Raw genomic sequence first — 115,343 nt, forward strand, 5'->3', positions numbered from 1 at the left:
TATTTTTGAACAGGCCGCCGATACTGATGGCTGGACTGAAGATGACTGGAAAAATTTGTTACCTTGGAACATAAAAATCACATCTTTTGAACCCCAAGGTGTCTGGCTGGCTCCCCAGGGGGCCCAAAATTGACGGACACCAGAATGTGAGGTATTAAGTTACTTTTAATAATGTGTATTCTGTCTACTTAAATGTTAGATATTTAATTTATTCCTATTACTTATATATTCATAGACATGCTTTTTATACTCTTTTAGATAGTATTTAATTTTGTTTAAAATATAGTCTTTGTCTTCCATGTATGAATAACTTTGATTTAATGGAATTCTTTCTGCATATAGAGATAAAAGTGAAAAAATAATTTTATATCTCAGGAATCAATTCGCAACGAATGAATGACTTTTCCAACGTTTCAAGATTTAATCTATTCAATACTATTATTTCTGATGAATTCACTTCATCTTCAGATAAACTTTCTCTATATTGTTCTGCTTTTTTAATTGATTCATTTGATATCATATTATTTTGTATATCCCACTCTGAATATCTTTCAACTACAGTAATATTAGAATCCTCTTTTTGCAAACCTCCATAGGTTCCAAGGTATAAACCTGAATATAAAATCTTATTGGTATCAATCTCAAATATTTTCAATCCTCTTAATCCGAAATAAGTTCCAAAATCTTCTAAAATTAGTCTTTGGTCATCCGTCACATAACTCCATGCAGATTCTTCGATACAACCTATATCCGATAAATGGATAATTTCTTCATTTTTATAATCAATGGCAAAGATACCTACAGGATCATTAAACATAAAATCCTTTGAGCAGGAACACCATATAAAAATAGGAAAATTCTTATACCCATTTTCTATAATATCAAACGAAACTTTTGAAACTACATTATTTCTTTTTATGCAGATTTTAGAATCTGAAAATATAAACTTGCTTAATGAGATGTTGCTATCAATATCAGTGTCACTATTCTTTATCCATGCTACGCTAGTGTAATCATCATGATAGTATTCTGGAAAATCTTTATTTATAATAATTTTGAGAAAACATTTTTCGTGATTAAAAATTTCTTCATTTGAACTTGAGAAACCACATACTTTTACAATATCACCCTTACGAAGTGTTCCCAATACTTTTGAATTTGGATTAGGCTGTAAGTAAACATTAGTATCATCAGAATTAATACTTATGGATGCGGTTGTTCCAAAATATTCACTTTCATTAATTTTAAAAAATTTTTCATATTCTTCTTGATGATTTTTTATTAGATACGAATCATCTTCAGTTTTTTTTATTTCATCATGTATAGCATCATCACTATTGGTTATTGAATGTTGACTAATAAAGTTTTTGAATAAAGAATTTTTTGTTTCTGAAACAATATTTTCTTTGTTTTTACAAGAAAAAAATAGTAGAGTCAGTATTACAACAAAAAACATCATTTTAATTTTCATTTTTGTCTCTCAATTTATATATTTCTTTTTCGTTAAAATCCTATTGATATAAATGATTAACTGTTCAATTGCAGCATAGTTTTTAATTGAATGTTCATATTTCATCGGCTGGTGGGCACAGGAGAAATCAATGCCTTTGCAAGAAGATTGGAGACAGCTAGATATTTTATAGTTCTAGAAGTCAAATAAGACTGTCTAGGTCAAAATCGATGACGCTCAGAATTTATGAGTCCTTCAAAGAGTGACCTAAAACAGTCTTTTTGTCTTTAGATTCCAGCTGGATGAAAACTATTTTTTTGCGGTCTTTGTAGCCTTTGTTGCTTTAGTTGAAGCTTTCTTTGTTGCATTCTGTGTCTTTGCTTCCTTTTTTGCAGGAACAGCGGAAGCAAGTTTTTTTTCAAGTCTTGCAATTTCTTTTGTAAGAGCTTTGTTTTCAACCTGAAGTTTTTTGATTTCAGCCTTAAGATCCTTTTTCTCTGCGGTCAGCTTTGTGATCTTTTCATCCTTTGCGGAAATCTCATTGTTCTTCTTTGTAATCCACTGCTTGTGAGCTGCGGACGAGGTTGATTTGTCCAGCATTTCTTTCTGCTCTGCAATGAGATTCTTTCTTCTTGTATCAACTGCTTTCTGTGCAGGAGTCTTCTCAATAGAAGTTTCCTTTTTTTCTGCAGGTGCAGCCTTTTTACAACATGCCATAAATATGTCCTCCAATATTTTAAATGATAACATCAAATGTTTCATTTATCAAAATTTATTTATGAATTAAATGAAAAATAATTATGCCTCAATCTCAGCAAATTGAAGCATAAAGAAAATTAAGGCATAATAAGTCTACACGACATAATTGAAATGGAGGATTTAAAATGAATGGTCAGGACTACAGACAGTTGTTCGACAGGATCAGACTTTTTAATTTTCTTGCCTCGGACATAGTGAACTTTGCGGCGCAAAAATATGGCAGCGAATTCCTTGACTATATGGACATGAATTGCGGTGCTTTGCCTGATGGTGACTATGAGAAAGTCATAGATCAATCCGCTCCACAACAATTCCTTGATCTTTATTCAAACATGGTGATGGGACGATTGGAGCTTGCCTCAAAAAAAATACTGGAGCTTGGGGATGGCTATAAAGCTGTTCTCTTTGATTATTTCAATAAAGAAGGTGTCAACATCGGTATTGAAAAACCAACTGGATTAAGAGATGCCTATGACATCATCAAGGGGTGTTCCATTGACCTGCTTGCAAATCAGGATGAAATTTCAAAGGACTCTGAGGACGAATTGATTTGGCATAAAAAAGGAAATGTACATTCACTGTTTTGGACCCTTATAATGGTTGCTTTTATCGGCGGTATTTTTAAGGGAGCTTGCATAGAATTTTATGTTACAGAAAAAATGGATTTTGTACTTAAAAAGATTTAGACTGCGATTTTGACAAGTTGAATGCCATGTTCTATAATGATGCCACAGAGGGGAAAATTTTATGGCAAACAATCTTCAGAAAATCATAAAGGAAGTTGAGAAATTCGGCAAATTTGATGATAAGGGGAATCCTGTTTCAATAGACATAAGGGCAAGCGAAGACGCAAAAAAACTATGGAACAACCTTAAGTCCCACATGGAGAAACAGAAATCCGCTAAAGGCGTAAATATCTTTAAGGCGCTTGAATCACAGGCTGAATTTGATAGATTGGTTGCAAAGGCCAATAATGATCTTTTCAATTAGTTCCTTGCTTTTTTCATTTCTTTTTCAGACCAATGCTTCAAGCTTTTCCTGAATAAATTCAGCTTTGCTTTTAAGGTCAATGGAGCCTGTTTTTAGCATTAGGAAATTAGGCTTTAGTGGATCAAGCTTTACGCGGTCACTGTTTGTGCGGATAAGCTTTAGCAGTTTGTCCATGCTTATTTCCGCAACCTTGCTGAATTCAATCATCGCAGTACCTTTCTTTTCCTTTAGACTACTTATCGATAGTTTGTTGCAGATGATACGAATCTTTGCCAGACTCAAAAGACTCTTCACTTCCTCTGGTATTGGACCAAATCTATCTTCAAGTTCTTCGCAGACTGCATCCAAACGGTTGTTAGTATTGATGGAAGCGATTTTCTTGTAAAGCTCCATCTTTGTCTGTGCGTCGTTGATATAGGTGTCAGGAATGAATCCTGTATATTCAAGCTCAAGGAGTACGTCTTCATTTGCCTGCCAGTTGCTGTTTGAAAGGCGTTCGATAGCTGCATTGAGCAGCTGGAGATACATTTCAAAACCAACTGCACATACTTCTCCACTTTGATCTCTTCCCAACAGGTTTCCAGCGCCTCTGATTTCCAGATCCTTCATTGCAATCTTGAATCCGCTTCCAAGCTCCGTAAAGTCGCTGATGACCTGAAGTCTTTTTAGAGCTACTTCACTAAGTACTTTATTTTCTGGATAGAAAAGATATGCGTATGCTTTTCTGTCAGATCGTCCAACTCTTCCTCTAAGCTGATATAGCTGACTTACCCCGTACATGTCGGCACGGTCTATGATGATTGTATTAACATTTGGAATGTCGATTCCGTTTTCAATGATGGTCGTTGAGACAAGGATGTGGAATCCTCCCATCTTGAACCTACGGAAAATATCATCCAGTTCATCACTTGTCATCTGTCCGTGGGCAACTTCCACCAGCATTTCTGGAACCAGTCGCTCAAGATGAACCTTTGTTTCCTCAAGGCTTTCTACCCTGTTGTGCAGATAGAATACCTGTCCACCACGGTCAACTTCCCTTCTGATTGCCCTTGCGATTTTTTCGTCGTTGAATTCCTCTATCGCAGTTTCTACTGGCTGCCTGTTTTGAGGAGGAGTTGTCAAAAGCGACATGTCGCGGATTTTAAGGAGACTCATGTGCAATGTGCGCGGTATAGGTGTTGCACTCAGGGCAAGGCTGTCGATGTTTGTCTTCATTTCCTTTAGACGTTCCTTGTCCTTTACGCCAAACCTCTGTTCTTCATCTATGATCATAAGACCAAGGTCAGCAAATTTTACGTCCTTCTGTATGATCCTATGTGTTCCGATGAGGACATCGACCTGATGCTCCTCTACTTTCTTGAGTATTTTTTTCTGTTCTGCAGGACTTACAAAACGAGACATATGGGCAATGGTTACAGGAAAATTCTTGAATCTTTCAAGACAGTTTTCATAATGCTGTTCGGCAAGGATGGTTGTCGGTGCAAGGAATGCAACCTGTTTACCTCCCATTACTGCCTTAAAGGCTGCACGCATGGCGATTTCCGTCTTTCCGTATCCTACATCACCGCAGACAAGACGGTCCATTGGAACGGAAGATTCCATATCTGCCTTGATGTCCTGTGTTGCCGTCCATTGGTCTGGTGTATCCTCGTATGGGAATGCCGCCTCAAAGGCAACGGACCATTCACCATCCTTTGGGAATGGAAATCCGCGGCTGGCCTGCCGTTTTGAATAAAGGTCGATCAGGCGTTCTGCCATTTCTTCAACCTGTTTCTGTACCCTAGCCTTTCTTGCACTCCAGCTTTTAGAGCCGATTTTATCAAGACGAGGATGCTCGCTTTCGCTCCCGATATAGCGCTGGACCATGTTTACCTGTTCAATAGGAATATACACGATGTCTTCATCTGCATATTCAATCTTGATGTAATCTTTTTCGGTTTCATTTGCTTTGTGTCTATCGATCTTGATGAAACGGCCGATGCCATATTGAACATGGACAACAAAGTCTCCAGGTGTCAGGTCAACAAAACTTGTAAGGGCTTCCGAACGAACCTTGCGGGTGGATTTAGGTGCATTTTTCCTTCTTCCGAAAATTTCATTTTCCTGTATTATAAGGATGTTTTCATCACTTATGGCAAAACCGTTTGTGATGGCGTATGGGAGGACCGTTACGGGAAAAATGGTATTGTCATTTACTTCTACAAAATCCTTGACCAGCTCGTTTATACGGAGTGCCTGGTTTGCATTGTCGGCAAAGATGAATATGTGCCACTTTTCTTTTTGATAGTGGGCCATCTGCTCCTTGAAATAATTGATGTTGCCAAAGTAGCTCTGTGAAGCTTCGCAGGCAATGGTATAGGAGGAAATGAAATCCATTGCGAATCCTTCCATTGTCTGTGCCTGATTTTCTTCGTCTGCGTTGCTCAATGTATCAAGGCTTCTGAATGCATAGAGCCTTTTGATGGAATGGACAAGATCAAAGAAATCAATCTGCATCAATGATGGCAGAAATACAGGAAGATTCTGCCTTGCTTGCCTGTAAGAAACAGCAAATTCATTATCCAGCATTTTTTTTGCATTGATCAGACGGTCCCAGTCATAGAAAAATACAGGAGTGTCAGATGGAAGGTAGTCAAGGATACAGTTCTGCCTGTCCCAAAGCATTCCATAGAAAAGCTCTTCTCCCTCGGTTTCCTTTTGGACGCTCAGCTCAGTGAGGATTCTTTCTTTTTCTTTTTTTGCCTGGTCAGTCAATGCAAGATGAACTGTCTGAGTCTTGAAGTCTGGGCTGTTTATTGACTGAGGATATTCAGGGTCTTCTTTATCTGTATCAAAACTATCTTTTTCTGTCTGCAGGATGCCGCTGCGTCGTGCCCTGTCGTAGGCTGCAAAGTTGTTTTTGATTCCACCTTTATCCTCTGCGTCGAAGACAGCTTCAAGTTTATCTACCAATTCATCTGTCCAGACAATTTCCTTCATCGGATAGATTACAAGACGGTCTATCTTGTCTTTTGTGTTTTGCGATTCCACGTCAAATGTGCGGATCTGAAGGATTGTATCAAAGTCAAACTGGATGCGGATCGGCATTTCCTCTCCGCTTATGAAAATATCAAGAACTTCTCCGCGAAGTGCAAATTCACCTTTTTGATTGACTTTTGGAACCCTTAGATAATTATACTCCGCAAGCTTTGCCGCAATCTGTTCAATGTCTGCTTCCTGACCTTTTCTAAGAATAATAGATAGCTTCTTTATGTAGTCTGCGGGTGGAACTGGTGTAATTAGAGAGCGTTGGCTTAAGATGAATATCCTTGGTTTTGAATTTGCAGGTGCCCTGTTTGCCATCTTTGCAAGGACTCCTGCTCGTTCTCCAAAAACAGCAGCCCCCATATTTACTGGTCTATATGGTATGGTGCCCCACCATGGCAATTTATGGACTTCTACACTGTCTCCAAGGACTGTATTAAGGTCGCTTTCACATTCCTCTGCATCTTTTTGGGTGGATACAATGATGACATAATCCTTCTGCCATTGGCTGTGTTTCTGTTCGTATTGCATGGCATGGATTTCATTCAATGCGTTCCTTTCAATGAATTGACTCATGAAGAAAGAATTCAAGCTTCCCTTTGAGCCTGAAATCTGGACAGGGAAATGCTCCTGAGGTAAATCAGCGCATTCTGTAACGCATTGGTGAAGGTTTCTGCAGGAAGACATCAATGGTAAAAGCGATTTTAATAATGAATTTTCCATAAATTACCGATAATAAACACAGGACTAAATTTAAAATACAAATAGAGGCTTTTAGGCCTCGGGAGTATTTCTGTGAACGTTAAACGCACATTACTTGCAACTATAGCAGTTTTCATGGTTTTTGCCCATACAGCCGTTGCGGAGACCAAGGACAAGGCAGAAGTTTCTATCAAATTCTATGACAGAACAATGTACTATCCTGGAGATTCCGAAAGCAATCCTGTATATGTCTACATCACTGTCTCAAACCCAACCGCAGAAACGATGAGGTTCAAGATTGCCGATGACAAGATGTTCTCAGTTGACTTCATTGGATTCAATGTAAAGAAGGCACAGCTTCCATCTACACAGGGACTTATAAGAAAGAGGACGACAAATCAGACTGTATATTTCCGTGAAATAACTCTTGAGCCTGGTGAAGAATATTCATTCCGTGAAAACTTAAAGGATTATCTTGAGATCAAGGATCCTTCCATTTATTATGTTGAACTTAGATTCTATCCTGAGCTTTACAGAAACAAGGGCAAATACATGTCTTCAAACAGACTTAGCCTTGAAATCCGTCCAAGCCCTTCTGCTGCCGCTTCAAATGCATTGCCAGTGGAGACAAAGAGTGCGATAGTTCTTCAGCCAGAAGATATAAGTCCAGACAAGGTCATCGAGCAGACTGTGATCGCCCGTCAGAAGTCCCTTTGGGATCAGTTCTTCCTTTACATGGATCTTGAGGAAATGCTTAAGAGAGACCCTGCAAGAGGTAGAAAATATAACAGTGTAAGTGCTGATGAAAGAGCGGATATGCTCCGTGCGTTCAAGGCAGACCTTATGCTTCAGAGAATCGATTACGACATTGTTGCTATTCCATCAAAATTCTATATAGAGACCACAACATATTCACAGACAGAAGGAACTGTAAAGGTTCTTGAATGGTTCAAGAATGAAAAGTTCCAGGAACGCAAGCGCTATACTTATTATGTTCGTCAACGTGATGGAATATGGCAGATTTACGACTATACCGTTGATAATCTTGGAACAGAATAATGGCTGAACAGAAAAAGAAGGCAAAATATTTTTGCGAAGGATGTGGCTCTGAGGTTGCTTCCAACGCAAAATTCTGCCCCAAGTGTGGAAAATTCTTTGCGGCTGTCCGTTGTCCTAACTGTGGTCATATAGGTACGGTAAAGGACTTTCTGCACGGTTGCCCTTCCTGCCACTATGCCATGAGCCATGAAGAAATATATGGAGAACCTGAGTCAAAGACTTTGGATGGCAGAAAACATAAGCTTTCACGAAAGTCTAGGAAATCCATAAAGCTTGCTTTCAAGAAACATGAAAATGCAGGTTTCGGTGATGATGTTCCTGGGTGGCTTTTTCTGGGCAGCATAGTTGCTCTGGTTGTGATCTGCGTTGTTTTCTTTAAGCGTTGTACTTACTAGAAATTCCAATCGAGATAAAAAAAAGACCGTTGAATCCACATAAAGAAACAACGGTCTTTTTTTTTGCCCAGAAGGGGACTTGAACCCCTATGAAGTTGCCCTCACTAGGACCTGAACCTAGCGCGTCTGCCAATTCCGCCACCTGGGCGAAGCAATCATATAGTATAGAATTACCCATTAAGTGTCAATTATCATTTTTATTCTATCTCATGATTCAATCTACTTTAAACAATTCTTTCAATAGACTAATATATGGACATAGGATATTCATAAAATGAGAACTACAAAAGCGATTGTCCATCTTGGACATCTAAAATCCAATGTTTCGTCAATAAAAAATCTTCTGAAAAAAAATGTGCTTATGTGTGTTGCCATCAAGGCTGATGCCTATGGCCATGGAGCGGTTCCTTGTGCCAAGGCTGCGGTGGAAGCTGGTGCAGATTATCTTGCCATTGCAACTGTTGATGAAGGCATAGAGCTACGCGCTGCAGGAATCAAGGTTCCCCTTCTTCTTCTCAGTCTTTGTTCTCCAGAAGAAATTCCTGACGCCGTTCGTTATGGGCTTACCCCATTTGTTTTTGACAGTGAATATATTCAGTTGTTTGCAGGTGTATGCAAATCGGTAGGTATCAAGGATTTCCCTGTTCATCTTGCAATCGATACTGGAATGGGACGTATCGGGTGCTCTCCTAAGATGGCAGGAAAATATGCACAGGAAATCATGAACACAGGAGTGCTTGTGCTTGGCGGCACTGGAACACATTTTGCATTGAGCGATGGAACTTCAAAAAGCGCGGTAAAATATACGAAGCGTCAGTTTGAGGAATTCAAGACTGCCATAAAGTCCATAAAAAAAGCTGGTATCGAGCCTGGTATCTGTCATTGTTCAAATTCTGCGGCTACACTCAATAATCCAGAATACCATATGGATATGGTTCGTCCAGGAATCATTTGCTATGGCTATTATGCAGATGAGGTTTCCCGCGAATATCTTAGTTCCAAGAAGATCGACATAGATTTGAAGCCTGTTATGACAGTTGAAACCTCAGTATGCGCTATTAGACCTTTTACAAAAGGAAAGTCTGTTGGGTATGGCTGCACTTGGGTTGCAGATAAGGATACAGATATAGCTGTTCTTCCTGTTGGGTATGAGGATGGATGGTTCAGAAGGTTTAGTACTGAGGGAGTTTCTGTATCCATAAATGGTATCAGTTATCCTGTGCGTGGAAGAATCTGTATGGATCAGTGTATGGTTGAACTGGGTAAAGACCATAAGGTCAAGCGTTGGGATAAAGCGATTCTCTTTGGCTGTGCCGAGGATGGTGCCTTGCAGACGGCGGATGACATTGCAAGGTTATCAGGAACCATTCCCTATGAGATTACCTGTGGAATTTCCAAGAGAGTTCCAAGGATCTATGTAGATTGAACCATTATTGACAGTAAAGGCACTTTTGGCTCAGGAGGAATTTCTTTACCTCGGATACTAGGTAGAAGCTTCCTGTGACCAGAAGGATTGCATTTTCTTCATTTGCCTTGCTTACAGCATAAGGTATTGCCTTAAGGTAGTCGGCGCATGAAAAGTATTCTATGTTTACGTCGTCAAAGGCTGCCTTCAATCTTTCGATGTCTGATTCCTTTACATTGCCAGGTTTTGTAATGGTTACCTTTGTGAATTTTCCTTTGAATAGCGTGGCTATTTTTTCAACCTCCTTGTCTGCGGCGCATCCAAAAAGAAGATGTGCGTTTATGGGTCCTTGATTGCTGAATATTTTTTCAAAGGTTTCCATTGTAAAGCCTATGCTTTTTACGGTGTGGGCTCCATCGTAGACAATGTTTCCAGATATTTCAAAGCGTCCTGGAAGAATAGCCTTTTCAAGACCTCTTTCGATTATGGTTTCATCAAGGTCTGGTAAAACCTGCTTTACGGCAAGGGCTGCCATGGCTGCATTTCTTGTCTGAAAGTCTCCAAGCATGTTCAAGGTTACGTTCAATGGTCTTTTGAAGAATATTGAAGAAATTGTGCAGTGTAATTGAGTATTTTTATAGACAATCTGAGAGATATTTGAGATTTCATCGACAAAAAATATGGGTGCAGATTTGTCCCCTGCAATCTTTTTGAACACCTGCTTTACGCTTTCTGTTTGTTCAGCTACGAATACAGGCGTGTTTTGTTTTATTATGCCACCTTTTTCCGCGGCAATCTTTTCCACTGTGTCCCCAAGAAATTCTGTGTGTTCAAGTTCTATCTGGTTGATGCAGCAGACTTCGGGCTTTAGGACATTTGTTGCATCGAGACGTCCTCCAAGTCCTACTTCATAGACGCTGTAGTCGCACCCTGCATTGGCAAAGGAAAGAATTCCAAGCAAGGTGACAAGTTCAAACCAGGTGATGGGTCTTTCTCCTGGAAGATCTTCAGTCTTTACCGACCGAACGAAATCAATGAGTTCCTTTACGGATTTTTCGTATACTGCTTCTTCAAAAGGACCTTTGCAGGAACCTATTCTTTCAATGAAATCCAGGATGTGCGGTGAAGAATAGAGGCCAGTTCTGTACCCTGCTTCATCAAGAATTCTTGCTATCATCATGGATACAGAGCCTTTACCTTTTGAGCCTGCTACATGGATGCTTGGACATGCAAGCTCTGGATTCCCGAATCTGTTGCAAAGAAATTCCATTGTATCGAGCCAGAAAATATTTTTCTTTGGAGTTTTCTCAAAATTAAGGTAGTCCTCTGCGAACTCTTCAAAGACTCCAATTGCTGATTTTTCGATTTTCATTTATCCAGCTCCTTGATGAACTTGTCGTATGTCCATCTGCTGATGGTATATCTATAGCTCAATAGTCTGAGGTATTCATCTCCGTAGAATTCAGGAATCACGACTATCTGATCATCCTTTTCATAAAAAGAATAGACTGCATGATTGCCTGATTCAAAATATTTTTTGAAAGTTTTAATTGGCTGAATATGGTCTCCAGGTTTTATGTAGGCAAGCTCTCCTCTTCTAAGATAGGATTCACTATCCTTTGGAGACATACCGCTTATACATGGCGGAACAAGGTATGGATCTGCCCAGTTGTTTGCAAGCATTCCGAATATGAAATTTTCCACAGAAGATTGTGAGGACCATACGGTGCTTTCTTTTGATGTTCTAAAAAATCTATCCCCAGTCAGATCATCCATAAAGCCAAAGAAGAATGCTCCTGCTGTCTTTGCGTCAATTCTAAGATCGACTTCTACCGCATTTTCTGTGTCCACACCAAGCTTTTCCCAGGAAGTTACATTTGAAGCTTTCTTTGTCCATATGTTTTCCGTTGTGACAGCCTTAAAAAATCTTTCCATTGTCTGCTGGTTTACTGGCCAATAAAGGGTGTTGTTTGATTCCGTGTCGGTTCCAATCCAGCGGTCATCCATCCTGTACATGGTGATTCCGTATTTTTTCTGTCTGTCAACGATTCTGATTTCGGTAATCTCTTTTTCCAACGCAGAATCAAGTAATGCCGTTTTTATAGATTCCTGAACATTTCTATTTTTTGAAAACGGCAGCAGAAAAACCGCAACAATTATAAGAAGTACAATGTCAAAAGCGTAGAAAAGCATGAATGCCTTTTTGGTAGGAAGTCTTTTCATCTAAAATGTTTTCTCCTTCTGTAAGCAGAATATAAACCTGCCCCTATGATCATTAGAATCGGTAGAATTATGGTGATGAAGAAAGTCTTTCTGACGGCTTCTTCAATTTCCTGCTCCGATATTTTATATAGGCTGTGATTGAATGTGCTCTTGTTTTTTAAGGCAAGAAGATCCTTTTCTCCGCTTAAAAGTAAAAGGCTGTTGCCAAGAAATTCCATCGACCTAAAATCCATTGCATCTGAAGAACTGTAGGAAATCATCGGTGTAGAAAGTGCGTACTGGTCACCAAGTAGGATTAATTCTATATCTTCAGGATTATCTTTTTTAGAAACTGCCGCAGCGATGGTGAACTCCCCTTTTAATTCATTTTCTGCAGGTGTTTTAGGACAGACAAAAGGACTTGTGATGAATTTTTCATCAATTTTTTCCATCTGCCATGAACCTGTGCTTGTTGTCAGTATTGGGCTTACGGCAAGATTTTCCATGTCGGCAACATCATTGTCGATGTCGAATGCACAAGGCCAGAAGGTTGTCATTCCGTCTGGAGCAAAAACCTGAGGTCTTATGACAGGCCAAAGTGAATAGTTTAAATATTCCGTATTTTTTTCTGCAGGATTTCCGTTTGTTCCTGTATCGCTTACCATGGTCAGCCTGAAGTTTGAAATGTCGCAGGTCAAGGTATTTTTAAAGTAGATGCCAAAGGTAAAGAGAATTCTTTGGAAGTAAAGCTGTTCCTCTGTCTGTCTTATTGACCAGTCGTCCTTTAGGTTTACGCTATATGGCTGAGTTGCTATGAAAGCCTTTCCCCCCTTAAGAATGAATTCTTCAAGACATTTGCTGTCTTTTCTTGTGAACCTTTCAGAGCCAAGGACAATAAGGGGAACCGTTGGAAATGAAATGAAGCTTCTGTCATCATCGGTTGAAGATGAAGGGAGTTCACTTACAAACGGAACATAGCCAAGGGACTTTAAGTAAGGAACCATATAGCTGTAGTCATTTTCAATAGAAAGATCATTTGCGCATACGATCTGGACAAGATTCTTTTTTTCTTCGACAAGTGAATTCAGTTTCTGTGCCAGGTCGAATTCCAATGTGGATGCGGCAAGCACAAAAGGAATTGTTTCTGTCATTCCAAGATAGTCCATCACAACTGCGGAATAGACCTTTGTCACCGTTGATGAGGAAACTGAATTTGTCCTTACGGGCTGTCCATTGATTCCGTGATCGGCAAGACGCCTTTGCAGCTCCTGGGTTGACGGGTTTATGATTTTAAATGAAATCAGACTTGAGGTTGAAGAAAAGGCTTCTAGATAGTCTGTGACATCCTTTACCTGAGGATATAGATTTTTTAGGCTTGGAGACAGGTAATATGTGATTGTAACAGGTTCTGTGACCTTTGAGACTATCTGCTTTGTGTATTCTGTGATTGAAAACTTCTTTGCTCGTGTAAGGTCAAATTTCACATTTATGAAAGATGTAAGGGCGCAGAGAATGAGGAATGTCGATGTAATGACCTTTGATGCCTTTCTGAAATTTTCATTGCTGTTTCCTTTTCTTTTTTCAACTGAATATAGGATCAATGAATAAAAAAGAATTGAAGCAAGCATAAAATAGAGTATCTGTTTTAAATCAAGGATGCCCTTGGCAAAGGAATCAAAATTCCATGCAAAGGAAATGCTTTTGATGATAAAGGAAGTCAATTTTCCTGGATCTATGTAAAGCGGAATGTTGTGTATAGAGTTGCATAAGGCAAGACCGATTACGGATACAACGAAACCTACGGCAGTGCTTTTTATCAATGTAAAAACTAATGCTGTAAATCCAATTGCACAAAGCATAAAAAGTAGGATTCCAAAATATCCAGAAAAGAACTGCGACCATTCGATGTCACCAAAAGCTGTTACGGCAAGAGGAACTGATGCTGTGAGCATGGTAGAAGCCAGTGCAACAAGGAATACAGATAATATCCAGCCAAGAGCGATGTATGAGGTTGAATATGGAAACGACCATTGCCGCCTAATTTTGGATACAGAAACCAGCAAAGGAACATAAACTATGAAGGCAAATGGGAATGCCGCAAAGAATCGATGTAGGTCTGTCGTGCCCATGCCTGCAAAAAATCGTTGGCCGATGAACCATTGCAATGCAATATATGTAATGTAAACAATCGATGCAATGTAGCTTGAGGTTGTGTGGCAGATCTTGTGAAGAAATCGATGTATCAGTCTGTTCATTTTAGACACCACCTTCAATCAGCCTAAGGTATGCATCTTCAAGATTCCTGCATCCCTGCTTTGTTGAGATTGATTCAGCAGTTCCTTCGGCGACGATTTTTCCATGATTCATGATGTAGATGAAATCACAGAGTGAAATCGCTTCTTCTATATGATGGGTAGAAAAAATCACGGTGGTACTCTTTGAAAGTTCCTTTATTCCTTTTCTAAGCTGTACTGTCTGTTTAGGATCCAAGCCAGCTGAGAACTCATCGAGGACTAGAACCTTTGGTTCAATGCATATCGCCTTTGCAAGATTGACTCTTTGTCTGTAGCCTTTTGAAAGGGTCCGTATCTTGCATGAAAGAACATCCTCAAGGTCGCATAGTTTTACCGCTTTTTCAATGGAACTCACAGCATCCTTGACGGAGAATAGATCTGCTTCAAGCAATAGTGTTTCTTTTACCGTTAGATTGCTTTCAAGCTCTGGAGTCTCTGGAACGAAACCGATGATTTTTTTTATATCCTGTGGGAGCTCTAGACCGCAGACAGATACAGAACCTGACGTTGGGTAAATTTCTCCGCATATCGTTTTCAGGAGTGTGGATTTCCCTGCTCCATTGGGACCTAAGAGACCTGTAATTGAATTTTCTTTTGCCATGAAATCGATTTCATCACAGGCCGTCTTCGATGCGTATTTTTTTGTAAAGGATTTAATCTCTACAGAATTATTCGACATAAGGAATCTCTATATGCATCCTGTCCCTGGAAAGTTCTGCCTGTGGATAAACTTCCCTTGCCTGCTTCAAAAGAAGATCCAGATCCTTGTCATTGTACCGTGGGCTGTAATGGATCAATGCCATTCTTTTTACTTCTGCGTCTTTTGCTATGTTGGCAGCCTGGCGTGATGTCATATGCTTTTTTTCCTTTGCCTGGTCTGCGCAGTCGTCCGCAAACATTCCTTCACAGATAAGAAGGTCGCTGTTCTTTACTTCGGAGGCGATGGTCGGGAGATACATTGTGTCTGTGACAAAGCTGAATTTTCGGCCTTTTCTTGCCTGTCCTACAACCTGCTCTGGCTTTACTTCCTGACCGTCTTCATTGAGTACTGTCTGGCCGTGCTGAAGCTTACCCCAAAGAGGACCTCGTGGAACCTTAAGCTCAATGGCAACATCAGGATTGAATTCACCAGGACGATCGTATTCTTCAAGGGTATATCCTACACAGGTCTTGGTGTGTTCCAATGGAAAAGCACGAACCTTGAAGCCGTCACCTTCGTAAACATCGCAGGGCGCTGTTATTTCCTTTACGACAATAGGATAGTTGATATACATATCAAGCACTTTACGGCTTGATTCTATGTATTCTGCGATTTTTGGAGGTCCAAAGATGTATAAAGGTTCATTCCTGTCAACCTGGGCAGAAAGCATTAGAATTCCAGGAAGTCCAGTAACATGATCTGCGTGTGTATGTGAAACAAATATTGCGTTGATTTTTTTCCATTTAAGATTCAGTCTGCGGAGTGAAACCTGAGTCCCTTCTCCACCGTCAAACAAGAAAAGATCACCATCACGACGGAGAAGAACAGATGTCAAATGACGGTAAGGAAGCGGCATCATACCACCGCAGCCCAAAACAAAAGCTTCCATATTCATATTGAAAACATTTTATAAGAAAACATCACTTTCTTCAATAAAAGCCTTGTTGTGATGAAATATGAATTTATATATAATTGATGCATTGCATAAACGGGAGGCAAAATCATGGTTTGGCTTATTGGGGATAAAGGCATGTTGGGCAGTGAAATCGCCAGACAGCTTACTGAAAATAAAATTCAGTGGATCGGTAGCGACCGCGAAGTAGATATTACGAATTCATCGGAGCTGAGAAAATTTGCATCTAGTCATGGACCTGCGGCAAACACAACTGGGCTTACGGTTAGAAAAAGGAAGGTTCCTGAAAAAATAACCTGGGTTATCAATTGTGCTGCCTATACTGCAGTTGATAAATCCGAGTCTGAACCTGACCTTGCAGAAAGCCTTAATGCAGAAGGTCCCCTCAACATTGCACGTGTTGCAAGGGAAATCGGTGCCAAGTTGATCCATATTTCCACCGACTATGTTTTCAACGGCAATGGAAAAGTTCCTTATACAGAAGAAGATCCTAAGGATCCTATAGGTGTATATGGAAAGACAAAGGCAGAAGGTGAACGACAGATAGAAAAGGAAATGACGCTTTATTACATCATCCGAACAGCCTGGCTGTATGGTTTTGATGGAAAGAATTTTGTATACACCATGACAAAGGCCATGAATACAAGGGATTCTGTAAAGGTTGTCAATGACCAGAAGGGAACTCCTACCTGTGCAGTAGACCTTGCGGAAGCCATAGTAAAGATAATTGATTCTTCAGACAAGGCTCCATTTCTTTTTGGAAAGAAATCCGCTTTGCCTTATGGGATTTATCATTTTACAAATCAGGGTGAAACAACATGGTTTGAATTCTGCAATAAAATCTATGAGTATGGAAAAAAATACGGAACAATCACAAAGGACTGCGTGATAGAACCATGCCTCACGGAGGATTACCCTACAGATGCAAAAAGACCTCAGTATTCGGTGCTCAGTAAAGACAAGATAAAGATGGGGTTGAAGATAAAGATTCCTTCATGGGAAGAAAGCCTTGAAAAATTCATCAAGAGTCCAAGGTTTGAGCCTAAATGATCAGGCTGGTTGGGGATCATTCATTTACTTGATGTCTTGAAAGGTTATACGAGAGGGGCTGTCCAATAGCAGATTTACAGTTATGGACATTCCCTCTTATTTTTTCATTGGGACGATGTTCAGGAATATGGATTTTTCTTTTTCCATTCCTGGCGCAATGTTTATTTCCCAGAAAAGGCTTGATATAAGAGTTCGCGAAGTTTCTTCTGGTTCTGGAGTTTTCATTGGGCGTTTGAATGAAAGGTATGAGCATGAAAATCCTGCTAGCTCATTTGGCTCAATTTCGAAAACCCGTTTGTCTGCCGTGTCCGTTATGTGTATGAATGCAACACCGTTGTTGAATGAGAATTTTTTCTTTTGGTCAAACTGTTTCAGCTCTTCGTTCTGGATGATTTCAACCGAGTACTGAGCCCCGTTTGCATATTCCTTGTCAAATCGTGTCTGAGCAAAGTTCAGTTCAACCGCAAACAGTCCGTTAAGCTCTTCTTCACTTTCGTTCCTAAGGATGTACTGAACATTGATTCCAGACTGGGTAAAGGTGATGTTCTTTCTTAAGGATACAGGAATTTCAAGTTCAGAAAAAAGTCCCCTTCCTTCCAGATGAATTTCCTTTCTTTTGATCTCAAGCTTTCTTTCCGTAAAAAGTGTTTTGGAGAACATTGGAGAAGAAATCTGATTGTTGTCCAGATATTTCTTGAGATCACCTTTAGAGCTTAGATGTTCGACAAAAAAGCCTCGTGTATAGCCGTCAGTGAAACCGTCAAACTTTTCAATGGCAGAAATGCTTGCCGCATAGTTTGAACTTGATTTTATTGGATTGAAGTCGGTTATCTGTCCTCCTTTCAGAGAAACGACCGCATTGTAGCGTTCCATGAAAGCTATATATTCATTTAGACCATCACCATTGTAGTCGTATGTGGTAAGGGATTCCTTGCTCTGTTTTGAGGCATCTCTTACAAAGCGTTCTGCTTCGTTCAGATTTCTGTAGGCTGCCTGCCTCAGTTCTGCAGGAGCTGGAACACCTTCTGGGTAGCAGATGAAATTTGTTCCGCTCTGTGCCTGCCATAGACTCTGGGTAGCACTCGCCTTTCTCATCTTGTCACCGCCCTTTGCCTGGAAGATGAGCATGCTTATGTACATCATCCTTTCATATAGACGATTGTTCTGGGGGTAAATGTTCAGATAGTCGTGTATAGACAATGGAAAATGGCTTGAATTCTCTGTTTTTGTGTATGGCACTGAAGCCCATTGTGCAATGTTCCATTCCATTCCAGCAGGAATATAGACTGGTAGAAAATCTACAGCGTTGCAGAGATAGTCGTGTGGCAATGTGTAGTTGATTGCTTTTTCATGAAAGTTTGAATCAAGATTGAAGTCAAACAGGTCGTTGAGGAAACCGCTGGATAGAAGTCTGCCAAAGTAATCAAAATCTATGGAAATGGAAACAACAGGTCTTGTGCAGTCTTCAATTCTGTTTTTTTCGTAGAATCTAGACAGGCGTTTTGTCCAATCTTTTTTGCTTTCTTTTTCTTCAGGAAGAAGATTTTTATAAGTAGGAAGAACCTTAAGGCTTTTTCCCTGTTCGCTTGTGATTATTGGCAGACATTTAAGATATTTCTGGGCGATCAAGGTACTGTCAAGGAAAACATAGGACATTTCAGTCGAGTTGAAGCTTGTGATAAGCATAGGATCCCAAATGCTTCCAAAAAGGTATAGACCACATGGTCTTTTACCAAGGGTCTGCCTTATGGATATGGACATCTTCTCAATCTGTCCAGACCTGTCCCTTGGATAGATCAGCGGAAATATGGGGGCATAGTATCCCCCACCTATGATTTCAATTTGTTTCCTTAAAAGAAGGTCTTTAAGAAGCTGTATTGATTCAGGGTGCTTTCTTTCATAATAGTCCAGCTGAGGTCCAGTAAAGGCAATGGACAGATAGAAGTCTGGGTGAGAATATAGGAATGTTAAAGCGCCTTTGAAAATTTTCTGATAGTTTTCTTCAAGAAGGCTCTGGTCTTTTCCTGACGAGATGTCGGCAGCAAGTTCAAGACAGACATTCAGCTGGCTCATTGTTTTTCCTTATCTTGTTTTGTAAATTCGCCTAATGGTTTCCATGGACAAGTGTATACAATTTCTTTGACAATTTGAAGTCTTTGCTGCCATAGTTGATGTCTGTTTCCTTTAGATTGTCCGAGCACTTGGTTTTCTCTGAGAATGGTGCTGAGCAAAAGACTGCACGTTCTGTTGATGCAGGTATCAGTTTAATGATTCCTTTAGGACAGAATTCTATGCATTTGCCGCAACCATTGCACAATCCGTTGACGACAGCAGTATTGTTTTCAATAAAAATTGCCTTGCGTGTACAGGCTTTGACACAATCTCCGAAACCGATGCATCCGAATTTGCAGTCGTGTTCAGTGTCGCAAAGAGAAAGATATAGCGAACAGCTTTTTGGACCATCATACTCAAAACGGAAATCAGAACACTGTTTTCTTGAAGAGCACATCACCACAGCCTTTGTGTCCTTTGCTTCCTTGAAGGTTTCCATAAGGGATGGCCTTACGCGGATTTCATTTTCAGAAAAAATAGGCTTGTTGAAGGAAATGTTCTGTGCTCTCAAAGAAGGTACAAGCATTTCAAAGATGAAAGCAAATACAATTGAGATGAGTATGAGGAATAGGATCATCATGAGGATTGTAAAGATCATAGGAACACTCCTTTGTTGAGCCATGTAACATTCCATGAAAGAAGAATGAACATTACTATTGCTATGCTTACAAGAATAAATCCGTTCTTTTCGTATTCCTGGGTTCTGCCGTTAAGATCGTTTCTCCTTGTAATTGCGATGACAAAAGGTGTCATTGCAAAGAATGAGGCGACTGAAAGAACCGATATGAATACACATTCTCCAAAGGAATTTGATTCTGTAAGTCCGACGAAGATGAACATAAGTGCGATGCCTGATTCCACGGCACTTATCCTTGCCGTGATGCGGATGATTGCCTCAACAAAGACTGAGATGGCAAGAAAAAATAAAATCACGACAAATGGGTAAAGCTCAGTCAAATCTACAGGTACAAGAAGCCAGTTGACGATGAGGTATGACAATGCCGAAGTCGATGAAACACATATCATCATCTTGAGGGCCTTGATCATGAGGTCATGCTGTTTTTTACTTAGTACGACAGAACGCTCGATTCCAATTCCGTAGACAAGGACAATGGAACTGAAGAAAACATAATAAAGAATTGTATTCAGCATCATCCGTTCCTCCTTGAGGTTCCGAGAATTTCAAACCTTTTCATTGTGCTTGCGATGATGGCAAGAAGGACTGCAAGAAGAACAATGCCACCTGGCAATGTAGCAAGGAAACTGCCGATCATGAGTACGGGGGTCTTGTTCAGAAGCATGATTTCATGGACTCCAGTACTGCATGGAAATGTAATCGTTCCGTATCCCAGGAAATCACGGATAAAGAAGAATACGATTGCGAAAGCTGAATAGGCATTGCATTTCATCATGCCAAGCTTAAGGGAATCACCGAGGGAAAGTCCTGATTTTCTGTAAAGGTTGCCGAGGATGAATGCTGTAAGCGCAGGTACATAGATGTTGATTCCAATGACGAATGCCATGAAAGGTGAAATCATTATGAGTATCTGTCTGATCAGGACAGAGGTAGAAATTAGCATCACCGCGATGAGGACACTATGAAGTCCGTATTCGAAAAACATGGATGAAAGCTTTCTGAAAAGGATACCCAATGCTGTCAGCAGGTAAAGCATGATCACTATGATTATTCCATATGCCAATCTGCCTGGAACTGGAATGAGAACTGCCAGTGAAAGCGCTGAGTAGACATAAAGTTCATTTTTTTTCATTTTCTATCTCCCTTTGCTTTTGTAGCGGACGCAGAAATTGCAGTAGCTGTTATCGATGGAATCTTGGTTGCCCAATATGCAACCTGAGAATTCATTGTCGCACTCTTTATTGAATCGGATAGCCTGCTGTTTATCTGGGCAAAGCCGATGAAAGTGGCTTCAGTCTTTTTTGATTCATGGACATACACTGCTGCTACAGGTCCATAGAGTGTAGGAAAACGGATGATCACTGCGTATGACTCAAAGTCTTTCTTGACTTCTGATTCTGCGTTGAATACAGCACAGTTTACATTCATTGCGGAGTCAAGCCTGACATATTCTCCAACAGAATATTCAGAATATGAATTTTCAGAGAATACCCTTTCTATTTCATGTTTAAGGCCTGATCTCCATGATTTTCTTCCAAGAAGGGAGAATGTAACCAACAGTCCAAAGAACACTGCGAGAATTCCACAGAAAATGCCAGCTTTGATTGACATGTTCTTGTAGAATATCTTTTTTTCTGAAGTTGCAAGAGTCAATTCATCAAATTCCTGGTTAAGCATCTTCATACTCCTTCATTATCTTGAGTCGTGGAATTACTTTTTTTCGGATGCTTGCAAACTTTCTTTTGTCTTCAATCACCTGAATGCAAGGAGAAATGAGATTCATCAAGATGACGGTAAAAACATAACCGACGGACGAAAGACCAAAGCCTATGATGATGAAACCAAGTATACCCGCCGTGATTCCATATATGATTTTCCCCCACAGGTTGATAGGAGTCGTTCCGTACCACTGGAGAATATAAAGTGTCGAGAAAAGAGTTCCGCTTGTGAGCAATGCAAGAATAATGTCGCCCTGCATTGGAATTCCACCAAGGATGATTGGACTTACAAAACGGATGAGAATTGTATAGACAAAGAGGAAGATAGCAGGAATAAGAATATCGACGAAATCAAGTGAAATGAGCACAAGGGATGAGATCAATGTAACCACGTTGAATCTGAATGCTGGAATGCTTGAACCGTTGTCCCAAAGAAGGCTGACATATCCTTCTGGAATTGAAATTCCAACCAACTTGAATATTGTTCTGTTGAGAAAGTCAGTGACTGCGCTGTCCGCTGATATCGGCGTGATTGTTCCATTCTGAATCAGGATCAATGCTGCATTTCTTGACTGCAGGTCTGATGAAGACAATGCAGATGGTGGAAAGCAGGATGAATTGATGAGATACAGTGCGACGACACAGACGGCAACGATGTTTGCCCAGGATTCTGCAAATTCTCCGAATGCCCATCTGAAAATCGTCATTGCGAAAAAAACAACAAGGAAAACAGCCAGAGGATTGTATGTCGACGGAAGAAGTAGTCCTGTCAAAAGCCCCTGGATGATGGAGATTCTCCAGGAATGGAAATGCATGTCGCGGACAAGCAATGTGCGATGGATTATTTCTGAAAGGACGGAGGCAGCAAGTGCTCCAACAAGAACTATCAGGGATCCAGTGCTTTTTGTTACGGAAAGCATAAGGACTTGAACCATAAGCAGGACAATGGTCACGGTGGAAACTGTATCCAATGACCAGCTGGCAAAAGTGAATGGATTTATTGTGATTTTCTTGCAGGATTTGTTCAATTCAAAGTTAAGCATTGTTCTCTCCTGAATTCAAAAGTGCGATGGTCTGACAAAGGGAAAGCCTTGATGGACAGACGCTGTTACAAAGGGCACATTGGCCGCAGATTCTTGCAGTCGCAGCAATATCCCTTGGAAGTATGAAATTTTCTGATGCCATCTTGTAAAGCAGATCTGGAACAAGGTGTTCGGGACAGATTGCACGGCACCGTCCACATCTGATGCAGGAAGTCGATTTCTGCACGCACAGCTCCCTTGAAGGAAGAAATTCGATGGACTTGACCATTTTTGTGATAGGAATATCGAGCTCTGCGATTCCGTTTCCTCTGATGAGTCCATTGATTACAATTTTTGATGGAGGTGTGCTGAATCCTCCGCACTGCTCCACAAGGTCCCTGATGGTCGTTCCAAGGCGAACCTTAAACATTCCTGCAGAATTAAGGCAGGTACCAGTTACATGGACAAATCGTTCGATTACAGGGATTCCAAGGACAATGGCATCGTAGATCGAAAGGCATGTCTCAGGGTCAAGGAAAAGACACTTATGGTTTACATTTATGAATCTTTCGTACTCAGGAATCTTTGAAGTCTTTCTTACCTGCCGCATAAGGCTGTGAATGAATCCTGCTGGATACTTGGTGTTGTCCGCTGTTGCAGTCACATAGAAATTGTCATCTATGAGCTCCTGGGCAATTGTAAAATCCGCCTTTTTAGGAAGGACGAATGCAATGCCTTCTGCTTCAAAAGCTTTTGCGGCGATTTTTGCACCTTCAATTACCTTTTCTGTAAAATGGGAAGCGATGAGCGTATCCGTGTATCGGCTTGGATCTTCATCGAACATTCTGACGATTACAAATCTATGTTTTTTTAGTGTACAGTTCCTTATTTCTGTTGCGAGGGAAACGGTCTTTCCAAGGAATGTATTTACGATTCCCTTTGACTTGAATTCTTCAAGCAATGTTGCGGAAGAAAATAGATTCCATTCAACTGGATTCTGTTTCTTTCCAAGAAAAGTAAATTCACCTTGCGTCTTTATTCTGGCCGCATAGGAAAGTTTACCATCAGGAAGCGTGCATTGGACGATTGTTTGGATTTCTCCAGGAACCGAAGAATGGATGCAGGCACCGTTTGCGGAGATAATTCCTTTAGGCGCCGCGATGGTCTGCCCTTCGTGTACCTTGTCTCCGATTTCCATCGTACATTCATATTCCTTTCCGTCAGCCTGGCAGAAAGGAACTACGATGTTCTGTGGCAAAAAGGAACGGACAGAAGTCTCAAACATAGGATGGTCGGGATAAATGAAGTTGTTTATTGCTTTCATCTTGATTTCCTGCCTGATTTCAAAACATAAATGAGAAGGAGAAACATAGGAACAAACAGGCATACTAGAATAAGGATGAGCCCCAATCCATCAGTCTGTCCTCGGGATTCCCCGCCGTTTCTATAGACTACAGTGACATCGCTGCCCTGCTTTTTCATCAGTTTTTCAACTGCATCATATTCAAGGTTTTCTATTTCCTTGTTTACTTCCTCGCGGAACCTGTCATCATAGGTCATTAGAAGAACCTCAGATTCTACGATTCTGTCATCTTCCATTTCATATCGAGGAACGGTCACAGTCTCACCTTCTTCCACTTCCGCAGCGGCAGAGGATTCATTCAGGTTCCTGTAAGGATATGACTTAGCCTTCCAGAACCATTTGTAGAAATCGTTCAGTCCTGGCAGAATTTTTTCACCGTCATTTATCTGCGATGAGTGGACGGGAACAGGAATCGAAATTTCTGTCTCTGTCCTGGTGGAAATCCTGCTTGAAAGAAGAAAAATCACAAGAAGGATGAAAAGCGGCACAAGGCAGAACAAGGTGTGTTTTGCCGTTGCATGATGCATGAGAGGCATCTGTGGTGCTCCAAAAATCCTTACGAATTTGAAGGTGGATTTTGAGTCAATGAATTTTTCCCATGTGTCAAGAAGGATTAGGGAACATATTGATGATGCACAACAAAGGAGAACCAGAACCGCACTCTGGATGGAAAGGAACATTATTGAAAGAACGGAAACCACCAGTGGAAGCGTAACGTAAATGCTTTTCTTTAGGACGCTGAAAGCTTTTCTTCTTCCCCAGATTCTGGAGGCAAGATAGCATGAAAGCATATAGAGAATGGCGGCCGCAGCAACTGGATAGAAGACCTGTGAAAAGGAAAGAACAACAATGCTTGCGGATGACAGTGCAAATACTTTTCTGTTGCGTGAAAGAAAAAGAAACATGGCGAACACGGCAAGGACGATCATGGGAACAAGCCAGGGATACTGCTGTTTACCATCGATCCCACAAGGTGTGTTTGTGTCATGTACTATTTCCTCAAGTGCCTTTACACATGCGGAATCATTTCTTTTAGGAATATAATAAAGGCAGTAGGTGTCGGAAAGATCAAAGAAATAAGAAAGACGGTCGCTAAGGTATGACGAATCCCTTTGTGGAAGGACTGGAGTAAAGTCAGAAACGAATGGAACCCTTTGTCCCCCGAGGCTTATGACACTGTCGATGGAATATCTTTCAAAATATGAAAGAACGGTTTCCTCTGAAAGTGATTTTTCTACATAGGCAACGGAATAGCTGTTCCAAATTCTTGAGACTGGAACTGCCCTTAAGACGATGGAGAGAATGAATGTCGCGATGATTACGGCAAGTGAAACTGCTGCAGTCTTGTTGAACTTCATTTATTTTAACACGCTGAATGCCAGGCCGATTACGAAACCGAGAAGGACTCCCATGAGAACTTCAGTTGGAGTGTGCCCCTGCACTTCCTTGATTGGTTTGAATTCAATGATGCCCTTTTCGGCAAGACTTCTACCAACCCTGTTGAGCAATGCAGCCTGAAGTCCATTTGCACGGCGGACTCCAACCGCATCCCTGATGGTTACAAGGAAAAATCCCAATGAAAGGATGAACACGTCACTGTCGATTCCAGAATGGAAGGCAATCATTGTGCATAGAGTTGTCACTAAAGATGAATGGCTTGAAGGCATGCTTCCAGTTCTCCAGAGAAGGAGTTCAAGGAGTTCCTTAAGGCTGTGGACCTTGCCAGAAAACAGCTTGATCAGAGTCTTTAGGAATTGGGCGGAAAGCCAGCTGAAAATACAGGCAATGATTGCTGGTTGAGTTAGAAATGAATGAAGCTGACTTTTAAAATCCATGTTTAAAATTATACAATATTATGCAATTTTGTTCCATTACTATTTGCATTTTGTTGGTTCCGCCATTATCATACCATCCATGGACTTCAGGATTTTCAATGCAGCAAAGGATGACTCAGGACGCAGACTTGATAAGGTGGTTTCAAGGATATTTGAGTCCAATTGCATCTCCTCAGGTATATTCCCTCTTATCCGTAAAGGCATGATAAAGGTCAATGGAAAGAAGTCTTCTGGCGATTACAGGGTTTGCGAGGGGGATTCCATTTCTGTTGCAGAATTCCTTTTTGGAAACTCCAACAAGCTTGAGCAGCAGGAGGCTATGGAAAGGGAATTCCCATTCAGTCTGGAGGATATTACTGTTTTTAAAAACGAGCACATTTTGATAGTCAATAAGCCTTCAGGAATAAATGTCCAGCCTTCAAAGGACTGTGATTTTTGCCTTTGTGATCTTGTGGAATATGATTTCAGAAATAATGGAGGTCAGTCCATATCCTTTAGACCTGGACCGCTCCATAGGATAGACAGGTATACAAGTGGACTTGTTGCCTTTTCCCAGAGTCTGCAGGGAGCAAAATGGTTTACGGAAAACATAGAGGCACATTCTGTAGGTAAAAAATATCTTGGAATTGTGGAAGGATCCTATGGGGTGCCTTTTGAACGGTATGTAGATCTTATCCTCGTGCCAGAAAACAGCGATAAAAACTATGGTACGGTAATTGCAGGTGGTAAAAACGGAAAGGAAGCGATTACGGTTGCGAAATTCTTAAAACAGACTGAAGTAATGGGAAATGAATGCAGCCTGGTTGAATTTTCCATCGAGACTGGCAGAAAGCATCAGATAAGGGCTCAGTCGGCGTTGCATGGGCATCCTTTGATCGGTGATACGGCCTATGGCGGTAAGGAATTGAAGAACAGAATGTTCTTTTTGCATGCATGGAAGCTTTCTTTTCCGCAAAACCCAGTCGGATTGCCTCATGAAATCACTGCTCCGTGTCCATTTTTTAACGGAATTTAATCTGTTTGTTTTGCAAATTGTTTTTTTCTATATTATAATTTTAGTATGAATATTCTTTCTCGCTTGACAGGACATGGTCTGTCGGTTTTTGCCCTTGTTGGCGAAAGCGGTACAGGAAAAAGTTTCCGAGCAAAGCTGATAGCCCAGGAAAACGGCATTGAAGCCATCATAGATGACGGTCTCCTCATTCAGAACGACAAGATCATTGCAGGGCGTACTGCCAAGCATGAGAAAACCTATATGGGAGCCGTGAGGATTGCCCTTTTTGACGACAAGCAGCATAGGGACCAGGTCGCAAAGGCACTTCAGACAAACAAGATAAAAAAACTCCTCATCATCGGAACAAGCGAAAAGATGGTTCAGAAGATTACTTCCCGTCTACAGATTCCACTCCCTTCAAAGATAGTAAAGATTGAGGACATAGCTTCCCGTGAAGAGCTGGAAAAGGCCATCAGAAGCCGTCAGATCGAAGGCAAGCATGTAATTCCAGTACCTGCCATTGAGGTAAAGAAAAGCTATTCCCAGATTTTCCACGATTCCATGATGGAAATGGCGGAAAAAGGCAAAGGAAAGTTCAAGCTTTTCAATTTTGGCAAAAAGAATCAGGCCTCCCTTGAAAAATCCATTGTGACTCCTGAATTCAGCAAGAAAGGGAGAATCGAGATTTCTGAGGCGGCACTCAGCCAGATGGCGATGCATTGTGTCAGTGAATTCTCCAAGGATATACGAATCAAGAAGCTTTCGATCAAAAAGAATGCCCGTGGATACAGGCTTATTGTGACTGTAGATGTTCCTTTTGGCCGTCAGCTGACAGGTGAAATCCACAGACTTCAGCAGTATGTCATTGAGAACATAGAGAAATACACTGGGATTTTGATAGAAGAAGTAAGCATCATTATAGACAAAATCACTGTAAATAAATAGAATATGCCCCATTGTGTTAGTCAGATATGGAACGGATGCTAAGGGGCGTCCAGTAAAGAAGGCTGTCGTTTATACAAAAGAAGAGCATAAAATACCCCTTTCTGCCATCGACAGCGATGCAATCTACATTATAAACCAACTAAAGAGCAACGGTTTTGATTCATATATAGTTGGAGGTGCCGTGCGTGACCTCCTTGGCGAAAGAAAGCCTAAGGACTTTGACATCGTCACTGATGCAACTCCAAGCAGAATCAAGAAGATCTTCAGGAATTCCAGGATAATCGGCAAAAGGTTCCGCCTTGTCCATATTTTCTTCGGTGAAAAGATCTTTGAAGTAAGCACTTTCCGTTCAATCTGTGATGGTTCTGTCGGCAATGCCTTTGGTACCATGGATGAGGATGTAATGCGCCGTGACTTTACATTGAATGCCCTCTATTACGATCCGTTGAAGCAGCAGGTGATCGACTATGTTGATGGAATCAAGGACATAAAGAAAGGTGTTGTTACTCCTGTCATTCCTTTGGACAGAATCTTCATAGAAGATCCAGTTAGAATGCTCAGAGCCGTCAAGTACGGTGCGACTACAGGCTGCAAATTGCCACGCAGGCTTAAGAAAAAAATCCGAGAATCATCTGCCCTTCTTTCTCCAGTTTCTCCATCCCGTCTTACGGAAGAGCTTCTCAAGATAATCAACAGCGGACACTCAAAGGATATTGTTTCTGCGGCGCTTGATACTGATCTTTACATATATCTGCAGCCTGCGGCAACGGAACTTATGATTGAAAGCAAGGTATTTGCAAAAAAATACATGGAAAGTCTTGCACAGCTTGATGAGCTTGTGCGGAGCAAGCCAGAAAGCAAGCTGGGAGAAAGACTTTACTACATTCTTAAGGATTTTGTCGCCCAGCTTACGGATTGGAATGAAGAAAAAAAGGAAAGCTCTGCGGCCGAGCTTTACAAGCGCACCTGGGCTATCTGCCGCAATTTCGTTCTTCCGATGAATCCTCAAAGAACCGAGCTGGACTATGCTGTAAGAAAGGTTCTTGTTGATCTTGGAATCCAGCTTAAGAAAAAACAAAAGCCTAAGCGGCCTACAAGAAAAGCAGGCAACTAGGCGTTGTTATCTATTTTCTGCAGAAAGCAATTATCTCGTTTATCACATCATAACGGCATCTGTCATTCAGCAGTTCATGGCGGGCGCCGTTATATAGTTTTAGGGAAACATCCTTGATTCCCATTCCACAATAGATTGCGGCAAGACGGCTTATGGTTTTTCCGCAGGAACCTACAGGATCGTCTGTTCCGCTCATGATTTTTACAGGAAGCTCCCTGCTGATTTTATTGAGGTTGCGGGGCTTATGGATGTTGTTCAACAATGCAAAAAGATTGTACATAAATCCTGTGCTGCAAATGAATCCACACATTCTATCCATTTTGAAAATGTCCACGCTCAACGGATCTGAAGAAAGCCAGTCGGAATCTGTCTTGGCATCCTTAAAAATCGCGTTGTATGGCTTAAATGTAAGGTTGTGGAGCAATTTGCTTACATGATCTCTTCCAAAGAAAAGCTTTATGATGAATCCAAGGAATCTGGCACCGCTGATGAGCAGAGGTCTTGGACCTGCAGTTCCAAGAAGAATGGCCTTGTCTATTTCCCTGCCGTAATTTTCAATTACATATTGGGCTAAGAATGATCCAAAGCTATGTCCGATCAGGATGATTTTTGTCCCTGGAAAATGTTCCTTTGCGTATATTATTTCTTCGTGAATGTCTTCAGCACATCTTTTGAAAGTTGCATTTCCTGGATTGCCAAGAGGCAGGTTGTTTAGCTCTGCTGTTTTGCCGTGACCGCGATGGTCCTCTATGATGACAGCACCATTATTCTCACAGATAAAGGAAGCAAGCTCTTCATATCTAAGGGCATGTTCAGCCATTCCGTGGCTCAAGACAACTACAAAGTCAGGTTCTACTTCCGAGGTCCATTGGTGGATTACATTGCATTTACCATCGGACATCTTAAACTGGAAATTCTCGTATTTCATGATCTTGATTATAGCATGGTATTTTGACTTTGTAATGACTTTTTTTTGTTGCCCCAGTATAATCTGCACCATGTCAGAAATCATAACAGCAGAAAAAATGGTTGCAGGCGGTGACTGCATAGGGTCGCTTAATGGAAAGAAAGTGTTCATTCCTTTTGCCATTCCAGGTGAAAAGCTTGAGGTTGAGATCACAAATGAACAGAGGGACTACTGCAACTGCAGGATAATCAAGATAATTGAACCATCGGAGCACAGGGTTATGCCCTTCTGTCCTCTTTATACAACTTGCGGTGGCTGCAACATGCAGCATATTGATTCAGCCTATCAGAGGGAATTACGGTCCCAGATTCTGCAGGATGCTTTTACCCATGAAGGCATTGAGATTCCTGAAATTGAAGTGATCTATGGGCAAGATAAAGGTTATCGTTCAAGGTTCCAGTTCCATAACGGCGGTCTTATGGGTAAGAAAAGCAATGATATTGTTCAGCTTGACATGTGTCCCTGTGCTACGGAGGAAATAAACCACTACCTTAAGGAAGTTCCTTTTGAGGACAGACCAGAAGGTAGAGTCCATGTTTTTGGAGCGCGGCATATATCAAACATTCCTGAAGGATATGACAAGCTTGTGATTGCAGAGAATGTTGAACCTGAAAGGCATGAAAAGAAATTCTCAAGACATCAACAGAAGACCGCTCCTGGTGGAAGAAAACTAAAAAAACAGAAGCAGATCAGAGCCCGCTATGAGGGTACTACTGTAAATGAAGCCACTACTTGCCAGGTTGAACTTCTTGGCAAGACCCTTACCTTTGACGTACAGGGCTTTTTCCAATCAAATCTTGAGGTTCTTGAAAAGGCAATTCCTCTTGTTACAGGTGGACTCGAAGGTAAAAATGTCCTTGATATGTACAGTGGATGCGGAACTTTCAGCGTGTTCCTTTCCGACAGATTTGAGAAGGTCACGATGGTCGAGCACAACAAGAGTGCCATAGTCTATGCCGAGCAGAACATGGTTGGAACAAGACATGAGAGCTATGGACTGTCTGGTGAAGTCTGGACAAAATACCATGCCGAGAATGTCATCAAGGCAGGAGGAGAATTTGACGCTGTAGTAATCGATCCTCCAAGAAGCGGAATGGAAAAAGAAGTTTGCCAATGGCTTCAGAAGTCTGGTATTCCTCACATAAGAAGCGTTTCCTGTGACATTGCGACCCATGCCCGTGATGCAAAATTCCTCATTCGCTCAGGATATAGGCTTGAAAAACTGTACCTTCTGGACTTCTATCCACAGACAGGCCATATAGAAAGCCTTGCGGTATTTGAAAAATGAAAAGATATGCTGTTTTACTTGTTGTTGTTTTTTTATCACTTCCCCTTTTTTGTCAGGCAAGCTTCGTCGACAAGGAAATTGATCTTGCTGAGACTGTCGCAACGGATATAAATGTTATCGGTGGAAGCATTTCATGCCAGCCAGTCAGGACCAGCTACGGATACATAGCGACTGGGGATGGCAAGCAGCTTTATGGTTTTACCCAGGAAGGAAAGCTCCTCTGGATGAGATCTACTAGATTCAGACTAAAAAGATTTCTTTCTGTTTTTTCAGAGGATCTGGTCTGTGTTGTTTCAACAGATTCAAGGATATCTTTGCTTAATTCCAGCGGTCTTAATCTCTGGACGGTAAAATGTGACTTTGTGATTTCTGATGAACCTGTCCAAGGGCCAGACGGAAGGATATATGCCCGTGGAAAAAATCTCATAGCCTGTTATGGCATTAAAGGAACCCAGCGTTGGGAAATAAAGACGGCAGACCAGAATCAAAAAATCAAACCTTCTATTCTTAATGACGGTTCCATCGTCGTGATTCTCTCAAAGACACAGGATGGCAAGTCCGTTGGAAACAGGATTTCTCCTTTTGGAAAGATCCTTGAAGAGATTGTTTTTGCAGGTGAAGTTGCAGAGGCAGTTTCAATGCAGGAAGGAATTCTTCTTTCATTCAAGGATGGTAGCGCAGGTTTGCTTTCCGTTGAAAAAGACAGCTCCGTCTCAAAATGGACAATACCTGCAGGCACTGAAGGAATGTCTGCTCCAGTAAGAATTGTCCCAGACAAGAAGAACAAAGAAGCTTATTTTATCTATGGTCCTACGTCAAAGATTGCCCGTGTCAAGACTGCAGACGGAGAGATTCTTTCCAATTTTGATTCTGGAATCGGAAGCTCTGACCTGACATATGCTTCTGTCACTTCTCAAGGTATTACTTTAACCACAAGAACAAAGGGATGCTGTTACAGAAAGGATGGCAAGGCTGCCTGGAAGGTTAAGTTCGATCCAAAAAAATCCATCAAGTACCTTTTTACATCGGATTCTGGATATATAGTCCTCTGCAACAGCAACTGGTCCATGGAGCTTTATCAGACACGGCTCAATGTGGACAATGCCAACTCTTCTTTCTATGAACCAAAGCCCAGACAGATAAAGACAGAAGCCATAGAAAATCTCATGCCTTCTTCCTATGACTTTGGACAGGTCCTAGACGAGGCTCATGCAGATGAAATTTTCCAGGCTTTTCATGAAGGTAACCTTAAGGAAGTAGAAGAAGAATATCTGTCACTTCTTGAAATGGAAATAAAGGAAATGGCTCGGCAATGGAACAGGAACAAAGCCGTCGGTCTAAGGGATAGTCTTTTTTTCCGCGAAAACATGGATTACGGTTCAAAGCTTATTGAGCTTGCAAGTGAAAGCCAGATATATTTTTGCCGAAGTGAGATCAATTCCATGCTGAAAAATGTTTCAGATCCATCTCTTATGCTCCTGCTTATAAAATGTGCGGGTAAATCGGGCTGGGATCCTGACTGCCAGACACTTGAGACCTTTGAATATCTGATGAATACAAAAAGAATTCAGCCTTCCGACAAGCTCCTTCTCGATGCCATTGCTGACAGTACATGGGAAATATGTCGTTTCATGGGCAGACCTTCCTTCTATCAAAAGGGAAAGAACATTCTTGGTTACATGCTTTACCCTCAGTTCCAGAAGGAAACAAGGGATAAGGCTGTGGAAATAATGAAGCTCATAGCGGCGTCAAAACTTTGATTTTACAGTGACAACGGTTAAAAACAGTGTTATTATATATAGGTTAATAATCGTGGAGGATTTTATGAAGAAATTTTTAGCATCTTCTCTCATCTTTTTTACATTGACAATGGCAAATGTTTTTGCAATCGATGTCAACGAAAAGGAACTTAAGAGTACAGGTGATGAAGGTACAATCGTTTTCGAAAACTATTCGGGCCCTCATGCAGTGATTGAAACAATTGAAGCTATTAAGGCTATCGGTAGTGGACTTGGAAACAGACTCAAGGCAAATGGATTGGACAAGGAAGCTACTGTAGGTGCAAATGAAAAATACACAGTGATTCATGCTGTAGATTCAACGACTGGAAAGCTCGATGCTGATATTCTTATCATCAATTCCAACGCTACTGTCGATCATATCCGCAACTTGAGGAGAATCATCGGTGCATATCTTTCGGCAGCTTATGGTTATAACGAAAAGGATGCATCTACAGTTGCAACATTCGTAACTGTTTACAATGCTGTATACCGCAATAATCTTGATGCCTTCAAGGGAAAATATAAGGACATTGTAACAAAGAACCTTTCTGCAGAAAAATGCGGTCTTTCTACAAAGTGGTCTGACTGGCCAGGAAACTCACAGATCGTAATTCCTCTTGGAGAATTTGCAGACGGAGGACTTTCTTCCGTTGAAACTTCAGTTATCAGTGACAAGAATGTTGTAAACTCCATGAAGGAAGAAGACGACAAGGGAATCGACGAACGCAAGAACATGGTGGACATCAAGGAACGCGAAGCTGATGCAGCAAATGAAAAGGCTCAGGAAGCTGCAAAGGAAGCAAGCCAGGAAAAGAAAAACCTTGATGAGCAGAAAAAAGCCCAGAAGGATGCTGAAAAGGAAGCCGCAGCAAAGAAGGCTGAGGCTGACAAGAAACAGCAGGAAGCTGCAGCAAAGAAAGCTGAGGCTGATAAAGCAAAAAAAGAAGCTGATGCAAATCCAAACGACAAGCAGAAACAGCAGGAAGCTGCTGCAAAACAGCAGGAAGCAAATAAATCAAAGACTGAAGCTGACAAAGCAAAAACTGAAGCTGCAAAGGCTGAAGACAAGGCTCAGGAAGAAAAGTCTAAGACTGAAGAACAGAAGTCTAAGGTAGACGAAGCTCTTTCTGCGGCAGAAGAGCTACAGAAAAAGGCTGACAAGAAGATGGATGAAGCTCAGAACGAGCGTCAGGAAATCGCAAAGGATCAGCAGGATCTTCTTAAGAATGAACTCCAGAATGTAAAGGATGGAACTGTACTTGGTCTCAAGGTTCTTGATGACGGTGAAAAGCTCAGTACATTGGTCAAGATCAATGCTAAGACTGGCGAGCTTGTGCGTGAATCTCCTGTAAAGGTTATCCGTGGAAGAACAGTTCTTGAAGTTCGTGATCCAATCATTGATACTGTCACAAATGCTGTAATGCCTGCAAAGAGCTCTGATGCTGCCCTCTTCTATATGGCAGTATGTGGAGAAAACTCTGGAATCGGTGCTGTCAAGCTTTGTCTTATCGATGCATTCACAATGGAAATCCAGAAGGAAAGCGACGAAGCACTTTCAAAGGATTCTGTGCTTGTCACAAATGGAAGCAACTACTACTGTGTAATTGAAGACGGTGGAAAGTATTATGTCGGTAACTACGATAAGTCTGTTTCCCTTAAGCAGAAGAGTACAATTGCAGTAAATCCTGCAACAGCAATTACTGTAACTGGCAGCGGTCTTATTGTAACGACAGAAAGAAACGAACCAGTGCTTCTTTCACTTACAGATCTTTCTTTGATCAGCAACTTGGATACAAGTAACGCAAAGTAATTTGTCCTGGTGATCATTTATAAGCTGCCTCTATCGGGGCAGCTTTTTTTTTCAGTGATTGTATTTTTTTTTGATTGGAACGACCGGGTATAATGCCTGAATGAAGAATCACCTCACCCATTCGTATTGTAAACTGAATATCTATATGTTAAAATTATAAGCCTTGTGGAGGTAAAAAATGGGTTTTATTAAACAGAAAATTTCCGGATGGAAAAAATGGGAAATAGCATGGATTTTAATTGCTTCCATCATAATTCTTTCTGTATCAATTTTGTCGAAGGATCCCCTAATCAGTTCTGTTGCAGCCATTACAGGTGTTTGGTGCGTCATTACAACCGGCAAGGGAAAAAGAATCTCTTTCATTTTTGGAACAGTTAATACCATATTGTATTCAATACTTGCCTGGCAGGCTTCTTTTTACGGGGAACTTACCCTTAATGTTCTTTACTATATTCCGATGAATTTCGTTGGCTTTTATTTTTGGAATAAGCACCTGAATGATTCAAATGATGAAGTTTCAAAAAAAGAGCTTAAATTCAACGAAAAACTTGTTTTTTTCCCGTTAATAGTATTTTGCACCCTAGGCTATGGATTTGTTCTTAAAAAGTTTGGTGGTGCTTCTCCGTTCATTGATTCCATGAGTACTGTCTTTGCTGTTTTTGCACAGATTCTTTGTACAAAAAGATGTAAGGAACAATGGTATTTATGGATTATAGTAAACATTACAAACGTTGTTCTTTGGACTACAGATTGCCTGAGGGGAAACAACAGTTACCTTATGATTCTGATGTGGTCTGTGTATCTTTTTAATGCAATAATCATGTGCGTTAAATGGACTAAGGAAGCTAAAGAAAAAAAGACACTCTGATGTACAAAACAGGTATTTATGGGGGGACTTTTTCTCCCCTCCATCAAGGGCATGTTAGATGCATTATTGAAGCAACTTCTCTATGCGATGAGCTTTATGTCATAATCAATCATAGTATTGACCCAAAAGAAATTGACATACGAATCAGGTACAGATGGCTTTATCAATTGACCTTGGAAATGGGTAATGTAAAGCTCCTGATTCTCGAAGACAATAATGTTTCAAAGGAATCGTATACATTGGATCAGGCAGTGTTAGATTCTGCTTGGGTGAAAAAGCAGATTGGGAAAAAAATCGACATTGTTTTTTGTGGTTCTGATTATGATGAGAGCAGCTTTTGGTCAAAAGTATATCCTGAATGCAAAATACACTATTTCAAAAGGGATGAAATAAGTTCTACAAAAATAAGGGAAAATCCCTATAAGCACTGGAGTTGGTTGCCTCAGGTTGTAAGACCATTTTATACGAAAAAAGTTCTTGTTTGTGGGCTTGAAAGCACAGGAAAATCAATTCTGACAACAAAACTTGCCAAATACTACAATACGAACTATGTCATTGAAGCCGGTCGAGAGTTGTCCGAACGTTCAGGTCGGGATGATTTGATGCTGCCTGAAGATTTTACGGAAATTCTCCTGACTCAAAAGATGAATGAAATGAAGGCCCTTGAAAATAGCAATAAAGTTTTGTTTTGTGACACCAATGCCCTTTACACGCTTTTTTATCTTGAGTATTTCAATGTAAATCATGTTAATGATAATAACATTGTTCTAGGAAAAGCGATTGAATTGGTAAACGAATATGACCTGTTGATTTTACTGAAACCCACGGATATTTGGGTTCAAGATGGAGATCGGAAGGAAGAAATTCATGAAAACCGTGAACTCTATTATTCCAGGATAAAAAAGATTATATCCGACAGTAACAGAGAGTTTATTGAAATAGACGGTTCCTATTCAGAAAGGTTTGCAGAATGCGTTAGATTGATAGACATACTTTTACAGGATCAAGTCTGTTCATAAAGTTTCTGGTATTCAAGGGCAACCTTGTCCCAGGAATAATTTTCGTGAATATATTCAGAAGCATATCTGATCATAGTCTCAAAGGATTTTCTTCCTTTTTTCTGAACCTGAAGAATAAGCTTTTCAAGAAGTTTGCTAAGATCATCTGCTGAATTTGGTGAATAGAGGTATCCTGTTTTACCGTCAACAATCTTCTTTAACCCGCCTGTAGCATGGGCAACAGGAATTGTCCCGAATGTTTGGGCAATGAAATCTTCAAGACCACAAGGTTCAAACCAGCTTGGATGCAGTGAAAAATCTGCGGCGGCAACGGAAAGCCTTGCAGATACTTTTTCATAGCCTTTGAGGTAGACGATACTTCCGTCAAATCTTTTTGCCATGGAAGCAAGACGTTCTTCAAGCTCTGGTGCGCCCTGCCCTGCAAATATGAATTTGACCCTAAGACCTTTGTACAGTAATTTCTCTGCAGCATCGCACATTACTTCTATGCCCTTCTGGTGAACGACTCTCCCATGATATGCAATGAATATGAAGTCATCATCTTTTCCTGCTGTATCTATATTTCCATATTGAACAAGACCACCAGGTAGTTTTTTATTTTCCAGGGATGCAAATTCCCTAAGGAATATGGTGCGTCCTTCATATTTTCCTTTCAATTCAAGATTTCCTGGATCATAGGCAAATGGGAGCAATGATTTTTCAGTATCTCTCGTATCGTAACGGGAAAAATCTATGCCGTTTGTTATGCCTACTATTGGAATCTTCTTGTTGACAAATTCTCCTGCTAGACCTGCTGTATCTGTTTTGTCTTCAAGAATTTCCTTTGCGTATTCAGGAGAGACTGTTGTAATGCATGCATTCATTCCTGCAAGAATAAATGGTTCAACAGCCTCGCCGCAAAGGCCGTTTTCAAGGTATTCCTTTGGTATGCCTGTGTAATACAATGCGCTTTCCATACTTGCGAAATTATGGTGATATCCAGGGCCTGCATTGTGAATTGTAACTGCATAGCGTGTTTTTTCGAAGGTCTTTGAAAAATGGCCATAGACAGGAACCATCGCTGTTGCGGCATCCTGACAGTGGATCACATCTGGGAGGGAATCATTGCAGAATTTTTCGCCGTATTGGATTACAGCCTTCTGGAAAACAGTATTGAGGAAGTTGACATCAAAGTGGCCTTCTCCCTGACGGTGCTCTGGATCTTCAAGCTCGTCCTGGTGTGTGTATGTGTATACTGCTTTTTTTTCCGTAAAAAAAGGATGCCTTACAAATACGATGTTCACGCCGTTCATGATTCCAGAGAAATAAAAAACTCTCTCAAGATTATCGCTGACAGTTACATCGCTAAAAACATCTTCCTTTCCAGGATCACAATTTTCTACATGGGAAAGATCCGTACATCCATAAAAAGGAATGAAAAGGGTTATCTTATGACCAAGTCTTGCAAGGCTTTCGCAGAGTGAACATGCAACATTCTTTACACCGCCCGCCTCTGCAATTCCTGCATATTCACGGGAAACAAGCCAAATATTCATTTTGATTCCTGCTATTTTTTTACAAAATCAGGTCTAAGGACTTCTGCACCATTCATGTAAACCATCTTCAGTTCAGAATTTTCTTCAAGGTATAGGGTGATCATTACACGGATGCATTTTCTTAACATGCCAACGATTTCAAGTTCAGGGCTGCTGAATAGAGCGACTTTTGAGGTGTCTATGCCTGTGTCGGAATGCCTTAAGGCATAGCAAGGATTCATTACGTCAAGGTCATCAGTCATGGTGAATTGGATGGAAACCAAGTCCTTTGCATCAACGGAATTGAGCTTGAACAATTGACGGCACATGTCGCCAACATTTTTTAGGATATCTTCCTTCGTATTTTCGGAGCATACAGCTCCTCTTAAAGCGTATAGTCTTTTCATATTTTTACCTTCTTATATTTTGTATATCCAATATTTCCTATTTTATGGTTTTAAGTGCATTGATGACTGCAGCGGCATCACCTGTCTTGAACATGTCTGAAAGATGTGGATATTTCTTCATCAGATCTCCTATCTTTTCAAACTGGGAAAGCATTCTTTCCTGCTCAAGATAACTGTCAGCATGTTTGTCGGCGTAGCTTTCAAGCTTTGAATTCAGCATGGAGAGGAACACCTCATAGGATTCCTTTGCCTTATTGTATACCTCAATGTCAGGAAGGTTGCAGTCGGAAATTTCAACAGAAGAAAAAGCAATCCCCTCGAATTGGGACTTCTGTTCCATGATTACCTTTAGAATTTCGCTTTCAGTCAATGCTGTGGGCTGAACTGCAATACCTGTACTGTTCTTAAGAAGGGAATCTGCAAGAAGGCTTGCTGCGATTTTAGCCCTATTACCATAGTATTCAAGAAGATCTTCATTTGTACGGATTACATTGTTCCTGTAGAGGACAACAATCTGCTCAGGTGAAATGCTCATGGAAATATTGAATTTGATATTATAGGAAAAATCTGCGCTGGAACCTGCATAGTCCTTATACAGTTTTGCGGAAGGCAGTTCCCCAGAAACAACTTGTGTTGTCTTGTATGGTGAAAGGTCAAAGGTTTCCAATGTAACGTTTGTTGGAAGAAGTCGTTCCCATCTCCAGGTGAAGGCACCTGCAACGACAGGTTTTTCGTATATACCGCAGGTCTTTGAAGTCATGACTGCGCAGTAGCCAGGCTTTACCCTGAATGTTATCCATCCGATGTAGAAAATAACTGCTCCAAAGATAGCAAGCACTACAAGATTACCGAAAAACTTCTTAGCTTTCATATTCCCCAACCATAAAATTGAAATTTAAAATACTTACCTATATAATACTATGGAATTGAAAATTTATAAAGGGGACTCTGGGATCATAATAAATGGCAAAGAACATCATAAAAGACACCTTCAAGAACTCCTTTTTCTTCAAGCTCAACTGCAGGACAAGTCTTTTTCTTGGTCTGTTTCTTGTTGTTCTTTTTTCCTTTTATCTAAGCGGCAATCATCAGAATTTTCTCGATTCAACTCAGCTTTTCGTCCTTTTCCTCTGCTCTGTTGACAGCATAGGCCTATTCCTTTTTTCCATGGCAGGATTGATTGAAAGTGTTGTTCTTTTCATTGTTTCTGGAAAAAAAAGCTACTGGATATTTTTTGCTGTTTTCTTTCTATCATCCGTTGTGTCTGCAGGAACTTTTTTTATTGTCAGGGTTCTTTCAATCCTTACCCTTGGAACAGAATGAAACCTCTGCAGTAAAAGGTGTGTAGATAAGGAAGCTTCCCTTTACAGACTTTAGTTCAATCGGTTTCCCTTCATTGAAAAATTTTTCGGATATTCTGTTTGAAAGGCTTGGCATACCCTTCTTGAACAGGCTGTTCCATTCAAATCCATTGCAGTCAAGCTCTGTATTTTCGTATTCAGAAGAAATTCTTGATACTGAAATTCTGTCGTCAAAGTTTATGTTTGAAATTTTCAAAGCCGAATTACATCCGCAGTACCAGATGACCTGTTCTCCGCAAAGCCAGACATCAGCGTGGTATTCTCTTGAAAAGGAATCATAGAGCGCCATGAAATGGTCTGGACGTCCTCCATTGCCTCCACATAGAACTACAGTTCCTTCCTTGCCTGCAATATCCTTTGCCTTCATAAGTGCAAGTTCAGAGTCTGTGTAATCCTTGTCGTGAGAATATATTTTCTTTTCACAATCATATTTGTCGATGAGACGTCTGTCTGAAACACTGTCAAAATCCCCCACAAGAAAATCGGGAGATTTTGTAATCAAGCCTGCCTTGAGAAAACTTTCATAAGCATCGAGTCCAGAATCTGCAGCTATGATGTAGTCTGCATTAAAATTCTTGAAAAAAGGAGCCGCCATGTCTGTTTCGGGAGACTGGCCTCCAGTAAAAATCAAAACTGTCATAATGGAAATTTCCTTGCTTTTATGCTAGAACTATATCATGTTTTCCAGCAAAAGTGTAAAGATTCCAGAGACTCTCAAGAAAGTAGCTAAAATTTTCAACGACAACGGTTATGGTGTTTTCCTTGTAGGAGGAGCTGTCAGGGACATGCTTATGGGTAAAAGCGTCCACGACTATGACCTTGCGACAGACGCAACTCCAGAACAGGTAATGTCTATTTTCAAGAAAGTCATCCCGACAGGAATAGCCCACGGGACTGTAACCATACATATTTTTGGGATGCAGCTGGAAACGACAACCTTTAGGACAGAGGCTGATTACAGCGATGGAAGACATCCAGACAAGGTTGAATATGCAAGAACCATTGAAGAGGATTTAAGCAGAAGGGATTTTACGATGAATGCCATAGCCGCAGACCTCAGTGATGGAACAATCAAAGATCCTTTTGATGGAATTGGAGATATTAAGAGAAAAATAATTCGCACGGTAGGAAATCCGTTGGAACGTTTTGGTGAGGACGGCCTTAGACCTGTGCGTGCAATCCGTTTTGCAGGTCAGTTGGGATTCAGGATTGAGGAAAAGACTCTTGAGGCGATTTCTGATGCAAATGTAATTAAAAAGATTAAGTCAATTTCCGTTGAAAGATTCCATGATGAATTCTGCAAGATTTTAATATGTGAAAAGCCAAGTGTATGTTTAAGGTTGCTTGAAGATAATGGGCTTATGGATATTTTCATTCCACAGTTCAAGGTCTGCCGTGGATGTATTCAGGGTGACAATAGAGGATTCCATGAATTCGATGTTGCAGATCATAATTTCTATGCCTGTGACGGTGCACCCAAAGACAATTTGATTGTTCGACTTGCGGCCTTCTATCATGATATTGGAAAGCCAGAATCAAAAACAGTTGAAGTAGTTGACGGCAATGAAATCATACACTTCCATGGACATGATGCTGTCTCTGCAAAAAAATGTCTTGAATCAATGACGGCTCTTAAATTCTCAAATGATGACATTAAGCAGGTCACCCATCTGGTAAAGCATCATATGTTTTTTTATGAACCTCAATGGTCGGACAGTGCTGTAAGAAGATTCATAATAAGAATAGGTCTTGATAATCTTGATAACCTTATCCATCTACGTCTTGCTGATATTCACGGAATGCATAATGTTGCCGTAGTTCCTGGAAGTCCAAGCTGGAACAACCTTGTAGAACTCAAGGACCGCATAGCAAAGCTTATAAGCGAAAATTCCGCATTGAGCCTGAAGGATCTTAAGGTCAACGGAAATGATTTGATGAATTCAGGCATACCAAAAGGGAAATTAATCGGCAACATCCTTTCTGAGCTTTTTGAGACAGTTACAGACTCCCCTTCAATGAATGATCATGATAAGCTCATTGAACTTGCAAAGAACATCTATAGGACAAAGTATTGTCAGAAATAATTCTTGGAAATATCAGAAAGGATATTAACATTGCTCCAGCAGAAGAAAAAAGCATATAGAACGCAAGGTCTTTTTCAATTCCTGATGAGACTAAAAGGATCATTGGGATTGCTCCCATTATTGTAGTCAGGTTTGTCAAAAAAATGCTTTTCCTGTTTCTGTAAAGTCCTGATGATTCAATCAATATGGCATTGTTCACAACCAGTCCTGAAGCAACCGCCATTCCAATGAAATCTTCTGCCGTAAGACATGCATGGAGCATTAATTTTATACCTAAAGGAAAAGCAAATGCTGCGGGTATTATTGAAAGAATTGCAAGTGATGACTTAGGATTCTCATTGAAAATGCAGATAAACACAAACAGCAGGATTATTGATGATAGCAAAGAAAATGTAATGTTCCTTACATCATCCTGATATTCCTTTGTTCTTTTATCAAAGGAAAAGGAATAATTTTCTGGCAAACCAACTTCTTTTACGGCATCCATAATGATGGATTTTGCCTTCTTCATCGAACCGTACTTGAAATGCACGGTGATTTTTGCACAGGGTTTATTGTTTTTTCTATGCAGCTTTCCTATGAAATCCTTTTTGCTGAATTTTACAGCTGAACCAATTTTATACAATTCATCACCAATGAATACTTTCTTATCAATTAAACTTTCAATATTGAATGTATCATGTTGCTCGTCCAAAAGCCTTACGTCATATTCTTTCATATTTTCAATCCATTTGTTGATTATAGGTGCGCCCAAATACCAATATAGATTATCCGCCAATTCAAGAGGAGCGCAGTTTAATCGGTTTAGCATATGATCGTCCATGGTCAACAATAAGCTGGTTTCCAGTCCTTTAAAGTTTAATACTGTAGATGCAGAAGCTTCAATTCTGTTTATTTTATCAGCCAGTTCTTTTGCAAGTTTTCTACAGACAGATGAATCAAGTCCTTCTATGGCTACCTCAATATCAAAACCTGGTTTCCTATCAAACATTCCATCATCTATAAAAGGTATGCCATCACCAGTTTTAGTTTTAATATCATCAATCAGGTTTATAAGATTTTTTTTAGTGATTTTTTTCCTGTCATAAAAAATTTTCAGTTCACAACTGCCTTTCCTTGAAATGGATATTATTTTTTCAACCATATAGCTTTTATTGATATGGTCTACGATTTTGCCAACTGATTTATCAATGAATTCAAATCTTTTTTCAGGATTGTATTCAATGTTCACGGAAATCAGGTCCAAAGATTTATTCCATTTTATGTCATGGTTTAAAAAAAATATGGCAAATATCGAAATCGTAATCAATGAAACATACACAATCCGCGCTTTTTTTCTGCTTAAGGTAAATACGTTTAATTTTGTATTCCATAGTTCTATATTGTCCTTCTCCTCCATTTCTATTCGACATAATATAATAGGATAGAAAAGCACAGCCAGAATAAAGGATGTTGCAATCATCATTACTATAGAAAAGCAAAGATTGGATATTCCTGGAATTATTTTATCTACATAAAAAAAAGGAATGAATACAATGATGTTTGTTCCAATAGATGTCAACAATGCAGGAATCGATTTTTGAATTTCATGGAGGAATATATCATTTTCATTTGATTCAATCCTTAAGTCAGCTATGACAAGGAGAGGATCTATTATGATTCCTAAGGAAATGCAAATTCCTGTTATTATGTCTTTGTTGATTTCTATACCCAGTGCGGACAGTAAAAAAAGATTCCATAGCAAGGACACAGGTAGAAAGGAAATGACTGAAATAATCAAGGCTTTATTTTTGAATATTATGATTACAGCTACCGTTATCAATGCAAAGCTTTGTAACAATGATAAAAGAATTTTTTTTATGCTCTTGAGCTGCACATCGGCTTCATCGTAAAGGATCATATATTCATTTTCTGAAAAGAAACTTCTTATAGTAGTCTGACATTTTTTTGATAGCTTAAATATGGATGAATCATTCTTTGCATATATTTCAATTTCTATGCATTCTCTACCATTTAATTTCACCATTTCATTCACTTCCTTTTCTCGTAAAGATACAGAACAAAAGTCGGAAAGTTTGACAAATTGATCTTGTGTCTTCAACAGAGAGCCAGAAAAATCATTCAATGAAGTGACCTTTGTTTTGAACTTCAAGGCTTCTGTATATGATTTTCCATCATAGCTTAAACATATATCTTGAAGAGTACGGTCTTGTATCAGTTCCGCAATTCCCTGAGGAACTATTCTTTTCCTGGCTATTTTATTGCTGTCAAATTTTATGGAAATTTCATTTTCCTTATTTCCTAAAATCCTTACCATTGATACTTCCTTAAGACCTTCAAGCAATGGAACAATATCCTTTTCTATGAGATTATCCTTTGGTTTGTTTTTGCTATCATGGTAGATGCAGATTATTAAATCTGGAGAACCTCCTGTGCTGTCAAAATATATTCTAGGATTCTGGATTGGATAAGAAATGGATTCCTTAAATATGTCCAGTTCTCTAGAAACGTCAAAATATAGATTTCGTTTGTTTATGTTCTCATCAAAATCAAGAACTATTGTAACCCTGCTCTCTTCACAGACTGTAGAAAGCTCTTTTATTCCAGATAATTTTGCAAGTTGATTCTCTAAAGGAATTGCTATTTCTTCTTCTAGAAATTTACCGTTCATGCCAGGATATGAGACTTCTATGCAGCAAGCTGTTCCTGTTTTTGTACTGTTGTTTCCAAATGAAATTTTTCTCCCTGAATATATTAAAAGACAGGTTATGAATATAAACATCAGTAAAGGAATTCTTTTGCTTCTGTACCATTTATGTAAGATCATGTGTTCCTCATTTTTTTATGTCAGATTTTTTCATAATCAACATTGAAGGAATAAGAATGATATTAATGACTAAGGAATAGATAAGTCCTCCTATGATAGAAATTGAAATTGTGGAATGAAAAATGAAAGGTAACAAGGAAAGTATCGTAGTTCCATTGGTTATCAAAAGACTTGAGATTCTGTTGCTGCATGAATAAATGATTTCGTCCTTGGATATAAAGTCTTTTCCTTTTATTGCTTCAATTAGAATAATTGAATTATTGGCAGAAAGCCCCATCAAAACAACTAAGGCTATCAAGGCGTTTAAGTCAAAACAGTACTTAAACATCAATAGGCTTATAAGTGAACCAGGTATTGATAGAACCATTGAAACGCATACAAGCAGTGGCAATGAAAATGAATTGAACAATATTCCTAGAAATATATAGATCAGAATGCTGATAAAAAATATGAGGACCAGGAATTCCCTAACTAAATAACTTTTTTGTTTTTTATCTCTGTCAAGGATTTCAAATTCCTCTGGAAACATGCAATCATCATCGCTTAGTGGATTTAATATTTTTGCATCCATTTTATTTTCCCTGTAATAAATTCTATCTTTCTTGACTTTTTCTAAAGTTCCTAGAGAAATGAGCGGTATATGGGTTTGCTCTGTCTGAAGATAGATGGTATTTATGAATTCCTCCAGTTCTAAATTTTCTTTTTTAACAATTGCCCTTACTGGAATTTTAATACTATCTATTTCCATTGGGTTCAAATCGATTCCTGAAAAATAATCATATACAAGGCTTGAAACATACTCGGAGCTTAAACCTGTTTTAGTGAACATTTCAAAATTAGGTTTAAATTCAATAATCTCAGATTGCTCATCAGGCTGTAACCTGCACTCATATAGACTTTTAAGCTGAGCTGATTTGTTCCTTAATTGATTGGGATTTTCTTCAAATAAGACATATCTTCCAAGTGAACCATTCAGGGATTTTAATATTGTATCGTTTGCCGACAAGTCAATCGAAAATTCGGGTCCATCAAACAGCTCTTCAAATTTCTTCAATAATTTATGCCTGTTCATTTTTTTTGTATAAAGAATGATTTCAAGATATCTTGAATTTAAGGAATTCAATGTGATTTCAGAATTTGAAGGGTTTCCGTCATACTTTATCACAGCTTTGTTCATGAATTTCCCTTCCTTAAATAAATTGTTCAACTCCTTTCCTGTTTTGTACAAGTATTCAGTAGATATGTTGTCTGGAAATTCCATAAGCATTGTCAGCTTTTCTGATCTATCATTCCCATCCAGCTTAAAATTCTGAAATTTAATCAAAATAAAACCAAAAATAATGGGAAAAAGAACCATCACAATTGAAAATACTGGAGTTTTAGTACTATGTGCCAGAAAGCTTTGACATAATTCAACTAACTTATGGTAGTTTTTATCATAACAAACGTTAGTTTTTTTATAATCCATCAGCTTTATTAGAGCTACCGTCAATGTAAAAGAAACCATAAATGAAAAAAATACGCAGCTGATGACTGCTATGGAAAGGCTTGAAAACATTTCCTTTATAGGACCTTCAATCATTAGAACTGGAGAAAATGATATTATTGTTGTTGCTGTAGAGCCGCAATTTGAAGATATTACATTGTTTCCCCAAACAGAAATCTTACTTGAATATACCAGCCGTTCTACGACAATTACGCTGCAATCTACGATCAGTCCAATTCCTAAAGTCAAACCAGATATGGAAATTTGATTCAAGGTATTTCCTGTTAAATTCAATGATGCTAACGTTAGGATTATGCACACTGGGATTGAAATGATTACAGATAATGCTAGGACAAAAGATTTAAAGCACAATAATAGGAATATAAATGTTATTGTTATTCCTGCTGCACTTTGGCAAAGCATATCATTCAAATCTTTTTTTAATTCATTAGTTGGATCCTCAAGGATGTCAAAATGATATTCATTTTTTTGTCCAACATTGATGTTCTGGAGTAATTTTTTTATATCCTTGGATACTTTAATTGGATTTGCTCCAGCACCATATTTTACGGACACCAGGACCCTTTCTTTACCGTTCATAAGGACAAATGATTTTCTATCCTTGATGCCTTTTTGTATTGCTCCAAGATCTTTTATTTTTACCGATCCTGATTCTATGTTATGACTAACAGGTATTTCACCGATTTGCTTTTCTGACTTCAACCTTGAAATCATTTTGATTTGATAAGTGTTTTCCCCTTCGTTTATTGATCCAATTGGAAATTCAAAATTTGTAAGATTATAGGAAGAAGCAACATCCCTTAGGTTCAATGAATGGTGAAATAAATTGGAGCCGTCAACTATAATTTGAATCTCTTCCTCTTCTCCTCCAATTATAGAAACTTCTGAAACACCTTTTGTTCTCAATAATTCCTGCCGTAATGTATCTTCAGCAAAGAATCTATTTTTAATAAGATTGTCTTTATCGTCTGTAATTGAAAATAGAAAATACTTCTTTGAACCATCTACTAATTGTACTGAACTTTTCTTGCATCCATAGGGTAAGAGTTCTGATGCACTATCAATTATTTCCTTTGTTTTTAACAAAGCAACATCCATATCTGTTCCAAAATGAAATTCAATCTGAACTAGTGACAGACCATCCTTTGAAATTGATGTAATGTCTTTTCTGTCCTGGATCGCAAGGCAGGCATTTTCAATGGGAATTGTAATCAGTTCCCTTACAGTTTCTGCATCAGAACCAATATATTCAGTTTCTATTAATATTTTTCTTGATTCTATTTGTGGATAGAAATCCAAAGATAGATTTTGAATTGAAAGCATGGAACATATCATAAGTCCAAGGTATAGCATAATGATGGAAATAGGATGGCGTAAAGAAAATTCTATCAAGTTTTACTCCTATTTATTAAAGGCTATGGAAATATCTTTTTCCAATTTATTCCCAAGGGAATCCATCACATTTCTATTTATATTCATTTCCACAAGTCCACTTCTATTTGTATTTGTTATTTCTAGTCTGAATTTCATTGCGCAGATAGTGCCGTCAAGATCATCCATTAAAGATAAAGGATGGTATGTGAACTGTTCCGTTGATATAATCTGGGCATTTTTAATGCTTATGGAACAGCAGGAATTTGTAGTCTTAAAGCTTAAGGCATCCAACGAACTGAAGTAGTCAAGATGCTTGGCTCCCTTTGAAATTTTAAAGACTAAATATAGCGTTGCATTTCTTGCAATCTTATCATTGCCGAAATATAGTGGATCAAGATTCAAGTAAGTATATTGAGTTCCGTAGCTTAATTCCTTGTAATTATTATCTGCGTCTATCTGTAGATAGGCTTTGATAAAAGATACAGGACGGCAGTTTTCATCATCAAGAATCATGGTGATTTTTTTCTCAAATTCTGTTTTGTTTCCATATAAGTCTTCAATTCCTTTATCGAGTGTCAGGTAGACATAATCTCCATAATTTCCATCGATATATATGGTCAACATATTATTTATGGAGCTAGTGGATTCATAGGAAAATTTTGTCGTTGACGGGAATATTTCTATCCTGCTTCCTATATATTCCATATTTATTTCTTCATTGAATTTCAAAAGCACCTTTGCCTTTGGGGGAACATTATGGTTTTCATAGGGTTGTTCATTGAGCGTGATTTCATTGTTTGCGCTGTTCAAGTAGAAAACTTCATATTCTGGTGGAGCATTGTCATTACCCGTTTTAAAACGATATTCATAAGGTTCCTCCAGGGGATTGTTTCTCTTATCCTTTAAATCCTCACTTATAGTAATTTTATACATGATACCTTTGGGAATTTTATGAGTTGGAATCATATGTGCTTTTGTATCATCTTCCATAAAATCAACGATAAAGGATATTTGAGGTTCTATTTTAAAAGCATTTTGAAAACTCTCTTCCTGAATAGGTTCAGAAAATATGATTTCCAAGGCAACTAAGCTGTCATCCTGGTTAATCTTGGGTTCAATCTTCATGATTTTAGGATTCATAGTTTCTTCTTTTGTATTGAATGTTCTATAGAATTTTTCTTTCAAAGATTTTCCATTAATATCCTCTGCCATGGTGCCAATCGATATTTCATACTCACAATTATCCTGTATACCTTTCTGTGGATAGAAACAAAGTATTTTATTGGAAGTGCTGAAGGTTCCAGAAACACTGAGTCCATTTTCAGTGAGTAAAAATGCCTTCCGTGTTTTTTCATCATCAATATCCGAAGAAAAAACAATTTCAATTTTTTCTTTATCGTATGATGAATCAATGACTTCAAAATAAGGAATAAAAAAATTAGAACATGAAGAAAATGCAAGTACAGTTAATAAAATGGATTTTAATCTAATGAAGGCTCTAATATAAAGCATTCGGTTTCCTCCAAATATTCATTGAATTGATTGATTATTCCTGATTGCCCTCCCTGTATTTTAAGCTCATAGAAAACAGGGGAATCAAATTCACTGATTTTAAAATTGTCATATTCCATGATGATCCTGCTTCCAGAAATCCAATTTATGCTTCTTAAGGTGGGAGATTGGACAGTCAGTGGGAATTTTATTGAGAGTTTTATCCTATCTGCGGCTGATTTTATTTCTTCTTTAGAAAATTCAGATGTAAATGAAATCATAAACAATGCACTGTATTGTTCTTCTGCAACATCGTTTGTGGTTATGGATTTTATCGATGGAAGAAATTTGCAGCTTTCCTTACTGTCAAGAAGATCTATGATTGAATCATTTATCTTTATTTCTTGTATTTTTATATATTCATATACTGGTATGAAAGAGAATTCAAGCTTTTCATATAACTCAATTCCATTTAGATCTGTGATTTTTTTGCTGATATATATTTCATACTTCTGTTTTTCCTTATAATCAGATTCAGGAACAAAAACAAAATTTCTGTTTTCAATATCCATAGAGATGAACTGTCCTTCTAAATATGGACTGAAGGTTATTCCCTTTTTGATTGAATCAAAGTCCATTGGCTTCGAAAATTTAAATCCGATGGAATCATTTTTCTTGAGTTCATTCAGAGATTCTGTTTTTTCCATAAGAATATAGCCATCGGAATTTTTAATCGCCCTGCAAACAAGGGACAGCTCAGGAATCTCCGTGTCCTTCATGACCTTGAAGGTCAATTTCCTATCTTCGAAGTGATATGAGTTTTGTGATAAAAGGTTGCATATTTTAATCTCATAAAAGATATTTGGGGCCCATCGGTTTTTGGGGGATATTATCAGGCAGTGACTGTCATCTGAAAGTTCTTTTTCAAATTCAGTTGAAGGATAGATGATGATATCATGGACTGAATCAGGATCAATTTCTTTGGTGAACGGAATTTCAAGAGATGCTTTTAGATTATCAGGGTATTTTATATTTTCTTCAATAATATAAGTCATGCTGCTTTCAACCCCATAATAGAAAGTTCTTTTTATATAGGACTGAACCATCTGTCCGTCTATGCGTATGCTGCCGTCAAATATAAGGATATAAAATTTTCCTTTGCACCACCCCTTTCTCGGCTTTACGGCTATACTGTTTTGTGTCCATGAATATTCAACATCTACAGTTGTTGAATTCTCGTATAGACAAATTGAATCTTCAGCTTCTTTTCTGTTACAAGAATCTGAAAAAATAAAGCTTATGGTTTCTCCTTCAAAAAATTTGTCGTTCCCAGATATCGAGCATTCTATTGTCCGATCATTAAAGGTTAATATTTTGCAGGAAGATAAAATTGCTACGTAAGCAAACAATAGGATTTTAATTAATTTCAACTGCATCTCCTTCTCTAAGAAAAACCGACGGGTGATCTACAATGATGTCGTTTTCTTTAAGTCCTTTTTCAAGATATACAAAACCATTTTCTTTATCCGCGATTTGTATTGTTTTAAAAAATACATGGTCTGCAGAAATGACATAAACTCCTGACTCTTCATTTTTTTTGTATACAACCGAAGTTTCTGGGATGGCTAGATAGTTTTTTTCTTCATCTGATTTTCTTATGCAGCTTATGAACATGCCAGGCTTTAAGTGATTATCATTGTTTGTAATTTTAGTTTTTATGCAGAAATTTCCACTGACAGGATCTGCCATAGGAGATATTTCACAGATAAAGGAAGACAAACTTTCTTCTAGAGATGGTACATTTACCTGAATGCCATCATTGATCCTGTATTTCCAGACTTCTTTTTCCTGGACATAGAAGACTCCATTAAGACAAGAAGTATCGATTATGATGAAAACAGTCTGGTTTTCATCTACATGGTCTCCTATCTGAAAGTTGCTGGCTCCTATAATACCAGATACACTGGCCCTGATATTTAATTCATCTAAAAGATTCTGGATAGAAGCAAGATTCTTTCTTGCATTATCAACCTTGGATTTCTCTGAATTGACCAGATTGCGTCCTTGGCATGTGTTCATGTCTATTAAAAGTTCTGTCCTATTAATGCTTGATTCAGGGATTTCATATCCATTGTTCAACAGGTCAACATCCCTGAACCCTATGGAATTGATTTCAAGTTCCTTTTCTAGAATTGAAATAGAGGTTTGCAATTGAGATATTTGTAGTTCTTCTTCCTTAAGTCTAAGAGGAGAAATTCCACCAAGTTCACCTAGCTCCAGATTGTTTTCATGACATTTCCTTTTGTATTCATATTCTACTTTTTCCTGCTGTATCTGGAGTTTCAATTTATCAAGGTTTCTGATCTGTTTTTCAATTGAAATACAATCCGCCTTTAAGTTGTCTTCTGCAATTCTTAAAGATGATTCTGCTTCTGACAATGTGTTCTCAAGCATCTCCTTTTGATTTTCCAATTGGATGTTTCGTAGCACTGCAAGCAAATCTCCTTTATTTACAGCTTTACCTTCCTTTGCATAAATCTTCTCCACACGGCCGCTGACTAAGGAAGATACATTATGCTTAGAAATATAATTAAGGGTACCGAGATTTGTTTCAGATTCCTTCAGGGATTTTACTACCACGGAAACTGGTTCAACCTTTATGATATTTTTTCTTAGTGGTGTATCGTCATCTTTACACGACGATATGATGGGCAAAAGTACAATTAGAAAAGCTGCAGTTATTAGGTCAATAAGGACTGCTCTCATAGAATTCTCCATTTTTTTTATTGATGCAGAACTGCAGCTTCATCTGCAGTGTTTTTAGTTTTGCTGAATTTTCATACAAAGAAGTCATTTTCCCTGCAAGTACAATTTGATGTTCTATTAAATCTACTGGACATTTGATTCCTTTTTCGATTTCTTTCCGCAAGATTACCGTCTTCAATTCATTTAGCTGTATTTCTTTTTTCAATATATCTATAGTTCTTTTTAATGCATTCAACTCCATGATCCTGTGATGAAAATCAATCTTCAACCCTTCGTCATAGGATTTTAGATTTATGATCTGCTTTCTTTGATTCAATTTGTTCATTTTTTTATTTTCTTTCCATGCAAAATTATTTTTTGAACTGGCCTGCGAATAACTAACTGTTCCTGTTAAAGATTTTTTTTCTCTTGTAAAGGATTGGGAGCCTTGAAATGAAACAAAGGGGTTACGGTCAAAGGACATAGAAAACATCAACTGAAATTTTGGACCATGCATAGGGAATTCATCGCCCTCAAATCCTATTGACGGTTCAATGGAAAGACGCGGCTTATAGAAGGTTTCCTCAAGTTTTTTTATTTTTTCAGAATATTCATATTCAGCAATCATTTTTTTCCGTTCATTGTTGCTGTCCAATAATTTTCTCAACAGTAACTCCATGTCTTCAAATGACTCCGTCTTCATTTGAACAATTAAGTCATCCTCTTGAATTTTCAATTGATCCTGAATTTCCATACCAAGTAAGTTTTTTAATAAGAAAAGGAGATTTGCAATCCTGTTTTCCTGCTCGGAAAGATTGGCATCAAGCTCAAGCAACTTGATTTCATAATCCATTAAATCAGTTTCAAGAATCATTCCTAGAGCAATCTCTTTTTCCAGGGCCAATTTATATTGGATGGCATTATCTTTTGTTCTTTCAAGATTTTTTTTCGACATATAGGCATTCTGGTATTCATAATATGTTTCCATAATCTCTATGCAGTGTTCCTCAATTTTTTCTTCAACCTTTAGTTGATCGAAATAGTTTTCAAGGATATTCAATTTGTATTCAAGTTTTCGTTCACCACCGTCATAGGCAAGAAAAGACAAGCCTAAGTTGAAATTTTTGTTTCGATAATCCGATGCATTAAAGTTGACCAATGCTGAATCTGAAAAAGCAATGGTGATGCGTGGGAAATAGGCTCCAATGTCTTTCTTTACCCTGCTTCCATTGGCGTGAACCGTTAATCTTTCCATTAAAAGGGATTCATTGTTTGCAAGTGAATAATCAATTGCATCCTTAAGGCTTCTTATGAATATTGTTTTCTGTGCTTGCAAAGGTGAAATGAAATATAGAAGCATTAAAGATAAAGCTTTTAGATTTTTTTTCATAGGCTCATTGCTTCAATTTTTGATAGGCATTTTCTTAAGAATTTTTCTTGTACCTCAGGTGAATAGAAGGTTTCCATCCCAGTTGAATATTCCGAAAGAACGGCAACTTCATTACAGTCTTCATCATAAAGACTGCATTTTAAAAAAAGAGAATGTACATAATTTCCATCAATGAAAAAGCTTTTTTCAAAGATTTTCATTTTTAGGGTCAAAGGTTCTTTGTTTTGTCGATTGGATTTTTCAAACAGACAATTACCTATTGCCATCATCTGTTCCTCAACGGCAAAATTTTTCATTCCATCAAGGTCTGATTCAACGGACGATATGCATATCCTGTCATTGTTGTCTTTTAATTCCGCAGATAAGAGTTGAGTTTTAAAGGTCATGCAACCAAATAGTGGAAGACATGTTAACATCACGAAAATTATAGATACGCCTTTCATTGTTTCCTCTCATTAATATTCTTGATTTCATCAATTTGAAGCTGTAGATTTCTGTCCTCAGTCAGGAATTGAGCTTTTGTCAGATATCGATCTGAAATGTCTTCTAGACCAAATTCCTTATAAATTGCAGCAAGATCTAGAAAAGTGGAAATTCCTTCTTCAAGGCACTGTTCTGCCATTTTTTGCCATGAAAATCTAAGCTCCAGGTCCTTGTTCTTTTTTGCAAGCCTTGAATGAAGTTCATAGATTCTAAAATCACTGGAATTGTCTTTCATGAATTCGTTAAGATGAATTTCAGCCTCGGACAGTCTATCTGTATCAATAAGGGCTTTGATCAAGAATAATTTCCCATCAATGAAAAAAGGATATTTCCTTTCAATTTTTTTCAACAGCTTGACGGAACTGTTCTGCCTTCCCGTGTAGAACAATATTTTTGCCTTAAGAAGCAATGCAGGATAGTAATTTCTATTTGCTCTTAAAAATCTATCGCAACTTGTTTCTGCCTTATCAAATTCCTGGCAAGAAAACCTTTGAATGGCTTCCGAATAGCTATCCTTGACATCTTCTTTTACGGAACAGGATATGATCATAAAACAAAGAAATGGAAATAGGATAAAGCTTTTCAATTCATCCTCCATTCATTCAGAATATGATTGATTCGTTCCTTTAGGCGCCCTTCTCCATGTTGAAGTTTTTCTTCAAGCAACTTCATTGTTGACTCCTTCCCTTTTGCCCGTGACAGAACATTCATGGCAAAGTAAACATACTTATTGTCAGGCAGGGATATGAGATTGCAGATTTTTCTAAGGGCATTGGCATCATCATTTTCAATTATCAAACTGCAGCTTTGATAAATATCATTCATTGACATCAGTTTTTCGCTTTCAGTTTTACTTAAACCAATTGGTGCACCCAATCTTTCCTTTGCGTAATCAGAAAAATGGTTGTTGGATGATATGTCAAGAATTCTTTCAAGACTTTCTGTTGGAAAAACATCAAAATTACCATTGATAAAAACTTCAGAAACAAGATAATGGTAGACAGGAAAACCATTGAAGATGTTTTTAAGAGGCAGAATTTTCGTAATGATGTCTGCATCAATTTTACCAGTCAATACATCATGCTTGCATTTTATATAGTCATAGACGATACAGTCTGTTTCTTTTACGACAGGGAAATAATTTTCTTTTCTGATCACGGCAGTAAGACATCCAACAGCATCCCTTATCTGTTTTCTGGATTCTTCATCCTCATATTTCAATTCAAGACCATGAAGATTTCTTAAAAACTGTTCTTCATCGGATTCAAGAAAACAGGAGGCATACTCAAAATCAACAAACGCATAAAGGATTGATTCAAAAATCTTTCCTTTCTTCTCATATAATGAACTTGCAAAATGACCTAACCCATAGTAATAGGCACCATCATTCAGAAGTCCAGATACAAGCTCCAAGCATTCTTCAATCTCATTGTTATCTGATAGCAGAATTGAATATAGCTTTTTATCTTCTAAGGAAGCATCCGATGAATTTTTTGAAAATCCAGACTTAAACGCAGCATAGGCATTTTCCTTATTGCCCATTGCGTATTCTATCTGTCCTTCTAGAAATTTGAATTTTGATCCATGTTCTTTAATCGCAAGACTTTTACTGCACCACTCAAGGCTTTTCTCATAATCTTTCTGCATCAAACAAAGGGATGAATTGAGACCATAGTAATTGCAGAGGTATTCTTTTGAAATTGAGTTTTTAATGACCTGTTCTGCACGCTTAAGATATTCCATTGCTTTTGGATAGTTATCATTTAGAATATAAAGAGAAGCAATATCAACCTTTACTTCGAATGAATCAGGGTGGGAAATATCATATTCATAAAGCAGTTCAAGAGGATTATTGCTTTGAAAACTAAATGCCTTTAGAGTTTCGTATTTTTTGATTTGTTTTTGCCCGTTGCAGGATAAAAGCATCAAGCAGCCAATTGTCTGTGCCATAAAAAATATAAATATTCTTTTCATGGACAGAAAAATTAGAAAAAGAAATTTTCGTTGTAAAGGATTTATTAAATTTTTTTGTTGAATTTTATATAAATCAAAGCATAAAAAAAAAGAAACCTAACAATTTTTGTTAGGTTTCTTAAATACAGTGGTTATGCTTCTCCTATGGCTTCAACCTCACAAAGTACATTCTTTGGAAGTGTTTTCACAGCCACACAAGAGCGTGCAGGTTTACTTGGAAAATATTTTTCATATATCTGGTTGAATTTGGCAAAGTCTCCCATATCTGATAAGAAACAGGTTGTCTTTACCACATTATCAGCAGAACTTCCCCCAGCCTCAAGGGCAGCACATACATTCTTGCAGACCTGCTCTGCCTGCTCTTCTATTCCGCCTTCAATAATTTCTCCTGTTGAAGGTACAATGGCAATCTGACCTGATGTAAAAACAAACCCATTTGATACATATCCTTGTGAATATGGTCCGATTGCCTGAGGTGCGTTTTTTGTTGATATTGCTTTCATTTTTTATCTCCCATTCTTTTACTCTTTACATCAGGGTGGTCCTCATAGAATTTTACCTGCTCCTGTGTAAGTTCCTGTCTTTTTTCTATCAATTCCTTGTTGATCCTTGCTATCTGTTTGTAAAGCTCCATGAAAGGAATAGGTTCCGTGTGCTCTGATTCAGTTTCTGTCTTCTTGAAATTTTTGCTGTCGTGACGCCATTTATCCTCATCTGCAGCTGTCCACCCTGAAATCTCTGGTTTTGCCAAAGTCTGAATCTTTACAACATCGACAACCTGGAACCATTTTTTGCAGGTGAATTCTTCAATTGCCTGCCTAAGCTTTTTATCGCTGACTGGAGATTTTACTGTAATGGATTCATTCCTCGTGACTTTGACTTCTGGATTGTCTTCCTTGAAGGCTTTGTAAATATCACTTGCAAAAAAACTGTCCTCAACAGCCTTGTCGTTGAATCTGTAAGTGTATACTGCACCCCATAATCCAGTTGTAAGGGATTCCCTCTTTCTAAGGTTTGTGACAGGGAAAATAAAAGCTTCTGTCACATGAAGATTATCTGGAAGAACCTTATTCATCGCCTCAATGAATATCTTTGGATCCAGGTCGTCGTAAAGAAGACACGATGCTGTTTCTTCATAGGAAGGAACACCAAGGGTCATGGCTGTAGCAAATTCCAGCCTAGGAAGAGGATTAAAGCCAGAGGTAAAGACGAACCTAAGTCCAGATCTAAGAATGGCCTTGTGGAAAATCTCAACCTGGGAAAGATATGCGGTGAATTCTCCTCCATCTTTGCGCTGAAAATTGAATATAACCCTGTACATGACCTGAATATTGCATTCAGGAACGGTTTCTGGTACCTGAATTGTCTTATTTTGTAGACATTTTGAGACTGATTCTATCTTTTCTGGAGTGTAGACCTCCACATTTTCCGCGGTGTTGCAGATTCCACATCTGTGGTCGCAGTTGCTTGTACATTTTGGAGTAAGGACGCTTTGCAGGCTCTTGTCCCATTCTTTTTTATAGAAGCTTGGCGAAGGACCAAGACTTACACCACTCCATGGAAGTTCCTCATCAAAGGACCATTCCTTATAGATATAATCAAGGACATCATAGTCCGCTTCTTCAAAGGCTTCCTGCCATTTTCCGAAGTTTTCCCTAAGATATTCGTCCCATGCATCAAATCGGGCACCTTTCCTGTAGGCGCTATAGATGACTTTTCCAGCCCTATGGTCTCCACGGCTTAAAAGTCCTTCAAGTATCGTTGCGTTGAAATTATGCCGTCCAATCTTGAATTTTCCTCTAGGTAGATTCTGGTAAATATAGTCGATCTTTTTCTGGGCTTCTTCTGGTGTGATCTGTTTCATTCTTTCATAAGCTGTATGTGGCTTTGGAATGAATACACCGACATTGACATTACATTGTATTTTTGTTCTTGCCTGCAGAGGAATAAGAAAATCAACTATGGCTCTCTCTTCCGTTCCTTCACTTCCAGGCTCCAGCTTGTTTTCTGAGAAATAGTCTCCCAAAGGAAGACCTATCATAAAGTAGAATTTTGCGCTGCTCCAGCCACGTTTCTTTGCTTCCCTGACAATTTCTTCAAGGTGCTGGGCATAGACTTCCTTATTGAGGCTCAGCTGCCACATTTCCTCTGGAGTTTCAACGGCAAATGTCAAACCACTTTTCCTGACTGTGGAAAGCTTTTCTAGTATGTCAAGAGACATGCTGTTTACTTTTAGTGAAGGAAGCTGGAAAGAAACATTGAATCCCTTATACCTTTCATTGAGCAAATCCAGGAGTCCACCAACATCAGGAAAGTCTGCACTGGAAAGGGAGTTAAGGCTTATTTCGCGATAACCTGCATCAAAGACAAGGTGATCGATTTCGTCGATAATAAGCTTTAAATTTTTTACACGGGTTGGTCTATAGTAAACGCCTGCATGACAGAAACGGCATCCGTTTGGGCATCCGCGCATGATCTCAATTACACCATGATCCTGAACAGGTCTGTTTGAAGGCAATGGAAACCAGGAAGGAATCGAAGGTACTAGACCAAAATTATTCTGAACTGCACGACGTGCGACTTTTCTGTCATTTCCTGTACATTTTTTCTTTGTCCAGATGAAGCTTTTTGTTTCCATGAATGCAAGAAGCTCGTTTCGGGAGGCTCCTTTTTCTTTCATGGAAGCAAGCTCCGAAACCATTTCAAAAAGAACAGGCTCAGCTTCACCTATGATAAAGGCGTCAAAAAAATCTGAAAAAGCAGCAGGATTCGTTACGCCACAGCCTCCTGCAATTACGATAGGATCACCTTCCTTTCTATCAGCTGCAAAGGCAGGAACCTTTCCATCTTCAAGCATTGCAATGACTTCTGTAATTCCAAGTTCATAGCCGATGGAAAAACCAATCATGTCCGTGCTGCAAAGAGGCATTCCTGTTTCCAGGGTATATAGAGGAACTTCCTTGCTTTTCATAAGCTCCTCAAAATCAGGTGCTGGTGCAAAGACTCGTTCACAACGAACGTTAGGAAGCGAATTGAGGCCGTTATAGATGATCTTGACGGCAAGGTTTGACATGGCGATTTCGTACATATCAGGGAATGCCACTGCAAAATTGAACAAACGGTCGTTGTCGGCATGGTTTTTTATTGTCACGCCGAATTCTCCACCAACATATCTTGAAGGAACCTGAACAGAATTGAGTAAAGGTCCAAATGTATTCAAAGGGTCTATAAGTTTCATTTGATACCTGATTAAATAGCAGAACTGAAATCCAAACGACGGCTATTGATGCTCATTATAAGACCGATAGCAATCATGTTTGTAAGCAATGCGGAACCTCCATAGGACATGAAAGGCAAAGGAATACCTGTGATTGGCATTATTCCCATGACCATTCCGACATTGACAATAAAGTGGTAGAAGAACATTCCCAGGATACCGCTTGCAATATAGCAGCTGTAGTTGTTGGTAGTCTGCTTGATGATATAAAGAATTCTTAAAAGTATGCAAAGGAAAGCCGCATACATTACGATACCGCCTACAAAACCCATTTCTTCAGAAAAAATACTGAAAATAAAGTCGGTCGACTGCTGTGGAAGGAATCGTCTATGGCTCTGGCTTCCCTGAAGAAATCCTCTACCTAAAAGTCCTCCAGCTCCAATGGCGGTCTGTGACTGAATGATGTTCCATCCACTTCCCTTAGGATCGCTGTAAGGATCGATGAATACGATAAGACGGGCTATCTGATAAGGCTTAAGGACTTTGCCTGCTGCAACGGAGCCGAGAATTGAAGTTGAGAGAATACCTGCAAAATATGTAATCCAGTAATAGTACTTCTTATGGAATAGAACAAGTCCTATCAAACCGATGATGGCAATTCCAAGCATGGCGACAAAAACAAGCATCTTGAGCTTGAAATTTGTAAGGATATGCATAACAGGAATGGACTTGTGGAGGATCTCGGATTCCCAGACAGGAAGAACAGTAAGGGTGATTGTGATCATACCCGTAAAGAATACAATGAGAAGATATCTCACTGGTACATTTGCCATGAAGCACATGAAAAGGAAAACAGGAAGGAAAACGCTGGCTGTTCCAAGGTCAGGCTGCAGAAGAATGATTCCCATTGGAACAAAAAGAATACCAAGACATTTCAAGAACCTCTTGGATGGATCTTCCTTCTGTGATCTCTCAAGATACTTTGCAAGGAAAAGGATAAAAGCGATCTTAGTAAGCTCCGAAGGCTGAATTCCAAAATCTCCGATGCCTATCCAGCTGCGGGCTCCGTTAACAAGCCTACCGAAGAGTCTTGTGTATATGAGAAGAACGATCATTCCAACGAAAAAATGTTGGGAATATTTATTTAGCCTTCTGTAGTCAAACATGGATACCACAAGCATAACAACAAGACCTAAGCTAAGCCAAATGATCTGCTTGATATATTCCCTTGAAACATTGATTCCGTCAGAGTTGAAACCAGAGGAATAGATAAAGGCAATTCCAATGGAAGTAAGAAATACAATGCAAAGAAGAAGAAGATAGTCGATTTTGCTGAAGATCTTGAATTTCATTCTCGTCTTCCTCCCTGTGTATTCTGTTGGTTAAGCAAGTGCCTGAATTTAAGGGCATCGACAGATTCCTCAAATGTAAGGTCGTTTACTATACCGTTGATGATTATATTTGTGGCATATGGAGCCCACCACTCCCATTTGTTGACGGCTTCAACAAGGGTGGCGACAACATATTGATCCTCAGGAGGTGCGTCATATGGAGCATAGGCTACCATCCATGAATGCCAGTGATCCTTACCGTAGCCGTTTACTTCGGCTGTACCAGTCTTACCTGCAATCTGAACGGTTTTATTTCCCATTGGATAAACCGCAGTACCGTCGGAGATTGTGTACCTCAAGGCTCTCTGAACTTCCTTCCATACTTCAGGTGCAACTGTAGATTCGTGGAGAACCTCAGGCTTCATTTCCATTACAACCTCATTGTTCTGTGAAGGATCGCGGACTTCCTTTAGAAGATGGGGTCTGTAGATCTTTCCACTGTTGCAGACCATAGCCATCATATTTGCGACATGGAGAGGTGTTACAAGTGTATACCCCTGACCGATGGAAATGTTCATGGTATCACCACCAAGCCATTTTTCGCGATATTTCCTCCACTTCCACTGAGCTGTAGGAACAGTTCCCTTTGCCTGGGCTGGAAGGTCAATTTCAAGGCTCTGTCCAAATCCAAATTCCTGTGCATATGAAGAGATGCGGTCAACACCAAGATAATCAGTACCGATCACCCAGAAATACACGTCGCAGCTTTGAGCTAGGGCATTTTTCATATCAAGCCAGCCGTGACCTGGTACCCCGATATGGCATCTGAAAACACGGTCACCATAGGTTATTCTTCCAGGACATTCTATTTTCTTTTCAGAAGGATAGACTTTTTCTGAAAGAATGGCGGTAGACATGATGGTCTTGAAGGTGGAAGCTGGTGGATATTCCGCATTGACTACTCTGTTGAGCATCGGTTTGTTCTTGTCGTTGGCAAGCAAGGAGTATTGAACCGAATAGTCATCAGAAGAGAAAACATTGGCATCAAAGTAAGGGTAAGAAACCATGGCGATGATTTCTCCTGATGCAGGTTTAAGTACAACTGTTGCGCCGATGCGTTCACCGAGTGCTTTTTCTGCAAGACGCTGGATTCGGCTGTCAATGGTCAGTATGAGATTTTTTCCACTTTTTGGCGGTGTGACGACAGGCTTGTCGCTGAGGATGCGTCCATGAACATCGACGGTTCGGCTGATGGTTCCTGGTTCACCTTTGAGAAGACTGTCATACTGTCGCTCAATTCCCGTTTTACCTACAACAGAATTGGCTTCATAACCTCTATTGAACATGATGTTCAATTCTTCGCTGGTAATATTTCCTACATAACCAAGAACATGGCAGATGGATCCAGTTTCAACATAGTTTCTGACAGGTTTATTTCTCCAGGATACACCTGGCAAATCAGTCAAATTCTCTGCAATATTTGAAATGACTTCAAAGGAAACATTTGTCTTGATTTCAATAGGAGAAAAACTCCCCCTCATCTTCCTTGGAATCTTGTTGTCTATAAGCTGCTTGGAAATTCCAAGATATTCTGCAAGCTTTGTAGCAACCGTATCAAAATGATCGTTTGGTATTTCACCAGGGCGCATATCGACGGCAAAGGAATCCGTATTGATGACCATAGGAAGCTGTGCATTACGGTCGTAGATTTCACCACGTTGAGGCGTAATTGTCGTTACTGTACTTGAAATTCGGACGGACTGTTTACGGTATGTATCACCATTGACAATCTGAAGGGAAAACAATCTAAGGGCATATAGAGAGAAACAGGATACAACAAGGAAAAAAAGAAATGCAACCTTATAGTTCTTTCTGACAGAGTTATCTGTATGTCTTACATCCTCAAAGGCTGTGTTTACATAGCGGCTTTCATTCATCAGTGTACATTCTCCGGTCTAAGAACAAGAGAATTCTTGAACACTCTGAGCAGCCTGAATACAAACGGTGCAAGAAAACTGTTTGCAAGAAGTTCAAAAAGGAAAGTGAATGAAATGATTCTGTAGGCGACTGTCACTGCAGGAAAAAGCAGGGAGATTATCTGAATCAAAAGAACCTTCATTCCTGTAGAGATCATTACGATGAGGAAAGGTACGGCAAACCCTTCCGTATTAAGAATCTTGCAGAATTTTCCCCCCACATATCCGATGATGGTTCTATAAAGACAGTTGAATCCGAGTGGACAGGCCCCAAGAAAATCAAGGAACAGTCCGCTGAAAAAACCAGAAGTCTCACCGTAGACCTTACCGTTGTGGATCGCAATGAAAACAACACATATAAGTGATAGGTCTGGGATTGCTGGTAAAAAAGTAATGTTGGAAAGAACTGCAGACTCAAAGACTGAGGTACACAGAAGAATGACAATACTTGTTAAAAACGATCTAACCATTTTATTCATTCTCCTTCTTTTTTGCTGACATATCATCTGACATAGGAGGTCTGTCATTCCCATGCTTATGGTCAACAACAAGAACATTTTCAAGTCTCATGAAATCGATGACTGGGTCAACTTCAATCTCAAGGGAAGAATCATAGTCAAGGACTGTGATCTTTGAAATGCGTCCGATTGGAATATCCTTCATGTAGTTGTCATTTTCACCGCTGGAAACAACAAGGTCTCCATGGTTAAAGTCATCAAGTACCCTTTTACGGATATAGTTCAGCATGATAGGACTGTCATAGGAACCAGATCCACTAGCAATACCAATATCCCGCGTATTCTGGATACGGGCAGAAATATTGCATTTTGTGTCATATATAGGCATGACAAGACTTGTGCTGATGCCGACAGTCACGACCTTGCCGACGACACCGACATTTCCATTCTGTATGGCGATTACAGGCATTCCCTTTCTGATTCCACTTCTGGAACCCTTTCCGATTGTTATTCCTGAGTAGAGATTGTCTGGATTTCGTCCGATTATCTGCGCTGCAATGTTCTTGTATTCAAGGTCAGTGGCAAACTGAAGCTGTTCCTTGAGGCGTTCGTTTTCCTTACGGATTTCAGTGTTGGACCTCTGCATGTATTCATAGTCTTTGAGCTTTTCTGTCAAGGCTTGATATTCTTTCTGCAGAACTACGACATCATGAATGGCGGTTATGAATTTCTTTCCGTAGCCAAATATGCTGGCAACACCTTCCTGCACGGAAGAAACAAGTGAAAATCCAACCTTGTTGAAATTCACGATGAAACTTCCGCTATGGAACGCCAGGGAATTTCCTCCAATGAGAATAAAGAAACCTAGCAGGATTTCTGCAGTCCTAATCTTGATGGACTTTTTGAGTCTGTTCATCAGTCGTTAAGGTTCTCGTAAATAGAACGGCTTGAAGACATTTCCTTGAAGAGTTCAAATGCCTCACCTGCACCCTTAGCAACGCTTTCAAGAGGTCTTTCAACAAGAAGGACTGGAACATTTGTCTTTTCCTTGATGAGATCCTTGAGTCCCTTGAGCATGGATCCACCACCTGCCATTACTATTCCGCGTTCAATGATGTCTGCTGCAAGTTCTGGTGGTGTAACCTGGAATACTCTCTTGATTTCATCAACGATCTTATTGACAGGTTCCTTGAGAGCCTCACGTACTTCCACAGAATCGACTTCAAGACGACGTGGAAGGCCAGTGATTGCATCGTTACCCTTGATTTCAACCTTACGGATCTTGTCTCCATCAACGTTCTTCTCTGCCATTGCATTACCGATTTCAATCTTGAGCTTTTCGGCAGTCTGCTGACCAATGACAAGATTATGTTCCTTACGGATGTATTTTATGATTGATTCATCAAAAGCGTTTCCACCAACACGGATTGAGCTGGTTACTACCATACCGCCAAGGGAAATGACGGAAACTTCTGTCGTACCACCACCGATGTCACAAACCATATGTCCTGCAGGTTCATAGATTGGGATTTCAGCACCGATTGCTGCGGCAAGGCTTTCCTCGATGAGCTTGACTTCCTTGGCACCTGCCTTGAGTGCTGCTGCCATTACGGCATCCTGCTGAACCTGTGTTATGCATGAAGGAATACCGATCTTCATACGGATGGACTTGAAAAGGTGATGTTTTGGAATTACTTTGCGAATGAAGTATTTAAGCATTTTTTCTGTAGAATCGCTGTCAGAAATAACACCATCTGCAAGAGGTCTGATGGCTTCAATGTCACCTGGAGTTCTCCAGAGCATGCTCTTAGCTTCCTTTCCGACAGCAACAACGCGACCAGTTCCCTTTTCTACGGCTACAACAGAAGGTTCATCAACGACGATACCCTGTCCTCGGACATAGATCAATGTGTTACAGGTACCAAGGTCGATACCGATATCAGTAGTAAAATTATCAAAAAATCCCATATTTATCCTCCAACGTAATTTTTTAATTCATACAGCCCCGACAAGATCAAGCCTGTCAAGACATCTTTTTAAGGGCTCCTGGATGGTTGAACTGAATCTTCAGACATTTTCTCCATTCGGCCCTTGCCTTGATGCTGTCACCCCTGATTTCATAGATTACACCAAGTCCATAATGTGCGTCAGCGGAGTTGTCATCCTTCTGCAGGATATAATTATATTCCGACTCTGCCTCATCATAGTTCTCTTCGTTGATGTATATCTGTCCTAAAAGGATGTGACTGCTGTTCAATAGTTCTTCATTGCTGCTGGTCTCAAGAACCCTTACAAGGTATTGCTTTGCCACAGAATGCTGTTCATTCTTGCAGTACTGCTTGGCAATGTCAAATAAAAGTGTATCCGATTCCCTGACAAGCAAAGCCTCCGTAAATGAAGCGATGCTTCTGTCGGTTTCTCCCAAGGATGCATAGCTTAATCCAAGCAAAAGAGGAATATCGTCAGATTTATAGCCTCTTTCCTGCGCATCCGTAAGATATTTTACCACAAGATCAGAATAGTAATGATAGTTTGAAATCTTATCCTTGTAAAAATATGATCTGCCAAGCATGTATTCAATTTGAGCAAGGGAATTCTCCTTGCAGTTCCTCATGGCAGTTCTAAGACTGAATATCGCCTCATCAAGGAGTGCACGCGCCTTTTGATTGTCAGTCTCATATTCAGCAAGCATAAAAGAGCTATAGCCGTGAAAAGCAAGGGCATTGTTGTGATATGGTTTTGTTTCTAGGATCTGAAGTGAAACGTTGTAGACATTCCTATATCCTTCCAGGTTATGTAAATCCCAGTTTGAATACATGGAAGACACGGAATCTGAATTTAAAATTTTGTCGCGGAAAACTTTGACAAGAAAAAAAGAGAGAAAAGAAATTACTATTAAGCCTGTTATTGAAGCAATAATACCAAGGATGACAACACGCCTCCTATGATAATAAAGCTCCAGTCCATATCTCCCTTTCATTTATCTTCCCACCCAAATTTATTGAAAAGGTTAAGGATATGGTAAGCCGGGTTCTGGAACATTACAAAGTAATGCGTGATCATCTATCCGCGATACCTGTCACCAGGTACCTCCAGCAACCTACCCGCAGTATAAGGTCGGAATCCAAACTGCTATCCGATTTTGCTCCAGATGAGGTTTACTTATGCCGTTCTGTTGCCAGCAACGCGGTAGGCTCTTACCCTGCCTTTTCACCCTTACCTGATTGCTCAGGCGGTAATTTTCTGTAGCACTGTCTGTCAGATCAGGGGCTATGCACAGCAAGCCGTACAGCTTCCCTTTTCTGCCCGGTTATTACCCGGCATCTTTTCCGATGGAGCCCGGACTTTACCTCACCGACTTCAAGTATCATCACCTGAATCGGCGCGATCACATATCCTTATATTTTATGCATTAATCTGGACACTGAAAATTAAAGATCATTGTCCATTGACGAAGTGTCTGGAGAATCTCCATCAACCAAATCGTCAATTTCATCACCATAGCCTTCACCGTCAATGAGGTCTTCGTCAGAATCATCAACAAGGTCATCGCTCTGGAGAGAATATACTGTCGATACGATGCTTTCATCATAGAAGAGGATGCGGCTGCAGTAAGGACAGAAACGAATCTGATCGTTGTGACGAACTTCATTTGCAAACTGTGCAGGAAGAACCATGTGGCATCCGTCACAGACATTGCCTGCAACAGCAACAATACCCTTATTATTGCGTCTGATGATACGCTGGAACTTCATGATGATCTCAGGATTGATACCTTCGCTCATCTCGTTTTCTTTCTTGATGAGGGACTCAAGTTTCTTATTGAGTTCAGCAACTTCCTTGTTAAGGTTCTCACGTCTCTCATTTACATCTGCCTCTGTAGAAGAAATGAATGATTCGTGTCCCTTGAGAGTGTCGTTAAGTTCTTCAAGAGCCTTTTCTTCCTTCTGGAGTTCCTTGCGCTTTTCATCTTCAATAGCCTGAGCTTCGTCTATCTGTTTCTGGAGAATCTCATATTCACGGTGTGTGGAAATGGCATCCATTCCCTTTTCGCCTTCTTCACGCTTTTTCTGTGCTTCGTCCAGCTCTTCCTTGAGTTTTGCTACCTGAGCCTTCTTTTCTTCATATTCAGTATTTTTCTGGATATATTCCTTCTTAAAGCGGTCAAGACTCTGTGTATCGCCATCCAAAGACTTAGGCAGTTCTTCCAACTGTGATTCAAGTTCATATTTGTTTGCGAGTACTTCCTGGAGACCCTTGAGTCTATCCAGCTGTTCTGTCATTGGCATTTCATCTGTCTTCTGCATAAAGCAACCTCTTGTAGTAATACAATTATGTGTAGAGCATAAAATAAGCGTCAGTAAAGTTTACAGAAAATCTTTTCTTATGTCTACACAGTATGGGAAATTTACGAATCAATATAGTCACGCAATCCAGTTGCACGACGCGGATGTCGGAGTCTTCTCAAAGCCTTGGCCTCAATCTGACGGATTCTTTCTCGGGTAACGTTGAAATAAAGACCAACTTCCTCAAGTGTAAGTGAATATCCATCATCAAGACCGAACCTCATCTTGAGGACTTCCTGCTCTCTCTGCGGCAAGGTGCTGAGAACCGAACGCAGCTGTTCCTGAAGCAAAGTATAGGCAGTCTGGTTTGCTGGATTCTCAACTTCCTTGTCCTCGATGAAGTCTCCCAATGAGCTGTCTTCCTCTTCACCGATAGGAGTCTCAAGGGAAATAGGCTCGCGGGCAACATTCTTGACCTGCTTGACGCGTGACAAAGGCCATGAAAGCTGTGCTGCGATTTCTTCGTCGGTAGGTTCTCGTCCAAGTTTCTGCATGAGCTGGCGGCTTTCACGGACAACCTTGTTGATCTGTTCGATCATATGGACAGGAACACGGATTGTGCGTGCCTGGTCTGAAATAGACCTTGTAATAGCCTGACGGATCCACCATGTGGCATAAGTTGAGAACTTATAGCCCTTGCGGTATTCGAACTTTTCAACAGCCTTGATGAGGCCGATGTTGCCTTCCTGGATAAGGTCAAAGAGCTGGAGTCCGCGGTTCGTATACTTCTTTGCAATGGAAACAACGAGTCGGAGGTTTGCATTGATGAGGCGGTTCTTTGCGCGTTCAAGCTGACGGCGTCCTCTTTCAATTTCCTGCTTCATTTCAATGATTTCATCTACGGAGTTTTCGAAATCATATTCCAGTTCACGCAGTTTTCTGTCGATTTTCTGGATTTCTGTATAGTCTGAACGGATTTCATCGGCTGTAAGGCCAAGTTCCTTTTCAAGCTTAACAGATTCTGCACGGATGGCAAGGCGGCGACCGATGCTTCTCAAGCCAACTGCATCTGTGATGCGAAGCTTTTTCATGCGGCGGTCCTGAATTGTATGATATTCGTCGATTTTCTTTGAGGCTACGATGAACTTGTTGCTGAAAGTCTCGATTTCCTCTGTCTGAAGTTCTGCGTCAACTACCTTTGCCTTGATTGCTTCACGGAGGGCAATAAGGTTTTCATCGTTGAAGATGTTCATAGAAGGATCTTCTGTATGAAGCTGTTTCTTAAGCTGGATGTATTCAACCATCTGCTCGCGGATAGGCTTTACATATTCGACATAGCAGCTTCTGAGACGACGACGTTCCGCCATGAGCTCATTGATTTCCTTTCTTGCCTTTCCAGGCTCGTGAGGATCGATCTTCTTGTAGATTGTATGGCAGATTGTATAGAATTCAGGAATGATCATTCCAGAATTGCTGATAACTTTCTTGATGATGTTCAGTCCTTCTTCCATCTGCTTTGAAAGTGTGACTTCCTGCTCAGCTGTAAGAAGATTTTCCTTACCGATTTCCCTTAAATATAGGCGGATAGGATCATCGATGCTTGAATCCTTGTCATTTGCGACGAGACGAGTCTTTCCAAGGTCTACTTCCTGTCCTTCTTCATCTGAAAGACTTTCATCAGATTCCTCGTCATCTTCGCCGCCATCGTCCTCATCTTCATCAAGAAGCTCATCTTCTTCCATGACCTGGATGTTGTGCTTTGTAAGAAGCTGAAGAACATCCTCCATCTTTGGTGAATTCACCACATCCGCAGTGAGGATTTCCGTAATTTCATCCCAGGAAATGATCTGTTTTGTGCTTGCGTAATCTATAAGTTTCTTGACAAGCGGATCCTGGGCAAGTTCATCGCCGTCCATGTCTCCGTCTTCTCCATCCTCATCAGAGAATTCAGAAGCTTCCTTGTCTTCATTTGAATCATTGTCAGAATCAATGTCATCGTCGGCGAGATCATCGTCATCTTCCAGTTCTTCTTCCTGCTCGATGATTTCATCCTCTGCTTTCTTTGACTTTGCAGCCTTCTTTGCCTTTGGGGCTGCCTTTTTTACACTTTTTTTATCCGTTGATTTTTTTTCAGGTTGCTTTTTAGCCATTATTAACCCTTCATATCTTGAATTTTGGAATCAACTTCCATTTTCTGCTTAAGAAGTTTTTCCAGTTCCATCTTATCCTCTGGCAGAGAGCTCCGTGAAAGAACTTCAATCCTTTCCCTGATCTTGAGCTTTCTGCTTTCAAGGACCTTGCTTTTCAGGTAGCGAATGCTTCCTTCCGCCGATTCTGCGATAGTGTCTCCATGGACATCAGTGGACTTTACTACCAGTCCCTTCAATTCATCGCTTTCCAACCGAATAAGTATATTGCTTACTGAAAAACTGTCGTTGATGCAACACTCTTCCATGGCAGAATACAATTGTCTGGAACTTTCTTCCCGAAGATCATCCTTTGTGATTTCTTCGTGCATCTTCTTGAAGAGGTTCACATCGTTCACCGCTGTCATTACAGCCTGCAGTTCGGCAGTCATTACGATTTTTTCTTTTTTCTCTGCCGTAATCTGATTGTTATTGAACTGATTCAACCTAGCACGAACATTTTCACGCTTTAAGTAATCCTGGCGAAGAGCCTCCTTTTCAATTGCATATGCCTGACTGAATAATTCCAGACAGGATTCCTTTTCTACATTGGACTGCAGAGAATCTATATACTCGAAATATTCTAAAGATGCTTTAGATTTTCCCCAAGGGGTGTCTTTAGGATATAATTCTTGCAGTTTAGAGATAAGAAATTCGAAATCAAATCTAGAACCGTTTACCTGCTTTGTCAAGTATTCAGCACCAAAAGTGAGCATAATTTCTGCAGGATCCTTTCCACCTTGCAGCTGGACAACCCTAACAGGAATGTTCAGGCTTCTGCACATAAGTATGGAGCGTCTGGTTGCTTTCTGCCCTGCTGCGTCGGAATCAAAAGAAAGAAGAACCTCCTCGACAAAAGGCTTGATTATGTGAAGATGCTCCATGGTCATTGCAGTTCCCAGTGTAGCAACCGCATAATCGACTCCACACTGATGGTATGCGATGCAGTCCATGTAACCTTCACAGAAAATCACTTTCTTGTTTCGCCTTATGCTTTCCTTTGCAAAATTGAAGGCATAGAGAATATTGCCCTTCTTGTAATGCATCAGCTCTGGAGAATTCTTATACTTTGACTGAGCTTCAAAATCGCTACCACGAAGGAACCTTCCTCCCATGGCGACGCAGTCTCCGTTGCGGTCAAAGATCGGAAACATGAGTCTTCCGCAGAAAAATGCCGTGTCGGGTCTTTTTCTGTTGAAAAGTCCTGAATTATCAAGAAATTCCTTGGAATAGCTTTTGCCCTCAAGAAATTTCCTAAGCCAGAATCTATCCTCGGGACTATATCCGATCTTGAATTTTTCCAGGGTCTCTTTTGTAAGTCCCCTCTTGGTGATGTAATCCAGGGCGAATTTTCCTGCGTTCGTCTCCATCAGTGCATAGTGGAAAGTTCCCGCCATCCTTGTATAAAGTGAGCGATATTCTTCCTTAAGCTTTGCGTTGGGATCTTCACGCTGCCTCTCAGTACCACCGTTTTCATACTTGAGTATCACGCCAGCTTTTTTTGCAAGCAGAGAAACTGCCTCGGAAAAGGATACCTTATCCATCTCCTTTATAAAATCTATGACGGTTCCTGTGGCATGACAACTGAAACAGTAATAAAATTTTTTTTCAGGCGAAACGCTGAAGGAAGGTGTCTTATCCTGATGGAAAGGACAGCACCCCCACCAGTCACGGCCCTTCTGGGTAAGCTGAATTCTTTCCCCTACAACCTGTACTATGTCGGTTCTGTTAGAGACTTCTTCTATTGATTCGCGAGAAATGAAACCTGCCATTATTTTGAAACGTAGTTTGTGTTTTCCGCAGCCTTGTGCTCATCAAAGCTGGTGCTGAATGTATGTCTGCCTGTTGTCGGATCGGTAAGGACAAAGAAATAGTAGTTCGTTTTGGCAGGATTCGAGGCGGCTTCAAGAGCCACTGTCCCTGGATTCGATATGGCACCTTCAGGAAGACCTGCCCACATGTAGGTATTGTATGGACTGTCAATCTTAAGGTCCTTGTATGTAATTCTTCCTGGATGAGGAAGTCCCTGAATCTCTGTGATTATGTATTCAATGGTAGCACAGGAATAAAGCCCTATGTTGTGTCTGAGCCTGTTTGTAAAGACACTGGCGATCACAGGAGCTTCATCCTTGATGCGGTATTCCCGTTCAATTATGGAAGAAAGAATTACCACCTCGTGAAGCCGCTGTCTGTCCATGTCTACAAAAGAGGGAATCTCTGAAATCTTCTTGAAGAAATTGTCAACCATCGTACGAACAACATCTTCACCTTTCATTCCATGTATAAAGAAATAGGTGTCTGGAAAAAGGTATCCTTCAAAGGAAAGCCCTGGAATCCTATATTCTGAAAGCAGCTTTTCATCACTGCATGACTGCAGGAATTCCATGGCAGTACAGATGTTTTTTTCTTCGAGAATTCTTCCGATCTTGGATTTAGTAAGCCCTTCTGGAACGCTTACGTTGATGTATTCCTGTTCCCCAGACTGAAGGAGTTCATAGATTTCCTTAAGGCTCATGGTGCTTCTCAGCGTATAGGTTCCGCTCTTCAAGGTAAAAGCCTTGGATCTGTCAAACAGATTGAAGCGGACGGCGATGTAAAGTATCCTTGACGACCTGATGAATTTCTCTTTTTCAAGTGTATCTGCTATCTGTCTTACTGAAGTTCCTGCAGGCACAGTGATTTTGCCTACATATTCTTCCTCGATGGAAGTGACAGGCTTGATTGAATGGAACCAAATGGACAAAGCCACGACAACGGATACACAGGCAACCGCCACCATCCAGAGAAAAAGAGAAAGGATAAGGGTAAACGCCTTTTTTGCTTTCATCATATCATTCAGCCCTAGAGGACAATCTCCTGACCTTCACGGGACATATGTATCTTAACTTCATTGCCCTCGGCATTATATTTTTGATAATTGATGCCTGCTGAAAGGATTGCATCAAGCTTCTTGTCGTCATATGCAGGTTCATGATGAAAGAAATAGAGGTCCGAAACATTCCATAGGGAGGCAAATTCCACCGCCCTGCTGAAGGAACTATGCCCCCAGTTCACCTTTTTTGCAGCCTCTGGATTTGTGTATTGGCTGTCCAGAATGAGTACGTCCGCATCCTGAAAATAGAAATTCCTTTCCACGCTCTTGTCAAAATCGCTTGCCTGAAGCTCTGCATCGGTGCAGTAGATGAATTTCTTGTGACCTTCCTGGAAAGAATATGAATAGGAATCTCCAGGATGAAACATCTTATGGCATTCAATCTTCAGACCAAAAAGTTCTATAGGCTTTCCTTCCTCTATTTTGTGGAAGTGGCACTGGTTCTTAACCGATTTCCAGCATCCATTCGGTGGAAAGAACGGTGTCGAACTCTGTTTTTCAAAGCATTCTTCAGCATTGTCTACTGGAGAATAGATATCGATGGTCACCGCAGGGTTGAATGATGGTCCAAAGAAAGGAAACCCCTGGATATGATCCCAATGCAGATGGGACATGAATATGGTGTAATGCTTGTCCTCAGGCTGCTTTCCATATATGGCGTAGTCACGCAGACCTGTACCGCAGTCAAGAAGAATGACTTCACCGCTCTTAGGTCTCAATTCTATACAAGGAGTGTTTCCGCCGTAGGTACCATAGATCCAGTCAGGCAAAGAAGAAATGAACCTCATCTTGGACTCTGGTGATTCAAGGTCCTTTGGCGTCATTCTGGCAATTGCTGCCGTAAGTTTAGCCTGAACCTGCTCATTGTTAAGAGGTTTTGGCAAAGATCCTCGTACTCCCCAGAAATGAATGAACATTTTTTTCTATATCCTCCCACTTTAGAAACGAGAGATACGGGATTCGAACCCACAACCTTCGGCTCCGGAGGCCAACGCTCTATCCAGTTGAGCTAATCTCTCAGTCAAACATAAAAGATATATTCTAGTCCACAGAATGTCAACGCATGGAGAATCAGGAGACCATGACCACAAACGAAATGTTATCCATATGTGGCATAAAAATGGAAAATTTGCTATATTATATTCAATTATGGAACCAATCATTTTAGCATCTTCGTCACCAAGACGACAGCAGATCCTCAAGTCCCTTGGAATCCCCTACATCGTTCATCCCGCAGACATCGACGAATCAGTCCCAAAGGACATCAAGCCAGAAATGGCTCCTGAATATCTTGCGGCAAAGAAAGTGGATGCCGTAGTCAGGAACATTTCCCAGGACAATGAAATCGGATGGGTGCTCGCCGCCGATACTGCCATAATTTATAGAAACAAGATCTATGGAAAACCTAAGGATGCTGACGAAGCAAGAGAATTTCTCAAGACCTTCCAGGGTAACACCCATAAGGTAATCACGGGAATCGCACTTTATAACGGTTCAATCCACTACATGTCGACAAGGACCAGCGTAAACAAGGTCACCTTTGCTCCTATGAGCGACATGGACATCGAATGGTATCTTTCGACAAGCGAATGGCATGGTGCTGCGGGCGGCTACAGGATCCAGGAGAGCGGCTCATGTTTCATACAGAAGGTGGAAGGCACTGAAAGTTCTGTCGTGGGGTTGCCTATATATGAACTTTGTGATATGCTACGCGAGCAAAATTATAAGCTTTTCGAAAGATAAGCCGTCCGTTCGTAGAATGGGCAGTTTGCCGGGCATTTGACATTGCTGTTTGCTTGTCAGGTGTTACGAAATCATCCGGGCTGTTTTAGGCAGTCACGAGAAAAAGATCAGGAAGGAAGAACCTGCCTAAGGAAGGTCATAAGGTTTTTCCAAGTGAAGGAGTACTCAAATGGCAGTAGTAACCATGAAGAGTTTGCTTGAATCAGGTGTACACTTTGGTCACCAGGTAAAGCGTTGGGATCCACGTATGAAGAAGTATATCTTCGCAGAACGCAATGGAATCCACATCATCGACTTGCAGAAGACAATCACTGCAATCAAAGACAGCTACGATGTTATCCGCAAGGTTGCATCAGCTAACAAACCAGTTCTTTTCGTTGGAACAAAGAAGCAGGCACAGCAGGCTATCGCAAAGGAAGCTGAACGCTGTGGCATGTACTACGTAAACAGCCGCTGGCTCGGTGGTACACTCACAAACTTCGCAACAATCAAGAAGTCCCTCCTCCGTCTCAAGAAGATTGAAAAGATGGAAGTTGACGGAACATTCGACAACCTTACAAAGAAAGAAGTAGCTAACCTCCTCAAGGAAAAGGAAAAGCTCACAAAGAACTACGGCGGAATGAAGGATATGAAGGAACTCCCAGGAGCAATCTTCATCATCGACACACACAAGGAACAGATCGCTGTTGCTGAAGCTCGCCGCATGGGCATCCCAATCGTTGCTATCGTTGATACAAACTGTAACCCAGAAGGAATCGACTACCCAATCCCAGGTAACGACGATGCTATCCGCGCTATCTCCCTCTTCACATCAATCATTGCTAACGCAGTAATCGAAGCAGACAACGAACAGGGTCTCAAGATCATCGATACACTCGGTGACGAAGAAGAAGTTACAACAGATGCTTCAACAAAGAAGGATGACGAAGAAATCGTTGACTATTCTAACTATCAGCCTACAGAAGCTAAAGAAGAAGATGTAGAAGCTGACAAGAAAGAAAGCGAACTTCTCGACGAAGACAACTACACAAACAAATAATCAACTGGGGATCTGAGCAAGGTCCCCTACAAACCTATTTATAAGGATATTAAAATGGCTATTACAGCAGCAATGGTAAAAGAATTGTTCAAGGCAACTGGTGCTGGTATGCTTGACTGCAAGAAGGCACTTACAGATGCTAACGGTGATATGGCAGAAGCAGAAAAGATCCTCAAGGAAAAGGGTCTTGCTGCAGTTGCAAAGCGTTCAGAAAGAGCAACATCTGAAGGACGCATCTACATCAAGCAGGAAGGAAACAAGATTGCTATCGTAGCAGTTACTTGTGAAACAGACTTCGTAGCAAAGAACGCTGACTTCATCGCTACAGGTGAAAAGGTTCTCGCAGAAGTTCTTGCAAAGGGTTATACAGAAGCAAACGATGAACTCAAGAACATTGTTCTCGACTTTGCAACACGCACACGCGAAAACATGTCTTTGAGCACAGTAAAGCTCATCGAAGTTCCAGCTGATGCATCTGCAGGTATGTACATCCACACAGACTTCAAGCAGGCTGGTGTTGTAGTGATCAAGGGTTCAGCAGACGACAAGGTAAAGGAATTTGCACGCGACTGCTGTATGCACCTCGTTGCAGAAACACCTGCTTACAACACAAGAGCTGAAGTTCCAGCTGAATACATCGAAGAACAGAAGAGCATCTTCAAGTCTCAGATGGATCAGGACGAAAAGATGGCAGGCAAGCCAGAAAACGTTAAGGAAGGAATCCTTCAGGGCAAGATCAACAAGCACCTTGCAGAAATCTGTTTCGAAGACCAGATGTTCGTTAAGGATGACAAGAAAACAGTTAAGGCAAAGCTTGACGAAGTTGGAAAGTCAGTTGGTGCAACACTTTCATTTGCTGACATCAACCTTCTCCTTCTTGGAAAATAATTACTGAAAAGTAAGAATGGCGGTCTGCCTTTCGGGGCTGGCCGCTATTTAAGTTTATGGCATACAGTGTCGGTTATCGGCACCTGATTTTTAATTTTAATTCTATGGAGACAATTATGGCAGACAACGAAAGCCGCATGGAAAAAACAGTAAATGCTCTCAAGGATGAATACAACACAATCCGCACAGGCCGTGCAAGCGCATCAATTTTGGATAAAGTTCGTGTTGACTACTATGGAACACCTACTCCACTCAGCCAGGTTGGAACAATCTCGGTTCCAGATGCACGCTCACTTGTAATTTCTCCATTTGACAAGTCAATCATGGGTGACATTGAAAAGGCAATTCAGAAGGCTGAACTTGGCTTGAACCCAAACAACGACGGAAAAGTTATCCGCATTGCAATTCCACCTCTAACAGCTGACCGCCGTAAGGAACTTGTAAAACAGGCTAAGGCAACTGCAGAAAACTACCGCACGACAATCCGCAACATTCGTCGTGATGGTAACGATGATCTTAAGAAGCAGCAGAAAGCTGGAGAAATCACAGAAGATCAGCTTAAGACAGAAACTGACAAGCTTCAGAAGCTTACAGATAAATACATTGATGAAATCAATAAGGTTTATGAAGCCAAAGAAAAGGAAATAATGGAATAATTTCCTATGACAGATTCATCAGTTTCAACTAACATTGAAATCAACAGGGACCAGCTGCCAGAACATGTAGCAATCATCATGGACGGCAACGGCCGCTGGGCAAAAAACCGGAACCTGATTCGCACAAACGGTCATACAGAAGGTCTTAAGCGTGCAAAAGAAATCGCTAAGGCTGCTTCTGATCTTGGACTTAAGTACATAACTTTCTATGTTTTTTCAACTGAAAACTGGAAGCGTACGGAACAGGAAGTCGGTTTTCTGATGAATCTGATCCACACTTATCTACTTTCAGAGTTTGCTTTCTGCAAAGAAAACGGAATAAGGGTAAGACTTCTTGGAGACAGAACTGGTCTTCCTAAAAATGTACAGGAAGATATCAATAAGATTGAAAAAGACACGGAATCATTTACAGACAAACTTACAATCTGCCTTGCAATCAACTATGGTGGACGCGATGAGATAGTTCGCGGTATAAAGAAGCTTGTCTCTGAAGGAATTGATTCTACGACCATAACAGAAAAATCAATTTCAGAAAGCTTTGATGTACCAGAGCTTCCTGATGTTGATTTACTGATCAGAACAGGCGGAGAAAAACGACTGAGCAATTTCTTGATGTGGCATTCTGCTTACGCCGAACTTTTGTTTAAGGATACCCTCTGGCCTGATTACCATAAAGAAGAATTCTTCAGCGATATTGTGGAATTCCAGAAAAGAACTAGAAGATTTGGAGCTGTACCCGTATGAGTAAAGTTGCTTCCCGTTTATTAGCATTTTTTGTTGGTGTTCCCGTAGTAATGGGAATCGTCGTGTGGCCTACCCTAAACCATCTGCCACTTCATGTTCTTCTTTCCGTTGCGACGGGAATTGGAGCAAATGAACTCTACAATATCTTTGCAAAGAACCATAAACTTTTGCCAAGAAAATTTATTGTTACCTGTGCTACCTTATTGACGGTAATCGCTGGAATCAATGCAGTCGTTCCACCTATGTTCAACATCACCCTTCCTAGCGGACAGGAAATCGTCACCTATGCATATATCTTCATCCTTCTTTTAATCCTTTTCCTTGAAGTTTTTACCGCCGATGAGTTCAAGGACTCAATTGACAGGATTGCATCATCTACTTTCATCATTACATATACGGGATTTCTCCTTACTTTCATATCAAGAATGACTGTCTGGAAGCTTGACGGTTCAAGCATCACAGTTCCATGTATCTGCATATTCCTCCTTATGGTCTTTTTCACAGACAGCATCGCATGGTTCATGGGAGTTCTTTTTGGAAAGAGCACCCGTGGTTTTGTAAAGGCAAGTCCAAACAAAAGCCTCGTTGGTTTCATCGGTGGATTCATTGGGGCGGCAGGTGCAGGTATCCTTGGATATTTCATCTGGAATGATATTTTTGGTGACGGTATGCTTAAGCTTATCATTACAGGTCTTTTCATCGCCTTTTCTTCAATCGTCGGTGACCTTGCAGAATCTGTCTTCAAGAGATCGGCAGAAGTAAAGGACAGTGGAAATGTAATCCCTGGTCGTGGTGGAATGCTTGATTCAATCGATTCCATCGTAATGTCTGCTCCTGTCTTCTACATCCTTTTCAATATCCTTTTTGGACCATTGCACTGATGAAAAAAAGAATCTTAGTTCTTGGTTGTACAGGTTCCATCGGTAAACAGACAATCGATATCTGCCGCAACATGCCAGAAGATTTTGAGGTCTGTGGAGTTGCCGCAGGAAAAAATGAAGATGCCGTCGACGCCCTTTGCAAGGAATTCTGCTGTCAAGGGACCGTCTTTTCCCGTGACGGAATCAAAGGAATTGAAGAGCTCATAAAGAACTGCAATGCGGATATTGCTGTAAACGGAATAGCTGGAGCAGTTGGACTTGAACCAAGTGTTCTGGTTTTGGAGAATGGAATCGATCTTGCCCTGGCAAACAAAGAAACTGTTGTAATGGCTTGGCATGTCGTAAAGGATCTTGCAGCAAAACACAATTGCCACATTGTTCCAGTGGACAGCGAACACAGCGCCATTTTCAACCTAACACAGAAAATAGGAACAGAGAACATATCTGAAATCGTAATTACCGCAAGCGGTGGACCATTCCGTAAACTTTCCGACGAGGAGCTTAAGACAGTCACTGTGGAGGATGCACTCAAGCATCCAACCTGGAGCATGGGACCAAAAATCACAATCGACAGTGCATCCCTTGCAAACAAAGGGCTGGAAGTAATAGAAGCAGTAAGGCTTTTTGATTTTAGTCCAGATAAAGTAAAGGTCGTTGTACATCCGCAAAGCCTCATCCATTCACTGGTGCGAACAAAAGACGGTGTTCTCTATGCACAGATTTCAAATCCTGATATGAGGCATCCAATTTATGGTGCTTTGGTTTGGCCAGAGTACAAAGAAAATTATCTTGAACCATTCGATCTTGCATCCTGCGGGGAAATGACATTCTTTCCTCCTAGAATGGATTCATTTCCTCTGCTTGCATTGGCATATGAATGTGCAAGAAAAAGCAATTCATATACAATAGCCTTCAACGCAGCCAATGAAATTGCAGTAGCCGCCTTCATAGAAAAAAAATGCTCATTCCTTCAAATTTCTGAAATTGTAGCAAAAACCCTTGAAAAGGATTGGTCAGCCACACCTGACAGCATTGAAAAAGTTTATGAAGCTGATAGATGTGCCAGGGAAGCTGCTAGGGAAATACTTGCTTCACTCATAGCATCTTAGACGGGAGATATAAAATTGACATTCTTATTGGGAATCATCGGTCTTGGTTTTCTTGTCTTTTTCCACGAACTTGGACATTTCATAGCGGCAAGAATATCTGGAGTTAAGGTTGAGGCTTTCTCCGTTGGAATGGGACCAATTCTTTTACACCATACCATCAAGGATACAGACTATAGGCTTTCACTTATACCGCTGGGCGGTTACTGTGCCATGAAAGGTGAACAGGATTTCAGGAATGCCCTTGACAGCAATCTAAAAACCATTGAAGGTTCGGACGATTCATTTTATGGCGTACACCCCCTAAAGAGGCTATTGATCGCCTTTGCAGGTCCCTTTTTCAATTATTTTTTTGGATTTCTTGCATTCTTTTTGATCGCACTCATCGGCTACACCTACTACAGTGCAGGAACGAAGGTTTCCATGGCGGACGAAATCTATCCTGAACTTCATTCAGCAGCCCACGAAGCAGGCATGGAATCTGGAGATATCATTAAGAAAATCAACGGCACTGAGGTTTCTGATTTTGCAGAAATCGCATCTTTTGTAGCTACCCATCCAGACGAAGAACTTTTATTTACAGTGGACCGTAACGGTACCCTTATTGAAATTGTTATACATTCAGATCTTGACAAGGAAACAGGAAGCGGAAAGGTCGGCATAGTATCCGACAAAGATTCAATTGTTGAAAGAGTACATGAAAGAAAGAATATGGCAGAAGCGGCAAAGGAAGGTATCGTTGAATCCTTGAAAGTAATTCAGCTTACATTTAAAAGCATAAGAATTCTTTTTAAGGGAATCAAAGTTCAGAACGCCGTCTCAGGACCTGTTCGCATAACATCAATGCTTGGCACTACTGTACAACAGGGCTTCAACGCTGGCATTAAGGCTGGAATCGTAAGTACCCTTGAATTCCTTGCGATGATATCCATCTCCCTTTTCCTGACCAATCTACTTCCAGTTCCTATTCTTGATGGAGGACTGATTCTATTTGCTTTCATCGAATGGCTTTCTGGAAAGAAGCTTTCACCTAAGGTACTGTACTATATTCAGATGGCAGGAATTGGTATAATAGCAGTATTGATGATGTTTGCTCTTTTTGGAGACATTATGTATTTCATGAAGAAGTAAAAAAGGACAATTTGAGATATGAAAATGAAGAAAATTTTATACACCTTGACAATGATTATAGGTTCCGTTGCATATGCCCAGGCTTATGTTTCTACACAATCCCATGAAGGAAAGGTTAACTACATACAGCCATTTGAAACAGCTTCAAATTTTGACAGCAACTTCTACTCCGCAGGAAATGACGGCTTTCTTGTAAAATGGTCTTCTGACGGCATGGGAGAACATTATCAGGTTTCCGATCTTCAGATACAACGAGTCGCAAGAAATCCAGTGTCAGGTGATGTTGCAGTTTACGAAACTGATGGAATTTCTGTACACCGTGTCACGGTCGTTGACCCACGCAACTTTTCAAAGCGTTTTTCAAAACGTTTTTCAGATTCCATTGCGTCCCTTACATTCTCTGCCAAAGGAAACTACCTCATAGTAGGAACAAACGCAGTCAATGGCTGTTTCATTCTAAATTCCAGGACGGGAAACGTAATCAAGAAAGTCAGCGACGTACCAGGCATAATTACAATGGCAAAAACAGGGGCTTCAGAAAAAAAAGCAGTCCTTTATTCAAGAACTGGAGCAATTTTCTATTACAACATGCAGACGCATAAAACAGAAAAGAAATTCTCTACGGTCCCTGCACTTCAGCAGCCGATGATCTTTGGAACAGGAAAACTTAACAACAGACTTTTTGCAGGCATCAAGGACAATACCGTTTATATCATTGATGCTGCCGACGGGAAAACCCTTGCCACATATCCTGCCAACAACGGTCTCATTTTTGCTTCAGAGTATGATCAAGGTGACAAGCAGGGACTTTATTTTACCTCGGAATCAGGAAGAACATGGTCGCTCCGTCTTATAAATGCTGAAAACCTAAAAAAGCTTTTGACAGGCTTTAATGTACCAACTCCTTTAGTCGTCAAGAACTTTACCGGACTCAAAGGACGCGATTCCTTTACATGCGCTTCAAAAAATGCGGGTTCCATCATGCTTGGCACACAGTCGGGCAACATTTACACCATGACAGATATTCCTGAATCAGAGCTTTACAGCCTCTTTGCCATCACGGAAAACATGTATCAGAAAATCTACGATATCGATGCAAGCGGCACGGAATTCTATTTCCTTACAAACAACAGCATCTACAAGACTTCCTTTGATACTAAAATCATGAGCAGGATTGGAAGCAACCCTAGCCACAGCAATCTTATTAAACACAAGGACAAGATCATTCTCTGGTCACGCAATACGGCTAAGACAGTTCAATGTTTCTCTCTTGATGGTAGCGAAAATCTTGATGCTCTTTTTAATCCCACAAATCAGATTAGAGCACTTAGAATTGTAGAAAATAAAATCATTTATGTTTCTGGTACCAGTTCTGTATTCATATACAACATGAATGACGGTTCAAACAACGAGGTCTATACAGGAACCTCAATTCAGGATGCAGTTTTAATTGACGAAAACACCCTCTATGTTGCAAAGACAGGAACAGGCAGAGGTGACAGTCCACTCATAAATGTAAACCTTCAGACTGGGGAAACCGTACCTTTGAAGTTTAACGGTGATGTGGCTTTCTCGTTAAGCTATGATTCTAACAATGAAAATTCAAATCTCTATGGTATTGGAATCAATTCTACAAACGGTATAAAAACAGAAGTATTCTCGTACAACCCAAGAACAAATGTACAGACTTCCCTCTTTAGCCTTACAGCCGAAGACAGCTCTGCATTTACAACAATCAAGCTGCCACTTGTTTTCACAAACATTGGAAAGAACTCAGTCCGTGCCTGCAATACAGGAACACGAAAGACAACTGTTTACAAGCGTTCTGCTTCCATGCCAATCAAGGCAGCTTCCACAGGCAACAAGGTTGCTGTCCTTAACCGTAACGGAAGCATTTCATGGTATAATTCCGGCTCTCAGGTTCTGATCGCAGACTGGGTACTTACCACAGACGGTGAATGGTTTGACCTTGTAAACTGACAGCAACTAAACAAAAAACTTTTGCATTATGCAGCCAAGCAAAAACATTTAATATGAACAAAAAAGGGGCTGTCCCAAAAGTATGTTTTGTGGTGGTTGAGCTTGTCGAAACCACCATAGCTGGTATCTTGGTCATTTCGACAGGCTCAATGACCGCTAGCATAAATACTTATTAGACAGCCCCTTTGTTTGTTATTTAGCAACCGCGGAAAATTGCCTCGTTGTAGATTTCAAGATACTTTTCAGCAGCCTCGTCCCAACCGAAGGTTTTCTTCATGCCAGTCTGCTGCATTTTCTTGATGTGATCCTTCTTGTTATAGTAGGCCCAGACTGCCCAGCCCACAGTGTCATAGATTGCACGAGGAGTAAGCTGCTCGAATACGAAGCCTGTTCCATCACCAGTTTCCTGATTGTAGTTGTCGACTGTATCAGCAAGACCGCCAGTCTTTCGGACGATAGGAAGGGTTCCATAAAGCATGGAATAGATCTGGTTGAGTCCGCATGGTTCATATTTTGAAGGCATAAGGAAGAAGTCTGAACCTGCTTCAATAAGGTGGCTCAAGGCATCATCATAGCCAATATAAGCGCGGAAGTTTGGAAGCTTTGACTGAAGGTTGCGGATTTCATTTTCACACCAGGCTTCACCGCTACCAAGAACAACTACCTGTACCTTCATGTCATTACAGATCTGATAGATCGACCCGTAAGAAGGCGCAAAGATTTCTGCAATCCCCTTCTGGTCTGCAAGACGAGTAACAATACCGATTACAGGAATGTCAGGGTTGATTTCAAGACCCATTTTCTTCTGGAGCTCTTCCTTACAGATGGCCTTACCCTTCATATCTTTTGCAGAATATTTTGCAGGAATCTTCTTGTCTACTTCTGGGCTCCATTCCTTAAGGTCAGCTCCGTTAAGGACACCGCGTACAACTTCGCTACGAACACGCAAAAGTCCATCCATGCCAAAACCACCTTCAGGAGTCTGGATTTCCTTTGCATAGGTTGGAGAAACGGTTGTAATCATGTCAGCAGAAGTTACGCCAGCCTGAAGGAAGTTGATTCCACCGTTATGTTCAAACCCTGCACCATAGTACAATCCCCAGTCAATACCAAGGGAAGTAAATGAATCCTTTGAATACTGTCCCTGATATCCCTGGTTGTGAATTGTAAGTACAGAAGCAGTCTTTTCAAAACCGCAATAGCGGCAAACATGCTTAAGGATTGCAGGAGCAAGACAGGCAGACCAGTCATGGCAATGGATTACATCAGGATACCAGCCAAGCTTGCGGCAAAGCTGGAAAGCTCCGTGGTTGAGGACCGCAAAGCGATATGGATTGTCATGGAAGTCTGTTTCAGATGGAACGCCATAAACACCATCACGGCCAAAGCACTGTTCGTGGTCAATGAAATATACGGAAAGCTTGTCGCAGCCTGGCATTGTAGTTGTATAGACCGCAGACCAGGTTTCCTGCTGTCCTGCAGCAATAGCCATAGGTCCTTCAAGCAATGTAAGCTTGCTTCTGTCAATCTTGTAATAGCGAGGCATAACGATCTTAACATCATGACCCATTTTAGTAAGCTGAATGGCAAGAGCACTTACCATATCAGCGAGTCCACCAGTTTTAGCAAAAGGTACTGTTTCAGCTGTTACCATTAAAATTTTCATAGAGATGCTCCTTGATTCAGTTTATTTTTTAAGATCAGCCATTGCTTTTACAAAGGCCTCTTTTGAATTCTTGATAGAATCCGCACTTACACAGTATGCCATTCTTATCCAGCCCTTTCCGCCAAAGCCGCTTCCAGGTGCCGTAAGGATAAGATATTTCTTAAGGTAGTCACAGAAAGCCATGTCATCGCCATTGAAGCAGTCTGGAGCCTTGCACCACATGTAGAATGCTCCCTCTGGAACAATGTGTTCGATTCCTGCGGCATCAAGTACATCCATGACCATGTTGCGCCTTGTTTCGTAAAGGCTATAGTCAACCTTTGCATTCCAGGTTTCAGCAACAACGCGCTGGAAGAATGCAGGTGCATTTACATACCCAAGAACACGGGTTGTAAAAATACAGGCGGCAACAACTTCATCCTTGTCAGGACATGCAGGATTTACGCAGATGTAACCGATTCTTTCGCCAGGAAGAGAAAGATTTTTTGCAAATGAAGTCACGACAATTGAACTGTCATAGATCGGGAAAGCACCTGGAACTTCTTTTCCATCGTAAACGATTGCACGATATGGTTCGTCACATACAAGATAAGGCTTTCTTCCACACTTTGAAGCATGTTCCTCAAGGACCTTAGCAAGAGCTTCGATTTCTGACTTTGTGTAAACACGGCCTGTAGGATTGTTTGGACTGTTGATGAGAACGGCAGCAGTCTTTTCATTAAGGGCAGCTTTAATTGCTTCCACATCAAGGCTGAAGTCTGCCTTTGTATTAACTTCAACAAGAACACCACCGTGATTTTTTACATAGTGCTTGTATTCAGTAAAATATGGAGCTGGAACAACGACATTGTCCCCTTCGTTAAGAATGGCCTTAAAAAGAGCATTGAGGGCACTAGCAGCACCAACAGACATTATAACGCAATCACCAGTAACCTTTACACCCTGTTCAAGGCTTGTTTTTTCCGCCATTGCGTCACGGCAGAACTGGAAACCTGCATTAGGCATATAACCATGGAAATTCTTTTCACGGCAAAGCCCAACATTCTTTTCCATGGAAGCCTTTACTTCTACAGGTGGCTCAAGATCAGGATTACCGATGCTGAAGTCAAAAACTTTGTCATTGCCATACTGGGCCTTAAGTTTGATTCCTTCCTCAAACATCTTGCGAATTACCCCAGCACCCTTGCTGGTCATTGTTTCTTTTATGTTATTAGAAATAGGCATAAATTGCTCCAAAAATAATGATTTTTCAATGCCTTAATTATACCACAAAAAATGGATATTAAAATGAAAATAAAAAAAAGTTTTTTATAACGATGGAAGTTGCTAAAACTAATATGACTGACATACAACAATCTTTCTGTTGCATTTTGCACATTCAAAAACAAAAGCGGCAGTATTGTTACCTATATCATTCCATAATATATTTATGTCATCGACAAGTGATAAGGTATATTCGTTCAACAGGCTTTTAAAAAATTCAATAGGATCATAATCTAAAGCTTCGCGGATGAAGTCTTCTTTCTTCCATTCCCCGATAAAAATGCAAAAATCATCACAACACACCTGCCAATCATTGTATTGAATCCAGGGTACAGGAGGTGTATATTTTAATTCTTCTATCTCTTGATTCAAATCTTTTTTTATTTTGTTTTTTATAAATTCTGGAATAAGAACTTCTGCTTTCTTACGCTTAAAACATGAAACACAGACTGACTTAATTTCTGGATTATCAAAATATGTTCCTTCCAAGCAATCTATTTCACTTCCACAAAATTGGCATTTTTCCTTTGAAAACATTACATTTTTCTTAAAATTTTTGTGATACTTGTATTCTTCCATACTGATCCTTTAATATTTCATATAGAAAGACTATTAAATAAAAAAGACATCCCTATAAATTCTTCCCAACAACAATCCGAATGATCTTTTCATTCTTTATATTAAACTGAATGAAGGAAGCCCAATCTTTTGAATCATATCGTAATTCTAAACTGGATTTTTCGTAATCAATATTCATAGAATCATTCTATACAGAATAAATTTTTTGCATATGACGGAAAGCAAAAATCACTATAAGAAATTTCCTTCAATTTTTCAGTCAACGAATCTTTGAAAGGTGGTTTAAAATAAAAAAACTTCTGTATTAAACAGAAGTCTAAGTCTTGGGGAGTGTAGGATTCGGACCTACGAAGGAAAACCAACAGATTTACAGTCTGCCCCCTTTGACCACTCGGGAAACTCCCCATTCCCTTATTGGGAAAGCCGCCGCAGGGATTCGGACCCAGGACCTCGAGATTACAAATCACGCGCTCTACCAGCTGAGCTACAGCGGCTTAATTTTTTATCATCCACACTTTCGTGTCGCTGATGTAAGATACTATATAGAAACTAGGAAAAAGTGTCAATAGCAATATCAAAAAAAATTAAAAAAATTTGACATTTTCAAAAAAAAATCCCAGCAGAACAATGAAATGCATCACTGCCCTACTGGGTCTTCTTATTGAATCAAATATTAATCCTTGATTACATCACAGCCTTGACTTCAACTGTTTCTCCGGCCTTGGCCATAGGAACAAGATTTCCTTCTGCCTTAGCACCGTTGATGTAAAGTTCCTTGATTCCCTTCTGGGCACCGTTGTTTACGATCTCGATGTTGTATGTTGCATCACGGAACTTGCGTGTAACCTTGTATCCCTTAACGTCTGTTGGGAGACATGGATCGATTACGATTCCCTTGTAAGATGGCTTGATACCAAGAAGATGCTGGCTTACTGTGAGCCACATCCATGCAGCCGTTCCTGTAAGCCAAGAGTTCTTTCCTTCACCAGGCTTTGCTGCATCCTTACCTGCAACCATCTGGCAGTTTACATAAGGTTCAACCTTGTGGAGCTGCTGGTCCTTAAGGTACATAGGAGAAATCTTGCGGAAGAGTTCCCAGGCATCGTTACCGCGACCTGCAACTGTTTCACCGATGATTACCCATGGGTTGTTGTGGCAGAAGATACCTGCGTTCTCTTTGTATCCAGCAGGATAAGAAGAAATTTCACCCATTTCTACATGGTATTTTGTATATGCAGGGTTGTTGAGAACCATACCGTGTTCACAGTCAAGGTACTTCTTACAAGAGTCGATGGCCTTGTCAACCATTCCGTCTTCAAGACCGATTCCAGCCATTGTACAGAAGCCCTGTGATTCGATGAAGATCTTTCCTTCTTCGCATTCGTTTGAACCGATCTTGTTTCCGTAGAAGTCATATGCGCGGAGGTACCATTCACCGTCCCAACCGTGCTTCTTTACAGCTTCAATCATGCTGTCAACGCATTTCTGAGCACGTGCAGCTTCGTCGTCTTTTCCAACCTGCTTACAGAGTTCGATGTAGTCTTTACCTGTAACAACAAAGAGACCTGCGATCATGAGGGATTCAGCCTTTGAACCTTCAGAGTTGTTTTCTGTTGTCTGGAATGATTCGTTTGGATCCCAAGAGAAACAGTTCAGGTTGAGACAGTCGTTCCAGTCTGCACGTCCGATGAGAGGGAGCATGTGAGGGCCCAAGTTTTCTACAACGTGGTTGAAAGAAATCTTAAGGTGTTCCATGAGTGAAACTTCTGTTCCAGCCTTGTTGTCGAATGGAACTGGTTCATCAAGGATCGAGAAGTCTCCAGTTTCCTTAACGTATGCAACTGTACCGAAAATGAGCCAGCATGGATCGTCGTTGAATCCACCGCCGATGTCGTTATTTCCGTGCTTTGTAAGTGGCTGATACTGGTGATAGCATCCTCCGTCTGGGAACTGTGAAGATGCAATGTCCATGATTCTTTCGCGTGCGCGGGAAGGAACCTGGTGAACGAATCCAACAAGATCCTGGTTAGAATCACGGAATCCCATTCCACGTCCTACACCACTTTCGAAGAATGATGCTGAGCGTGAGAAGTTGAATGTGATCATACACTGGTACTGGCTCCAGATGTTAACCATGCGATTGAGCTTTTCGTCGTCGCTCTTAACAACATACTTGTCAAGGAGAGCATCCCACATTGAGCGGAGTTCGTTGTATGCAGCATCTACAGCTTCTACAGTAGAGAACTTCTTGATGAGAGCTTCAGCCTTTGCCTTGTTTACGAGAGTAACATCGCTGTCCTGTGAAGAAATGAGAGTTCCGTTCTTCTTGCGCTGGATGTCTGCTTCAGAGAATTTTTCTTCCTGTGCGTTTTCAACATAGCCGAGGACAAAGATGTAGTCCTTGCTTTCACCGGCCTTGAGTTCAACTTCTACATAGTGTGAAGCGATTGGAGACCAACCGTGGGCAAGTGAGTTGCTTGGCTTTCCTGCCATTACGCACTGTGGATCAGCGAATTCATTGTAAAGACCGATGAATGATTCGCGGTCTGTATCGTATCCGTCGATCTTTGCGTTTGTAAGTGAGTAATATGCGTAGTGGTTGCGGCGTTCCTTGTATTCTGTCTTGTGATAGATTGTAGAACCGTCGATTTCAACTTCACCAGTTGACCAGTTGCGCTGGAAGTTTTCCATGTCTGTAGCAGCATTCCAGAGACACCATTCAGCAAATGAGAAGAGCTTGATCTTCTTTGTTGCATTTGTTGTGTTCTTGAGTGTCACCTTCTGAACTTCTGCCCAAGTCTTGAGTGGAACAAAGAAAAGAACTGATGCTTCGATTCCGTTCTTGCTGCCAGTGATGCGTGTATAGTTCATACCGTGACGGCATTCGTAGCTGTCAAGTTCAGTCTTGCATGGTTTCCAACCTGGGTTCCATACTGTTCCGTTGTCGTTGATGTAGAAATAGCGTCCACCGTTATCCATTGGCACACCGTTGTAGCGGTAGCGTGTAATGCGGCGGAACTTAGCGTCCTTGTAGAATGAATAACCACCCGCAGTATTTGAAATGAGCGAGAAGAAATCCTCGTTGCCAAGGTAGTTGATCCAAGGCCAAGGTGTAGCTGGATTTGTGATTACAAATTCCCTGTTCTGGTCATCAAAATGTCCGAATTCCATAGTTTAGTTTTCCTTCAATAGTTTTATCCGCAGACAAATTCAAATGAACAAGTCTACAAAAATTTTGTGAATTTTATCATGTAAAGTCATAAAAGTCAAAGATTATGTTGAAAGCCACATGCAAGTGGAAAAACTTGTTTTTTTTAAATTTCCCCCATATAATGTTGATTATGAAAAAACACATCATTGCTTCATTACTTGCCATGTCACTTTTGATACCGGTGACAGCCAAAAAAGTGGTTCTTGATTATAATCAGCTCGCTTCAACAGCAACAGAAAAAGAAATCAAGACCGCATACAAAGCAGAACGTTCCCTGTTCTATAAGTCTTACTATGACAACAAGGAAACTTTCCTCCACCTCTGCCTTAAAAACAACAGACCATATTCCATTATCAAGATGTGCATCGACTATGAATCGGATGTCAACGCAAAGACGAAGGACGGACGTTCAACTCTTTCATATGCCGCTGAATATTCTTCGGATCCAAAAGCTGTAGAAGCACTGGTCAAGACAGACGCACTTACAGCCTCAAGGAAAAGAAAGAAGATTCTTCAGACAGATGATTATGGAAAAAATGCTTTCCACTATGCAAAAGAAAATTCAAACACAACCATTTATTCCAAGCTCTGTGAATTTACAGAAGATCCTAATGTATATGAGTCTGATTCGGTTTCCACCGATTCAAGATCACCTGATTCACCTTTAGATGACATTGCTGCTGTTGAAGCAGAGCTTGCAAGAGAAGCCGCTGAACTTGAAGCAATGACATATCAGCCTCCTGTCGCAGAAACAGTAGCCGCAGCAACAGTTGCAACCGCTGTAGCAGAACTTGCTGCCCCAGCAGAAGAAAAAGAAGAAGAAACAGCTGAACCTGTCTCAGAAGTAAGCGATGAACCAGAAGTTGTCGCACTTGTTGAAGAACCTGCACCTGAGATCGAAACAAAACCAGACCTTAAGAAACAGGAAGTTGAAACATACGCAAGTGCCTTCCTTCTCGATTATGCGGAAGAACCTGCAGAAGAGCCTGCTCAGCAGAAAATCGTCAAGATCGAGAATCCAGACCTCGCAGACAAAAATGGAGTCACACTCCTCATGAAGGCTGCAAAATCTGGAAACGACTGGGACGTTCGCACACTTCTTGCAAGCGGTGCGGATGTAAATCTCCGTGACAAGGATGGATGGACAGCACTCATGTATGCTTCCCGATATCAGAACAACCTCAACATCATCAACATGCTCATTGAAAAGGGAGCACATGTACGCGTAAGAAACAAGTTCAACGCTACACCTCTCCTTATGGCAGCAGACTATTCAAAGAACCCTGAAATTCTTTCTGTTCTTCTCAAGAACCGCACGGTTGCAGAAGACGAGGTTTTCAGAGCCTTCATTTTCTGCATCACGGGCAAAACAAGCTCAGTCCATGTCCGAGCAGCAAAAGTCAAGCTCTTCCTCGACATGAACGTTCCACTTAATAGACTTTGGAAGGGACAGACACCATTGATGTATGCCGCCCAATACAGCACTTCAACGGATGTAATCCAGCAGCTTATCGATGCAGGTGCAGATGCAACAATCATGAACGACAAGGGAATGACTGCATTTGATTACGCAAAGAAAAACAAGAGGCTGCCTCAGGACAACACGTTCTGGGCTCTCAACAATGCAAAATAAAAATGAGAATCACTGGTGGTAAACTGAAAGGCAGAGTGACTGAGACTCCATATGGAAGGATGGCTATCAGACCTGCCATGGATAAAATGCGCGAATCCGTTTTTGCCATACTGGATCCAGTCCTGGAAGGAAAGTCTTTCCTGGACTTGTTCTCAGGTTCTGGAACCATTGCCCTTGAAGCCGTATCCCATGGAGCAACAGATGTTTCCCTTTGTGAAATGGATAAATCTAAAGCAAGAATTGTTTTTCAGAATGTAAAGATGGCTGAAGAAGTCGGCGTAAGAATCAAATGCCATTTCATGGCTGTCGAACTATATCTGAAACGCTGCAAGGAAAAGTTTGATTTCATCTTCATGGACCCCCCCTTCCCCTATAAATTCCGAAAGGAGCTTATAGAAACAGCAGGCTCCAGAAAATTGCTCAAGGAAGGCGGAAAACTTCTGATTCACTATCCTGAAGAAGATGCCCTCCCTGATAGAATCGGAAATCTGACTCTTGTGGATAAAAGAGTATATGGAAGATCCATCGTAAACTTTTACGCCTATGATCCTTCTGAAAATTCTGAGTCCAAAGCCGAAGATAGGCTGGAATCAAAAGAAACTTTACAGAACAAAGACTAAAACATTGGCAGCCTTCAAATTTTCAAAGTTTTTCCGTATTTAAGATAAATTAAATATTTCTTGACAAATGGGAAAGTAAAGTTACAATAGGTATAAGTAGAGATGACTGAAGATTTAAAAATACAGATAGACAATAAGCAGGATGAATATAGATTCATCAAGGTAACTGACAATCCTGTTCAAGGACTGTCGGATCAGCAGAAAGTCGCCCTCAATCGAAAAGCCAACACCCTTTTTAACGAAGGTAAATTTGAAATGGCGGAAAGAATCTTCATTACTACGGGATACTCCGATGGTCTTACTCGCGTTGGAGATAAATACGCTGAAAAAAATCAGTATTTTAAAGCCCTGAAACTTTACTTGCTTGCCCACAACAAGCGCAAAAGTGAACCGTTGATTGAAAAAATTTCACAGACAGTGTCTGTAATGTTAAAAAACAATTAAAAATATATATTCGGAAAGAGGTATTGTAAAAAAATGTCGGATGTAGCAAAAAATGAGGATTTTGAAGTTGCACCAGAGCAGGAGTTCGTAATTCCAAAGACAGATGACTCAACATCGGAAATCAGCGAGCTTTCTAAAAAGGGCTACCAGCTGTTAAAGGAAAACAGGACAGAAGACGCGATAGAAGCCTTCAAAAAAATCCTTAGTCTGGAAGAAAACAACAACTACGCTCTCGTTGGACTTGGTGACAGCGAAAGAAAGAGATTCCATTTCAAGGAAGCTATTGAATACTATTCAAAATGTCTTTCATTCCACCCTGGCAACAACTATGCGCTTTTTGGTCTTGCAGACTGTTACAAGGCTATAAATCAGTATCACAAGGCAATTGAAATCTGGGAGCAGTATCTTGTACACGATGACAGGAACATTACGGTCTTGACCCGTGTCGCTGATGCATATCGCAAGATTCATGATTTCAAGAAATCCAAGTCCCTTTATCTCCGTGTTCTGGAAATGGAAGAAAACAATGCCTATGCACTCATAGGTCTTGGTCACCTCCACTATGACTTCAAAGAATATAAGGATGCACTTTTCTACTGGACACGCATGGTGGATGTAAATCCTGATCATGTTGATATCCGTGTACTTACATCGATTGGAAACTGCCATAGAAAGCTCAAGACATTCGAAAAGGGACTTCCATACTTTGAAAAGGCATTGGACAAGGATCCTCGTAATTTCTATGCACTCTTTGGAATCGCCGACTGTTACCGTGGTATGAACCAGCAGTTCCGTTCAATTGAGTATTGGAACAGAATCCTTGAAATCGACCCAAAGAACAAGGTCATCCTTACCCGTACTGGTGATGCCTACCGAAACACAGGTGACTACGCCACTGCAACCGACTACTACAACCGTGCCATGGACATTGACTTTGATGTCTACGCAGCTCTTGGCCTTGCCCTCATCTGCAAAGGCGAAGGAAGATACGAAGAAGCCATCGAACGACTTTCAAAGCTTGTCCGTGACGACCAGAAGAACTTCCGTCTTTACATTGACCTTGCCGACTGCTATGTAAAAATGAACAAAAAGCAGAACGCCCTCGATATACTTGCAGAATACCAGAGACTTGGTATCCGCAATCAGGCAATCAATGAATATGCAGACCAGATAAAGGCTTCGTAAGGAAATCGACAGGTCTTCCAACAGTCATGTCAGATAGCACAAAAATGTTTTTTCTGATATAAAATCCTTATGTCAGAAAAAACAGTCCTTACAGGTCTTACTCCAGAAGAAATTTCCACAAGCCTTAATTTAAAACCAGCCTTTCGTGCAAGGCAGATCTATGAATGGATTTCAAAAGGTGTAGATTCCTTTGAACAGATGTCCAACATCGACAAGACAACAAGGGAAAGACTTTCCGAAAATGCACTCCTCCGCTCTTCAACTGTATCCCAAGTATTAAAGGATCCTGATGGAACCATAAAACTTCAGATTACATTAAATGATGGACGGGCCATTGAAACTGTTTTGCTGACCGACAAGGAAGGTAGAAAAACAGCATGTGTAAGCTGTCAGGCAGGCTGTGCAATGAAATGTGCCTTTTGCCAGACAGGACAACTTGGACTTGGTCGCAATCTGACTGCAGGCGAAATAGTAGAAGAATTCCTCTTCATGGAAAAGGAAGCAGGAAAGCTCGACAACATTGTTTTCATGGGTATGGGAGAGCCTTTCCAGAATCTTGATGCAATCAGGAAAGCCGTCTCAATCCTTACCGACCCAAAGGGACGTGCCTTAAGCAGCCGTAGAATAACCTTGAGTACCTGCGGTCTCATCAAGGGTATTTATGACCTTGCAAACAACGGTCCACGCATGAGACTTGCTATTTCCCTTACGACAGCAGACGAAGGTCTAAGAAAAGAATTGATGCCGATTACTTCTGGAAATCCACTTTCTGAGCTAAGAAAGGCAATTGCCTATTTTATAGAAAAAACTGGTAAACGAGTTACCCTTGAAGCCGCTCTTCTTGCAGGGAAAAATACAGGCAGAGAAAGCGCCGACAGACTTATTGCTTTTGCAAAGGGACTCGATGTATACATCAACCTTATTCCATGGAATCCAGTCCCTGGACTTGAATTTTCTACACCTTCCAACGATGAGGTAAAATCCTTTGTTAAGATGCTTGAACAGGCAAACCTTAATGTAAACTTAAGGACCCGTCGAGGAGAAAAAATTGGAGGTGCCTGCGGTCAGTTGGGAAGATCTCAAGTTCAGTCGGAGCAATAACCGCATGATGCGCAACTAATTGCCCACTTATTTTCAAAAATTTCTTGAATTATTCAGTAACAAAGTTTATACTGAGCTTTAGTAGTAAAAATGTGATAATCACCTCAGGAGTATATATATATGCAGAAGAAAATCTATGTAACTGGTATGGACGATGACGCAACAGCAGGTAAGGTAGACGCAGCAGTAAAGGCTGTGGCAGGTGTAACAAACTGTGTTTCTTCAGCAGCAAAATGCCAGGTGTGCGTTGATTTTGATGAAGGCACAGCTGGAATCGAAGATGCAATCACAAATGCAATCAACTCAACTGGCGTAATGGCTTTAGGCTGATTCTTTTCTTAAAAAAATGAAAATCACAATTTTAGATGGCAATGCTCTCAATCCTGGAGACCTTTCTTGGGCTCCTGTTGAAAAGTTCGGTGATCTTACTGTATATCCGCGCACTGCACAGGAAGATGTAGTTTCAAGAATCGGTGACAGCGATGTTATCCTTCTCAATAAGATTAACATTACAGAAGAAGTTCTTTCAAAATGCCCAAACCTGAAGTACATTGGCGTTCAGGCTACAGGCTATAACGTAATCGACCTTGAAGCCTGCAGGAAACACAATGTTACCGTAACCAATGTCCCTAGTTATTCTAGAGCTGGTGTTGCACAGATGGTTTTTGCATACATTACGGAATTTGCAAGCCGTCCTGCCCTCCATAATGAAAGCGTAAAGAAGGGAGACTGGGTCAAGTGTCCTGATTTCTGCTACTGGAAAACACCCCTCATTGAACTTGAGGGAAAAACTCTTGGAATCTACGGATACGGTTCTATTGGCCGCCGAGTTGCACAGATTGCAAAAGCATTCGGCATGAAAGTCATTATCTGCACAAGAACTCCAAAAACAGACATTGAAAATCCTGTAGATTTTTCCACCTTACTCAATGAGTCTGATTTCATTACCCTCCACGCACCTTTAACTGACAAAACAAGGGAAGTAATCAATAAAACTACTCTTCCTCTGATGAAAAAATCAGCATACCTCATAAATACAGCAAGAGGCCTTCTTGTAAACGAAAAGGATCTTGCAGAAGCCCTTAACAATGGTACAATTGCAGGTTATGCAGCAGATGTTGTCAGAGAAGAACCAATGAAGGATGGCAATCCCCTTCTGACTGCAAAAAACTCCATCATAACTCCACATATCGCTTGGGCTGCCGTAGAAACAAGGCAAAGGTTGCTGGACATTGTGGTAGAAAACCTTAAATGCTGGACTGACGGAAAACCACAGAACGTTGTAAGCTAAGAAAACTGAAGCGGTATTGCATTTGCGATACCGCTTTTTTTATGTTTAAAATACTTGATTTTTTAAGTATTATTAAATATACTTTAAAAATACTTAAGAATAACACACAGGAGAAAAGTTATGGGAAAGACCATTGCTCAGAAAATTTTCGAATCACACATGGTTGAAAAGCCATTTGAAGGTACAAATATCCTAAAGCTTGACAGAGTATTCTGCCATGAAATTACAACACCAATCGCAATCAACGACCTTGTTGAACGCGGCAAGGACCGTGTATTTGACGCAACAAAGATCAAGGCTGTAATCGACCATGTTACACCTGCAAAGGACTCTAAGTGTGCAATGCAGGAAAAAATCCTCCGCGAATGGGCTAACCGCAACGACATCAAGGACTTCTTTGACATCGGTGCAAATGGCGTATGTCACGCAATCTTCCCGGAAAAGGGATTTGTTCGCCCAGGCTTTACTGTAATCATGGGTGACAGCCACACTTGTACACACGGTGCATTCGGTGCATTCGCAGCAGGTGTCGGAACAACTGACCTTGAAGTTGGTATCCTCAAGGGTGTTTGTTCATTCCGCGAGCCAAAGGCAATCAAGTTCGTATTGAACGGAAAGCTTAAGGAAGGAGTATACGCAAAGGACGTTATCCTCTTCCTCATTGGACAGATCGGTGTTAATGGTGCAACAAACTGCGTAACAGAATTTACAGGTCCAGTTGTTGATGCAATGTCTATGGAAGAACGCATGACTATCTGCAACATGGCTGTTGAAGCTGGTGCTACAAGCGGTATCTGTTTCCCAGACATGACAACAGTTGAATACCTCTGGCCGTTCATCAAGGATGAATTTGCAAGCAAAGAAGATGCCCTCAAGGAATACTCAAAGTGGGTTTCTGATCCAGATGCAGAATATGAAAAAGTATACACATACGACCTTTCAACTCTTGAACCAGTTTGTACTGTTGAATACAAGCCAGACCAGATCAAGAAAGTTTCAGAAATGAAGGGAACAAAAGTTAACCAGGTTTACATCGGTTCTTGTACAAACGGACGCATCAGCGATCTTCGTGTTGCAGCACAGATCCTTAAGGGACACAAGATTGCAGACGGTGTTCGCGGAATCGTATCCCCTGCTACACCACTCATCTACAAGATGGCTCTTCAGGAAGGGCTCATCGAAATTTTCATGGACGCAGGTTTCTGTGTAACAAACCCAACTTGCGGTGCATGTCTCGGTATGTCTAACGGTGTTCTTGCAGAAGGTGAAGTTTGTGCTTCTACAACAAACCGCAACTTCAACGGACGCATGGGTAAAGGCGGAATGGTTCACCTTATGAGCCCTGCAACAGCTGCAGCAACAGCAATTGCAGGTACAATCGTTAACTCTGAACTTTACAAGGGCTAAAAAATTAAAGAGATGAATTTTTGTTAAAATTCGTCTCTTTCTGTAACATTTTTTTTAAAATTGAATTATATTATAAGAAGCTGATGCTCAGCAAAAGCTTCATAAAGTAATAAGGGGACAATTATGAAACAGTTTGGTGGTCAGGTTTTGTTTTTGGATCGCAGTGATATCAATACTGACGAAATCATTCCGGCAAAATACCTTACAGAAAATACAAAACAGGCACTTCAGCCATATCTTCTTGAAGATCTTAAGCTTGATGGATTCAATCCAAAGCGCGACATCGCTGGCAAGAAGGTAATCATCACACGCGAAAACTTCGGTTGTGGATCTAGCCGTGAACATGCTCCTTGGGCACTTGAAGTTAACGGAATCTATGTTGTAATCGCACAGAACTTTGCACGCATTTTCCGCCAGAACATGTACAACTGTGGTCTTCTTGCTCTTGATATGAACAGAAAGGACATTGACGATATGTTCCACACATTCGCAGACAAGGATACAGAATGCAAGATTGAACAGAAGGAAGATGGAACCTGGAAGGTTAAGCTTATCGCAGGGTCCCTTTCAAAGAGCTATGTATTCAAACTTGAAGGATTCGAAAAGGCCCTCATTGAAAACGAAGGCTGGATTGGATACGCTGACAAGAAATACTAGAATTAAACTAGATTAGACTAAAGGCTTCCAGAAAACTGGAGGCCTTTTTTTATTCACACGCATATTTACTTGGAAACTGCATTTTTTGCGTTAAAATATTACCCATAATTTTATCTGGAGTTTATCATGCGTATTAATCTGAAAATCAAACTTATTTCACTTATGCTTGCTATCATTGCAGCAGCAACGTTAAGCTTAGGACTTATTTCCTACAATACCTCAAGTCAAGCCCTTATTCGTTCCGTAAACAGCCGTCTTTCAGCAATATCCGACAAAGTAGCCCTTGAAATTGAGGATATGAATGAAAAGGAATTTGCAATGATCAGGGCAATTGCAAAGCTTCCTATACTTCAGGATGAATCAGTTCCACTTGATGAAAAAGTAAGTCAGTTGAAACCTTTGGTAGAAGCAGACAAATCAAAATATGAAAATATTACCTACTACGATAGGGACGGAAATGGAATCAGTGCTGCAGGTGTTCGCCACAGTTCTGCACATAAAGATTATTTCCAGGCTGCAATCAAAGGCAAGGAATTTGTATGCAACCCATTCTACAGTGATGTTGGTAAAAAAACTTTGCAGATTTATTCTGTTCCAGTCTATACAGGCAGCAGAATTACAGGTGTCGTTGTAGCAATCCTCTACGGAGACAGAATCACAAGTGTTGCACGAAGCATTGACATTGGAGATAACTATCATCCTTCAATTATCGACCGTGCTTCATCCACAACAATTGCAAACCCAAATGATGACAAGGATGATGTTTCAGAAGCATCTCTTAACCAGAACAACGCATATCAGAAAATCCTTTCAGATCTAAATACAGGAGCTTCCCATACAACTAATTTCAAGGATTCAAAAAGCAAATCAACAATGCTCGTGTGCTACAAGCCAATCGGTAACACAGCACCATGGACAGTTCTTTGCGTTGTACCATCAACTATTTTCTATCAGGACATTGTAAAGATTAAATACGGCATCATCGTTGCCCTTATCGTCGCCATTGTAGTTGCCTGTATACTTGGTTTCATTATGATTTCAATGCTGTTCAAGCCACTTAATACCGTAAAGAAAGCAATCGTTGAAATTGGCAGCGGAAACGCAGATTTAACACATAGACTTCAAAAAGCCTCAAACGATGAAATTGGTGACATTGTTGACGGTTTCAATAATTTCTCAACTAACCTGCAGAAGATTGTAAAAAACGTAAAGGCATCAAACGACATGCTTGATTCTGTGGGAGCAGAATTGAAGGAAACAACTGACAATACATCTACAGCCATTACACAGATTATTTCAACTATTGATTCTATTCACGCTCAAATCAATACTCAGGGAAACAGCGTTTCTCAGACAGCAGGTGCAGTTAATGAAATTGCTTCAAACATTGAATCTTTGGACAGAATGATTGAAAGCCAAAGCTCAAGCGTATCAGAAGCAAGTTCTGCCGTTGAACAAATGATCGGCAACATTACTTCTGTAAACCGTTCTGTTGATAAAATGGCAGACTCCTTCAACCGTCTTGAATACAGCGTAAAGGAAGGAACTTCATTGCAGGCTAATGTTGGTGAAAAAATCAATCAGATCAAGAACCAGAGTGAAACACTCCATGAAGCAAACCTTGCCATAGCTGCCATTGCAGAACAGACAAACCTTCTTGCCATGAATGCCGCCATCGAAGCAGCTCACGCAGGAGAAGCCGGAAAGGGATTCAGTGTTGTTGCTGATGAAATCAGAAAGCTTTCCGTTACTTCTACAGAACAGTCAAAAACAATCGGTGACCAATTGAATTTTATCCGTGAATCAATTGAAAATATGGTAGAAGCTTCAACTTTGTCAAACAAAGCATTCTCCGATGTTGCTTCAAGAATTTCTGAAACGGATGAGCTTGTTCGTCAAATTAAGAGTTCAATGGAAGAACAGGAAGTTGGTTCACACCAGATTACGGATGCATTGCATTCCATGAATGACAGCACTCTTGAAGTTCGTACTGCATCACAGGAAATGTCAGTAGGAAACAAGGCAATTCTTGAGGAAATCAAAAACCTTCAGGATTCAACCGGAGCAATGGAAGATTGTATGAAGGAAATGGCAACAGGTGCTTCTACAATCAATGCAACAGGATCTGCCTTAAACGACATTTCAAAAGAAATGCAGAACAACATTTTAAAAATCGGTACTCAGATCAATCAGTTTACCGTATAATTTTTATGCTAAGTCCGTAGAAAAAGTTTCCTGGCAAGTGGGAAGCAATACCTTCTGTGGACTTAGCATAAATAAAACAAAAGTATCTTTTTATTATTACAATCTAATACATTTTACCTATTTTTTATAAAAATATTGACTTTTATACTACTCAGTTCTACATTTAATTAATAATGATGAAAAGACTGTTTTTAAGCACCATCCTTATTTTATATTCCTCATTATTTGCCTTTGCTGATGCAAAATACAACATCATGTCCGGTACCATTCTTCACTGCTGGTGCTGGTCTTTTACAACAATTGAAAAAAACATTTCCAAAATTAAAGATGCAGGCTTTACTGCAATTCAAACAAGCCCAGTAAACTCTTGTCTAGTTGGTGAAAACGGCGGACTGGAACTCATGAGTTCTTCCAGCGGAAAATGGTATTATCATTATCAGCCAACGGATTTTAAAATCGGAAACTATCAGCTTGGTTCTAGAGACGAATTCATTTCCATGTGCAAGACCGCTCATGAAAATGGAATTGCAGTTATCGTTGACATTGTTCCAAACCACACTACCCCAATGATCGATGAAGTCTCAAAGGTGATGATCGAATATTGTGGAGGACTAGAAAATTTCTATCATAAGGGAACTGCTTCAGGAATTCGGGGTGCAATTGTAAATTCCAAAAACGGCGGTCTTCCTGACATCAATACGGAAAATCCAAAATTTCAGGAGTATTTCGGAAAATTTCTCATAGACTTAAAAGAATGTGGTGCTGACGGCTACAGAATAGACTGTGCAAAACACATTGCATTGAAAGATGACCCACAAGACAATCCTGAACTACCAAATAACTTCTATGATTTTATTACAAGTGACAGAAACCAATTCATATACGGCGAAGTTCTTCAAGATGCAAATAGCCGAGAAGAAGAATATGGCAAATACATAGCAGTAACTGCATCAAACTACGGAAGGCTCCTTAGAAGCGCCGCAAAAAACAAAAAATTTCCTGTAAAAGGAATGATCAACATGCTGAACAAAGCAAGCCCAAATCTTATCACTTGGGTTGAAAGCCACGATACATATGCAAACAAGGGAGAATCAGCAAATCTTTCAAATTTTGAAATCCGCTCGGCTTGGGCAGTAATTGCTGCAAGAAAAGAAGGTACACCTTTATTCTTCAGCAGACCTAAAGGCAAGGAAGCCACTCAATTTCCCGGAGAAAGTAAAATCGGTGATGAAGGCAACGACGAATATTTTAGTCCAGAAATCAGGGCTTTGAATTTTTTCAGAAAGAAAATGAAGAATGAAAACAATATGTTCCTGAATGATGAAAATGGGCTTCTATTTATCAGCAGAGGAAATAGAGGTCTTGTCATAATAAATCCTACAGAAACTGAAAAGGAAGTCAATTTCAAAACAAAACTGAATGACGGAAAATTTAATGATAAAGCATGGAGCCTTAAATTCAAAGTTAAAAACGGATTCATAAAAGGCAAAATCCCTGCTCAAAAAATCTGTGTAATATATTAGAGGAAAAAATAATGATCAGAAGATTCACCTACGGAATTCCATTTGATACTGAAGCTGTCCTTAATAAACCAACGGCAGAAAATTGCAAACTACCTTATTTTGAAAAACAAGACAATATCCTTTCCTGCTCCATGGATGAAAATGATATTGTCTGGGGCCTTGGTGAAAATGTCCGCGGGATGAACAAACGGGGACATACCTATGTAAGCTGGTGTTCCGATGAGTTTGAACATTCGGAAGAAAAAAACAGCCTTTACGGAGCTCACAACTTTTTCATAATAGACGGCTATAGAAAACTCGGCGTTTTCATTGACTGTCCAGGTCGCGTTACCTTTGACATCGGCGACAGCGAATATGAGAAAATCCTCATCACTATCGAAAACAAGGATTATGAAATCTACCTTATTGAAAATGATTCCGTAATTTCAATCATAAAGGAGTTCCGAAAGCTTATCGGTGAAAGCTACATTCCGCCAAAATGGGCTTTTGGAATCGGTCAATCCCGCTGGGGGTATGGAAGTGAACAAGACCTTCTTAAGGTTCAGGAAGGCTACAGAAAGAACAAGCTTCCCCTCGATATGATCTACCTTGACATTGACTATATGGACAATTTCAAGGATTTCACAGTTGATTCAAATAAGTACAGGGATTTCAAAACTACAATTTCAAAACTTAAAGAAGATGACATCCGTGTAATTCCAATTATCGATGCTGGTGTAAAAGTAGAAGATGGATATGATGTTTATGATGAAGGAATGAAAAACGGATATTTCTGTAAGGACAAGGATGGAAAAGAATTCATTGTTGGCGTATGGCCAGGTAAAAGTGTCCTGCCTGACTTTTTGAACAAGGATGCTTCAAAATGGTTCGGCGACAAATACAAGGTTCTTACAGATATGGGAATCGAAGGCTTCTGGAATGACATGAATGAACCTGCCCTATTCTATTCAGAAAAGAACAAGCAGAAAGTTTTTGAACACCTGGCAGAATACAAGGATACCAACGTTGGGTTATACGCCAATTTTGCAATGAAGGATGCCGTTAACTTCATGGCTAACAACATAGAAGATTACAAAAGTTTTTACCATGAAACAGAAAAAGGCAAAATCTGTCATGCAGACATCCACAATCTATACGGCTACAAAATGACTGAATCTGCTTCAAATTCATTAAAAGAAATTTTAGGAAAAGAAAAATACCTTTTGTTCTCTCGGGCTTCCTACATCGGAATGCACCGCTCGTCAGGTATCTGGATGGGAGACAACAAGTCCTGGTGGTCACACATTCTACTAAACCTTAAAATGATTCCTTCCTTGAATATGTGTGGATTCATCTATACAGGAGCAGACCTTGGAGGCTTTGGCAGCAATACAACAGAAGACCTTCTGCTTCGATGGTACGCTCTCGGAATATTCCTGCCTCTTTTCAGAAACCACAGCTGTCTTGGAACCCGTGAACAGGAACCTTATCAGTTCAAGGCACTGGATAAATTCCGCGGGATACTCAATCTTCGCTACAGATTGCTTCCATACCTTTACGAAAGTTTTATTGCATCCGTAAAGAACAACGACATGTATGGATCACCTCTTGGTTTGATCTGGACTGAAGATGAAGATGCCAGAAGATGTGAGGATCAGCTTCTCATAGGAGACTCAATCATGATAGCTCCAATCTATGAGCAGAACGCTACTGGCCGCCATGTCTATTTGCCTGAAGAAATGAAATTATTTCGTTTCAAAGGATCAGATGTTGCGGAAGAAAAAATCATGGACAGAGGACACTGTTACATCCATATTGCTCTTGATGAAATCTGCATATTCCTTAGAAAAAACAAAAAGCTGCCTCTGGCAAAAGAAGCAGCTTCCGTTGAAGATATAGATTGGAATGATCTGACATATCTGGAATAGCAAGGATTTACATTACATACGGTGGTAGTCTGTTGATTCAACCACCGTAAATTATCCGTATCAAAACTATACTTCTTCCACAAGCCCCATGTCATTCAGCTTGTTCAAGATGATTGCAGCAACCTGTTCAGGATTGTTGGCACCTGTATCAATTTCAACATCAACAAAATCGTACTTTTCATTATCAATGCCGTAAAGTTCCTTGTATCGCCTTGTATCTTCAGCATCGCGCATCTGGGTAAATTTCTTTATTGCATCAAGATCTCCACCTTCACGATTGAGAATTCTTTTTGCACGGGTATCTTCATCAAGCTTAAGATAAACCTTTATGTCTGCTTCCTTAAGCATCCATATTGCAAGACGGCTTCCAAGAACGCAGGATTCAGCCTTTGCAAGTTCCACCTGGTGGGTATCCGTATACTTATCATAGCTGTCATCAGTTTTTGCATTCTCAATTACTTCAGCCAAAGTCATTCCGCGTTCCTGAGCCAATGTACGGAAGGTATAGTTGATGAGTTTGATCCCAAGCATTTCAGAAAGCAATGTACTTACAGTTGTATTGCCGCAACCTGATTTTCCAGAAATTGCAATGCGAAGCTCCTTTCCGTCTTTGATCTTGAATGCCATATAAATCTCCTTGCAAGTATATAATTACTATTCTACGTTCTTTGACTGCTCTCGGATGTTTTCCAGAGCATCCTTTGCCGCAATGACCTTTGCACCGACTTCAGTAAATTGATTTTTGCTTCCGATTGTATTGATTTCACGGTTTGCTTCCTGACAGATGAAATCAAGTTTCTTTCCAGGAATTGGATTGTTTTCAATTTCATCCTTCATGGCTTTTAAATGGCTGTGCAGGCGGATGATTTCTTCATTGATTGTATATTTTACAAGCATGGCAGCAGTTTCCGTCATGATGCGGTTTTCATCAACCTTGTCTTCAAGAAGCTCCTTAAAGCGGGAGTAAAGCTGGTCACGGAATTTCTGTTCCATCTTTGGCTGCCAATCCTTAAAGAAAGATGCACATTCTTCAAGAACTGAAATTTTTTCAAGAAGGTCAGCCTTAAGGTTTTCACCTTCCCTTTTTCTATCTGCAATAAACTGCTCAAAAACAGGATTGAAAACCAATTCAATTTTTTTCCAATATTCTTCAGCGTCATACTGATGGGAAATGTTCAAAACCCCTTCCTGATTGATTATGAGAGAAAGAGGAACATCAGATTCGGATTTTCCCAATGCCTTGGCAACAGAGATAATTGCATCGCTGTACATTTTGGCGGCTGCAGTATCAACAGAGACAGTTGAATTGCAATTGTTGTCCTTTACCCTAATGGAAAGCTCAATTTTTCCACGGACAATTTTTTCCGTAACAAGCTTTCTTAACTTTGATTCAATTGGATTAAGAAAAGACGGCAGGTTTATATAAAGGTCCAGAAAACGGGAATTGACGGATTTAATTTCAACGCTGATTTGAGTATTTTCTACAACTTCTTCCTTGAAGCCGTAACCTGTCATGCTGTTCATAAATCCGACACCTCTTTATAAACTTTAATTAAGTTATACATACTTTATTGTAAACTATTACAAAATTCAATAATATGAAAATATGAAAAATATCAAAAGTTTTGTTTTATCAGTCTTGGTTTTGCCAATAGTATTTGGATGCTCTAAAAGCAATGAAATAACTTACAATTCAGAAAATGATGCTCTTGTTGAAGAAATCTCTCCAACATTCATCCCACGAAATTCTGAAATAAGAATTACTTTTACAAAAGAAACCGAATGTAAACCAGAGGATGCATTGTCATTCTCTCCAAGGCAGAAGGGATCTTGGACAGTCCTTGACGATAAGAGGACTTTTGTTTTTACACCTGATAAACCTTACAAGCAGAACAGCGAATTCACCCTCACTGCAGACTGCGCAAAACTTTTCAAAGGAACAGAATCAGGAAAATTCACCCACCCCTTTGTGACAGACAAGGGATGGTACAAGGTAAGTTTTAACGAAATTGAACTTGATGAAACCTTGAATCAATTCTACCTCATGGGAACCATTACTACCGATATCCCAGTTTCCCTAAAAAAGGCTAAAAAAATCCTTACGGCTGATTACAAGGGTTGCAAAACAGAAATCAACTGGAAATCGACTTCTGAGGTTTCAGACTGCTTTGATTTTGAAGTCAGTGGAATCAAGGTTCCCAAAAAGAATAGAAACCTTATACTCACATGGAGTGGAAAATCCATAGGTTTTTCAAAAAAGATGGACAATGAGCTTTGTGGTTCAAAGGTCTTTAAAATTCCATCAGATGACATCCTTGATGTAATCGACATCAACACTTCAAAGAAGAATTCCATCCTCATAAGCTTTTCCAAAATTCTTGACAGCACACAGAATCTTGCAGGCTATGTAAAGGCATTCAACAAGTCGGGACAGAGAATTCAAATAACAAATGCCTCAATCAGAGGAAATATCCTTACTGTTTTCAGCGACAATAATTTTGAAGAAATTGATTCAGTAGAAATCTCAGAAGGAATCAGATCTGCAGACGGCTTCCATCTTGGAAATTCCTCAAACATTTCCCTTTCTGGCAGCTGGGAAATTCCTGTAGTTCAATTTGCAAACAGTGGAGTCATACTTCCAACGACACAGGGATCAAAGGTCATCCTTAAGACAAAGAACCTTACTGGACTTTTGGTTCAGATTTATGGCGTTCCTAACAGAACAATGTATCACTTTCTCCAGGACAATGAACTCAACGAAAAAAGAAATCTGTATCGCGTCGGAGAACCTATCTTTGAAAAGAGGGTTTCCCTTACTTGGGACGACAGTATGCAGAATAAATACATTTACCATGGCATAGACATCAGCGAGCTTACAAAAAAACACAACAGCGGCATGTATCAGGTAAGAGTATCTTTCCGAAAAAAGGACATCAAATATGTCTGCAACAATGGCCACAGGGACTTCAGTGACCTTCCTGGACCAGAAGACAAAATCAAGGAAGATTCTGCAGACAGGGAAAGCAGCTTCTGGGATTTTACAAACGACATGGACTACAGGGATAGAAGAACCTACTGGGACTACAACGAAGATCCTTGTCATCCAGCTTTCTATCTTGAAAACTATCATTCTGCAATCGTTGCAAGACAGAACATTATCGTAAGCGACATTGCTCTTTCTGCAAAAAAAGATGCAAGCGGAAAGCTTTATGTCACTGCATCAAACCTGAAAGATACTCAGCCTGCAAAGAATGCGGTAATCACTGCATACAGTTTCATTGGAAATAAGATTTCAGAAGAAAAAACTGACGGCAATGGCATTGCACTTCTTGACTACGATGAAAACATAAAGTTCATCACTGGCACCATCAACAATCAGACAACATATCTTAAGATTTCAAGCGGCTCGGAACTCAGCATAAGCCATTTTGAAACAGGTGGAGAAATTTCTTCTGATGGAACAAAGGGATTCATCTATGGGGAACGTGGAGTCTGGAGACCTGGTGATAAGATTTACCTTACCTACATTCTGCAGAACCAGAACAAGGCTTTGCCTGATAACATTCCTGTAATTTTTGAACTGATTGATCCGCTTGGAAGAAGCATTGAAAAAAGAAACCTTAAGGACCATGTTGATGGCTTCTATCCAATTGAAACACAAACATCAGATAGCGGTGAAACAGGACTTTACACAGCAAAGGTTACCATCGGTGGCAACACATGGACAAAAGGTCTTCGTGTAGAAACCATCGTACCTAACAAGCTTAACGTAAAACTTACATCCGACAAAAAAATGCTTTTCAATGGAAACAACAGCCTCAGACTTGAAGGCTCATGGCTCCATGGGGCACCAGCTGCAGGATACAGGGCGGATGTTTCCGTCAGCTATTCACCAGCAAAGGCTGGATTCAAGGTTTCTGACGATTATACTTTCTCAAATCCTTTGAATAGAATTTCAGACAGAAAGGAACGGGTTTTTGACGGCAATCTCAACGCAAATTCATACGTTGATATCAATGCGTACCTTGAAGCAGATTCCCATGCACCAGGATTTATGGATGCAAATTTCCAGTCTAGAATTTACGAGCCTTCAGGTGCATTCTCTACTGAATATACAACAATGAAATTCAGTCCATATAGCCGCTATGTTGGACTTAAGCTTCCAAAAGGCGATGCCGCACGCAACATGCTTTTGACAGACACAAAGCATACTGCAGAAGTTGTCTGCTATGAAGCAGATGGAACTCCGACAAAGAATGCTACTCTCCGCTGGAATCTTTACAAGATAGAATGGAAATGGTGGTGGGAAAAAGATGCCTACACCAACGCAGGATATGTTGAAGACGTTAACTACAGTTCAATCTCGTCTGGTGATATTGAAATACAGGATGGTAAGGGAACATTCAACTTTGAAGTAAAATATCCATCATGGGGACGCTACATCGTTATTGTATCTGACGGAAGCTATGGACATAACGCAGGAAAGATTACTTACATCGACTGGCCAGGATGGGCTGGAAGAAGCACACAGGGATCAAGCGGAAGCTCTTCAATGGTTGCCCTCACTGCGGACAAAAAATCCTATAAAGCAGGAGAAGCTGCATCGATATCATTCGCATCATCAAAGGGTGCCCGTGCTCTTGTAACGATTGAAAAGAACGGAACCATCGCTAAGCAGGAATGGATTGAAACAGCAGCTGAGACTACTGTCTACAAATTCAAGGTTACACCAGAAATGGCTCCTAACATCTATGTCCATGTAACCCTTGTACAGCCTCACCTACAGACTGCTAACAGCCTTCCAATCAGGCTTTATGGAATCATCCCAGTTTATGTGGAAAATCCTGAATCTGTACTTGAACCAATCATTACATGCGCATCCCAGTTTGAGCCTGGAAAAGAAACTGTAATTTCTGTATCAGAAAAGAACGGAAAGCCAATGACATATACCCTTGCTGTCGTAGACGAAGGGCTTCTTGGACTTACATCTTTCAAGGCACCAAATCCTCATGATGAATTCTACAAGAAGGAAGCATCACAGCTTAAATCATGGGACATTTACTCTGATGTAATAAATGCATATACAGGAAATCTTGAAACACTCCTTGCAGTCGGTGGTGGCGATGACATGGGTGATGGTAACAGCGGAAAGACAAATAGATTTGCCCCAGTCGTAAAGTACTTTGGTCCGTTTGAGCTTAAGGCTGGTGAAAAGAAATCTACCACATTCCAGATGCCACACTACATTGGTGCCGTGCGTACGTTTGTTATTGCTGGAAAAAATGCAGCTTATGGCGTTGCAGAAAAAACTACTGTAGTAAAGGCTGACCTTATGCTTCAGAGTTCTCTTCCAAGAACCCTGGGTGCTCACGAAAACATTGATATACCTGTTACTTTGTTCAATGGAACAGCAAAAAAGGAAAAAATCACTGTTGAATTTACTACCGAAGGTTCCGTTGCAATCTCCGAAACAAAGGAAATCACTCTTGAACCAAACAGCGACGGCATCGTCTACTTCAATATTGAAACAAACTCTGCAGGAAAAGCTGACTTCACATTCAAGGCAACAAGCAGTTCAAAAAAGACTGTTTCACAGAATTATGACATTTTAATCAATTCAAGAGGTACTAAATTCTCTTATACAACAGACTTCTCCGTTAAAGCTGGAGCTTCTGAAAATGTAAAGGTCGAAAGTCCTTTTGAGGATGGAACTGGAGAGCTTGCCCTTTCAATGTCAGAAGTACCTTCAATCAATCTTGAGCAGAGACTTGATTACCTTTTGACATATCCTCATGGATGCATTGAACAGATTACATCAGGTGGTTTCCCACAGATTTACCTTGCAGACTTCCTCAACCTTTCAGAAGCAAAGATTGAAGAAATCCAGTACAATGTTTCAAGCGTATTCAAAAGGTATTCCACATACCAGGTAACAAAGGGAGCCTTTGCATATTGGCCAGGAAATGAACATCCAAACGAATGGGGTACATGCTATGCCCTCCACTTCATGACAGAAGCAAAACGTAAGGGATGGACTGTTCCAGAAAACATCTACAACCCAGCGTTAGATTATGTATACGAAAAATCAATCAACTGGACAAGATCAAGCACAGAAGATTCAGAACTTGAAACATACAGACTTTATGTACTTGCACTTGCAGGAAAATCTGACCTTGGAACAATGAATAGACTTGCTGACTCAAATGATCTAAGCGAATCTTCGGAAGCACTTCTTTCTTCTGCATACTCAATTACAGGTAACAAGCAGAAGGCAGAAAAGCTTCTTAAAAAATCCACAGGCACACTTGCATTCTTCAGATCAACAGGAGGAAACTTCTCTTCATCTGTTAGAAACGACAGCATAAGACTTCTTGCAGCAGTCAATCTTGACAATTCAGTACTCAGCTCAAAATATTCAAAGAAGGTAATCGAAAATCTTTCTTCAAAAAACTGGATGAGCACACAGGAAACAGCATGGTCCCTCCTTTCACTCTTTGCCTACTACAACAAAAATGAAACAAAGGAAAACAGCTATACTGCAACCGCAAATCGGGTTGAACTTTCTTCAAAGTTCAGCAAGACCTTTGACAAGATGGATCTTACTGCAATAAATGACAACTATCAGACCGTTACTGTAAAAAACACAGGAAACAAAAACCTTTACGGATCTTTGACCGCTACTGGTACATTAAATCCAGGTAACGAAACAGCCTGTTCAAACGGCATTGCCCTTGATGTAACTTATAAAAAGGAAAACGGAAGTTCCATCAGGCCAAGAAACATTGCCCATGGCGACAATTTTGTAATGCATGTTTCCATTAAAAACAAGACAAATGAAAACATTGAAAATGTTGCGCTTACTATTCCTATTCCTACAGGATGGGAAGTAAGCAATGACAGAATCGGTGGCTATGAATCAGGAAACGGTTCTTACAGTTACATGGACATTAAAGACGACAAGATACTCATCTATCTTGACTTGAAATCTTCATCAAGTAAATACGAATACAATTTCAATGTTACCTGCGCATATTCAGGAGCTTATTGGATTCCTGCCGTAAGCGCAGAAGCAATGTACGACAATACAAAGAATGCACTTGTAAGCGGACTTTATGTTGATGCAAGAAAAAAATAGAATTGTAAGGGCAGCAATCATTTTTACTGCAGCCTATGTCTTTGTTGCTGCCCTTGCCTTTCATTTTTCGCCAAAACAGTTCCCCTATTCCACAGTCATCTATGATCGCAACGGAATCCTATTGGGAGCCAGCACCTCTAATGATGGACAGTGGCATTTTGAAAATTCTGCAGTTCCAGAAAAATTCAAGAAATGCATTCTGAACTACGAGGATTCAAGATTCTACTTCCACTTTGGTGTTGACCCTATTGCCATAGGAAGGGCATTCGTTCTGAACCTTAAAGACGGAAGAATTGTTTCTGGTGGATCAACACTGACAATGCAGACTGCACGAATCCTTCTTGGAAATCAAAAGAGAACTTATTTTCAGAAAATCTATGAAATATTTGTTGCAATATGCATTGAAATCAAATATTCAAAAAACCAGATACTTTCCATCTATTCCTCATCTGCACCTTTTGGCGGAAATGTCATAGGCCTTGAAGCCGCCAGCTGGAGATACTACAACAGGCCTTCAAATTCATTAAGCTGGGCTGAATATGCCACCCTTGCAGTTCTACCGAACCAGCCTTCACTTGTACGCCCTGGTAAAAATCAAGATGCCCTTCTTGATAAAAGAAACAGTCTGCTGATGAAGCTGTACTCAAACAAAGTGATAGACAAGGAAACGTTGGAACTTTCACTTCAGGAAAAGCTACCAGGTAAACCATACAACCTGCCTTCATTGGCACCACACTACCTTGAAAAAATTAAGGCAGACAAAAACTTAAGAAAGAAGACCAGCTTCATAACCACATTAGACTTTTCACTGCAGGAAAATGCAAACCGAATAATCTTCAATTGGTCAAAAATTTTCAGTCAATCAGGAATAGAAAATGCTGCGCTTCTCATAATGGATACAAAAACTAAAAATCCTATTGCCTATGTCGGTAACATAAACAGTTCCGTAGACATGGTTGAAGCACAGAGAAGCTCGGGAAGTCTTTTAAAACCCTTCCTTTTTTCTGCTATGATTGACAACGGAATGCTTTTGCCAAGTCACATTGTATATGACATTCCAACAAGAATGGGAAACTACATACCCAAAAACAACACAAACAAATACACAGGTGCAATCCAGGCAGATCAGGCATTGACCAGATCTCTCAACATTCCAGCCGTAAGGGAGCTAAGGCAATTTGGAATAACGCAGTTTCTTAACCTTCTTTCTAAATACGGCTTAACAACATTGAACCATGATGCAGACTATTACGGCATTCCACTTATTCTTGGTGGCGGCGAAGTTAAAATGAGGGAAATTGCCTGTGCCTACGCAGACCTTATGAATAAGGCTTGCGGAAGAAAGACAAAAGTTCCAGTAAGCTATGGAACAGCCTGGACAACATGCAGCATACTTTCAGATGGAGTAAGGCCTCAGGATCTTGAAAACTGGCGGCTTTATTCCCGTAGAAAAAAAATCGCATGGAAAACAGGTACTTCCAGCGGCAACCGCGATGCATGGTGCATTGGAACCACTCCGGAATATACAGTAGCTGTATGGGTTGGAAATTCTGTCGGCACAGGAAACAAAATGCTTACCAGCGCCTCGACAGCGGCGCCACTCATGTTTGAAGTGTTTTCCGTTTTGCCACAAACATCATGGCCTTTGCGCCCAGAAATGGAATATGACGAAATCACAATATGCACGCAATCAGGATTTATTGCAGGTCCATATTGCAGTGAAACGAAAATTGAACTGAAAACCCACGGTACTCCTCAGACAAAAAGCTGCCCTTATTGCAGGACCTATGCTTTTACTCCAGACATGGAATATCAAGTTACTGTAGAAGACATGATCAATCAATATAAAGGTCAGATGCCGGCAACAGAAAACAGGTTCGTCCTACCACCTTATGTAGAATACTGGTACAAAAAGCAGAACCTAAGCTACAGGTCACTACCTCCTTTTGTTCCTTGGCATAAAGAAAATTCCGAGAACAACATACACATAGAATTTCCTCAGGAAAATTCCCAGATCATAGTTCCAATTGAACTTGACGGTAAAAAAGGAAGCGTAATTTTTGAAGCAGCCGCAAACAATCCAGGTACAATAATTTACTGGGATATGGACGGAGAATACCTTGGCTCAACCCAAAAAGAACACAAGTTTACTGCAAGCCCAAAACCTGGACAGCACACACTTACACTAACAGATTCAACAGGCTCCATACGAAAAAGAAATTTCCTGGTTATTGCCGAATAGACTTTAATGCATTAGTATTTATTCATGAACTCTAACACAACTGGAAAAAAGATCGTAGATGCAATCTCAGGCATTTTTTTACCAATCATAAACCTAATTACCGCTGCAAGCATAATAAAAAGCATACTGATTCTTCTTGCTGCTGGAAACTTTCTTTCAAAGGATGGTGGAACATACAGAATCTTTTTCGCCGTTTCCGACGGGGTATTCTTCTTCATGCCTTTCATGCTGGCAATTACTTCCGCAAAGCAATTTAAGGCAGATCCCTTCATCGCCATGATGATTCCCTTTGCCTGCCTTTACCCTGCAATAGGAGATATCCTTGAAAACGGAAAGACCTTTGATTTCCTTTGTTTTACAGTTCCTTCAGCAGTATATCACTCAAGCGTAATTCCAGTTGTCCTTGCCGTAGGATTCCTTCACTTTATAGAAATACCTTGTGACAGATGGATTCCTGATGCCATAAAAGGATTTATGAAACCGATTCTTTCCATGATTATCGTCCTTCCATTTACATTCCTTGTTTTTGGTCCTGCAGGAACATGGATAGGATCAATACTGACAAAGGCTTTCTTTGCCATATACAATTTCAATCCAATTGCGGCAGGAGCTTTCATGGGGGCCATAATCCAGCCTTTGGTTGCCATAGGTGCCCACTGGGCTATTGTCCCTGTAGCCTTGAACAACATCGCGGACCATGGATACGATATAATCATGCCGTTGCTTGCAGGAGCCGTCTATGGACAGGCAGGAGCCGCCCTTGCTGTAGGTTTAAAGGAAAAAATAAAGGAAAAGAAAACAGTTGCTTTCCAGAGCTGCTTTACAGCCTGTCTTGGCGTTACTGAGCCCGCTTTATATGCAGTAAATCTGCCAAGGGTAATGCCAATGATTTTTGGTTGCGTCGGTGGCGCAATTGGAGGAGCCATTACAGGTTATGCGGGAACAAGATGCATTTCCTTTGCATTCCCAAGCATCATGACAAGCGTTGCCTTCGTAGGACAAGGATTTGTATTGTTTCTTTTATCAATGGCTGTTGGATTTGCAGCAGGATTTTTACTTACAATTAATTTCTACAAAGAAAATCAATAATCTTCTTGCCGACCTTCCAGTTGTCACCAGCTCCCATAGTTACAAAAAGATAACCATCAGGATATTTTGAATCCAGAGGCTGTTCCAGCAGCTCAAGACCCTTTTCCGCAGCTTCGTCAAATTCTTCTGCATAGATGACATATCCGTGATATTTTGAGGCATGATCAGCAAGAGTCTTTCCTGTTACATTGGCAGCCTCAGCATTTTCACGTGCGCTTCCATAAATTTTATTAAGGAGTACAACATCGGCACTTTCAAAGCTTGAAGCAAATTCTTCAAGCAATGCTGCTGTTCTCGTATAGGTATGGCTCATGAAGTCCACGATGATTTTATGACCTTTATAGAATTCCCTGTAGCCTGCAAGCGTAGTCTTTATAGCTGTCGGATGATGTCCATAATCATCAAGGAAAAGAATCTCATTGCCAGCCTTGTTTTTTCCACGACCAACAATTTCACTTCTTCTTTTTCCGCCTGCAAAAGAAAGAAGACCTTCTTTAATGTTGCCGTAAAAGTCTTTTGGATTTTTTCCTTCTGTCTTGAGCAATTCAACGGCAAGTGCAATGGCTGCACAGGAATTACGGACATTATGCTCACCAGGAACACCAAGGGCACATTCGCCTAACGACTGTAAGGTAAAGTACTGACGGCCCTTTTCGACCCTACCAAACGATAGTTTGTAATCACCTTCAGCCTTTATTCCATAGGGGATAAGACTAATGTCCGGTCGTTTTTCTTTTGCAATTCTGGCTGTTTCAACAGCACCATCATCATCTGCGCAATAAATCAACTGTCCATTTTCTGGAAGCAAACATGCATAATCTACAAAAGCATTTTGGATATCCTTAAAAGTTGGATAATAATCCTGATGGTCGCTTTCTACAGATGTAAGGATGATTTTTGAAGGACTGTAAGCCATAAAATGGCGCTGGTATTCACAGGTTTCCGCAACAAAATATGGATTTCCGGAATTTGCATTGTTCAAGGTACAGGAATTACCAAAAGAGGAAATGATACTGCCTGCAAGAATTTGAGAATTCAGAGGAAGATGCTTGAGGATGGTTCCAGCAAGTCCTGTCGTCGTTGTCTTTCCGTGTACACCACAGATGCCAGCACTGAAAGCTGTCCTTGAAATGGCACCAAGAGCTTCTGAATAAAGCATCATTGGAATTCCAAGTTCCACCGCTCTTTTAAGGTCTGGATTTTTTTCTGGATTATAAGCGCTGGAATAAACTACAAACTGAATGTCCTTTGTTACATTGTCAGCAGAAAATTCCTTTGCACGGATGCCAAGTTTTTCTAAGACTTCATCAGTATAGAATCTTTCGCTGACATCTGAGCCTGAAATTACGGCACCGCGGGCATTGAGGATTTCAACAAGAGCAACCATACCTGTTCCCTTGATTCCGACAAAATGAAATTTAACGCCTTTCAGTACTGATGGCAATGTAACTAAATTGGAATTCATAAAATCATCTCTATATATAATTCAAAAATTTATTTCTATTGAAAATAATACCACAGATTTAAATTTGCATAAAGGACATAGACTATGTTATTTAAGATATACAACATAACACCAGATAATTTTCTTCTGCCAATCTATGTATTTGTCTTACAATTCCCTTATTGCGATATAACCATTAACTTCAATCATAAAAACAAATGCTAGCATTTTTATATACTATTTTTTACCCAACAATTTAAGATCCAATCAGCTAAATCTTCATATACTACAGAATCATTATTTGAATCTGGATCCATCAAATGTATTCTGGAATCCTTGTCAATACAATAAAAAGAATCATTGTCATTGCAAATAGGAATATATTCTGAATTTAGACCAAAAGATTTATAGATGCCTAATATATTTCCTAAATATGTATTCTCATCATTTTTATCAATTATCTGCCCAGGTTCTAAACAACCCAATATAACATCACTAGAAGTTAGGAGATAGGCTCTATAGTCTTTGGGAAATTTAATCTTATATTCTACTTCAAAATTTTCTATTTCTTTCTCTATAGGTAACCGTAATGGATTTGGAACTTCTTCAGTTCTTTTTCTAAGCTGTGAAAATGCATAAGCTAAATCTAACTGGATTTTTCTTTCATTTTGTAA

General features: G+C 40.3%; 92 protein-coding genes, 4 tRNA genes and 1 other RNA gene (1 of these 97 running past the window's edge). 40 read left to right on the forward strand and 57 right to left on the reverse strand.

Translation table 11 applies throughout. The annotated features are described in order from the left end of the window. Positions 1-364 precede the first annotated feature (364 nt). Together ACKI39_RS07180 and ACKI39_RS07185 are read right to left on the reverse strand one after the other, a co-directional pair. Positions 365-1,471, reverse strand: a complete 1,107-nt coding sequence (locus ACKI39_RS07180) for a hypothetical protein (RefSeq protein ID WP_407399073.1) — start codon at positions 1,469-1,471, stop codon at positions 365-367. 288 nt (positions 1,472-1,759) lie between these two features. Next, positions 1,760-2,167, reverse strand: a complete 408-nt coding sequence (locus ACKI39_RS07185; protein WP_407399075.1) for a hypothetical protein — start codon at positions 2,165-2,167, stop codon at positions 1,760-1,762. A gap of 167 nt (positions 2,168-2,334) precedes the next feature. Between ACKI39_RS07185 and ACKI39_RS07190 the strand changes: the two genes are divergently transcribed. Continuing rightward, positions 2,335-2,895 (forward strand): hypothetical protein, encoded by a 561-nt coding sequence (locus tag ACKI39_RS07190; RefSeq protein ID WP_407399076.1) that lies wholly within the window; start codon positions 2,335-2,337, stop codon positions 2,893-2,895. Positions 2,896-2,956: 61 nt separating this feature from the next. Next, positions 2,957-3,199: a hypothetical protein gene (locus ACKI39_RS07195; protein WP_407399078.1), complete on the forward strand. Its 243-nt coding sequence runs from the start codon at positions 2,957-2,959 to the stop codon at positions 3,197-3,199. A 24-nt stretch (positions 3,200-3,223) separates the two neighbouring features. Here the strand turns inward: ACKI39_RS07195 and mfd are convergent, their stop codons facing one another. After that, a complete protein-coding gene (mfd, locus tag ACKI39_RS07200; protein WP_407399080.1) occupies positions 3,224-6,946 on the reverse strand; it encodes a transcription-repair coupling factor in 3,723 nt (1,240 codons plus the stop codon). Between the two features lie 72 nt (positions 6,947-7,018). On the opposite strand from mfd, the gene ACKI39_RS07205 reads away from it, so the two are divergent. Together ACKI39_RS07205 and ACKI39_RS07210 are read left to right on the forward strand one after the other, a co-directional pair. Continuing rightward, positions 7,019-7,984: a hypothetical protein gene (locus ACKI39_RS07205; protein ID WP_407399082.1), complete on the forward strand. Its 966-nt coding sequence runs from the start codon at positions 7,019-7,021 to the stop codon at positions 7,982-7,984. Further along, positions 7,984-8,379 (forward strand): double zinc ribbon domain-containing protein, encoded by a 396-nt coding sequence (locus ACKI39_RS07210; RefSeq protein WP_407399084.1) that lies wholly within the window; start codon positions 7,984-7,986, stop codon positions 8,377-8,379. Before ACKI39_RS07205 ends, ACKI39_RS07210 begins: the two co-directional genes overlap by 1 nt. Before the next feature lie 64 nt (positions 8,380-8,443). Here the strand turns inward: ACKI39_RS07210 and ACKI39_RS07215 are convergent. After that, a tRNA-Leu gene (locus ACKI39_RS07215) sits at positions 8,444-8,527 on the reverse strand. A 126-nt stretch (positions 8,528-8,653) separates the two neighbouring features. Here ACKI39_RS07215 and alr point away from each other — a divergent pair. Then, entirely contained in the window at positions 8,654-9,805 is a 1,152-nt protein-coding gene (gene alr / locus ACKI39_RS07220; protein ID WP_407399086.1) for an alanine racemase, read from the forward strand. 4 nt (positions 9,806-9,809) lie between these two features. Here alr and ACKI39_RS07225 read toward each other — a convergent pair whose 3' ends face one another. Genes ACKI39_RS07225 through ACKI39_RS07245 form a run of 5 tightly spaced genes read right to left on the reverse strand, consistent with a single transcriptional unit; the run spans position 9,810 to position 15,875 of the window. After that, entirely contained in the window at positions 9,810-11,156 is a 1,347-nt protein-coding gene (locus tag ACKI39_RS07225) for a bifunctional folylpolyglutamate synthase/dihydrofolate synthase (RefSeq protein WP_407399088.1), read from the reverse strand. Continuing rightward, a complete protein-coding gene (locus ACKI39_RS07230; protein ID WP_407399090.1) occupies positions 11,153-12,007 on the reverse strand; it encodes a hypothetical protein in 855 nt (284 codons plus the stop codon). The genes ACKI39_RS07225 and ACKI39_RS07230 overlap by 4 nt, the downstream gene beginning before the upstream one ends. Next, positions 12,004-14,241 carry a Gldg family protein gene (locus ACKI39_RS07235; RefSeq protein ID WP_407399092.1) on the reverse strand — a complete coding sequence of 746 codons (2,238 nt, stop codon included), beginning with the start codon at positions 14,239-14,241 and terminating at the stop codon, positions 12,004-12,006. Before ACKI39_RS07235 ends, ACKI39_RS07230 begins: the two co-directional genes overlap by 4 nt. A 1-nt stretch (position 14,242) precedes the next feature. Then, on the reverse strand, positions 14,243-14,959 hold the full coding sequence (locus ACKI39_RS07240; RefSeq protein WP_407399094.1) for an ABC transporter ATP-binding protein: 717 nt from the start codon (positions 14,957-14,959) through the stop codon (positions 14,243-14,245). Beyond that, positions 14,949-15,875, reverse strand: coding sequence for a ribonuclease Z (locus ACKI39_RS07245; RefSeq protein ID WP_407399096.1), 927 nt, complete (start codon positions 15,873-15,875; stop codon positions 14,949-14,951). The genes ACKI39_RS07240 and ACKI39_RS07245 overlap by 11 nt, the downstream gene beginning before the upstream one ends. 108 nt (positions 15,876-15,983) lie before the next feature. On the opposite strand from ACKI39_RS07245, the gene rfbD reads away from it, so the two are divergent. Beyond that, positions 15,984-16,943, forward strand: a complete 960-nt coding sequence (rfbD, locus tag ACKI39_RS07250; protein WP_407399098.1) for a dTDP-4-dehydrorhamnose reductase — start codon at positions 15,984-15,986, stop codon at positions 16,941-16,943. Between the two features lie 96 nt (positions 16,944-17,039). On the opposite strand, the gene ACKI39_RS07255 is transcribed toward rfbD, so the two are convergent. From ACKI39_RS07255 to ACKI39_RS07295, 9 genes are read right to left on the reverse strand one after another with little or no spacing between them, the layout of a single operon-like run. Beyond that, entirely contained in the window at positions 17,040-19,016 is a 1,977-nt protein-coding gene (locus tag ACKI39_RS07255) for an alpha-amylase/4-alpha-glucanotransferase domain-containing protein (protein ID WP_407399100.1), read from the reverse strand. A 31-nt stretch (positions 19,017-19,047) separates the two neighbouring features. After that, complete coding sequence (locus tag ACKI39_RS07260) at positions 19,048-19,653, reverse strand: 4Fe-4S binding protein (protein WP_407399102.1); 606 nt, start codon at positions 19,651-19,653, stop codon at positions 19,048-19,050. Further along, positions 19,650-20,210 (reverse strand): hypothetical protein, encoded by a 561-nt coding sequence (locus tag ACKI39_RS07265; protein WP_407399104.1) that lies wholly within the window; start codon positions 20,208-20,210, stop codon positions 19,650-19,652. The genes ACKI39_RS07260 and ACKI39_RS07265 overlap by 4 nt, the downstream gene beginning before the upstream one ends. Further along, on the reverse strand, positions 20,207-20,824 hold the full coding sequence (locus tag ACKI39_RS07270) for a hypothetical protein (protein WP_407399106.1): 618 nt from the start codon (positions 20,822-20,824) through the stop codon (positions 20,207-20,209). Before ACKI39_RS07270 ends, ACKI39_RS07265 begins: the two co-directional genes overlap by 4 nt. After that, a complete protein-coding gene (locus ACKI39_RS07275) occupies positions 20,821-21,369 on the reverse strand; it encodes a hypothetical protein (protein ID WP_407399108.1) in 549 nt (182 codons plus the stop codon). Before ACKI39_RS07275 ends, ACKI39_RS07270 begins: the two co-directional genes overlap by 4 nt. After that, entirely contained in the window at positions 21,362-22,453 is a 1,092-nt protein-coding gene (locus ACKI39_RS07280; protein ID WP_407399110.1) for an RnfABCDGE type electron transport complex subunit D, read from the reverse strand. The genes ACKI39_RS07275 and ACKI39_RS07280 overlap by 8 nt, the downstream gene beginning before the upstream one ends. Continuing rightward, a complete protein-coding gene (locus tag ACKI39_RS07285) occupies positions 22,446-23,756 on the reverse strand; it encodes an SLBB domain-containing protein (RefSeq protein ID WP_407399112.1) in 1,311 nt (436 codons plus the stop codon). The genes ACKI39_RS07280 and ACKI39_RS07285 overlap by 8 nt, the downstream gene beginning before the upstream one ends. Next, positions 23,753-25,153 (reverse strand): hypothetical protein, encoded by a 1,401-nt coding sequence (locus tag ACKI39_RS07290; protein ID WP_407399114.1) that lies wholly within the window; start codon positions 25,151-25,153, stop codon positions 23,753-23,755. Before ACKI39_RS07290 ends, ACKI39_RS07285 begins: the two co-directional genes overlap by 4 nt. After that, positions 25,154-25,630 carry a divergent PAP2 family protein gene (locus tag ACKI39_RS07295; RefSeq protein WP_407399116.1) on the reverse strand — a complete coding sequence of 159 codons (477 nt, stop codon included), beginning with the start codon at positions 25,628-25,630 and terminating at the stop codon, positions 25,154-25,156. Positions 25,631-25,709: 79 nt separating this feature from the next. On the opposite strand from ACKI39_RS07295, the gene ACKI39_RS07300 reads away from it, so the two are divergent. The 3 genes from ACKI39_RS07300 to pcnB are packed head-to-tail and all read left to right on the forward strand — an operon-like array spanning position 25,710 to position 28,683. Next, positions 25,710-26,645 carry an RluA family pseudouridine synthase gene (locus tag ACKI39_RS07300; protein WP_407399117.1) on the forward strand — a complete coding sequence of 312 codons (936 nt, stop codon included), beginning with the start codon at positions 25,710-25,712 and terminating at the stop codon, positions 26,643-26,645. 45 nt (positions 26,646-26,690) lie between these two features. After that, a complete protein-coding gene (locus ACKI39_RS07305; RefSeq protein ID WP_407399119.1) occupies positions 26,691-27,569 on the forward strand; it encodes a P-loop NTPase family protein in 879 nt (292 codons plus the stop codon). Between the two features lie 13 nt (positions 27,570-27,582). Next, positions 27,583-28,683: a polynucleotide adenylyltransferase PcnB gene (gene pcnB, locus ACKI39_RS07310; protein ID WP_407399121.1), complete on the forward strand. Its 1,101-nt coding sequence runs from the start codon at positions 27,583-27,585 to the stop codon at positions 28,681-28,683. Between the two features lie 10 nt (positions 28,684-28,693). Here pcnB and ACKI39_RS07315 read toward each other — a convergent pair whose 3' ends face one another. Then, positions 28,694-29,611 carry an alpha/beta fold hydrolase gene (locus ACKI39_RS07315; RefSeq protein ID WP_407399123.1) on the reverse strand — a complete coding sequence of 306 codons (918 nt, stop codon included), beginning with the start codon at positions 29,609-29,611 and terminating at the stop codon, positions 28,694-28,696. Between the two features lie 70 nt (positions 29,612-29,681). Between ACKI39_RS07315 and ACKI39_RS07320 the strand changes: the two genes are divergently transcribed. The 5 genes from ACKI39_RS07320 to ACKI39_RS07340 all read left to right on the forward strand — a co-directional run bounded on the left by ACKI39_RS07320 (position 29,682) and on the right by ACKI39_RS07340 (position 36,416). Next, positions 29,682-30,938: a class I SAM-dependent RNA methyltransferase gene (locus ACKI39_RS07320; protein ID WP_407399125.1), complete on the forward strand. Its 1,257-nt coding sequence runs from the start codon at positions 29,682-29,684 to the stop codon at positions 30,936-30,938. Then, positions 30,935-32,698 (forward strand): hypothetical protein, encoded by a 1,764-nt coding sequence (locus tag ACKI39_RS07325; protein ID WP_407399127.1) that lies wholly within the window; start codon positions 30,935-30,937, stop codon positions 32,696-32,698. Before ACKI39_RS07320 ends, ACKI39_RS07325 begins: the two co-directional genes overlap by 4 nt. 64 nt (positions 32,699-32,762) lie before the next feature. Next, entirely contained in the window at positions 32,763-34,529 is a 1,767-nt protein-coding gene (locus tag ACKI39_RS07330) for a P83/100 family protein (protein WP_407399129.1), read from the forward strand. 178 nt (positions 34,530-34,707) lie between these two features. After that, entirely contained in the window at positions 34,708-35,397 is a 690-nt protein-coding gene (pnuC, locus tag ACKI39_RS07335) for a nicotinamide riboside transporter PnuC (RefSeq protein ID WP_407399131.1), read from the forward strand. Further along, positions 35,397-36,416, forward strand: a complete 1,020-nt coding sequence (locus ACKI39_RS07340) for an AAA family ATPase (protein WP_407399133.1) — start codon at positions 35,397-35,399, stop codon at positions 36,414-36,416. The genes pnuC and ACKI39_RS07340 overlap by 1 nt, the downstream gene beginning before the upstream one ends. On the opposite strand, the gene ACKI39_RS07345 is transcribed toward ACKI39_RS07340, so the two are convergent. From ACKI39_RS07345 to ACKI39_RS07355, 3 genes are read right to left on the reverse strand one after another with little or no spacing between them, the layout of a single operon-like run. Next, complete coding sequence (locus ACKI39_RS07345) at positions 36,401-37,951, reverse strand: glycogen synthase (protein ID WP_407399135.1); 1,551 nt, start codon at positions 37,949-37,951, stop codon at positions 36,401-36,403. The genes ACKI39_RS07340 and ACKI39_RS07345 overlap by 16 nt on opposite strands. A gap of 11 nt (positions 37,952-37,962) precedes the next feature. Beyond that, positions 37,963-38,337 carry a chorismate mutase gene (locus tag ACKI39_RS07350; protein WP_407399137.1) on the reverse strand — a complete coding sequence of 125 codons (375 nt, stop codon included), beginning with the start codon at positions 38,335-38,337 and terminating at the stop codon, positions 37,963-37,965. Between the two features lie 37 nt (positions 38,338-38,374). After that, the gene (locus ACKI39_RS07355; protein ID WP_407399139.1) at positions 38,375-39,208 is read right to left on the reverse strand and encodes a hypothetical protein; all 834 of its coding nucleotides are present in this window, start codon (positions 39,206-39,208) and stop codon (positions 38,375-38,377) included. 92 nt (positions 39,209-39,300) lie between these two features. On the opposite strand from ACKI39_RS07355, the gene ACKI39_RS07360 reads away from it, so the two are divergent. Further along, positions 39,301-39,660 (forward strand): hypothetical protein, encoded by a 360-nt coding sequence (locus ACKI39_RS07360; protein ID WP_407399141.1) that lies wholly within the window; start codon positions 39,301-39,303, stop codon positions 39,658-39,660. Here ACKI39_RS07360 and ACKI39_RS07365 read toward each other — a convergent pair. Further along, the gene (locus ACKI39_RS07365; RefSeq protein ID WP_407399143.1) at positions 39,634-40,338 is read right to left on the reverse strand and encodes a hypothetical protein; all 705 of its coding nucleotides are present in this window, start codon (positions 40,336-40,338) and stop codon (positions 39,634-39,636) included. The genes ACKI39_RS07360 and ACKI39_RS07365 overlap by 27 nt on opposite strands. A gap of 37 nt (positions 40,339-40,375) precedes the next feature. Between ACKI39_RS07365 and ACKI39_RS07370 the strand changes: the two genes are divergently transcribed. Next, entirely contained in the window at positions 40,376-41,782 is a 1,407-nt protein-coding gene (locus ACKI39_RS07370; RefSeq protein WP_407399145.1) for a CCA tRNA nucleotidyltransferase, read from the forward strand. On the opposite strand, the gene ACKI39_RS07375 is transcribed toward ACKI39_RS07370, so the two are convergent. The 24 genes from ACKI39_RS07375 to ACKI39_RS07490 form a co-directional block, all read right to left on the reverse strand. Then, the gene (locus tag ACKI39_RS07375) at positions 41,733-44,609 is read right to left on the reverse strand and encodes an efflux RND transporter permease subunit (RefSeq protein ID WP_407399147.1); all 2,877 of its coding nucleotides are present in this window, start codon (positions 44,607-44,609) and stop codon (positions 41,733-41,735) included. The two genes, ACKI39_RS07370 and ACKI39_RS07375, sit on opposite strands and share 50 nt — an antisense overlap. Before the next feature lie 7 nt (positions 44,610-44,616). After that, the gene (locus ACKI39_RS07380; RefSeq protein ID WP_407399149.1) at positions 44,617-47,508 is read right to left on the reverse strand and encodes an efflux RND transporter permease subunit; all 2,892 of its coding nucleotides are present in this window, start codon (positions 47,506-47,508) and stop codon (positions 44,617-44,619) included. A gap of 9 nt (positions 47,509-47,517) precedes the next feature. Next, entirely contained in the window at positions 47,518-49,002 is a 1,485-nt protein-coding gene (locus tag ACKI39_RS07385) for an Ig-like domain-containing domain (protein WP_407399151.1), read from the reverse strand. Continuing rightward, positions 48,972-50,411, reverse strand: a complete 1,440-nt coding sequence (locus ACKI39_RS07390; RefSeq protein WP_407399153.1) for an Ig-like domain-containing domain — start codon at positions 50,409-50,411, stop codon at positions 48,972-48,974. Before ACKI39_RS07390 ends, ACKI39_RS07385 begins: the two co-directional genes overlap by 31 nt. Next, positions 50,398-51,747: an efflux RND transporter periplasmic adaptor subunit gene (locus ACKI39_RS07395; protein ID WP_407399155.1), complete on the reverse strand. Its 1,350-nt coding sequence runs from the start codon at positions 51,745-51,747 to the stop codon at positions 50,398-50,400. The genes ACKI39_RS07390 and ACKI39_RS07395 overlap by 14 nt, the downstream gene beginning before the upstream one ends. Then, positions 51,728-53,116 carry a TolC family protein gene (locus ACKI39_RS07400; RefSeq protein ID WP_407399157.1) on the reverse strand — a complete coding sequence of 463 codons (1,389 nt, stop codon included), beginning with the start codon at positions 53,114-53,116 and terminating at the stop codon, positions 51,728-51,730. The genes ACKI39_RS07395 and ACKI39_RS07400 overlap by 20 nt, the downstream gene beginning before the upstream one ends. Continuing rightward, on the reverse strand, positions 53,113-53,559 hold the full coding sequence (locus tag ACKI39_RS07405) for a hypothetical protein (RefSeq protein ID WP_407399159.1): 447 nt from the start codon (positions 53,557-53,559) through the stop codon (positions 53,113-53,115). The genes ACKI39_RS07400 and ACKI39_RS07405 overlap by 4 nt, the downstream gene beginning before the upstream one ends. Further along, complete coding sequence (locus ACKI39_RS07410; protein WP_407399161.1) at positions 53,556-54,185, reverse strand: tetratricopeptide repeat protein; 630 nt, start codon at positions 54,183-54,185, stop codon at positions 53,556-53,558. The genes ACKI39_RS07405 and ACKI39_RS07410 overlap by 4 nt, the downstream gene beginning before the upstream one ends. Beyond that, positions 54,182-55,549 carry a tetratricopeptide repeat protein gene (locus ACKI39_RS07415; RefSeq protein ID WP_407399163.1) on the reverse strand — a complete coding sequence of 456 codons (1,368 nt, stop codon included), beginning with the start codon at positions 55,547-55,549 and terminating at the stop codon, positions 54,182-54,184. The genes ACKI39_RS07410 and ACKI39_RS07415 overlap by 4 nt, the downstream gene beginning before the upstream one ends. 155 nt (positions 55,550-55,704) lie before the next feature. Then, a complete protein-coding gene (locus ACKI39_RS07420) occupies positions 55,705-56,076 on the reverse strand; it encodes a Rid family detoxifying hydrolase (protein WP_407399165.1) in 372 nt (123 codons plus the stop codon). Further along, positions 56,073-58,811, reverse strand: a complete 2,739-nt coding sequence (locus ACKI39_RS07425) for a TIGR03960 family B12-binding radical SAM protein (RefSeq protein WP_407399167.1) — start codon at positions 58,809-58,811, stop codon at positions 56,073-56,075. Before ACKI39_RS07425 ends, ACKI39_RS07420 begins: the two co-directional genes overlap by 4 nt. Before the next feature lie 11 nt (positions 58,812-58,822). Beyond that, a complete protein-coding gene (rodA, locus tag ACKI39_RS07430; RefSeq protein ID WP_407399169.1) occupies positions 58,823-60,142 on the reverse strand; it encodes a rod shape-determining protein RodA in 1,320 nt (439 codons plus the stop codon). Next, complete coding sequence (gene mrdA / locus ACKI39_RS07435) at positions 60,139-62,058, reverse strand: penicillin-binding protein 2 (RefSeq protein ID WP_407399171.1); 1,920 nt, start codon at positions 62,056-62,058, stop codon at positions 60,139-60,141. Before mrdA ends, rodA begins: the two co-directional genes overlap by 4 nt. Next, a complete protein-coding gene (mreD, locus tag ACKI39_RS07440) occupies positions 62,058-62,567 on the reverse strand; it encodes a rod shape-determining protein MreD (protein WP_407399173.1) in 510 nt (169 codons plus the stop codon). The genes mrdA and mreD overlap by 1 nt, the downstream gene beginning before the upstream one ends. Position 62,568: 1 nt before the next feature. After that, entirely contained in the window at positions 62,569-63,471 is a 903-nt protein-coding gene (mreC, locus tag ACKI39_RS07445; RefSeq protein WP_407399175.1) for a rod shape-determining protein MreC, read from the reverse strand. Beyond that, complete coding sequence (locus ACKI39_RS07450; protein ID WP_407399177.1) at positions 63,471-64,523, reverse strand: rod shape-determining protein; 1,053 nt, start codon at positions 64,521-64,523, stop codon at positions 63,471-63,473. Before ACKI39_RS07450 ends, mreC begins: the two co-directional genes overlap by 1 nt. Positions 64,524-64,578: 55 nt before the next feature. After that, complete coding sequence (locus tag ACKI39_RS07455) at positions 64,579-65,535, reverse strand: tetratricopeptide repeat protein (RefSeq protein ID WP_407399179.1); 957 nt, start codon at positions 65,533-65,535, stop codon at positions 64,579-64,581. A 26-nt stretch (positions 65,536-65,561) separates the two neighbouring features. Continuing rightward, an RNA gene (rnpB, locus tag ACKI39_RS07460) (RNase P RNA component class A) lies at positions 65,562-65,957 on the reverse strand. 29 nt (positions 65,958-65,986) lie between these two features. Next, positions 65,987-66,862, reverse strand: a complete 876-nt coding sequence (locus ACKI39_RS07465; RefSeq protein ID WP_407399181.1) for a zinc ribbon domain-containing protein — start codon at positions 66,860-66,862, stop codon at positions 65,987-65,989. 101 nt (positions 66,863-66,963) lie between these two features. Next, entirely contained in the window at positions 66,964-68,757 is a 1,794-nt protein-coding gene (gene rpoD, locus ACKI39_RS07470) for an RNA polymerase sigma factor RpoD (protein ID WP_407399245.1), read from the reverse strand. A 236-nt stretch (positions 68,758-68,993) separates the two neighbouring features. Beyond that, positions 68,994-70,799: a DNA primase gene (gene dnaG / locus ACKI39_RS07475; protein ID WP_407399183.1), complete on the reverse strand. Its 1,806-nt coding sequence runs from the start codon at positions 70,797-70,799 to the stop codon at positions 68,994-68,996. Beyond that, positions 70,799-71,857 carry an endolytic transglycosylase MltG gene (mltG, locus tag ACKI39_RS07480; RefSeq protein WP_407399185.1) on the reverse strand — a complete coding sequence of 353 codons (1,059 nt, stop codon included), beginning with the start codon at positions 71,855-71,857 and terminating at the stop codon, positions 70,799-70,801. Before mltG ends, dnaG begins: the two co-directional genes overlap by 1 nt. Positions 71,858-71,868: 11 nt before the next feature. Next, positions 71,869-72,816: an MBL fold metallo-hydrolase gene (locus ACKI39_RS07485; protein ID WP_407399187.1), complete on the reverse strand. Its 948-nt coding sequence runs from the start codon at positions 72,814-72,816 to the stop codon at positions 71,869-71,871. Between the two features lie 28 nt (positions 72,817-72,844). Beyond that, positions 72,845-72,918: transfer RNA gene (locus tag ACKI39_RS07490), tRNA-Arg, on the reverse strand. 130 nt (positions 72,919-73,048) lie between these two features. Between ACKI39_RS07490 and ACKI39_RS07495 the strand changes: the two genes are divergently transcribed. The 9 genes from ACKI39_RS07495 to ACKI39_RS07535 all read left to right on the forward strand — a co-directional run bounded on the left by ACKI39_RS07495 (position 73,049) and on the right by ACKI39_RS07535 (position 82,067). Further along, positions 73,049-73,642: a Maf family protein gene (locus tag ACKI39_RS07495; RefSeq protein ID WP_407399189.1), complete on the forward strand. Its 594-nt coding sequence runs from the start codon at positions 73,049-73,051 to the stop codon at positions 73,640-73,642. A gap of 169 nt (positions 73,643-73,811) precedes the next feature. Continuing rightward, positions 73,812-74,681: a 30S ribosomal protein S2 gene (gene rpsB / locus ACKI39_RS07500; RefSeq protein WP_318691215.1), complete on the forward strand. Its 870-nt coding sequence runs from the start codon at positions 73,812-73,814 to the stop codon at positions 74,679-74,681. 54 nt (positions 74,682-74,735) lie between these two features. Beyond that, positions 74,736-75,569, forward strand: coding sequence for a translation elongation factor Ts (gene tsf / locus ACKI39_RS07505; protein WP_407399191.1), 834 nt, complete (start codon positions 74,736-74,738; stop codon positions 75,567-75,569). 116 nt (positions 75,570-75,685) lie between these two features. Next, positions 75,686-76,225, forward strand: a complete 540-nt coding sequence (gene frr / locus ACKI39_RS07510; protein ID WP_407399193.1) for a ribosome recycling factor — start codon at positions 75,686-75,688, stop codon at positions 76,223-76,225. 6 nt (positions 76,226-76,231) lie between these two features. After that, the gene (gene uppS / locus ACKI39_RS07515) at positions 76,232-76,969 is read left to right on the forward strand and encodes a polyprenyl diphosphate synthase (protein WP_407399195.1); all 738 of its coding nucleotides are present in this window, start codon (positions 76,232-76,234) and stop codon (positions 76,967-76,969) included. Beyond that, complete coding sequence (locus tag ACKI39_RS07520) at positions 76,966-77,850, forward strand: phosphatidate cytidylyltransferase (RefSeq protein ID WP_407399197.1); 885 nt, start codon at positions 76,966-76,968, stop codon at positions 77,848-77,850. Before uppS ends, ACKI39_RS07520 begins: the two co-directional genes overlap by 4 nt. Next, positions 77,850-78,959: a 1-deoxy-D-xylulose-5-phosphate reductoisomerase gene (gene dxr, locus ACKI39_RS07525; protein ID WP_407399199.1), complete on the forward strand. Its 1,110-nt coding sequence runs from the start codon at positions 77,850-77,852 to the stop codon at positions 78,957-78,959. The genes ACKI39_RS07520 and dxr overlap by 1 nt, the downstream gene beginning before the upstream one ends. Before the next feature lie 15 nt (positions 78,960-78,974). Further along, positions 78,975-80,087 carry a M50 family metallopeptidase gene (locus ACKI39_RS07530; RefSeq protein WP_407399201.1) on the forward strand — a complete coding sequence of 371 codons (1,113 nt, stop codon included), beginning with the start codon at positions 78,975-78,977 and terminating at the stop codon, positions 80,085-80,087. A 24-nt stretch (positions 80,088-80,111) separates the two neighbouring features. Then, on the forward strand, positions 80,112-82,067 hold the full coding sequence (locus tag ACKI39_RS07535; protein ID WP_407399203.1) for a tudor domain-containing protein: 1,956 nt from the start codon (positions 80,112-80,114) through the stop codon (positions 82,065-82,067). A 196-nt stretch (positions 82,068-82,263) separates the two neighbouring features. Here the strand turns inward: ACKI39_RS07535 and ACKI39_RS07540 are convergent, their stop codons facing one another. From ACKI39_RS07540 to ACKI39_RS07565, 6 genes are all read right to left on the reverse strand, one after another. Then, on the reverse strand, positions 82,264-83,733 hold the full coding sequence (locus ACKI39_RS07540) for a glycogen synthase (RefSeq protein WP_407399205.1): 1,470 nt from the start codon (positions 83,731-83,733) through the stop codon (positions 82,264-82,266). 21 nt (positions 83,734-83,754) lie between these two features. Beyond that, on the reverse strand, positions 83,755-84,957 hold the full coding sequence (locus ACKI39_RS07545; protein WP_407399207.1) for a pyridoxal phosphate-dependent aminotransferase: 1,203 nt from the start codon (positions 84,955-84,957) through the stop codon (positions 83,755-83,757). Between the two features lie 108 nt (positions 84,958-85,065). Beyond that, positions 85,066-85,575 carry a CbrC family protein gene (locus ACKI39_RS07550; RefSeq protein WP_407399208.1) on the reverse strand — a complete coding sequence of 170 codons (510 nt, stop codon included), beginning with the start codon at positions 85,573-85,575 and terminating at the stop codon, positions 85,066-85,068. Between the two features lie 324 nt (positions 85,576-85,899). Beyond that, positions 85,900-85,980: transfer RNA gene (locus ACKI39_RS07555), tRNA-Tyr, on the reverse strand. A 16-nt stretch (positions 85,981-85,996) separates the two neighbouring features. Beyond that, positions 85,997-86,069: transfer RNA gene (locus ACKI39_RS07560), tRNA-Thr, on the reverse strand. A gap of 190 nt (positions 86,070-86,259) precedes the next feature. Beyond that, positions 86,260-88,746 (reverse strand): glycoside hydrolase family 94 protein, encoded by a 2,487-nt coding sequence (locus ACKI39_RS07565; RefSeq protein ID WP_407399210.1) that lies wholly within the window; start codon positions 88,744-88,746, stop codon positions 86,260-86,262. A 170-nt stretch (positions 88,747-88,916) separates the two neighbouring features. Here ACKI39_RS07565 and ACKI39_RS07570 point away from each other — a divergent pair, with 170 nt between their 5' ends. The 12 genes from ACKI39_RS07570 to ACKI39_RS07625 all read left to right on the forward strand — a co-directional run bounded on the left by ACKI39_RS07570 (position 88,917) and on the right by ACKI39_RS07625 (position 102,759). Next, positions 88,917-90,419 carry an ankyrin repeat domain-containing protein gene (locus tag ACKI39_RS07570; protein ID WP_407399212.1) on the forward strand — a complete coding sequence of 501 codons (1,503 nt, stop codon included), beginning with the start codon at positions 88,917-88,919 and terminating at the stop codon, positions 90,417-90,419. A 2-nt stretch (positions 90,420-90,421) separates the two neighbouring features. Beyond that, complete coding sequence (gene rsmD, locus ACKI39_RS07575) at positions 90,422-91,039, forward strand: 16S rRNA (guanine(966)-N(2))-methyltransferase RsmD (RefSeq protein WP_407399214.1); 618 nt, start codon at positions 90,422-90,424, stop codon at positions 91,037-91,039. Between the two features lie 102 nt (positions 91,040-91,141). After that, positions 91,142-91,483: a hypothetical protein gene (locus ACKI39_RS07580; RefSeq protein WP_407399216.1), complete on the forward strand. Its 342-nt coding sequence runs from the start codon at positions 91,142-91,144 to the stop codon at positions 91,481-91,483. 33 nt (positions 91,484-91,516) lie between these two features. Next, positions 91,517-92,668 (forward strand): tetratricopeptide repeat protein, encoded by a 1,152-nt coding sequence (locus tag ACKI39_RS07585; protein WP_407399218.1) that lies wholly within the window; start codon positions 91,517-91,519, stop codon positions 92,666-92,668. A 69-nt stretch (positions 92,669-92,737) separates the two neighbouring features. Next, the gene (rlmN, locus tag ACKI39_RS07590) at positions 92,738-93,769 is read left to right on the forward strand and encodes a dual-specificity RNA methyltransferase RlmN (RefSeq protein ID WP_407399219.1); all 1,032 of its coding nucleotides are present in this window, start codon (positions 92,738-92,740) and stop codon (positions 93,767-93,769) included. A 120-nt stretch (positions 93,770-93,889) separates the two neighbouring features. Beyond that, a complete protein-coding gene (locus ACKI39_RS07595) occupies positions 93,890-94,099 on the forward strand; it encodes a heavy metal transporter (RefSeq protein WP_407399221.1) in 210 nt (69 codons plus the stop codon). Between the two features lie 16 nt (positions 94,100-94,115). Further along, the gene (locus ACKI39_RS07600; RefSeq protein ID WP_407399223.1) at positions 94,116-95,060 is read left to right on the forward strand and encodes a D-2-hydroxyacid dehydrogenase; all 945 of its coding nucleotides are present in this window, start codon (positions 94,116-94,118) and stop codon (positions 95,058-95,060) included. A 120-nt stretch (positions 95,061-95,180) separates the two neighbouring features. Next, positions 95,181-96,467, forward strand: a complete 1,287-nt coding sequence (locus ACKI39_RS07605) for a 3-isopropylmalate dehydratase large subunit (protein ID WP_318692000.1) — start codon at positions 95,181-95,183, stop codon at positions 96,465-96,467. Positions 96,468-96,590: 123 nt separating this feature from the next. Continuing rightward, the gene (locus tag ACKI39_RS07610) at positions 96,591-97,124 is read left to right on the forward strand and encodes a 3-isopropylmalate dehydratase small subunit (protein ID WP_407399225.1); all 534 of its coding nucleotides are present in this window, start codon (positions 96,591-96,593) and stop codon (positions 97,122-97,124) included. Between the two features lie 126 nt (positions 97,125-97,250). Continuing rightward, positions 97,251-99,329 (forward strand): methyl-accepting chemotaxis protein, encoded by a 2,079-nt coding sequence (locus ACKI39_RS07615; protein WP_407399227.1) that lies wholly within the window; start codon positions 97,251-97,253, stop codon positions 99,327-99,329. Positions 99,330-99,505: 176 nt separating this feature from the next. After that, positions 99,506-100,852: an alpha-amylase family protein gene (locus ACKI39_RS07620; protein ID WP_407399229.1), complete on the forward strand. Its 1,347-nt coding sequence runs from the start codon at positions 99,506-99,508 to the stop codon at positions 100,850-100,852. An 11-nt stretch (positions 100,853-100,863) separates the two neighbouring features. Next, positions 100,864-102,759 carry a glycoside hydrolase family 31 protein gene (locus ACKI39_RS07625; RefSeq protein WP_407399231.1) on the forward strand — a complete coding sequence of 632 codons (1,896 nt, stop codon included), beginning with the start codon at positions 100,864-100,866 and terminating at the stop codon, positions 102,757-102,759. Between the two features lie 66 nt (positions 102,760-102,825). Here the strand turns inward: ACKI39_RS07625 and cmk are convergent, their stop codons facing one another. Both cmk and ACKI39_RS07635 read right to left on the reverse strand, forming a co-directional pair. Beyond that, complete coding sequence (cmk, locus tag ACKI39_RS07630) at positions 102,826-103,386, reverse strand: (d)CMP kinase (RefSeq protein ID WP_407399233.1); 561 nt, start codon at positions 103,384-103,386, stop codon at positions 102,826-102,828. 27 nt (positions 103,387-103,413) lie between these two features. Continuing rightward, positions 103,414-104,283, reverse strand: coding sequence for a YicC/YloC family endoribonuclease (locus ACKI39_RS07635; protein WP_318691994.1), 870 nt, complete (start codon positions 104,281-104,283; stop codon positions 103,414-103,416). Between the two features lie 82 nt (positions 104,284-104,365). Here ACKI39_RS07635 and ACKI39_RS07640 point away from each other — a divergent pair, with 82 nt between their 5' ends. The 3 genes from ACKI39_RS07640 to ACKI39_RS07650 are packed head-to-tail and all read left to right on the forward strand — an operon-like array spanning position 104,366 to position 113,225. After that, positions 104,366-109,894, forward strand: a complete 5,529-nt coding sequence (locus ACKI39_RS07640) for an alpha-2-macroglobulin family protein (RefSeq protein ID WP_407399235.1) — start codon at positions 104,366-104,368, stop codon at positions 109,892-109,894. After that, positions 109,872-112,136: a penicillin-binding protein 1C gene (gene pbpC, locus ACKI39_RS07645; RefSeq protein WP_407399237.1), complete on the forward strand. Its 2,265-nt coding sequence runs from the start codon at positions 109,872-109,874 to the stop codon at positions 112,134-112,136. Before ACKI39_RS07640 ends, pbpC begins: the two co-directional genes overlap by 23 nt. Before the next feature lie 24 nt (positions 112,137-112,160). Then, a complete protein-coding gene (locus tag ACKI39_RS07650; RefSeq protein ID WP_407399239.1) occupies positions 112,161-113,225 on the forward strand; it encodes a PTS transporter subunit EIIC in 1,065 nt (354 codons plus the stop codon). Here the strand turns inward: ACKI39_RS07650 and murC are convergent. Together murC and ACKI39_RS07660 are read right to left on the reverse strand one after the other, a co-directional pair. After that, positions 113,200-114,690 carry a UDP-N-acetylmuramate--L-alanine ligase gene (gene murC / locus ACKI39_RS07655; protein ID WP_407399241.1) on the reverse strand — a complete coding sequence of 497 codons (1,491 nt, stop codon included), beginning with the start codon at positions 114,688-114,690 and terminating at the stop codon, positions 113,200-113,202. The two genes, ACKI39_RS07650 and murC, sit on opposite strands and share 26 nt — an antisense overlap. A gap of 209 nt (positions 114,691-114,899) precedes the next feature. Further along, on the reverse strand, positions 114,900-115,343 hold part of the coding region annotated (locus ACKI39_RS07660; RefSeq protein ID WP_407399243.1) for an immunity protein Imm33 domain-containing protein (this coding region is incomplete at its 5' end). The annotated region continues 164 nt past the right edge of the window; 444 of 608 annotated nt are visible.

Origin of the sequence: Treponema sp. (genome assembly GCF_045641405.1) — a bacterium.
Lineage (GTDB): Bacteria > Spirochaetota > Spirochaetia > Treponematales > Treponemataceae > Treponema_D.

Coding starts and splice junctions, on each gene's coding strand:
- ACKI39_RS07180 (WP_407399073.1), bottom strand. CDS start 1,471: ATGAAAATTAAAATGATGTTTTTTGTTGTAATACTGACTCTACTATTT.
- ACKI39_RS07185 (WP_407399075.1), bottom strand. CDS start 2,167: ATGGCATGTTGTAAAAAGGCTGCACCTGCAGAAAAAAAGGAAACTTCT.
- ACKI39_RS07190 (WP_407399076.1), top strand. CDS start 2,335: ATGAATGGTCAGGACTACAGACAGTTGTTCGACAGGATCAGACTTTTT.
- ACKI39_RS07195 (WP_407399078.1), top strand. CDS start 2,957: ATGGCAAACAATCTTCAGAAAATCATAAAGGAAGTTGAGAAATTCGGC.
- mfd (WP_407399080.1), bottom strand. CDS start 6,946: ATGGAAAATTCATTATTAAAATCGCTTTTACCATTGATGTCTTCCTGC.
- ACKI39_RS07210 (WP_407399084.1), top strand. CDS start 7,984: ATGGCTGAACAGAAAAAGAAGGCAAAATATTTTTGCGAAGGATGTGGC.
- alr (WP_407399086.1), top strand. CDS start 8,654: ATGAGAACTACAAAAGCGATTGTCCATCTTGGACATCTAAAATCCAAT.
- ACKI39_RS07225 (WP_407399088.1), bottom strand. CDS start 11,156: ATGAAAATCGAAAAATCAGCAATTGGAGTCTTTGAAGAGTTCGCAGAG.
- ACKI39_RS07230 (WP_407399090.1), bottom strand. CDS start 12,007: ATGAAAAGACTTCCTACCAAAAAGGCATTCATGCTTTTCTACGCTTTT.
- ACKI39_RS07235 (WP_407399092.1), bottom strand. CDS start 14,241: ATGAACAGACTGATACATCGATTTCTTCACAAGATCTGCCACACAACC.
- ACKI39_RS07240 (WP_407399094.1), bottom strand. CDS start 14,959: ATGTCGAATAATTCTGTAGAGATTAAATCCTTTACAAAAAAATACGCA.
- ACKI39_RS07245 (WP_407399096.1), bottom strand. CDS start 15,875: ATGAATATGGAAGCTTTTGTTTTGGGCTGCGGTGGTATGATGCCGCTT.
- rfbD (WP_407399098.1), top strand. CDS start 15,984: ATGGTTTGGCTTATTGGGGATAAAGGCATGTTGGGCAGTGAAATCGCC.
- ACKI39_RS07255 (WP_407399100.1), bottom strand. CDS start 19,016: ATGAGCCAGCTGAATGTCTGTCTTGAACTTGCTGCCGACATCTCGTCA.
- ACKI39_RS07260 (WP_407399102.1), bottom strand. CDS start 19,653: ATGATCTTTACAATCCTCATGATGATCCTATTCCTCATACTCATCTCA.
- ACKI39_RS07265 (WP_407399104.1), bottom strand. CDS start 20,210: ATGATGCTGAATACAATTCTTTATTATGTTTTCTTCAGTTCCATTGTC.
- ACKI39_RS07270 (WP_407399106.1), bottom strand. CDS start 20,824: ATGAAAAAAAATGAACTTTATGTCTACTCAGCGCTTTCACTGGCAGTT.
- ACKI39_RS07275 (WP_407399108.1), bottom strand. CDS start 21,369: ATGCTTAACCAGGAATTTGATGAATTGACTCTTGCAACTTCAGAAAAA.
- ACKI39_RS07280 (WP_407399110.1), bottom strand. CDS start 22,453: ATGCTTAACTTTGAATTGAACAAATCCTGCAAGAAAATCACAATAAAT.
- ACKI39_RS07285 (WP_407399112.1), bottom strand. CDS start 23,756: ATGAAAGCAATAAACAACTTCATTTATCCCGACCATCCTATGTTTGAG.
- ACKI39_RS07290 (WP_407399114.1), bottom strand. CDS start 25,153: ATGAAGTTCAACAAGACTGCAGCAGTTTCACTTGCCGTAATCATCGCG.
- ACKI39_RS07295 (WP_407399116.1), bottom strand. CDS start 25,630: ATGGATTTTAAAAGTCAGCTTCATTCATTTCTAACTCAACCAGCAATC.
- ACKI39_RS07300 (WP_407399117.1), top strand. CDS start 25,710: ATGGACTTCAGGATTTTCAATGCAGCAAAGGATGACTCAGGACGCAGA.
- ACKI39_RS07305 (WP_407399119.1), top strand. CDS start 26,691: ATGAATATTCTTTCTCGCTTGACAGGACATGGTCTGTCGGTTTTTGCC.
- ACKI39_RS07315 (WP_407399123.1), bottom strand. CDS start 29,611: ATGAAATACGAGAATTTCCAGTTTAAGATGTCCGATGGTAAATGCAAT.
- ACKI39_RS07320 (WP_407399125.1), top strand. CDS start 29,682: ATGTCAGAAATCATAACAGCAGAAAAAATGGTTGCAGGCGGTGACTGC.
- ACKI39_RS07325 (WP_407399127.1), top strand. CDS start 30,935: ATGAAAAGATATGCTGTTTTACTTGTTGTTGTTTTTTTATCACTTCCC.
- ACKI39_RS07330 (WP_407399129.1), top strand. CDS start 32,763: ATGAAGAAATTTTTAGCATCTTCTCTCATCTTTTTTACATTGACAATG.
- pnuC (WP_407399131.1), top strand. CDS start 34,708: ATGGGTTTTATTAAACAGAAAATTTCCGGATGGAAAAAATGGGAAATA.
- ACKI39_RS07340 (WP_407399133.1), top strand. CDS start 35,397: ATGTACAAAACAGGTATTTATGGGGGGACTTTTTCTCCCCTCCATCAA.
- ACKI39_RS07345 (WP_407399135.1), bottom strand. CDS start 37,951: ATGAATATTTGGCTTGTTTCCCGTGAATATGCAGGAATTGCAGAGGCG.
- ACKI39_RS07350 (WP_407399137.1), bottom strand. CDS start 38,337: ATGAAAAGACTATACGCTTTAAGAGGAGCTGTATGCTCCGAAAATACG.
- ACKI39_RS07355 (WP_407399139.1), bottom strand. CDS start 39,208: ATGAAAGCTAAGAAGTTTTTCGGTAATCTTGTAGTGCTTGCTATCTTT.
- ACKI39_RS07360 (WP_407399141.1), top strand. CDS start 39,301: ATGGCAAAGAACATCATAAAAGACACCTTCAAGAACTCCTTTTTCTTC.
- ACKI39_RS07365 (WP_407399143.1), bottom strand. CDS start 40,338: ATGACAGTTTTGATTTTTACTGGAGGCCAGTCTCCCGAAACAGACATG.
- ACKI39_RS07370 (WP_407399145.1), top strand. CDS start 40,376: ATGTTTTCCAGCAAAAGTGTAAAGATTCCAGAGACTCTCAAGAAAGTA.
- ACKI39_RS07375 (WP_407399147.1), bottom strand. CDS start 44,609: ATGATCTTACATAAATGGTACAGAAGCAAAAGAATTCCTTTACTGATG.
- ACKI39_RS07385 (WP_407399151.1), bottom strand. CDS start 49,002: ATGCTTTATATTAGAGCCTTCATTAGATTAAAATCCATTTTATTAACT.
- ACKI39_RS07395 (WP_407399155.1), bottom strand. CDS start 51,747: ATGAGAGCAGTCCTTATTGACCTAATAACTGCAGCTTTTCTAATTGTA.
- ACKI39_RS07400 (WP_407399157.1), bottom strand. CDS start 53,116: ATGAAAAAAAATCTAAAAGCTTTATCTTTAATGCTTCTATATTTCATT.
- ACKI39_RS07405 (WP_407399159.1), bottom strand. CDS start 53,559: ATGAAAGGCGTATCTATAATTTTCGTGATGTTAACATGTCTTCCACTA.
- ACKI39_RS07415 (WP_407399163.1), bottom strand. CDS start 55,549: ATGGCACAGACAATTGGCTGCTTGATGCTTTTATCCTGCAACGGGCAA.
- ACKI39_RS07420 (WP_407399165.1), bottom strand. CDS start 56,076: ATGAAAGCAATATCAACAAAAAACGCACCTCAGGCAATCGGACCATAT.
- ACKI39_RS07425 (WP_407399167.1), bottom strand. CDS start 58,811: ATGAAACTTATAGACCCTTTGAATACATTTGGACCTTTACTCAATTCT.
- rodA (WP_407399169.1), bottom strand. CDS start 60,142: ATGAAATTCAAGATCTTCAGCAAAATCGACTATCTTCTTCTTCTTTGC.
- mrdA (WP_407399171.1), bottom strand. CDS start 62,058: ATGAATGAAAGCCGCTATGTAAACACAGCCTTTGAGGATGTAAGACAT.
- mreD (WP_407399173.1), bottom strand. CDS start 62,567: ATGGTTAGATCGTTTTTAACAAGTATTGTCATTCTTCTGTGTACCTCA.
- mreC (WP_407399175.1), bottom strand. CDS start 63,471: ATGAACAGACTCAAAAAGTCCATCAAGATTAGGACTGCAGAAATCCTG.
- ACKI39_RS07450 (WP_407399177.1), bottom strand. CDS start 64,523: ATGGGATTTTTTGATAATTTTACTACTGATATCGGTATCGACCTTGGT.
- ACKI39_RS07455 (WP_407399179.1), bottom strand. CDS start 65,535: ATGAAAGGGAGATATGGACTGGAGCTTTATTATCATAGGAGGCGTGTT.
- ACKI39_RS07465 (WP_407399181.1), bottom strand. CDS start 66,862: ATGCAGAAGACAGATGAAATGCCAATGACAGAACAGCTGGATAGACTC.
- rpoD (WP_407399245.1), bottom strand. CDS start 68,757: ATGGACGGCGATGAACTTGCCCAGGATCCGCTTGTCAAGAAACTTATA.
- dnaG (WP_407399183.1), bottom strand. CDS start 70,799: ATGGCAGGTTTCATTTCTCGCGAATCAATAGAAGAAGTCTCTAACAGA.
- mltG (WP_407399185.1), bottom strand. CDS start 71,857: ATGATGAAAGCAAAAAAGGCGTTTACCCTTATCCTTTCTCTTTTTCTC.
- ACKI39_RS07485 (WP_407399187.1), bottom strand. CDS start 72,816: ATGTTCATTCATTTCTGGGGAGTACGAGGATCTTTGCCAAAACCTCTT.
- ACKI39_RS07495 (WP_407399189.1), top strand. CDS start 73,049: ATGGAACCAATCATTTTAGCATCTTCGTCACCAAGACGACAGCAGATC.
- rpsB (WP_318691215.1), top strand. CDS start 73,812: ATGGCAGTAGTAACCATGAAGAGTTTGCTTGAATCAGGTGTACACTTT.
- tsf (WP_407399191.1), top strand. CDS start 74,736: ATGGCTATTACAGCAGCAATGGTAAAAGAATTGTTCAAGGCAACTGGT.
- frr (WP_407399193.1), top strand. CDS start 75,686: ATGGCAGACAACGAAAGCCGCATGGAAAAAACAGTAAATGCTCTCAAG.
- uppS (WP_407399195.1), top strand. CDS start 76,232: ATGACAGATTCATCAGTTTCAACTAACATTGAAATCAACAGGGACCAG.
- ACKI39_RS07520 (WP_407399197.1), top strand. CDS start 76,966: ATGAGTAAAGTTGCTTCCCGTTTATTAGCATTTTTTGTTGGTGTTCCC.
- dxr (WP_407399199.1), top strand. CDS start 77,850: ATGAAAAAAAGAATCTTAGTTCTTGGTTGTACAGGTTCCATCGGTAAA.
- ACKI39_RS07535 (WP_407399203.1), top strand. CDS start 80,112: ATGAAGAAAATTTTATACACCTTGACAATGATTATAGGTTCCGTTGCA.
- ACKI39_RS07540 (WP_407399205.1), bottom strand. CDS start 83,733: ATGAAAATTTTAATGGTAACAGCTGAAACAGTACCTTTTGCTAAAACT.
- ACKI39_RS07545 (WP_407399207.1), bottom strand. CDS start 84,957: ATGCCTATTTCTAATAACATAAAAGAAACAATGACCAGCAAGGGTGCT.
- ACKI39_RS07550 (WP_407399208.1), bottom strand. CDS start 85,575: ATGGAAGAATACAAGTATCACAAAAATTTTAAGAAAAATGTAATGTTT.
- ACKI39_RS07565 (WP_407399210.1), bottom strand. CDS start 88,746: ATGGAATTCGGACATTTTGATGACCAGAACAGGGAATTTGTAATCACA.
- ACKI39_RS07570 (WP_407399212.1), top strand. CDS start 88,917: ATGAAAAAACACATCATTGCTTCATTACTTGCCATGTCACTTTTGATA.
- rsmD (WP_407399214.1), top strand. CDS start 90,422: ATGAGAATCACTGGTGGTAAACTGAAAGGCAGAGTGACTGAGACTCCA.
- ACKI39_RS07580 (WP_407399216.1), top strand. CDS start 91,142: ATGACTGAAGATTTAAAAATACAGATAGACAATAAGCAGGATGAATAT.
- ACKI39_RS07585 (WP_407399218.1), top strand. CDS start 91,517: ATGTCGGATGTAGCAAAAAATGAGGATTTTGAAGTTGCACCAGAGCAG.
- rlmN (WP_407399219.1), top strand. CDS start 92,738: ATGTCAGAAAAAACAGTCCTTACAGGTCTTACTCCAGAAGAAATTTCC.
- ACKI39_RS07595 (WP_407399221.1), top strand. CDS start 93,890: ATGCAGAAGAAAATCTATGTAACTGGTATGGACGATGACGCAACAGCA.
- ACKI39_RS07600 (WP_407399223.1), top strand. CDS start 94,116: ATGAAAATCACAATTTTAGATGGCAATGCTCTCAATCCTGGAGACCTT.
- ACKI39_RS07605 (WP_318692000.1), top strand. CDS start 95,181: ATGGGAAAGACCATTGCTCAGAAAATTTTCGAATCACACATGGTTGAA.
- ACKI39_RS07610 (WP_407399225.1), top strand. CDS start 96,591: ATGAAACAGTTTGGTGGTCAGGTTTTGTTTTTGGATCGCAGTGATATC.
- ACKI39_RS07615 (WP_407399227.1), top strand. CDS start 97,251: ATGCGTATTAATCTGAAAATCAAACTTATTTCACTTATGCTTGCTATC.
- ACKI39_RS07620 (WP_407399229.1), top strand. CDS start 99,506: ATGAAAAGACTGTTTTTAAGCACCATCCTTATTTTATATTCCTCATTA.
- ACKI39_RS07625 (WP_407399231.1), top strand. CDS start 100,864: ATGATCAGAAGATTCACCTACGGAATTCCATTTGATACTGAAGCTGTC.
- cmk (WP_407399233.1), bottom strand. CDS start 103,386: ATGGCATTCAAGATCAAAGACGGAAAGGAGCTTCGCATTGCAATTTCT.
- ACKI39_RS07635 (WP_318691994.1), bottom strand. CDS start 104,283: ATGAACAGCATGACAGGTTACGGCTTCAAGGAAGAAGTTGTAGAAAAT.
- ACKI39_RS07640 (WP_407399235.1), top strand. CDS start 104,366: ATGAAAAATATCAAAAGTTTTGTTTTATCAGTCTTGGTTTTGCCAATA.
- pbpC (WP_407399237.1), top strand. CDS start 109,872: ATGTTGATGCAAGAAAAAAATAGAATTGTAAGGGCAGCAATCATTTTT.
- ACKI39_RS07650 (WP_407399239.1), top strand. CDS start 112,161: ATGAACTCTAACACAACTGGAAAAAAGATCGTAGATGCAATCTCAGGC.
- murC (WP_407399241.1), bottom strand. CDS start 114,690: ATGAATTCCAATTTAGTTACATTGCCATCAGTACTGAAAGGCGTTAAA.